Origin of the sequence: Aurantimonas sp. 22II-16-19i (genome assembly GCF_002088275.1) — a bacterium.
In the GTDB taxonomy this organism is placed as follows: domain Bacteria; phylum Pseudomonadota; class Alphaproteobacteria; order Rhizobiales; family Rhizobiaceae; genus Jiella.
Genome location: NZ_AQQS01000008.1, coordinates 1 through 113,654, shown reverse-complemented (window position 1 = coordinate 113,654; position 113,654 = coordinate 1). Strand labels below are relative to the sequence as shown.

The following is a 113,654-nucleotide window of genomic DNA, read 5'->3' as shown; positions in this document are numbered from 1 at the left end:
GGCGGAGCCGGCGAGACTGGCGGCGCCGAGAAGGACGGCCGCACCGATCAGTGATGCTTTCATGGCGATGTTTCCCTGTTGCTGGTTGCGGTGACGGCGCGCCTATCCCTTGCGGATCGACGGATGCCAGAAGGTCGCGCGCCGCTCGATCAGCGCCACGAGGCCGTAGGACAGCGAGCCGACGAGGGCGGCCATGGCGATCTCGGCCCAGACCATCGGCGTGTTCATGCGGCCGATCTCGGCGGAGATGCGAAAGCCCATGCCGACGATGGGCGTCCCGAAGAACTCCGCGACGATGGCGCCGATGAGGGCGAGGGTGGCGTTGATCTTCAGGGCGTTGAAGATGAAGGGCAGTGCCGCTGGCAGCCGCAGCTTCATCAGCGTCTGGCCGTGGCTTGCGGCATAGGTGCGCATCAGGTCGCGTTCCATGGCGCTGGAAGCGTTCAGCCCCGCCACAGTGTTCACCAGCATCGGGAAGAAGGTCATGACGACGACGACGGCCGCCTTGGAGGGCCAGTCGAAGCCGAACCACATGACCATGATCGGCGCGACGCCGACGATGGGGAGCGCCGAGACGAGATTGCCGATGGGCAGGAGGCCGCGCTTCAGGAAGGGCGAGCGATCGACGAGGAGCGCGGCAAGGAAGCCGGCGCCGCAGCCGATCGCATAGCCGGCGAGGACGGCCTTGAGGAAGGTCTGGACGAAGTCCGCCCAGAGGAGGTGGGCCGAGGCGGCGATCGTTGCGGCGATGGCGGACGGCGGCGGCAGCAGGACCGAGGGCACGGCGAGCCCGCGCACCGCGAACTCCCAGAGGAGGAGAAGGGTCAGGCCGAAGACCAGCGGGATGAGGAGCAGAAGCGCCCGACGCCCGATGGTCGTTTTAGGCTCGAGGCGCGCCATCGCGGCGGTGAGCGCCGAGGCCGAGGCCCAGAAGGCGAGCGACGTCAGGACGAGCAGCCATCCGCCGTCCGGCAGGAGGGCAAGGGCGGCGAGGGCGAAGAGGCCGGCGAGGAGCGCCAGGGCGCCGATCCGGCCGGCGGGCGGTGCCTTGCCATCCGAGGGCTGGGCAAGGGCCGGGGCGAGGCGGGCGGGGCTCATGGCCGCGCTCCCTGGCGCTTCAGGGCCGCCTGCTCGCAGAGCCCGACCAGCCAGACCAGCACGGCCGCCATCAGGGAGGCCATGACCAGCGCCGACCAGATCTGGATGGTCTGGCCGTAATAGGAGCCGGCGAGAAGCCGCGCGCCGAGGCCGGCGACGGCGCCGGTCGGCAGCTCGCCGACGATCGCCCCGACGAGGCTCGCCGCAACCGCCACCTTCATCGACGTGAACAGAAACGGCAGCGACGCCGGGAAGCGCAGCTTGAGAAGCGTCTGCAGCGGGCTCGCCGAATAGGTCCGCATCAGGTCGGTGAGCATGTGGTCGGGGGCGCGCAGGCCCTTCACCATGCCGACGGTGACGGGAAAGAAGGAGAGATAGGTGGAGATGAAGGCCTTCGGCAGAAGCCCCTGGATGCCGATGGAATTCAGCACCACGATGATCATCGGCGCGATGGCGAGGATCGGGATCGTCTGGGAGATCACCACCCAGGGCATCAGGGTCTTGTCGAGTGTCCTGGAAAACAGGATTCCGACGGCGATGAGGATCCCCAGCAGGGAGCCGAAGACGAAGCCGAGCAGGGTGGAGGAGAGCGTCACCCAGCTATGGAAGATGAGCGAGCGCGGCGAGGTCGGGCTGACCTCCACCGTGGTCTTCCAGACTTCCGCGACGATCTGATGCGGGGCGGGAAGCACCGGGCGCTGGGCGGACCAAGTCGCGGCCACGACGTCGAGGCTGGTGTAGCCGCCGGCCCGGGCGAGCTTGTCGGTCTCCGTCGCCCAGTTGACGCCGATCGCGGCAAGATACCAGACGGCGATGATGGCGAGCGTGACCGCCAGAACGGGAATGGTGCGGCCCTGGGCGCGGCGCCTGACGAAGCGGGCGACCGGCCCGGACGAACCGATGCCGGCATAGGGTGCGGCGATGGGCGGCGAAGCGCTTATGGCAGGTCTCTTCCGGCTGAACGCGGCGCATCGGATGCGGGCATTGCCCACCGTCGCCGGGAGACTGGAAAAGGTCAAGGGTGGGATGCGACGGCGGGGTGCCCGGCGTGTCTCGGGGCGGAGAGGACGACGGGAGGGGGCGTTCCGGGCATCTGCCGCTGGTGAGCCGCTTCTCACCGACGACCCGATCCGCATTTTGTACGTCTCTTTTCAGGCGTGACCGCCGCCAGCCTGCCCGGCGGATCGACGTCGCAGAACGGGCGGAGCTATCACCGCCTCGTCATCCCGGGCTTGACCCGGGACCCATTCCAGATCGCGGAAGCTGAGGCGACGGTGGCCGACAGAACGGCCCTTCTGCAAGGATCAGGCGGGTCGGGCGCAGAGGCATGGATCCGGGGGCAAGCCCTGGATGACGACGCTGAAACGATCCCGCGTCATCGTGCGAGCGTCAGAGGCGGAGCTACCCCCGCATCCCTCATCCCCGCATCATCTCGGCGATCTTCGGCGAGAAGTAGGTGAGGATGCCGGAAGCGCCGGCGCGCTTGTAGGCGGTCAGCGTCTCGACCATCGCCTTGTCGCCGTCGAGCCAGCCGTTCTGGACCGCCGCCATGATCATCGAATATTCGCCGGAGGTCTGGTAGGCGAAGGTCGGCACGCCGAACTCCCGGGCGAGGCGGGCGAGGACGTCGAGATAGGGCAGGCCGGGTTTGACCATGATCATGTCGGCGCCCTCGGCGAGATCCTGGGCCGCCTCGCGCACAGCCTCATCGCTGTTGCCGTAGTCCATCTGGTAGGTGCGCTTGTCGCCCTTCAGCATGCCGCCGGAGCCGACCGCCTCGCGGAACGGGCCATAGAAGGCGGAGGCGTATTTGGCGCTGTAGGCCATGATCATCGCGTCGCGGCAGCCGGCCTCGTCGAGCGCGCTCCGGATGCAGGCGACACGTCCGTCCATCATGTCCGATGGGCCGATGATGTCGCAGCCCGCCTCGGCCTGGACGACCGCCTGGCGGCAGAGGATCTCGACGGACTCGTCGTTGAGGATGCGGTCTCCCGCCATCACCCCGTCATGGCCGTGGCTGGTATAGGGGTCGAGGGCGACGTCGCACATGATGCCGACCTCGGGGACCGCCTGCTTGATCGCCCGGGTCGCCCGGCAGATCAGGTTGTCGGGGTTGAGCGCCTGGCTGCCGGTCTCGTCGCGCAGGCTGGGGTCGGTATAGGGAAACAGCGCGACGACGGGGATTGCGAGATCGCGGGCCCGCTTCGCCGCCTCGACGCAATCCTCGACCGACAGGCGCGAGACGCCCGGCATCGAGGCGACGGGCTGCGGCTCGCCGGAGCCCTCGCGCACGAAGATCGGCCAGATCAGGTCGGCGGGCGACAGCACCTTCTCGCGGACCAGCCGGCGGCTCCAGTCGGCCTGGCGCAGGCGGCGCAGGCGCATGCCTCCCGTCGCGGTGTCGATGCGGTCGGTGATCGAAACAAAGTGATTCGTCATGGCGGCTGTCCGTTGTTGCGAACGCGCTCGTCCGGCGCGTGCGGCCGCGCGATGAGCGAAGCGCGGAGAGGTCGTTGCGCTTTTCTGCGTATGCCCTCGCGGCGATTGCCGCAAGATTGACCTTGGCCATTGCCGGGAACTAAGGTCCGCGACCCGGCGGACGGGCCGGAACCGGAGCCGAGCCGCCTGGTCCCAGCGTGCCGGTTCCCGAGGCGAGGCCATCCATGACCATCGAGCTTGCGGGCGAGACCCCGGCAACCAGCCTCAATCGCCGACTGACGGTCTGGCTCTGCCGGCTGGCCGGGCTGCTGCTGTTCGGCGTCGGCGTGTTCTACTGGGCCCGGCTGATCGGGATCGACCCCGTCCATCTCGGCCGCTTCGACCTGATGCCGATCTGGTGGCGCATCGCGGCCCCCGCGCTGGCGGTGCTCTATCCCGTCGCCGGCATCGGACTGTGGATGACGGCGGGCTGGGGCGGGGTGATCTGGGTGCTCATCGCCATCATCGAGGCGGTGATGCATCTGGGCTTCCCGGCTCTCTTCGGCGAGAACCTCCTCGGCCTCGCCGCCCACGCCTGGGGCCTCGGCATGCTGGCCGCCCTGCGGGTCGTCGCCTGGCGCGAGGACAGCCGGCGGACGGGCCGGTGAGGGCTCGCGAGGATGCGGGGAGGGCGAAAATCGTTAAGCAAGAAATTCGTTCGATCGCCGTAAGATCGTGTTAAGTCTGAGGTTTAAGTCGAATTTTAGATGCGCCGCGTAGATTGGTCTCCAAGATGGATAGAAAAAACAATAATCCATCACTTCAACAGCGGAGCAAGATCATGGTCACGACCAACAAGACGCAGATGGTTCCCGTCCAGGAAGAGAAGACGGAACTGAAGTCGCTCTATCTGGAGACCCTGCAACTGGTCGAGCGGCTGCACCGCCGGCTCCTGGACGTGATCAAGGACGAGTTCGACCGGGCCGGTCGCACCGACATCAACGCCGTGCAGGCTCTCCTCCTGTTCAACATCGGCGATTCGGTGCTGACCGCCGGCGAGCTGCGCAGCCGCGGCTTCTATCTCGGATCGAACGTCTCCTACAATCTGAAGAAGCTCGTCGAACTCGGCTTCATCGACCACCAGAAGTCCCGCGTCGACCGCCGCGCCGTGCGGGTGTCGCTCACCGAGAGCGGCATGGAGATCGCCCGGGTCGTCGCCGAACTCTACGACCGCCACATCGGCTCGATCGACAAGGTCGGCGGTCTCGACGAGCAGGAGTTCTCCAAGATGAACAAGGCGCTGCAGCGTCTCGACCGGTTCTGGAACGACCAGATCCTCTATCGCCTCTGATCGGCTCGGCTGCCTGACCTCACCGAACCGTCGCCACCCGCCCCGGAGCGCAAGCCCCGCGGGCGTGGTCGGCGTTGGAGGGCTGCCGTCCGGCCCATGCTCCCGGCCGAGCACCGGTGTCGCGCCGCCGACACTCTGGCTCGGGCAGCGGGCGGCGATCCCGCGATCGTGCCGACGCTCTCGCCTCCTGTCCGAAGGTCGGATGCTAGAGCGCGATGAGATCGGCTTCGATCGACATCCCGCTCACTCCTCTTGTTGTCGCATGATCGGTTCCGAAAACCGGTTCCCACGTTTCGGGATCATGCTCTATGCTCCCGCCGCGCCAGCCTCGGCGAACCGCCTGCGCAGCCGGCGGTGGAGCGACTTCAGGTCGACCGGCCCGCAATCCTCCGGCGTGTCCGCTGCGGGCCGGAACAAGGCCGCATCCAGCGCCGCGAGCTCGCTCTCCGGCGACAGGCCGCGCCGCGAAAGGCGCCGGGCCGCGATCGTCCGATAGGCGCGCGCGTCGCCGCGCAGGAGCGCGGCCCGCATCGACAGGGCATCGCGCTCGGGCAGCCGCGCCCGCAGCCGGGCGAGAATCTCGCGCGGTCGCAGCGGCCGGCGTCCGGCGAGCCCGGCGGCGACGGGCAAAGCGAGGCCGAGACCGAGCGGCACCAGCCAGGCGGCAAGGCCGGTGCGGGCGACTTCCCCCTCGGGCGCGGTGATCGTCGCATAGGCGAAGCGGCGCGACTTCATCACCACGTTGCGCATCTGCCGGCTCTTCGTGTCGAACCAGGGAATGTCGTAGGCCGGCAGGCGTCCCGGCTCGGCCTTGGAGGGGCGCATCCGCCACTGCCAGCGCACCGTGGCGACCGGGCCGTCGCGGGTGATCTGCGTCGAGCGGACCTCCGGGGCGATGAAGGCGATCAGCCAGGGCGCCACCACCTTCGGCGGCGGCGGCAGGGCGCCGGCCGTCTGGCCGGTGGCGGTGATCGTCACGGTCCGCGTCGCCGTCGCGCCGTCGGCGAGCCTTGCCGTGTCCATGTCGAAGCGGTCGTCGATGGTGATGTTGCGCGCCGGCAGCCACCAGTCGGCGATGGTCGCGGGCTTCGGCCGGACGGTGAGGCTGGCGGCATTGGAGACGACGACGGTCTCGCTGCGCCGGCCCTTGCCGTCGTCGATGGTCAGGTGGTGGCGGAACGGGCCGATCGCGAGCGTCCCGGCCTTTTCCGGATAGAGCGCGAGCCGGCGCTCGACGCTGGTATATTCGCGGCCGTTCTTGCGGCCCTTCGACCAGGTGTCGCGGCCGAGCTGCAGCCAGGTGAAGTTCGCCAGCTGGATGCCCTCGAAGCGCTCCAGCGTGATGAAGGCGTCGTAGTCGCCCTTGAGGGTCACCAGCACCATCTCGCCGACATAGGGCTCGGGCGCGTCCGCCTCGATCGTCGCCGTCAGCGTCAGATCCGCTGCCGCGGCAGGTTTGGACGCCGCAGCGACGGCGATGAAGACGAGCCAGAGAAGCGTGACGGTCAGCCGGCCTACCATGCCGTGTCCTCCGGGGGATTGGCGAGACCGAGATCCTGGCGGCGCTGATACTCCGCCTTGATCCGGCGCTTGAGATAGAGCGCCGGCTCGTCCTCCAGCGTCGCCAGCCAGCTCTCGCTCGCCGCCGTCATGCTCTTCACCCGCGGGTCGAGGACGCTCAGCTGGATGGCGATGCTCTTGGCCTGGATCAGGTCGCGCTCCGAGGCGGCGGCTTCCGATGGTCCGTCGGCCACCGCATTGGCGGCGACCCCGTCGATCGCGTTGGACTCGCCGACGACGTCGGGCACCTTCGCGGCGACCAGATCGCGGTTGAAGCGGGCGTCGGCGTCGGCCGGGTCGACGAAGAGCACCGCCTCGAAATAGGCGAGCGCGAGGGCGTATTCGCCGGTCGCCGCAAGGGTCAGGCCGCGGTCGTAGGTGGCCGCCCGGCCGGCCTCGGCGAAGGCGCGGTCCGCCCCGGCATAGTCGCCGGCCGCATAGAGCGCGACGCCGCGGGCATGGGGGTCGCCGAGAAGCGGCAGCGCCAGCTTCGGTGCGCCGAGATCGAGCGCCAGCCTGCCGAAGGCCTCCGGCCCGGCGGCGAGCGCCGCGGCGCCGGCGGCGGTGAGGCAGACGAGAGCGAGGACGAGGCGCATCTCAATTGGCCTTGCGAAACAATAGCAGCGCCGGAAACAGCGCCAGCACCAGGAGATACCGGCCGAAATCGGCAAAGAAGAGGGCGGCGGTGTCGCCTTTGGCGAGTTCGCTCGCGCTGCGCCGGCCGACCGCGTCGGCAAGCGCGAAGGGATCGCTGGCCTCGCCGAAGCTGCCGTCGCCCGCCTCGGCCAGCCGTTGCAAGGCGGCGCCGTCGGGCGGCGGCAGGTCGCCGTTCTCGGCGCTCGGCCGCACCAGATAGGCGTCCACATGGATGCCGCGCCCGGCAAGGTCGCGGGCCGCCTGGAAGGCGTCGGGCGAGAGATTGTCGCCGTCGGTGACGAGGACGACGTCGCCCTTCAGGACGTCGGCTTCGGCGAACATGCGGGCCGCCAGCGCCAGCGCCCGGTCGGTGCGCGAGCCGGGATTGGGCACGACTTCGCCGTCGAGGACGGCGAGGAGCGGCGACAGGGCCGTGGCATCGGAGGTGAAGGCGCTCGCCACATAGGCCTCGCCGGCATAGACGATCATCGCGACGGGGCGTCCGGCGGCGCGCTGCAGGACGAGCTGACCGGCGGCCGCCGCGTCGGCGAGGCCGTCTCCCTCGACGATCGAGCGCGACAGATCGATGGCGAGGACGATGCCGTCGAGATTGCGGAACGTCTCCGGGTCGGCGATCCGCCGCGCCGGCCCGGACAAGGCGAGCGCCACCAGCGCGGCGATGGCGGCGGGAACCAAGAGCCTGCGGCCGCGGCCGGGAACGACCCGGCCGAAACGGACCATCGCCCGCATCAGGGCCGGATCCACCGCCTGCTCCCAGGCGCCGAGGCCGCGGGCGCGGCGCAGCGCGAGGTAGGCGAGGGCGGCGAGCGCCGGCAGGGCTAGCAGCCAGAGCGGGCGCAGCAGGACGAGGGAGCCGAGCGTCGCCATCACAGCGCCCGCCGGCTGACGACGAGGAACAGCGAACAGGCGAAGGCCGCGAATGCCGGATAGATCCACAGGTCGCGCCGCACCGTCGCCGGCGGCCGGTCGAGGCCGCTCGCCTCGAGCCGGTCGATCGCCGTGGTGACGGCCTCGAGGTCGGCGGTGTCCCTGACCCGGAACGTCCGGCCGCCGCTCTCCTCGGCGATCAGCCTGAGGGTCGCGCTGTCGACCGCATCGGGATCGTTGGGGCGGGTCTCCTGGTCTTCCGGGCCGAGGGCGATGGTGTAGACCCGGATGCCGAGGCGCTTCGCCAGCTTGGCGACGTCGGCCGGTAGGACATTGCCGGAGGTGTCGGCACCGTCGGAGAGAAGGATGACGACGCGCGAGCGGGCGTCGCCCTTTTCCAGCCGCTTCAGCGCGATGCCGAGGCCGCCGGCGATCGAGGTCGAGCGTCCCGAAATGCCGATCGCCGCCTCGTCCACCGCCCGCGAGACCGCCGCGACGTCGAAGGTCAGGGGCGTTGCGACATAGGCCTTCTCGGCAAACAGCACGAGGCCGACCCGGTCGCCGCCGCGCCCCGAGACGAAGCGCCTGCCCACCGCCTTCACCGCCTCGAGCCGGGAGACGGTGACGCCGTCGAGGGTGAAGTCTTCCTGCTCCATCGAGCCCGACAGGTCGATGGCCAGCATCAGGTCGCGGCCGGAGACCGGCAGCGCGGCCACCGCCTCCAGCCGCTGCGGGCCGGCGAGCGCCGTGACGAGACAGAGCCAGAGGAGCAGGGGCACCGCCCGCCGGGCCCTGACGCGGACGCCGCCCTGCGCGGCGGACGGCAGCGCCCGGGCGAGGCTGTCTGGCAGCACGAGGGCGCCGGTCGCCGCCTCGCGGCCGGGCAGGAGGCGCATCGCCAGCAGCGGCAGCGGCAGGAGAAGGAAGGCGAGGGGGAGCGCGAAGCCGATCATCGTCCTCCCCTCCTGCCGAAGGTCTGCAGGATCGCCGCGTCGAGGGCGTCCGGATCGAGGCTCGGGCTCGGCCGGTAGAGTTCGGCGTCGATCGCCGCGCGGATCTCCGCGAGCTGCCGGCGCGCCGCCTCGGTGTGGCGGCCGTTCCCCTCCGCCCGCTGTCTCAGGGAGGCGACGAGCCGCGACTGGCGCACGAGCCGCTGATCCGGGGCGAGGCTGCGGGCGAGCGCGAGCTCCCGCGCCGCGGCCGCTTTCGCCGAGATACTCGGCCTCGTGAAGACGCGCAGGACGAAGGCCAGGGCAAGGCCGGCGACCAGCGCCAGGGCGAAGATCGCCAGCCCGCCATGCCAGTCGTAGGCGGTGAAGTCCGGCGGCAGGCGGACGGGCCGCAGCTGCGCGACGAGATCAGGATCGGCGGCCATCGACCCCCTCCAGATCGGCGGCGATCGCCTCCCAGCCGCCATCGGATGCAACCCGGCGCACCGTCACGCCGGCGGATGCGAGCCGTTCGACGCGCTCGTCGGGATGGTCGCTGGGACGCTCGCCGCTCGCGCCGGTGGCGCCGGGCGTTCCGGCATCGTTTTTGCCCCTGCCCCTGCCCCGGCTCCGGGCGACGACGGCCCAGCCCATCGGCCCGGCGCCGGCTTCGCCGGCGATGCGATAGGGATAGGCGCCTTCGGGCGGCGCGGTCTCGAAGCGGTCGCGCACCAGGAGCACCGTCAGGGAGAACCGCCGGCAGGCGGCGCCGGCAAGCCGGTAGAAATCCTCTCCGGCATCGTCGAGCCCGGTGGCGACGAGGAGGCTCGTGCCGGGAGAGGCCCGGCCGACGGCCTCCTCCAGAAGCTCGGCAAGGCTCGGCTCGCGCCGGTGCAACCCCGCGCCCAGAGCTTCCGCCCCCGCCGCGTGGGCGCTTTCGAGGTCGCCGGCGATGGCGGCCATCGCCCGCTCCCGCGGCCGCGGCGGCAGAAAGCGGGTTTCGCCGGCCGCCGCCGAAAGGAGGCCGACGCGCCCGCCCGCCTCGACGACGCGCCAGCCGGCCAGCGCCAGGGCGCCGGCCGCCGCGACCGAGCGCAGCCGGACGCGGGTGCCGAAATACATCGGCGCCCGGAAGTCGGCGATCAGCAGGGCGGCCCGGTCGCGCTCGTCGCGAAAAGTGCGCACGTGGGTCCTGGCGGTGCGCGCCGTCGCCGCGGCATCGATGTGGCGCATGTCGTCGCCGTCGCAGAACTGCCGGACGTCGACGATCTCGAGGCCGTTGCCGCGCCGCCTTCCGGCAAAGCCGCCCGGCCGGCCGGTGGGCGCCAGCGCCCGCTCGGGAACGTGGCGGACGATGTGGCGCATGGCGAAGAGCTTGGCCGCATCCACCCGGACCGCATCGCCGTCGGGATCCGGCAGCGGGGCCAGCATCAGAGCGGCTCGACGGCGGCGAGGAGGCTGCGAACGAGGCTGCGGCCGGTAACGCCCTCGGCGCTGGCCCGCCAGGTCGGGATGACCCGGTGGGCGAGGATGTCGGGGGCGAGCTCGGACACGTCCTCCGGCACGGCATAGTCGCGTCCCGCGAGGAAGGCGCGGGCCCTTGCGGCGGCAGCGAGGGCCAGGGAGCCGCGCGGCGAGACGGCGTGCTCGATCCGCCCCTTCAGCTCCGGGATGGACGAGGTGTCGCGGGTCGCCATGACGAGGCGCACGACATAGTCCTTCAGCGCCGGCGCGAGATGGATCGCGGCGACCCGGCGCCGCGCCTCGAGGAGGGCGCTGGTCTCCAGCGGCGCCGCCTGCGGCGGCGTTTCGCCGGCGGCCTCGCGTTCGACGAGGTCGAGGATCGCCAGCTCCGAGGCGGCATCCGGCAGCTCGACGAGGACATGCATCAGGAAGCGGTCGAGCTGCGCCTCGGGTAGGGGAAAGGTGCCCTCGTGCTCGATCGAGTTCTGGGTCGCCACCACCATGAAGGGCTGCGGCAGCCTGTAGGTGACGCCGCCGGCGGTCACCTGCGCCTCGCCCATCGCCTCGAGCAGCGCCGACTGGACCTTGGGCGGCGCACGGTTGATCTCGTCGACGAGGACGAGGGAGTGGAAGATCGGCCCTTCCACGAATTCGAACCGGCCGGCCTCGGGGCGGAACACCTGGGTGCCCGTCAGGTCCGCGGGCATCAGGTCGGGCGTGCACTGGATGCGCGAGAAGGAGGCCTCGAGACCGCCGGCGAGGAGCTTCACGGCCCGTGTCTTGGCAAGGCCGGGCGGGCCCTCGACGAGCAGGTGACCGCCGGTGAGCAGCGCGATCATCAGCCGCTCGACCAGCGACGTGCGGCCGATCAGCCCGGCTTCGACGCTCGCGCGCAGGCTGGCGAGCGGCGTTGCGGCGTCGAAGCTGCCGGACGCCCCCTCCGGCGCCTCGGACGGCACACGCTCCTCGATGAGCGAATGATCCAATCATGCCTCCCTGTCGCCGCGCGGTGGGCGGTGCCGGACCCCCACGCGACGGGAGGAAGCACTATCACGCCGAAACCGCGTAAGGAAAATGAGAATGCCCGTTCGTGCCAGGGCAATTTGCCCGAGCGACACAGGCGGCCCTTGCGGACCCGCACCGCCTCGGCGCCAATGACTGCGCGACGGGGACGGCGCGACAAAGAGTTGCGGCGAGGGGAAAAGGAAGGGTCGCCGGTGAGCCTCGAAGTGAAGCTGGTCTCCCGCCTGGTGCTGGTTGCGCTTGTGAGCTTCCTCGCCGCCGTCATCTGGATTCTCGTCGACACGCGCGCGGCGATACGGGCCGATCTTTCCGCGACCCAAGCCCGCGTCTCCTATCAGCTGGAGCGCATGCATCGCCTCGGCAGCGGGCCGCCTTCGCCTGCCCTGTCACCGCAGAACGCCATCGAGATCGTCCTCGTCATGGCGCCAGGGACCTGCGTGATCTTCTCCCGCCAGGCCTCCGGCATCGTCGATCGGCGGCTTTGCGCCGGCTGGAATGTCTTCGGGGAGGTTTCGCCCGGCTGGTTCCGAAAGATGCTCGCTGCGACGATCGGCCCGTTCGCGCGGATCGACCAGGCCGTGCCGATCCATGGCGGGGCGGACTACCGGCTGCAGACGATCATCGATCCCGTGGCGGCGGCGACGCGGATCTGGCAACAGGTGCGCATCGCCAGCGGGCTCGCGGCGGGATTGGCCGGCCTGATCGCGATTCTCTCGGCCGTCGCCGTGGCGCGAGCGCTCAAGCCGGTGGCGGCGCTGGTAGCAGCGCTCAGGCGCATTGAGGCAGGCGAGTTGTCGCGGCGCCTGCCCCGCTCGGGAACGCGCGAATTCGACCGGATCGCGGCCGCGATCGACGATCTCGCCTCGCAGCTCGAGATGTCGCTGACGGAACGCAAGGGGCTGATGAAGCGGCTCTTCGCCGTCCAGGAAGAGGAACGGCGGCGGCTCGCCCGCGACCTGCACGACGAGTTCGGCCAGTGCCTGGCGGCGGCAACGGCAATCACGGCGTCGATCGAAGGCGAGGCGGGAAACGAACGCCCCCGTCTTGCGGAAGATGCCCGCACCCTCGCGCGGATCCACCAGCGCATGATGATTTCGCTGCGGAGCGCCTTTTCGACCCTGCGACCCCCCGATATCGCAGAACTCGGAATCCGGGCCTGCCTTGGTTCGCTGGTGCGCGAATGGAATGCCGGGCTCGCCGGGCGCACGGCGATCCGCATCGAGAGCCCGGCCATCGTCGACACGCTGCCGGAAGAGATCGCCACGACCGCATACCGGATCGTCCAGGAAGGACTGACCAACGCCGCCAAACATGCCGATGCCCGGCATGTGGACATCGACGTTCGGATCGAATCGCCCGACCTCTCGCCAAGGCTGGAAATCGTCGTGGCCGACGACGGGGTCGGAGGCGGCAATTTCGACACGGGCGGCAGTGGCCTCATCGGCATCCGCGAGCGGGTCGCCGCCCTCGATGGCTGGCTGGCGATCCGCTCGGCGAAGACCGGGACGCGGATCGCAGCGACGATACCGCTGGAACGATGGGAGAAGGATGAGAGGCCATGAGTGAGGCGACAGTGCTCCTCGTCGACGATCATCCGGTGGTGCGCGAGGGCTATTGCCGGCTGATCGAGAGCCGCAGCCGCTTCCGGGTCGTCGCCGAGGCAGATACGGCGGGCGAGGCCTATCGCCTCTATCGCCTCCATGAACCGAACCTTGCAGTGGTGGATCTGTCGCTACCGGGCCCGGGCGGGCTCGACGCGATCCGCCACATCCGCCAGTTCGACCCGGCGGCGAAGCTCCTGGTCTTCACCATGCATCAGAACCCGGCTTATGCGCTGAAGGCCTTCGAGGCGGGCGCGGCGGGCTATGTGACGAAGAGCAGCGATCCGGGCGAGCTGCTCCGGGCGCTGGAAACCGTGGCTGCGGGCGGACGGGCGCTCAGCGCCGACATCTCGCTGGCGCTGGCCGGCGACCGGCTCGACTGCGGCCGCAACCCGCTTGCCGGGCTCAGCCCACGCGAGACGGAGATCCTCAGGCTGATCGCGCTCGGCCTGACCGACGAGACGATCGCCGACAGCCTCTGCCTCAGCCTGAAGACCGTTCAGAACAACCATTACCGGATCAGGGCCAAGCTTTCGGCCCCGACCGACGCGCTATTGACCCACATCGCGCTCTCGGCAGGAATCGTCGGGCCGTAGCTGCGGTAGACGCCGATTCGGCCGAATGCGGGACGATCGAAGGCAGGGTCACGCCGCCTCAGTTCCGCCCACGGTCACCTGGTTCATCCTCAGATGCGGCTGGCCGACGCCGACCGGCACGCCCTGGCCCTGCTTGCCGCACATGCCGATGCCGGTGTCGAGCGCCACGTCGTTGCCGACCATCGAGACCCGGTGCATGGCCTCCGGCCCGTTGCCGATCAGCATGGCGCCCTTCAGGGGCTCGGCGATCTTTCCGTTGCGGATCCGGTAGGCCTCGGTGCAGCCGAAGACGAATTTTCCGGAGGTGATGTCGACCTGGCCGCCGCCGAAGGAGACGGCGTAGATGCCGTCCTTCACCGAGGCGATGATCTCCTCGGAGCTGTGCGGGCCTTCCAGCATCATGGTGTTGGTCATGCGCGGCATCGGGACATGGGCGTAGGACTGGCGCCGGCCGTTGCCGGTGGCGGCCATGCCCATCAGCCGGGCGTTCTGCCGGTCCTGCATGTAGCCGACCAGCTTGCCGTCCTCGATGAGCACGGTGCGGTTTGTGGGCGTGCCCTCGTCGTCGATGGTCAGGGATCCGCGGCGCTCGGCGATGGTGCCGTCGTCGACGACGGTGACGCCCTTCGCCGCAACTTGGCTGCCCATCAGGCCGGCGAAGGCGGAGGTCTTCTTCCGGTTGAAGTCGCCCTCGAGCCCGTGGCCCACCGCCTCGTGCAGCATGACGCCCGGCCAGCCGGCGCCGAGCACGATGTCGAAGCTGCCGGCCGGCGCCGGCACCGCCTCGAGATTGACCCGCGCCTGGCGCAGCGCCTCGTCGGCGATGTGCTGCCAGGATCCGTCGGCGAGGAATTCGCCGAAGCCGCGGCGTCCGCCGGCCCCGTAGGAGCCTGTCTCCTGGCGGTCGCCCTTGCCGCAGACCACCGAGACGTTGATCCGGACCAGCGGCCGCACGTCCTTCACCAGCCGCCCGTCGGCGCGCAGGATCTCGACCGTCTGCCAGGTGGCGCCGAGGGTGGCGGAGACCTGGCGCACGTCCTCGCCCCTGGCCCGCAGATAGGCGTCGATTTCCGTGAGGAGCTTCACCTTGGCCTCGAAGCCGGGGGAGGGGATCGGGTTCTCGTCGCCGTATAGCTTCGCGTTGGTGCCCGCCGGCGGTTCGGCGACGGTGCCGGTGTGCCCCGTCTTGACCGCGGCGACGGCGTCGGCGGCGCGCTTCAGGGCGCTGACCGAAAAATCGCCCGCATGGGCGTAGCCGACCGCCTCGCCGGCGACGGCGCGCAGGCCAAACCCCTGGTCGATCGAGAAGTTGCCGGACTTCAGCCGGCCATTGTCGAAGGCCAGCGATTCCGATTCGCGATATTCGAGAAACAGCTCGCCGTCATCGGCGCCGTTCAGCGTGTCGGCGAGCACGGCCTCAACGCCTTCGCGGGAGAGGTCGAAGCGCTCGAGAAGGGAGATGGACATGGGCTGTTCTTCCTCGCGGTCGAAGCCGCATTGACGTGGAGGGTCCGTCGAGGCCGGGGCCGTGACGGCGCCCGGTGGCCGTTGAGCCTCGAGATTGAGCCTCAAGATAGGGTCTCGGCTTCGGCGATGCCACGCCGGGCGCCGTGCCGCGCGCCTAGAGGGCGCCGAAGCCTTCCTGGAAGCCGGCCAGGTCGACCGAGATGCCGACGCCGCCATTCGGCTCGGCCGACTGGAAAAAGGTGAACACCGCCTCCTTGCCGGTCGACAGGAGATTGAGGAGCGTGTCGTCGAGCGGCACCTCGGCATAGCAGCCATCGGCGAAGCAGCGGGTGAACTGGGTCCGGCCGACGCTCTTGCCGTCGATGATCAGGCCGAGTCCGTAGTCCGGCAACGGCAGGAGAACGCCGAGGGGGGCCAGCACCCTGAGGATGCGCGCCTTGCCGTCGGCGGTCTTCAGCGCCACGACCGAGAGGCTGAGCTCCGGCCGATTGTCGGACACGACGTTCTGGAGCAGCGCGCACTGCTCGTCGCTGGCGCCGGCCGGATTGTCGCAGACGACGGCCCAGGCGCCATGCCGCGACTTCACGGTACCGGTCGCGCCGGCCTGTGCGGCCGCCTCGCCCGCCGAAAACAGGCCGCCGGCAAGGGCCACCGCGAGCGAGACGGCGATGGCGAGCGATCTCGGCGCTTTTGTCATTTCAACATCCGAATCAGTTGCAAGGGGCCACCCCGCGGTTCGGGGCATCGGGCGAGGTTTCGCCCCGGCGCTGGCCGGCAGGCGACTGGTTCCGTCCCGCAGACGGCGAACTTACGACGCCAGCGGCCGGGGCGGAAGCCCCGGGCGTTCCGCGGCGGCGGCCAGCGAAGGCGCGGCCCGGCGAGCCGAAAGGTCGAACGGCAGCGATCGGCACATTTCCAGCCTGCACATTTGCCGCAACCGGCGAGGCGGGATATGGAGTTGCGGTCGGGCGGGTTTCGTGATTTGAAGCGTCGGAGTTTCCGGAGTTTGGGACGATTCTACGCTGGAACTGCGCCAGTATGGGCGGAGTCTTGGGGTGCTCCATCCGGTTTTCGGCGTGCGTGTGAGGGAGAACATGCGAGTGAGACGATCGACCATTGCCGCGGCGTCTGTGCTCTCGTCGGCGAGTGCCGCGATGGCCCAGGATGCGGCCGAAGTCCTGCCGGGCCAGCCGCATGACTGGCAGATCAACCTGCAGGAAGCGCTGTCGCCGATCGAGGAGCAGATCCACTGGTTCAGCGACTACACGCTGGCCTTCATCATCCCGATCACGATCCTCGTCGCCGCCCTGCTCGGCTGGTGCATCTATCGCTACAACGCCAGCCGCAACCCGACGCCGTCCCGCACCAGCCACAACACCACGATCGAGGTGATCTGGACGCTGGCGCCGGTGATCGTGCTGTTGTTCCTGGCGATTCCCTCCTTCCAGCTGCTCACCGCCCAGTACAATCCGCCGAGCGAGCCGGAGCTGACGGTCAAGGCGACCGGCTACCAGTGGTACTGGGGCTACGAATACCAGCCGGGCGACACCTCGCAGGAGGCGCAGGCCGAGCCGGTGTCGTTCGATTCCTATCCTTTGGCGCAGCTGACCGATTCGCTCGCCGACCAGGATGCGGCCACCTCGGCCAAGGGCGATCTTTCGGTGTATCCGCGCCTGCTCGCCGTCGACAACGAGATGGTGGTGCCCGTCGACACCGTCATCCGCATCCTGTCGACCTCGGGCGACGTGATCCACTCCTTCGCGCTGCCGTCGATGGGCGTGAAGGTCGACGCGGTGCCCGGCCGGCTGAACGAATACTGGTTCGAGGCCAAGCGCGAAGGCATCTTCTACGGCCAGTGCTCGGAGCTTTGCGGGCAGAACCATGCCAACATGCCGATCGGGCTGCGGGTCGTCTCCAAGGAAGAGTTCGCCAACTGGTATAAGGCCGCCGGCAGCGATCTCGACGGCGCCAACCAGGCGCTGACCGCAGCGATCGCCGCCAAGCGCGGCGCCACGGTCGCGTCGCGCTGAAGATTTCGGGTTAGAGGGAAACGATCATGGCATATGGTGCCGCCCACGAGGCCCACGACGATCACAAGCCGCATGGCTGGACGCGTTGGGTCTATTCGACCAATCACAAGGACATCGGCACGCTCTATCTGATCTTCGCGATCTGCGCCGGCGTCATCGGCGGCGCCCTGTCGGTCGCGATGCGGATGGAGCTGCAGGAGCCGGGGATGCAGATCTTCGGCGACCCGCAACTCTACAACGTCTTCACCACCGGTCACGGCCTGATCATGATCTTCTTCATGGTCATGCCGGCGCTGATCGGCGGCTTCGCCAACTGGATGGTGCCGATCATGATCGGCGCGCCGGACATGGCGTTCCCGCGGTTGAACAACATCTCGTTCTGGCTGCTCGCCGCCGCCTTCCCGCTGCTCATGCTGTCGATGTTCGTCGAGGGTGCGCCGGGCTCCAACGGCGTCGGTACCGGCTGGACGATGTATCCGCCCCTGTCGACCTCCGGCCATCCGGGCCCGGCGGTGGATCTCGCGATCTTCTCGCTGCACATCGCCGGCGCCTCGTCGATCCTCGGTGCGATCAACTTCATCACCACGATCCTCAACATGCGCGCGCCGGGCATGACGCTGCACAAGATGCCGCTGTTTGCCTGGTCGGTGCTGGTGACGGCGTTCCTCCTGCTTCTGTCGCTGCCGGTCCTCGCCGGTGCGATCACCATGCTGCTGACCGACCGCAATTTCGGCACGACCTTCTTCGCGCCGGCCGGTGGCGGCGACCCGATCCTGTTCCAGCACCTGTTCTGGTTCTTCGGCCATCCCGAGGTCTACATCCTGATCCTGCCGGCCTTCGGCATCATCAGCCACATCATCTCGACCTTCTCCAAGAAGCCGGTGTTCGGCTATCTCGGCATGGCCTACGCCATGGTCGCGATCGGCGTCGTCGGCTTCGTCGTGTGGGCCCACCACATGTACACCACCGGCCTGTCGCTCAACACGCAGCGCTACTTCGTCTTCGCCACCATGGTCATCGCGGTGCCGACCGGCATCAAGATCTTCTCCTGGATCGCGACGATGTGGGGCGGCTCGATCTCCTTCCGGGTCCCGATGCTCTGGGCGGTCGGCTTCATCTTCCTGTTCACCGTCGGCGGCGTGACGGGCGTCAAGCTCGCCAATGCCGGCATGGACCGGGTGCTGCACGATACCTACTACGTGGTCGCCCACTTCCATTATGTCCTGTCGCTGGGCGCGGTCTTCGCCATCTTCGCGGCGTGGTACTACTGGTTCCCGAAGATGAGCGGCTACATGTACAACGAACGGATCGGGCAGATTCACTTCTGGCTCACCTTCGTCGGCGTGAACCTCGTCTTCTTCCCGCAGCACTTCCTGGGCGCTGCCGGCATGCCCCGCCGCTATGTCGACTATCCCGACGCCTATGCCGGCTGGAACTTCATCTCGTCCATCGGTTCCTACATCTCCGGCGTCGCCGTGCTGGTCTTCCTCTATGGCGTCTTCGAAGCGTTCTCGAAGCGCCGGGTCGCCGGCGCCAATCCCTGGGGCGAGGGCGCGACCACGCTGGAATGGCAGCTGCCGTCCCCGCCGCCCTACCATCAGTGGGAAGAGCTGCCGCGCATCCGCTGAGCCGGGCACGCGACAAAGAGAATGGGCAGGCGCGCCTTCGACGGGCGCGCCTTTGCCAAGTCAAGCGCCCGCCGGTTATCCTGGCGCCGGAACTCGCCGCCGGAGTTGGCGCGATCGAGACCGAGTGCGGGCATGAGGCGCGGCGATCATGGGTCGCAGCGTTGCGACCATCCCCGGATGGGCCGGCGCCGGCATGGGAATGCGGCGTCTCCTCCGCCTGAAGGCAGGCGACACAACCGACCGGAAGACGACGATCCGGCCGGCGACGATCGAGGTTGAGTGAAGTGACCCTGGTAGACGTGAACCCATCCATCGCGACACGCGAGGCCGTCAGCCTCGCCGAGCCGAGGGACTTCATCGAGCTGTTGAAGCCGCGGGTCATGTCGCTGGTGATCCTGACGGCGGTGAGCGGCCTCGTCGTGGCGCCCGGACAGATGAACCCGATGCTGGCGGTGATCTCGATCCTCGCCATTGCCATCGGGGCCGGCGCTGCGGGCGCCCTCAACATGTGGTACGACGCCGACATCGACGCGATGATGAGCCGCACGGCCCAGCGCCCGGTCCCGACCGGCCGGGTGAGCGGGGAGGCGGCGCTGACCTTCGGCCTGTCGCTGTCGCTCCTGTCGGTCTGCCTGCTCGGTCTGGCCTCCAACTGGGTCGCCGCCGGCTTCCTCGCCTTCACCATCTTCTTCTATGCCGTCATCTACACGATGGGGCTGAAGCGTTCGACGCCGCAGAACATCGTCATCGGCGGCGCCGCCGGCGCCTTCCCGCCGATGATCGGCTATGCCGCGGCCACCGGTTCGGTATCGGTGGAGAGCACGATCCTCTTCCTGATCATCTTCCTGTGGACGCCGCCGCACTTCTGGGCCCTCGCCCTCTTCAAGCTGCGCGACTACGGCTCGGCGGGCGTACCGATGCTGCCGAACGTCTCCGGCGAGCGAACGACGCGCATCCAGATCTTCGCCTATTCGCTGGTGCTGGCGCCGGTTGGCGCGGCGCCCTTCCTGCTCGGCTATGCCGGCCCGGCCTATGGCGCCGTGTCGATCCTCCTCGGGCTCAACTTCCTGCGCCACGCCTTCGCCGTCCTGAAGATGGCCGACGGTGACGTGGCGATGCTCCCGGCCAAGAAGCTCTTCGGCTTCTCGATCCTCTATCTCTTCGGCCTCTTCGCCATGCTGCTCGTCGACGCGGCGATCATGTCGTTCCTCCAGGGCGGAGCGTGACATTGGCAGAGCCGGACAGGGTCAAGCTGACGGAAGCGGAGCAGAAGGCGCGGCGCAACCGGTCGATCGCCATCGGCGTCGTCCTCGTCGCGCTCGTCGTGATCTTCTACCTGGTTTCACTCGCGAAGATGGCATCATGAGCGACGAGCGGACGAACGGGGCACCAAGACGCAACGCCGGGGCGAGCGGCATCGTCATCGCCGTCGCCTGCGCGGCCTTCGCCTTCGGCATGCTCGGCGCAGCCTTTGCTTCGGTGCCGCTCTACCGGCTGTTCTGTCAGGTCACCGGCTATGGCGGCACCACCCAGCGGGCGGAAGCCGCGCCGGCGGCGGTGAGCGAGAAGCAGGTCACGGTGCGCTTCGACGGCAACGTCGCCGAGGGGCTGCCCTGGACATTCCGTCCGAACCAGCGCGAGGTCCGGGTCAATCTCGGGGCCCAGTCGACGGTCAGCTACCATGTCGAGAACACCTCCGACCGGGCGATCACCGGGCAGGCGCTGTTCAACGTGACGCCGGAGGCGGCCGGGCTCTACTTCAACAAGATCGCCTGCTTCTGCTTCTCGAACCAGACCCTGCAGCCGGGCGAGAAGGTCGAGATGCCGATCGTCTTCTATGTCGATCCGGACATGGCGGACACCGAAGAGTTGAAGAGCCTGCAGGCGATTACCCTGTCCTACACCTTCTTTCCGGTGGACGACCCGGCACCGGTGGTGGCGGCGCCGACGCCGGCTCCGGTGGGCGCAGGGAACGGTTAGTTGACGATGGCGCTGTCCCGCCGGGGCGGCGCGACGAGAATGCTGGAATCGTTCGGTCCGCTGGGGTAGAGACGGTTCCGGCAGGTGAGTGGGAGACAGCGGGGAGAGCCATGGCGGACGCGCACGCAAAGAAACACGACTATCACATCATCGATCCGAGCCCCTGGCCGTTCGTAGCGTCGGTCGGCGCGCTGATCATGATGATCGGCGCCGTCTCCCTGATGCGCTGGAACAGCGGGACCGAGTTCGTTCTCTTCGGCCTCAATCTCGCCACGCCCTGGATCTTCCTCCTCGGCCTCGCGATCGTGCTCTACGTCATGTATGCGTGGTGGTCCGATACGATCAAGGAGGGCCAGGAAGGCGCTCATACCCGCGTCGTGTCGCTGCATCTGCGCTACGGCATGATCATGTTCATCGCCTCCGAGGTGATGTTCTTCGTCGCCTGGTTCTGGGCCTTCTTCGACGCCAGCCTGTTTCCCAACGAGGCGATCCAGGCGGAGCGGATGCAGGTCCTCGGCGGGCAGTGGCCGCCGGTCGGCATCGAGGTGCTCGACCCGCTGCACCTGCCGCTGTTCAACACGATCACGCTGCTGCTCTCCGGCACGACGGTGACCTGGGCCCACCACGCCCTGCTGCACAACGACCGCAAGAGCCTGAAGCTCGGCCTTGCCCTGACCGTGGTGCTCGGCGTCATCTTCTCCTACGTCCAGTACATCGAATACGCCCACGCGCCGTTTGCCTTCGCGGGCTCGATCTACGGCTCGACCTTCTTCATGGCGACGGGCTTCCACGGGTTCCACGTCCTCATCGGGACGATCTTCCTCACGGTCTGCCTGATCCGCGCCATGGCCGGGCAGTTCACGCCGCAGAAGCATTTCGGCTTCGAGGCCGCCGCCTGGTACTGGCACTTCGTCGACGTCGTCTGGCTGTTCCTGTTTTTCGCCGTCTATGTCTGGGGCGGCTGGGGCGCGCCGGTCTTCGACGCCTGAGGCCGAAAGGCAGGCTGACGGCTCGATCCGCCAGCACCAGTGACGATCATGAAGGCGGCGCGGCCTCTCCCGCCGCCTTCTTCGTTTGAAGGGATATCGCAATGGCCGAGGACAGGGCATTCCACGCCGAGGCCGATCCGGTGAAGGCGGCGACGCGCGGGCGCTGTCCGCGCTGCGGCGAGGGCCGGCTGTTCGCGGGCTTCCTGTCGCTGCGCAAGCGCTGCAGCCACTGCGGCCTCGATTTTGCCTTCGCCGATTCCGGCGACGGGCCGGCGGTGTTCGTCATCCTGATCATCGGCTTCGTCGTCTGCGGCCTTGCTCTGTGGATGGAGGTCAGCGTCGCGCCGCCGCTCTGGGTGCATTTCCTCCTCTGGCTGCCGCTGACGCTCATCCTCGCCCTGCCGCTCCTGCGCCTCCTCAAGGGCACGATGATCGGCCTGCAATACCGCAACCGCGCCGCCGAGGGCCGGCTCGAGGATGCGGGCGAGCGAAGCGAGTGAGGCATCGATGAGCAAGGGAGCTTCGACCCGGAGCGAGGGCCGCGAGGGCGGCCCGCGGGATGACGCCGGACCTGCCGACGCCGGCGCCGGGCACGGCCGACCCGGCGGCGACGTCCCCGCCACCGGCGAGCCGCGCATGGGCCGCGGGCGATTCGCCTTGGCGCTGGGCTTCTGTCTCGTCGGCATCGCGATCCTCTTCGCCCTCGGCTCCTGGCAGCTCGAGCGCCTCCACTGGAAGGAGGCGCTGATCGCCGAGATCGACAGCCGCATTCACGCCGAGCCCGTCGATCTCGCGACCCTGGAGGCCCGCTTCGCAGCGGGCGAGCCGATCGACTACACGCCCGTCACCGTGACGGGACGGTTCCTCAACGACCATGAGCGCTACTTCCTCTCGACCTTCGAGGGCCAGGCGGGCTGGAACGTCTACGCGCCGCTGAGGCTCGCAGGCGGCGACGTCGTCTTCGTCAATCGCGGCTTCGTGCCCTACGACATGCGCGACCCGGACAGGCGGCGCGCCGGCCAGCCGGAAGGGGAGGTGACGCTCATCGGCCTCGCGCGGGCGGCGCCGACCGAGAAGCCCGGTTACTTCACCCCGGAGAACGAACCGGCCAAGGACACGTTCTTCTGGCAGGATCTCCCGGCCATGGCCGAGGGGGTGCCGCTCGGCCAGGGCGCACGGCTGGTCCCCTTCCTGGTCGCCGCCGGGCCCGGGCGCGCCGAGGGCGGCTGGCCGGTCGGCGGCACGACGGTGGTGTCGCTTCCCAACAATCACCTGCAATATGTCGTCACATGGTACGGCATCTGCCTCGTCCTGGTGGTGATGACCGCGATGATGATCGTGCGGCGATATCGCGGCCGCGCTTGACAGGGCGGGGCGGGATGCCTTCATTCGGGCCGTCGGTCAGGCCATCGAAACGGCGTGGATGGCCGACTGAAAAGCCGCCGACCGCCGAACCGCCGACAGATCACCCGCCGACAGACCACCGACCCGCGTTGGAGAATCCGTGTCCCTTCTGGAGCCGACGAAGCCGAAGCTGACCCTGCGACTGTGCGAGCCGCGCGGCTTCTGCGCGGGCGTCGACCGGGCGATACAGATCGTCGTCTTGGCGCTGAAGAAATACGGCGCGCCGGTCTATGTCCGGCACGAGATCGTCCATAACAAATACGTCGTCGACGGCCTGCGCGACATGGGCGCGATCTTCGTCAAGGAGCTCGACGACATCCCCGACGACGGCCAGCCGGTGGTGTTCTCCGCGCACGGCGTGCCGAAATCGGTGCCGGCGGCGGCAGCCGACCGCGAGATGCTCTATCTCGACGCCACCTGCCCGCTGGTCTCGAAGGTCCACAAGCAGGCGATGCTGCATGTGAAGCGCGGCCGCCATGTCGTCCTGATCGGCCATCGCGGCCATCCCGAAGTGATCGGCACCATGGGCCAGCTTGCCCCCGGGACCGTCAGCCTGATCGAGACGGTCGCGGACGTGGCGGCCTTCGAGCCCGAGGATCCGCAGGCGCTCGGTTTCGTGACCCAGACGACGCTGTCGCTGGACGACACGGCGGACATCGTTGCGGCGCTCCAGGCGAAGTTCCCGGCGATGACGGCGCCCTCGTCGGAATCGATCTGCTACGCCACCACCAACCGCCAGGAGGCGGTGAAAGCCTCGGCGCCGGGCACGAACCTCTTCCTGATCGTCGGGGCGCCGAATTCCTCCAATTCCAAGCGCCTCGTCGAGGTGGCCGAAAAAGCGGGATCGGCGAGGGGCGCGCTCGTCCAGGGGCCGCAGGAGATCCCGTTTGACCTGATTGCCGGCGACGCGCCGGTGGTCGGCATGTCGGCCGGGGCCTCGGCGCCGGAGATCCTGGTCGATGCGATCATTTCGGCGCTTCGCGATCGCTACGAGGTTTCGGTCGAGCTGGTGCAGACCGCCGAGGAGAACGAGAACTTCCCGGTGATGCGCTCCCTGCGCGACGTTCCCCTGACGAGCGCCGACATGGCCTTCGTCAACGGCGGAGCCTGAGAACCTTGGCCGTCTACACCGACGTCACCGAGCCGCAGCTCGCCGCCTTCCTCGATCGCTACGATCTCGGCGCCCTCGCCAGCTACAAGGGGATCGCCGAGGGAGTGGAGAATTCCAACTTCCTGCTGCGCACCACCGGCGGCACCTACATCCTCACCCTCTACGAGAAGCGGGTGAATCGCGGCGACCTGCCGTTCTTCGTCGGGCTGATGGAGCATCTGGCCGAGCGCGGCCTGTCCTGCCCGCTGCCGGTCCACGACCGCGACGGCAACGCGCTGGGCGAACTGGCGGGGCGGCCCGCGGCGGTCTTCACCTTTCTCGACGGCATGTGGACGCGGCGCCCGAGCCCCGATCACTGCCGCGCCGTCGGCGTGGCGCTCGCCCGCATGCACGACAGCGCCGCGGACTTTGAGCTGACGCGGCGCAACGGCCTGTCGCCGGCCGACTGGCGCCCGCTCTACGAGAGCTGCGGCGGGCGGGCCGATGAGGTCGAGCCGGGGCTGTCGGCCGAGATCGAGGCGGAACTCTCGCATTTTGAGGCGCGGTGGCCGGCCGGGCTTCCCGCCGGCGTCATCCATGCCGACCTCTTTCCCGACAACGTGTTCTTCCTGTCCGGGCAGCTGTCGGGCCTCATCGACTTCTACTTCGCCTGCAACGACCTCCTCGCCTACGACCTCGCCATCACGCTCTCGGCCTGGTGTTTCGAGCAGGACGGCAGCTACAACGTCACCAAGGGTCGGGCGCTGATCTCGGGCTATGCCTCGGTGCGGCCGCTCGAAGCGGCCGAATATGACAGCCTGCCGCTGCTCTGCCGGGGCGCGGCCATGCGCTTCATGCTGACGCGGCTCTATGACTGGCTGAACGTGCCGGACGATAGCTTCGTCACCAAGAAGGATCCGCGCGAATATCTGAAGAAACTGCGCTTTCACCGCGGCGTGCGCGATGCCTCGGAATACGGGCTGGAGAAGGCGGCGGTGACGAGGGACATGGCATGAGCGAGAGCGGCGAACGCGTCGAGATCTTCACCGACGGGGCCTGTTCGGGCAATCCCGGGCCCGGCGGCTGGGGCGCGATCCTGCGCTATCGCGGCCAGGAGAAGGAGTTGAAGGGCGGCGAGCCGGACACCACCAACAACCGCATGGAGCTCTTGGCGGCGATCTCCGCGCTGAAGGCCCTGAACCGGGCCTGCGCCGTCGATCTTTATTCCGACTCGAACTATCTGCGCGACGGCATCACCAAGTGGATCTTCGGCTGGAAGAAGAAGGGTTGGCGGACCGCCGACGGCAAGCCGGTGAAGAACGTCGAGCTCTGGCAGCAGCTGGAAGCCGAGAAGGGCCGCCACGACGTCACCTTCCACTGGGTCCGCGGCCATGCCGGCCATGCCGAGAACGAACGCGCCGACGAGCTGGCGAGGGCCGGCATGGAGCCGTTCAAGAGGAAGCGCGCCGGCTGAGGGAGGCGGGCGAGATGACGCTGCCGACGAACGAAGGGCTGGGGAAAGGAGAGCGGAAGCAGCCGGTCGATGCCGAAGTCGAGGCCGCGAAGCTCACCGCGACGTTCCTGAACGGGGTCGCCGTTTCATTGGCAGCGGTCGGAAGCTTCGCACCGATCTTCAATGCGATGTACGCAGCACGCGACGCCTCGATCGAAACTGCCAAACTCGGCGCCGTCAGCACGATTTGCTTCTTGCTTTCCGCAGCCATACATTGGATCGCGCGTGCCTACATCAAAAGGGAGCTGCGGAAATGACCGATCCAGAATTTCTGCTGATGCTTTTGACGCCGTTCGGAATGCTGGCTCTGGCTCTCGTCACGGTGTACTTCGCCAGCAGTTCGCGCTGAAGTCTCTCCGTGCGCTGCTGAGGGCAGCGCCTGGCTCGCCGATTTCTTCATCCGCACCTGACTTTCAGCCACAGCACGATCCCGAGATTTCAGGGATGGCGCAGGGGCGACGCCTTCCAACTGGTTCGCAAGGAAAGCCGGCGTCTTCCATCTAGCGCCGTCGATTTGACTCGGATGACGATTCGGCCAATGGCCTCCTTCATCATTCCCTTCCCCTGTTAGACTGGCATTGTCACTTCGACATGCCGGAGTGCCATTTCATCGTCTTTCTCTGGAAGCGAACCAACCCGCCAACGGCGACGCATACCAGCGCCTCGTCACGCAAGTCACAGGACCACCCCATGAATCTCGACCTTCTCAAGCGCCTCTGCGAGACCCCCGGCGTGCCCGGCCGCGAGACCCGCGTGCGGGCGCTGATCGAGGCAGAGGCGAAGGGCCTCTTCGATGAGATCCGCACCGACGCCCTCGGCTCGCTGATCTGCACCCGCAAGGGCAGGGGCGACAAGCCGGAGAAGCTGCTGCTCCTCTGCCACATGGACGAGATCGGCTTCCTCGTCTCCCATGTCACCGACAAGGGCTTCGTCCATGTCGATCCGGTGGGCGGCTTCGACCCGCGCAACCTGTTCTCGCGCCGCGTCCTCGTCTGCACCGACGAGGGCGACATCAAGGGCGTGATGAACGCCGAGGGCAAGCCGATCCACATCCAGTCGCCCGAAGAGCGCAAGAAGATGCCGGAGCCGAACGAGTTCGTCGTCGACACCGGCCTCGGCGCGGCGGCGAAGGAGGCGATCCGGGTCGGCGACTATGTCGTGATGAACGAGCCCTTCGAGGAGATGGGCGAGAAGATCGTCTCCAAGGCCCTCGACAACCGCATCGCCTGCTGGCTCGGCCTGGAATGCGTCCGAAAGCTCGTCGAGGACGGCCTGTCCCACGACTGCGAGCTGACCATCGCCTTCACCGCCCAGGAGGAGGTCGGCCTGCGCGGCGCCAAGACCGCTTCCTACGGCGTGGCGCCGGACATCGCCATCGGCGTCGACACGACGCTTGCCTGCGACACGCCGGGCGTGCCGGAGAAGGACCGCACGACGGTTCATGGCGCTGGCTTCGGGCTGCACATGAAGGACGGATCCTTCATCGCCGACTACGCGCTGGTCAAGGAGATCGAGGCGCTGGCGAAGGAGAAGGGCATCGCCTGCCAGCGCACGATCCTCGCCAAGGGCGGCCAGGACGGCGCGGCGGCGCAGCAGGCGGGCATCGGCGCAAGGGCGATCGGCATCGTCGTCGGCACGCGCTACATTCACACCGTCGCCGAGATGATCGACAAGCGCGACCTTCAGGCGGCCCGCGAGATCCTCACGGCGTTCGTCGCCGCGCATTGACGGCGTCGGCCCGCACCGCCAGCCAACCGCCCGGCCGGCGCGGGCCGCGACCATTCCGGCCGTATCGCCCGAAAGACCGAGCGCCCGAATGACCGAGCGCCCGGATGATCACGCGCTCGAACCACGCGAAGGGATGACGGTCGGCAGTGCCGCCCGACCGTCCCTTACATCTGCTCGAGCAGGGCCTCGGCGCTGGACTTGTCCGCCTGGCCGGGGCTCTCCTCGATGTTGAGCTGCTTCACCACGCCGTCCTCGACCAGCATCGAATAGCGCTTGGAGCGCGTGCCGAGGCCGGCGACGGACAGGTCGATGTCGAGGCCGAGAGCCTTGGTGAACTCCCCGTTGCCGTCGGAGAGGAAGAGGATCTTGCCCGACGCCTCGGTGGACTTCTCCCAGGCGCCCATCACGAAGATGTCGTTGACCGCGACGACGGCGATGGTGTCGACGCCCTTCTGGCGGAACTCGTCGTTGTGGGTCAGGAAGCCCGGCAGGTGGTTCATCGAGCAGGTCGGCGTGAAGGCACCGGGAACGCCGAAGAGCACCACCGTCTTGCCGGAGAAGATCGACTCGGTCGAAAGATCGGCCGGCCCGTCCTCGGTGCGGGTCTTGACGGTGGCGTTCGGGATTTTGTCGCCGACGGCGATGGTCATGTCGAAAACTCCGCTATCAATGGAAAACGCGGCGGCATCGTTCGATCCGCCGTTCGCCGATCACGATCTGGCGCCCGTGGCCCGCTTGTCCAGCGACCCTGCGGCAATGGCGACGCATTTTGCAGATAGCCGGGCCGCTTTCCCGGCCTGGGGCGGCGGCCTCAGTCCTGCGGCGCGACGGGGACGGCGGTCGCCTCGAGCGCCGCGCCGTCGCGGGTATAGACGAGATCGACCATCTCCGGCGGCCCGCTGGCGCCGGAGGGGGCTTCGGCGACCGGCACGGCGAAGACGCTGATGCCGCCCTGCGTCGACACTTGCGTCGGCTCGTCGAAATACCAGCCGTCACGCGAGGTGACGAAGAGATCCGGCGCACCGCTGCCCGAGGCCGGGCCCGGATCCGCGACCGTGACGCGCAGCGACGCCGCGTCGGCGGACACCGTGAACGTCTCGTCCCCGGCCTCCTGCGGCAGCGCCGCGAAGGCCTGCGCGACGGCTGTATCCGCCTCGGGGCCGGTGGCTGAGGTCGCGAGGGTGGCCTGCACGGGAATGCAGATGTCCTGGCAGACGCCCATGAACACCGATGCCTCGATGGTCCCGATGGTCTCGCCCGGCTCGACGTCGAGCTCGAGAGCGAAGGCGACGTCGCCCTTGTAGCCGTTGGCGCGGGTTTCGGCCTCGCCGAAGCGATGCGGCGCCGGAAAACGGGCGCGGATCGTCTGGAAGCCCTCCGTCTTCGACAGGTCGATCTGCGGCGGAACGCCCGAGGCGCCGGGGTCGAGCCAGTAGGTCTTCCAGCCGGGCGCCAGATCGACGATCAGCGCGGCCCGCACGGCACCATCCACGGGCTCCGACGCGCGCACGAGCCGCAGGCTCACCTCGCCATTGGAGAAGACGCTCGGGTCGCTGCCGGCGGCAGAGGCAGGGGGGGTGGGGACGGTGGCCGCAACGAAAGCGAGAAGGAGAAGACGCTTGATCAGGCGGCCGGCATCAGCGGGCTCGCCGCTGCCGGGCACTGTGAGGCGCGGTTTGCGGCAGGGGCGGCGACAGGCGGCGGAGAGACGATTGAGGCGCTGCATACTCGGTTTCTTCGCTGGTTTCCAGAAGCCAGATAACGGCATTTTGTCGTTTTCGGGAAGCTCGTGACAAATCTGCTCTGGTCATTCTTCGAAGCCGATGCCACCTTTGTTGCAGCAGGAATGGTTTTCATGTTCGGTCATCGACGCCGGCTCGGCGGAGCGACCGTTGTGCGGCCCGGCGGCGCTGTCCAGCGGGTCCGCCCGGCTGCGGCCGCCAAGACGTCGCGTCGACGAAAGGCCCGCTGTCGCAAACCATGCGGTGAGGTAGAATGAAGCTCGATATCGATCTCGATTCCGTCGATGGCGACGTCGCGAACTCCCTGGAGGGGCACTTCCTGATCGCCATGCCCGCGATCAGCGACGAGCCCTTCGCCCGTACGGTCGTCTATGTCTGCGCCCATTCGCCCAACGGGGCAATGGGCTTCATCATCAACAAGTCGCAGCCGATGAGCTTCCCGGCGCTGCTCACCCAGCTCGGCGTCGTCGAGAGCGAGGACGCCATCCGGCTGCCGTCGGGCGGGCGCGAGGTCTCGGTCTGCGTCGGCGGCCCGGTGGAGAAGGGGCGCGGCTTCGTCCTCCATTCGGACGACTACGATTCCGAATCCACCGTCCATGTGGCGGAGAACATCGCCCTGACGCCGACGGTCGACATCCTGCGGGCGATTTCGGAGGGGATGGGGCCGCGCACGGCGATCATGGCGCTCGGCTATTCCGGCTGGGCGCCGGGGCAGCTGGAAGAGGAGATCGCCGCCAATGGCTGGCTGACCTGCAAGGCCGATCTCGGCATCGTCTTCGACACCGACCTCGACGCCAAATACAAGCGGGCGCTGGGCCTTCTCGGCATCGAGCCGGCGTTCCTGGCGGTCGAGGCGGGGCACGCCTGAGGGGCGATGGGGGCGGCAGCATATCCGACGGCCGCCGATAGCCGCAGCGCCCCATCCGGCCGACTGCTCTTGGCTTTTAGGAATGCGACGGGGTGTGCTGCAGAGGGGTGAAGGCATGAAAACCTCGTCATCCCGGGTCAAGCCCAGGATGACGAAGCGTAGACTTCAGCGACCACTCTCCCCCAATCTCACGGGACATGACGTTCTGAAGGAGCGGCCGGGCGGGTAGGCGGATCATGTGGCGACAAGCGCTGCGAGCATGAACCGTGCAATGCGCGCCCCCAAATCCGCCTCTCAACTCGCCCGCTTCAAACTCGCCGAACGATCGACCAGCAGCCTGCGCGCCATCTCGAAGTTGATCGGCGGCGAGAAGGCGAAGCTCTGGGCGTATTCGCAGCCGAGCTGGCGCAGCTGGACGATGTCGCTCTCGCTCTCGACCCCCTCGGCGACGACCTTGAGATCGAGGTCGTGGGCCATGGTGACGATCGAGTGGAGGATGATCGGCCGCTGCGGCTGGTCGTTGTTCCGGAGGAAGGACTGGTCGATCTTCAGCGTGTCGAAGGGGAAGCGCATCAGATAGGCGAGGGAGGAGTGGCCGGTGCCGAAGTCGTCGAGGGACAGGCCGACGCCGAGGTCGCGCAGCTTGGCGAGGAGCTTCGCCGAGCGCTCGGGATTGTCCATGACCATGGATTCGGTCAGCTCCAGCTTCAGGCAGCGCGGCGCGAGCTTGTAGCGGTCGAGGACGCTCCTGACGTCGGCGATGAGGTCCTGGCGGATCAGCTGGCGGCTGGAAATGTTCACCGACATGAAGAAGCTGTCGTCGCCGGTCGCCCGGTGGAGGTCGCAGAGGCGCTTGGCGGCTTCCTCGAGGGCGAACTGGCCGAGGGTGACGATCAGCCCGGTGTTCTCGGCGATCGGCACGAATTCGGCGGGCGAGATCGCCCCGCGGCGCGGATGCTCCCAGCGCATCAGCGCCTCGAAGCCTGCGACCTTCTCCGATTCCAGATCGACGATCGGCTGGAAGGCGAGGGAGAGTTCCGAGCGCTCGAAGGCGCGGCGAAGGTCGGATTCCAGCTGCAGCCGGCCGGAGCCGATGGTCTTGTAGGCCGGGCGGAAGGGCTCGATCCGGTCGCCGCCGAAGCGTTTCGCCTGATACATGGCGAGCTCGGCCTCCTTCAGCGTCTCCTCGCTGGTCGCCCCCTCCGCCCAGCCCGACAGGCCGATCGAGCCGGTCAGAACGATCTCCCGGCCGGCGAGGGAGATCGGCGCCTTGATCGCCTCGCGCAGGGATTCGGCGAAGGCGGCGACGGCGGCGACGTCGCTTTCGGAGACGAGGATCAGGCCGAACTGGTCACTGCCGAGCCGGGCCAGCGAATCCTGGGGTTTCAGGATGCGCTTCAGCCGACGGCCGACGGTGAGGAGGATGGTGTCGCCGACGGCGAGGCCGAAATCGTCGTTCACCTGCTTGAACCGGTCGACGTCGATGACGAAGATGGTCGGGCGCACGTCGTCCCTTGTCGCCGCGAGAACGCCGATCGCCTCCAGCCGGTCGCCGAACAGCTCGCGGTTGGGAAGCCCGGTCAGCTGGTCGTGCAGCGCATCGTGGAGCAGCCGTTCCTCGGCCTTCTTCTGCTCGGTCACGTCCTGCAGCGTGCCGACGCAGCGCGCCACCTCGCCGTCGGAGCCGAGCACCGGCCGGGCGCGCAGCTGCATCCAGTGATAGTGGCCGTCCTCGTCCGTAACCCGGAACTCCTGCACGATGCGGCCGCGGCGATGCTCGATCACCGTGTCGAAGGTCAGCTTGAAGCGGTCGCGGTCGTCGGGATGGAGGATCGGCAGCCAGTCGCGTGCGGCGCCGTTCATTGCGCCGATCGGCATGCCGGAGAGCGTGTCGCCGTCGGCGCCGACGAAGATGCGGTCGCGCGGCACGTCCCAGTCGAACACCGCGTCGCCGGCGCCTGCGAGAGCCAGCGAGCGCCGCTCCATGTCGGACAAGAGCCCCTGGGCGAAGCTGCCGCCGGCGAAGGCGTGCTGCATCACCGTGAAGCCGATCAAGAGCACGATCAGCACGAGGCCGCCGCCGAGCGCCGGCTGGATGATGTCGTTGTCGATACGCCCGGAGACGGTCATCCAGCTGGCCACCAGCCAGAGGATGATGAGGCACCAGGTCGGGATCAGCATCACCGCCCGGTCGAAGCCGTGGAAGGAGAGGCCGACGATGAGGGCGAGGCCGATGCCGGCGGTGGCGGCGAGGGAAAGCCGCGCGATGCCGGAGGCGACCACCGGCTCGAAGGCTGCCAGCGCCCCGAGCCCGGCAAGCAGCGCCAGCCAGACGAGGAGGGTGATCGACAGCGCCCGGTGCCAGCGATTGAGGTTGAGATAGGCGAACAGGAACATCGCCAAAGTGAAGGCGAGGGCGACCTCGGTGCCGGCGCGCCAGACCCGTTCCTGCCCCGGCGCCAGCGGCAGCAGCTTCTGCCAGAAATCGAAGTCGATGCAGATATAGCCGAGCACCGCCCAGGCGAGGGCCGCAGCGGCGGGGAACATCGCCGAGCCCTTGACCACGAAGAGGATCGTCAGGAACACGGCGAGAAGGCCGGCGATGCCGAGCACGATGCCGCGATAGAGGGTGAAGGCGTTGATCGTGTCCTTGTAGCCGTTCGGCTCCCACAGCCGCAGCTCGGGAAGCTTGGGGCTCGTCAGCTCGGCGACGAAGGTGACGACCGAGCCGGGGTCGAGGGTGACGAGGAAGACGTCGGCATCGGTGCTGGATTGCCGCTCCAGCGCGAAGCCCTGGCTGGGGGTGATCGAGGCGATGCGCTGGGAGCCGAGATCGGGCGACAGGATGCCGGAGCCGACCAGGCGGAAATGCGAGGCGACGACGAGCCGGTCCAGCTGTTCGTCGGTGTTGTTGGCGAGCGCGAAGACCGCCCAGTTGCCCGAGGCGCTCGGCGACTTCGCCTCGACCTCGATGCGCCGGACGATGCCGTCGGCGCCGGGCACGGTGGTGACCTGGAAGTTGCGCCCCTGGCCGTAATAGACGTCGGTGGCGGGCTCGAGGTCGATGGCGACGTCTTCGCGCGAGACGCCGACCGGCTCGAGCGCGAGAGCGGGCGAGACCAGCCCGGCAAGCGAGGCGAAGGCGAGAATGATGATCAGCCAACGCTGAATGATGAACCGCATGCCCCCCGGCGCTTTCCTTCTGGCCCTTTCGGACCTGCTGGCCGTATCCCGGCCGTAACCGGCCGGGCGCCGTACGCCCGGACCGGGATGTTTCACTAACGCCTGCCTGCGACCCGCCGCGCCCGCCCGCCCCGGTTGCCCCGGTCGTCGGCCGCGGTGGATTGTCGCAGCTTTCGGCAGGTTGGTGAAGCCGCGATCAGCCGCACGATGCAACGTCTTCGGCCGGGCGCGTCCGGCGCGCCGCAGCGCCGGGGCGCCCTGCATCCGGGAGCGACGGTAGAAGGACGCTCGAACGCTGCGGGACTACCCATCCTGCCGACCGAAGATCGCCGCCGGCCTGCGCGCCGGTGCTGTAGCGGCCGATCGCGACCATTCTTCGACAAGCAGCGCATAGAGGCAATGGTCTTCCCATTTCCCGGCGATCTTGAGGTAACCGCGCAGGCGGCCCTCGCGCGAAAAGCCGCAGCGCTCGAGCAGCCGGATCGAGCGCTGGTTGCTCGGCAGGCACGCCGCCTCGATCCGGTGCAGCCCCTCGATCTCGAAGGCGAAGAGTTTCACCGCCTCGACGGCGCGGCGCATATGGCCCTGGCCGGCATACCGCTCGCCCATCCAGTAGCCGAGCGTTGCCGACTGGGCAACGCCGCGGCGGATGTGGCCGACGGTGATGCCGCCGAGAAGGGTGGTTCCCGCGCGGTCGAAGACGAAGAACGAGTAGCCGCAGGCCTCCCGGGCCTCGTGATTGTAGCGGGCGATGCGGCGGCGAAAGGCCGGCCAGGAGAGCTCGTCGTCGGTCCAGACCGGCTCCCACGGCGTCAGGAAGGCGCGGCTCTCCTCGCGCAGTGCGCGCCAGGCGGGATAGTCCGATCGGCGCGGCAGGCGCAGGACGACGCCGTCGCCGGTCAGGACGGGGACGTTCGGCCGGCTGAGGTTGTCGATCAGGCCCATGGCGTGAGAGGTTTCAAAGCCCGGTGTCGCAAGGTCGGTGCGCGGTCAGCCGAGACGCGGATGCGTCGGCCGGACGAAGGCCCTTCTCATCGACCGGCCGCCACCTTGGCCTGCGGCGTCGCCGCGAGGCGGCCGCAGATGTCGTCGAGGTCCGGCAGCCGCGACAACGGGCCGATGGCGGCGAGCGTCGGCCGCGATCCGCTGAAGATCCGGCCGGCGAGATCGGCGAGGCGCGGCGCGGTGATAGCGTCCAGCCGGGCGATCAGCTCCTCGTTGGGGATGACCTCGCCGTTGAACATCAGCTGCCGGGCGATCTGGCCGGCGCGCGAGGCCGGGCTCTCCTGCGACATCAGGAGGCTCGCGCGCATCTGCGCCCTGGCCCGTGTCACCTCGGCCTCGGAGATCCCGCTCGCCGCCTCGAGCAGCTCGTCGACGATCACAGGTGCGAGCTCGGCGAGTTCCTCCTCGCCGGTCGCGGCGTGGATGCCGAAGATGCCGGTGTCGGAGAAGCTCCAGTGGAAGGCGTAGATCGCATAGCAGAGGCCGCGGCGCTCGCGCACCTCCTGGAAGAGCCGCGACGACATGCCGCCGCCCAGAATCAGCGACAGCACCTGGGAGGCGTAGAAATCCCGCGCATAGTAGGGCCGGCCCTCGAAGCCGAGCACCATCTGGGCATCGGCGAGATCGCGGCTCTGGCGAAATTCGCCGCCGACATAGGTGGCGCCCTGGCGCGTCCCGTTCGCCGCCGGCGCAGGCGTCGCGCCCGAGCCGAGCGCGGCCGAGACCTGTTCGACGACGGCCTTGTGGGACACCGCGCCGGCCGCCGCGACGACCATGCGGTCCGGGCCGTAGTGGCGGGAAAGATAGGCCCTCAGATTGTCCGGGGTGAAGGACTTCACCGTCTGGCGCGTGCCGAGGATCGGCCGGCCGATGATCTGGCTCTTGAAGGCGGCTTCCTGGAAATGATCGAAAACGATGTCGTCGGGCGTATCCTCGGCGGCGCCGATCTCCTGCAGGATGACCTGCTGCTCGCGCTCGAGCTCGGCCTCGTCGAAGCGCGAATCGATCAGGATGTCGGTGAGGATGTCGATCGCCAGCGGCACGTCGTTCTTCAGCACGCGGGCGTAGTAGGAGGTGGTCTCGACGCTGGTGGCGGCGTTGAGGTCGCCGCCGACATCCTCGATCTGTTCGGCGATCTGGCGGGCGGTCCGCCGGGAGGTGCCCTTGAAGGCCATGTGTTCGAGGAGATGGGCGATGCCGTGCTCGTTCGCCATCTCGTCGCGGGCGCCCGCCTTGACCCAGATCCCGAGCGCGGCGCTCTCCAGCGTCGGCATGGTCTCGGTGGCGATGGTGAGGCCGTTGGCGAGCCGGGTGATCTCGACGCTCATGCCCTGTCTCCCGCCGTTTCGGCTCTGGTTCGCGCCCTGATGTAGTCCTCGACCGCGGCAAGCTCGGCCGGCAGCCGGTCGAAGCGCTCGGCGCGCTCCATCAGCCCGGCATGGGCCGGCGGGAGGGCCGGCTCGGTGCCCGAGGCCTTCATGACGGCGTCGGGGAATTTCGCCGGATGGGCGGTGCCGAGGGTGATCATCGCCGCGTCGATCTCCGCTTCGCCCCCCGCTGCATCCGATGTCCTGGCGAGCATCGTCTCGGCGACGGCGACGCCGACCGCCGTGTGCGGATCGAGGAGATAGGCGGTCTCGCCGAGGACGCGGCGGATCGTCTCGGCGGTGGCCGCCTCGCCGGTCGCGGCGGCGGCGAAGGTCGCGCGGATCGTGGCCAGCACGTCCTGCGGCAGTTCGAAGCTGCCGGACTGGGACAGCCCGTTCATCAGCCGGCGCACCAGACCCGCGTCGCGGCCACTGGCCTCGAAGATCAGCCGCTCGAAATTCGACGAGACCTGGATGTCCATCGACGGCGACATGGTGGCGCTGACGGTTCCGGTCTCGTAGCGGCCGGTGGCAAGCGTGCGGGCGAGAATGTCGTTGGCATTGGTGGCGATCACCAGCTTCTCGACCGGCAGACCCATGCGCATGGCGGCATAGCCGGCGAAGATGTCGCCGAAATTGCCGGTCGGGACGGTGAAGGCGATCTTGCGTTTCGGCGCGCCGAGGCTGGCGGCGGCGGTGAAGTAGTAGACGATCTGGGCCATGATCCGGCCCCAGTTGATCGAATTCACCCCGGAAAGCCCGACTTCACGATTGAAGCGGGTATCGGCGAACATCGCCTTCACCAGCGCCTGGCAGTCGTCGAAATGCCCGTCGACGGCGACGGCATGGACGTTGTCCTTGCCCGACGTCGTCATCTGGCGCTGCTGCACCGGCGACACCCGGCCGTGCGGAAAGAGGATGAACAGATCGGTCCGCTCGCTGCCGGCGAAGGCGGCGATCGCCGCGCCGCCGGTGTCGCCCGAGGTGGCGCCGACGATGGTGGCGCGCTGGCCGCGCTCCTTCAGGAGATGGTCCATCAGCCGGGCGATCAGCTGCATGGCGACGTCCTTGAAGGCGAGCGTCGGGCCATGGAAGAGTTCGAGCACGAAATGCTTCGGGCCGATCTGGACGAGCGGCGCCACGGCGGGATGGGCGAAGCTGCCATAGGCCTCGTCGATCATCGCCCGAAGGGCCTGCGGCGCGATGTCGTCCCCGACGAAGGGGCGGAAGATCGCCTCCGCAACGTCGGCATAGGGACGGCCGGCGAAGGCCTCGATCTCGCTTTGCGAAAACTGCGGCCAGGTTTCGGGGACATAAAGACCGCCATCCGCCGCCAGCCCCTTCAGGAGGGCATCGGCAAAGCCGAGGATCTCGGCCTCGCCGCGCGTACTCACATACCTCACGTCTTCCAAACTCCCTGCCGGACCAGCGCCGGAAAGTCGGCGGCCGGTCTTGCCGCCCCAAGGCCGTGTCGCCTATCCGGGACGGGGCTGATATAGAACGGCCCGTCACAGTAAGGGAAGAACCCAGCGATGCATACCGTGCCGGCCACCCGGAACCTCATCGTCGCAGCGCTCGCGGCGAGCCTTGCAGCCTGTACGACGGGAAGCAGCGTCGAAAACACCGATCTCGGACCCCCGCCCGCCACTTCCGCCGAAGCCGCCGCCGCTCCGGCCGAGGCCGCACAGGCCCTCGGCACCGAAGCGCGCTTCTGCCCGCAGGCCTCGATCCGCGAGGGCACGGCCACCATCTCCAAGCAGGACGGCGAAGCGCTCGACTATCAGGCGGTGATCGTCGATGCAAAGCGTGACTGCCGCATCGTCGACGGCAAGCTGAAGATCACCGTCGGGGTCGAGGGCCGGCTGATGCCGGGCCGGGCGGCCAAGAACCGCACGGTCGAACTGCCGATTCGCGTTGCCGTGGTCGGTCAGGACGGCGTCATCTATTCCAATCTCGCCAAGGTTTCCATCCCGGTCGAGAAGGGCGGCACCTCGCGTGCCTTCCGCTTCATCGACGACAAGATCCTGATCGCGCCGGTGATGGGCGGGATCATCGTCTATACCGGCTTCGACGAAGGGCCGCCGAAGCAGGGGGGCTGAGCCGAAGCCGCCATCCGCCGCAAGAGGCTGCCGGCCCGGCATTCATCTGATCGGCGTCCGTCCGGCGCGATCCCTCGGCACAGCCCGGCGGTGCGTCACCGTATCGCGCCGCGATGACCGGCGCGGGCGCGGAAAACGCGATCACCCGGAACCACGCCAAGGCGGGTTCCGGGTGATCGTCATTCAGGGGACACCGGGCCGCGCGGTCGGTGCCGTCGCGGTCCCCATCCTCGATGCGGCGATCAGAACTCCGCCCAGCTTTCCTCGCGGGGCGCGGACTTCAGCGCGGTGTTGCCGGCGCTCTGATGGCGGGGCTGGCTGGCCGAGCGCTGGCGTGCGGCCGGCTGTGCCGGCTGTGCGGCCCTGGCCTGCGGCCTGCGGCTGGCGCCGGCCTTGGCGTCCGCGGCGGTGGTGAAGCGCTGCATCAGGGTCGCGAGCTGCTCGGTCTCGACGCTGAGGTTCTTGGCGGCCGCGGTGGTCTCCTCGACCATGGCGGCGTTCTGCTGGGTCACCTTGTCCATCTGGTCGGCAGCTCCGGAGACTTCCCGCAGCGTCGAGGCCTGCTGGTCGGCACTGCGGGCGATCGCCGAGACCAGGTGGCTGACCTCCTGGACACGGGCGACGATCTCCTCGAGCGACTTGCCGGAGGCTCTGGCGAGTTCCACGCCGCTCTCCACCTGCTCGGAGGACGTCGAGATCAGCGCCTTGATCTCCTTTGCTGCCTCCGCCGAGCGCTGGGCGAGGGCCCGCACTTCCTGGGCGACGACGGCAAAGCCCTTGCCGGCCTCGCCGGCGCGGGCCGCCTCGACGCCGGCGTTGAGCGCGAGGAGATTGGTCTGGAAGGCGATCTCGTCGATGACGCCGATGATCTGGGAGATCTGCTGGGACGACGCCTCGATCTTGCTCATCGCATCGACCGCCTTGGAAACGACCGTGCCGCCATTCTCGGCATCGCGCAGGGCCGTCGCCGTCGCCTGGTTGGCCTTGACGGCGTCGGCGGCGGTGCCGTTGATCCCGCGGGTGATCTCCGACAGGGCGGCGACCGTTTCCTCGAGGCTGGCCGCCTGCTGCTCGGTGCGCTGGGAGAGATCATTGGCCGCAGTGGCGATCTCGCTCATCCCTTCACCGATGGTCGAGGTCGCGCCCTTGACCTGGCCCATGGCAGCTTCCAGCCCCTCGAGCGCCTGGTTGTAGTCGACCCGCAGCTGGTCGAGCTCCGGCGTCAGCGGCTTCTCGATCCGGCGGCCGAGCTTGCCGTCGGCGAGGTCTGAAAGGGCGGCGCCGACCTCGGCCACGGCCCTGACGCGCGCGGTGACGTCGGTGGCGTATTTGACGACCTTGGTGACCTTGCCGTTGGCATCGAAGATCGGGTTGTAGGAGCCCTGGATGAAGACCTCCCTGCCAGCCTTGCCCAAACGACGGAACTCGGCGGCCTGATACTTGCCGTTGCGCAGGGCCTCCCAGAATTCACGGTACTCGGCGCTGTCGCGGTAGCTGGCCTCGACGAACATCGAATGGTTCCTGCCGGCGACTTCCGACAGCTGGTAGCCCATCGTCGTGAGAAAGTTCTCGTTGGCGGTGATGATCGTGCCGTCGGTCGCGAACTCGATCACCGCCTGGGAGCGTCCGACCGCCTGCATCTGGCCGGAATAGTCGAGGTTGAGCAGGCGCTCCCGGGCGTCGGCCCATTCGACGACGAAGCCGACGGTCGTGGTGCCCTCGCGCAGCGGGGTCACCAGGAGGTCGAACACCCGGCTGCCGACCTTGATCGAGGCGTTGTGCGGGCGCTGCAGCGTCGCCAGCATGTTGCGCTGGTGGCTGGGATTCTTGTGGAAGATGTCGATGTTGCTGCCGACCAGCGTATCGACGTTGAAGCGTGACAGCTCCTGCTTCAGCTCCGGCTCGGCCTGGCGCAGCAGACGGTCGAGCTCCGGATTGAGATAGGTGATGTTCAGCTTGGCGTCGGCCAGCATGACGTTGGTACGGAGCGCGTCGAGTGCCGCGATCTTGTGCTTGACCATCTGGCTGCGTCGGAAAATGTTAGACATGGTGCGCTCTCAAAGAGGTGAGTCGGATCTTCGAGTCCATGTCTGGGTTTGCCGATGGATGACTTCGGTCTTGAGCCGGTAGGCATGGAAGCTCTTCACTTCACCATCTGCTCAGAAACCTATTAAGGAAGAATTTTCGCAGGCTCACGCGCCAAATACAATAACCTAAGATTGGATTACAAATTCCAAGAATACTGATTACCCAAAGTCATCGAGGTAATCTGATCAGTAATATTGTCGATCTATCACGCTCCGTGGCATTTTCCGGAGCTGTAAAGCGTGCCCTTACGTCTCCTGCCAGTCGGCGAAGACCTCGATGACGGCCGGATAATCGGCGAGCCGGCTGATCACCGTCTCGGCGCCGGCCTCGGTCAAGGCATCGGCGTGACCGGCATAGCTGTGGCCGGCCCCGGTGAAGCCGACGACGCGGCAGCCGGCGGCCCGAGCGGCGCTGACGCCATGCACCGAATCCTCGATGACGACGGCCTGGTCTCCCGTGACTTCGAAGACCTTCAGCGCATGCAGGAAGACGTCGGGAGCAGGCTTCGGCCTGCCGAAGTCCGCGGCGCTGAACACATAGGGCCGGAACCTGTCCCACAGGCCGACATGCTCGAGCTCGAGCTCGAGGCGGGCGGCGCTGGAGTTCGAGCAGATGCAGCGGGGCAGGACCAGCCGGTCGAGCATCTCGTGGGCGCCGGCGATCTCCTCGGCCTCGGTGCCGAGCCGGCGGTCGATCTCGTCGTCGACGAGCTTCATGAAAGCCTGGCTGAAGCGCTGGCCGGTCTCGTCCGACAGGCGCTCGACGATCGCCGGCCAGGTGAGGCCGGCAAACCGCGCCGCAAGGTCGGCCGCGTCGAGTTCGATCCCCTCCTCGCGCAGCATCTCGCACTGAACCCTCGCCGCAATCACCTCGGAATCGATGAGGACACCGTCGCAGTCGAAGATCAGGAGCTGTGGCTGTGGCATTTCCCGGCTGCGTCCTCTTGGATGACATGAAACGGCTTGGGGGCCGGCGGGCGGCGTCCCGGGCGTGCGGTAGCACGGCGCGGCGTCTTCGCAAACGCCCGGGTGCCATCCGGGGCGCGCGACGGGCGGCCATGCAGCAGCCGATCCGGAAACCGGCGGCAGTTCCGGCCGAAATCGTCCGGCAGTTTTATCGATTGTTTACCCCGTTCGGTAACCATGAGGTTCGTCCCTGTTTCCGGCGTAATCGGTGTTTTGTCATGGCTCTTTCCCGCTCCGCACTTCTGCAACGGCCGATCGACCCGGCTTTCACCTTCAAGGACAGGATCTTCCAGGGCCACTGCGTCACCCGCATGGAGGCGTTGCCGGCCGGCTCTGTGGACGTCGTCTTCGCCGACCCACCCTACAATCTCCAGCTCGCCGGAGACCTGCACCGGCCGGACCAGTCGAAGGTCGACGCCGTCGACGACGCCTGGGACCAGTTCGAGAGCTTCCAGGCCTATGACGCCTTCACCAGGGCCTGGCTGCTCGCCGCCCGCAGGGTGCTGAAGCCGAACGGCACGATCTGGGTGATCGGCTCCTATCACAACATCTTCCGGGTCGGCGCCTCCATGCAGGATCTCGGCTACTGGCTGCTCAACGACGTCGTCTGGCGCAAGTCCAACCCGATGCCGAATTTTCGCGGACGCCGGTTCCAGAACGCCCACGAGACGCTGATCTGGGCCTCGCGAGACCAGAACGCCAAGGGCTACACCTTCAACTACGATTCGCTGAAGGCAGCGAACGACGACGTCCAGATGCGCTCCGACTGGCTGTTCCCGATCTGCACCGGAGGCGAGCGGCTGAAGGACGAGGACGGCCACAAGCTGCATCCGACCCAGAAGCCCGAGGCCCTCATCGCCCGCATCCTGCTCGCTTCGACAAAGCCCGGCGACATCGTGCTCGACCCGTTCTTCGGCACCGGCACGACGGGCGCCGTCGCACGGAAGCTCGGGCGGCACTTCGTCGGTATCGAGCGGGAGGAGGCCTATATCGAGGCGGCGGAGCGGCGGATCGCCGCCGTCGAGCCGCTGTCGGCCGAAAGCCTGACGATCCAGGCGGGCAAGCGGTCCGAGCCGCGCGTCCCCTTCGCCAGCCTGATCGAGGCGGGGCTGATCGAGCCGGGCGCCGAGCTCACCGATGCCGGACGCCGCCATGTCGCCCATGTGCGGGCCGATGGCACCGTCTCCGTCGCCGGAGAGGCCGCATCGATCCACCGGGTGGGGGCGAAGGTGCAGGGCCTGTCCGCCTGCAACGGCTGGACCTTCTGGCATGTCGAGGACGAGGGCCAGTTGAAGCCGATCGACGAGTTGCGCCGGCTGGTGCGGGAGCGCATGGCACTGCGGCCCCCGGCGGCGTGAAACCGGATCCTGCGGCGCCGATCCGGCGGCGGCGCCCGGCTGGCGGAGATGGTCAGGCGATGTCGGTCTTGCGGCAACGATCTCGCCGCATCCTCGCCCCGGGCGCGCGGCACAAGATCGCCCCGGGCGCGCGGCAAGCGATCACTGGCGCCGCGATGCGTCATCAAGCACGCCGCGGTCTTGGGCGCGGTCACGCAACGGAAACGAACGTTGCCGCGGGCGAGCATGCGATGCTCTCGGCCCGCGACAGGCGATGGCGTGAGATGGCGGGATGACCGGGCCGGATCAGGCCGGCTGCAGGTTGACGGCCTTCGGGCCCTTGCCGCGCTTGTCGGGCTCGGTGTCGAAGGAGACCTTCTGGTTTTCCTCGAGGCCGGGAAGGCCCGATGCCTGAACGGCAGAGATGTGGACGAAGATGTCCGCCCCGCCATTGTCCGGCTTGATGAAACCGAATCCCTTTTCGGTGTTGAAGAATTTGACCGTGCCGGTCTGTGCCATTATCGGAGTCCTCATCCTGGCATGTATGGGCGCCCCTGGGGGCGGCGGCAGGCAAGTCTTGATTAGGATTAGGAACCGACACATCGTGGGTCTGTGACCCACCCGGGAGAGGCGCTCCCGATACGCAATTCGTCCATTACCCGTGTTCGCGAATTTGCCCGAACGCGGGGAAGAATGCTAATTTCCCAGGGTCATTGCAAGTGAAAGATTTCTGACCAAATTCACGTTTCATTGCGGGACAGCTTCCGTGCCGGCATCTCCCTCTCCAGCAAGCAGCGGAATTCGTTAGACTATGTCGGTTCTCGTCGTTGGCTTTGCCGCCTTCCCGGGCGTTGCCCGGAACCCCTCGCAAGATCTCGTCGACGCCCTAGGGCCGCAATTGGCGTCGCTGGGGGCGGCCGGAGTGGTGCTCCCCGTCGCCTGGGACGAGACCTGGCCGCAGCTGAAGGCGGTGATCGAGACGCACCGGCCGAAGATGGTGCTGATGTTCGGCGCCCATCTGCGCGCCGAGCGCTTCCGGGTCGAGCTCCAGGCCCGCAATCACCGCGAACTCGGCCGGGCCGACGCTCTCGGCGCGTTCGCCGCCGGCCCCTCCATCGGCGACGGGCCGCAGCTCCTGCCCTGCCGGCTGGACTGGGCGTCCGTCGCCGCGGCGCTGCGGGGCGCGGGCGTCGACTTCGAATGGTCGAGCAATGCCGGGTCCTATCTCTGCAACGACACGCTCTATCGCCTCGCCCTTGCCGCCGGAGGGCTCGGGGTCGAGCGCTTCGGCTTCTTCCACCTGCCGTCCGCCGACGAGACCGTGGCCGAGCTGCTCGCCCACCCGCCGCTGCCGGAGGTCTTCATGAGCCTGCCGATCGCGCGGCTGAAGGCCGCCGCGCTGGCGCTCTTGCAAATGGAGGCCGCGGCCGGCAGACAGGCCGAGCCGACAGCCTGAAGGATGTTTCCGACATGACCGCCCGCCCATTCGACGAGGACGCGCTCGACGCCGTCTACAGCAAGGCGCTGGCCGAGGAGAAGGCGGGACGGGCCGAGGCGGCCGCCGCCGCCTACCGGGCCTGTCTCGACATCGATCCCGACGACCATGTCGGCGCGCGGCTGCGGCTGGCAGCGCTCGGGCTCGGCGAGACGCCGGCATCGGCGGGCGAGGCCTATGTGGCCACCCTGTTCGACCAGCAGGCCGAGATGTTCGAGGACATCCTCGTGCGCCAGCTCGGCTACGGCGTGCCGGAGCTGATCGCGCAGGGGCTGACGCAGCTCGGCCTCCACCACTTCGACCGGGGGCTCGATCTCGGCTGCGGCACCGGTCTCGTCGGCACGGTTCTCGACGGCCGGGCGGACGAGATGCTGGGGGTCGACCTGTCGGAGAAGATGGTCGAGATCGCCTTCGATTCCGGCTCCTACGACCATCTCTATATCGGCGAGGCGCTGGGTTTCCTGGAAGACTTCGACGAGGCCGAGCCGTTCGACCTCATCGTCGCCGCCGACGTGCTTCCCTATCTCGGCGACCTGTCGCCGCTGTTTGCGGCGGTGGCCGCAAGGCTTGCGCCGGCGGGCGTGTTCGCCGCCTCGACGGAGTCGCTGGCGGGCGGCGATGCGGCGACTGCCCATGATGGTGCGAATGGTGCCGCCGACGGGTCCGCCGGCCCGGCGCGCGATTTCGCCGTCGGCCGCGACCACCGCTTCCACCATGGCGAGGCCTATGTGCGGCGCGAACTCGAACGGGCCGGCCTGACGATCCTGTCCGCCGAGCCGATCACCGTGCGCATGCAGGAGGGCCAGCCGGCGCCGGGCCATCTCTTCATCGCGCAGCGGCCGGCCTGAGGACCCGCCGCCGAGGCAGGACACGGTCGCCAGCGCTTCTTCGACGGGTCCAGGCGGCGCCGGGATGGGGGTGGAATCGCCGCCGCCCCCGTCCCGGACCCATGGCGGCGTGCGATGGCGCTACTTCGCCGGGGCGGTCTCCGCGGCCTCGTCCGATGATGATGCACCGGCCTCCTTCGCGGGCTGTTCGAACATCACGCGGTTGACCGTCACCTTGTTTTCCTCTTCGCCCTTGCCGCGGATGATCGCGTAGATCGTGTCGCCGGTGGAGCGGTCCCAGGCGATGCCCTGGCCGCGGTTGGCGAGGGGCACCGTCGCCTTCCATTCGAGGACGGAGCCGAATTCCGGCAGCGCCATGACATAGGCTTCCGGCTCGTCGTGGCCGCTGATGTAGAGGTTGCCGTCGGGCCCGAAGGAGCCGCCGGAATTCGACATGTCGTCGAAGGTGTCGACGATCGCGTCGGGGAAGATCCAGGCCTGGCTCGGCTGCCAGTCCGCGTCGAACTTGACGACCTGGGTGTTGTACTTGTTGCCGTAGGCGAGCGGGCTCTTGCCGAAGACGCGATTGTAGTTGGCGAAGGCGCCGTACCAGGCGCCGTCGGGGCCCTTGTCCACCCAGGTGAACGAGCCGAGCTGGATGCCGAAGGAGTGGCTTTCGACATGGTCGAGCGTTTCGGCGTCGAAGATCTCCAGCGATGAGGTCATCGGCCATTCCGGATAGTTCGAATGGGCGACGTAGATCTTGCCGTCGACCACCGAGGCGCTGTCGAAATGCTTGACCGCTCCACCTTTCGGCCGCTCGAACGTCTTCACCAGCGTCTGGGTCGCCTTGTCGTATTTGGCGATGGTGCGGTTGTCGATCGCATAGAAATGCGTGGCGTCCACACCGACCGCCTGGTTGGCTTCGGGGATGGTGTAGGTGGCGACGGTCTCGGACTGCATCTCGGCCGGCTCGCCGGCGAGGGCCGGGACGATCGCCCCGGCGACGAGAAGCGCCGTGGCTGCCAGGTGAGGGATTCGCTGCATGGTCTCTCTTCCTCTGTGACGACGTGGGCGGCCGGGACCGCCCACAGGTTCTGCCGGACATCGCCTTGCGGGCGGGTCACGGGCCATGAGGCGATTGCTATTCCTGACTGATGATCCTGCGATGACAGCAGCCGTGGCGGCGCGGTTCGCCAAGGTCGGCGAAATGCCCTAGATGATCGCCCTCGGGCACGTTTCGGCGAGGTGCGTCCTCGTCAGACCGATGGGAGGTTCTTGAATGCAAATCGTTATGCGGACGGCGATTCTGGCGACGGCGCTGGGGCTGTGGATGGGAGCTGCGGCGGCGCAGTCGGGCGAATCGTCGGGTGGGTCCGCAGCGGGCGGCACGCCCAGCGGGGAGACGAACCAGCAGAACCCCGTGCTGCCGCCGGATGCGGCCCCGACGCCGATGTCGCCGGCCGAGACGGAGACGCCGCAAGAGCCGGCGGCCGCCGGCGGCGAGGCGAGCGATGCCACCGGGAGCGGCGCGCCGCTCGGCGCCGCGCCGACGGAGACGCCTGCCGGGGGGAGCGGCCAGGAGGCGGCGCCGGCCGCCGGTCAGAGCGGCGCGGCCGCGAGCGACGGGCAGCCGCGCAATGCCGTCGGCGACAAGTTCCAGATGCCGCATCTGACGCCCGAGAACCAGACCGCGATCATCACCGATCTCTGCGGCATCCAGATCCGCGACATGTCGCCGGCCGCGTGCACCTGCCTTGCCGGCCAGGCGATGGAACAGCTCTCCTCGCCCCAGCGCGACTATCTGATCGCCAGCGTCGTCGCGCCGCCGACCGCCGACCAGCTCCTGCGGCGAGGCACCGTCACGATCGACGACCAGAAGACGATCTTCGCCTTCCTCGACGCCACCTCCAACGCCTGCAAGTCGGGGACCTATGTGAAGCCCGATGCGGACGCCGCGCCGAAGTCCGGCGGCTAGAGGCGCGCTCGGCGTGAGGCTTCCGGCGCCGGTCCTTCCGGGACCGGCTTGCCGGAGGACGCCTCGCCCCTTCGTGAATGCCGGCCTGCCGCCGGCGGCAGACCCTTCCGGGAAAGGCCGTTGATCCGATGCCCGTGACCACGCGGCTCCGCACGCTGCTGCACAAGGCCGAGGGCGGCTTCGACCGGGCTCGCTGGGCCTTCAAGCGGCGGACCGGCCTGATCGGCACGCCGCTCCTCGTGCCCTATCGCGGCATGGCGACCCCGCAGGGCGTCTGGATCCGCGGCCGGGTGCTGGAGGACGAGGGGGTGACGACGGCGCCCCACAGCGATTCGACGCTGCGGAACGTCTGGCTGACCCTCAAGCGCTACGAGACCGACGAGATCAAGGGCGCGCGCATCGCATGGCGGGCGCTGGGGCAGTCCGGCGAACTCGTCAGCGACGGGGAGGGCTATTTCGACGCCGTCCTGCCGCTGCACCCGGGACCGGAGACGGCGCCGTGGTTCTGCGTGGAACTCGAGCTCCTGTCGGCGCCGTTCCACGAGGTCAAGCCGCTCGGGGCGGAGATGAAGGTCCGCAGGCACGGCCGGTCGGCCCGCTTCGGCGTCATCTCCGACATCGACGACACCATCGTGAAGACCGGGGCGACCAACTTCCTCAAGCACTGGCGCACCGTCGTCGCCAATTCGGCGCGCAGCCGCACGGCCTTTCCCGGCGTCTCGCATCTCTATCGGGCCCTGGCGAAGGGCGGCGAGGGCCCGGAGACCAACCCGATCTTCTACGTCTCGTCGAGCCCGTGGAACCTCTACGACCTGTTCGAGAGCTTCCTGGCCCTGCGCAAGATCCCGCATGGGCCGATGTTCCTGAAGGATTTCGGCCTCGACAGGGACAAGTGGCTGACCGGCGGCCACGACGGCCACAAGCTCGAGATGATCGAACGGATCATGGACGCCCATCCGGACCTGTCCTTCGTGCTGATCGGCGATTCCGGCCAGCGCGACGCGGCGATCTATGCCGAGGCCGCGCGCCGCCACGAGGGGCGGGTGCTCGCCGTCCACATCCGCGACGTGACGCGCGGGATCCTGACGGACCATGCGGGCGAGGGCCTTGCGGCCTTGCGGCAGATGGGCATCGCCGTGACCAATGCCGAGACGCTGTTCGAGGCGGCGGCGAGCGCGCACGAGATGGGGCTGATCGATGCGGACGATGTCGAATCGGTCCGCAAGGCGATCGAGGAGCGGCACGGAGAGGGCTGAGATCCGCGCTTTTCAGGCGGCCGTCGGGGGATGATCCGGCTTTTGGACGCCAGCGGCGGCATGCGACGATTTTTCCGGCATCCTTCAACCGATTAGAAGCAGATGGCGGTCCAGAACGGCTCTTCCGTTTTGCACCGCAAACACTATGGTGCGAACGATTCCAATCAGGCACCGGATGGAAAGACGATGGTCGAACTCGCGCTTCCGAAAAACTCGAGACTCACCGAGGGCAAGGTCTGGGACAAGCCGGCGGGCGCCAAGGAGGTTCGCGAGTTTCGGATCTATCGCTGGTCGCCCGACGACGGCAAGAACCCGCGCATCGACACCTTCTATGTCGACACGGCCGATTGCGGCCCCATGGTGCTCGACGCGCTTCTGTGGATCAAGAACAAGGTCGATTCCACGCTGGCGCTGCGGCGATCCTGCCGCGAGGGGATCTGCGGCTCCTGCGCGATGAACATCGACGGCTCGAACACGCTCGCCTGCACCAAGGGCATGGACGAGATCGAGGGCGACATCGCCATCTATCCCTTGCCGCACATGCCGGTGATCAAGGACCTGATCCCCGACCTGACCCTGCCCTATGCGCAGTTGCGTTCGATCGAGCCGTGGCTGAAGACCGAGACGCCGCAGCCCGAGAAGGAATGGCGCCAGAGCCATGCGGACCGGGAAAAGCTCGACGGCCTCTACGAATGCATCCTGTGCTTCTGCTGCCAGACGTCGTGTCCGTCCTACTGGTGGAACGGCGAGCGCTATCTCGGCCCGGCCGTGCTCCTGCAGGCCTATCGCTGGCTGATCGATTCCCGCGACGAGGCGACGGGCGACCGGCTGGATGCCCTGGAGGATCCCTTCAAGCTCTATCGCTGCCACACGATCATGAACTGCACCCAGGCCTGCCCGAAGGGCCTCAATCCGGCGAAGGCGATCGCCGAGATCAAGAAGATGATGGTCGAGCGGCGCATCTGAGCCTGGCCGGCTCCGGGGCGGGCTTCGTCCGGCCATCCCCGGGCCGCGTACCTGCCGCGTTCACAGGACGCGAAGGGTCGTTTCAGGACCGCGGGTTCTGAGGCGGGCTGCCAGTGCCGGGGTGCAGTTCTGATGGTGCCATGCCCGACGTTGTCGTCTTTCTCGGGCCGGCGCGGTAACCAGATGCGACGTTGCGGTGGGGCGTTTTCGCCAGCAGGATCAGCCGTTTGGAGCGATGCCCCTGGATTCTCGGGACGGGGCCCGAGAATGACGAGCCCGCGATGGTTCGCCAACATTCGTCCACGGAGACGCCGCTTGGCATCGGCCTGCAAACGAAGCCCCTCTGAAATGTCTGCATCTTGTATGGACGGGGCCCGAGAGTAACGAAGCGCCCGGGGGAGCGGCAATCCGTCGTCCCCGAGGCACCCAGCATGGTATTTCGGGAAGTCCTGTCAAAGTTGTTTGCAGCCTGTAACGCCTCGCCTCGCGCGCCAAGCAGCAGCCCGGGGCCCATCTGACGCGCCGTGCTCGTCTGGGGGTGCTGTCCCCGTGGATGGCGATGCCACCTTGGACTGGCTGGGCGCCTGGTGGTCGATCCGTGAAAGGCGCCATGGCAGGCGCCGGCCGCTGGCCCGGCGAACGAGTTGTCGAATCTTTCGTCTCGTCTGAGCCTCTCAAGACATGGAATCCTACCTCGTCGCGGGCAGCCGAAGCGAGATAAAGCGAGATAGCACCCAGCCGGCGACATCGATCGACACCGACATCGTTCGTCCGAGTAAGGTCGACATGCAGTAAGGCGGCATTCCCGCCGCTACGGTTTGGTGGAGATAGTCGGGGAAATCTCGTGCGGGCGGCGTGATTCGCCCGCAGCAATCGGTCAGAAAACGACGCTTTCGGCCGTCTCCTCCGTCGCCTCATCCGGGTCGCGACGGATGAATCTGGCGAAAATCTGGCTTTCTTCGTCGAGTGCCTGACGCAAGCTTTCGAGTGCATCGTTGTTGGCCCGCAGACGCATCAAAAGACCTTCGTCTTCAGACACATCGGGAGCATCGACGAAGGACCATCCGATCCCTGCGAACTGCTCTATCCGGCTGTCACCCCTCGATGCCACGGCGTTCCCTCCTGTCCGAAATCGAAGAATCCGGCACTTCCAAGGCATGGGGAGACCATATCCCACTTCGGGGCGGTTGCTAAGCGCTTTTCTTGGCGATGTTGCTTCGGCTCAACAAAACTTGACAGCCGGCTGCGCAGACGCTCAGGTCGCGCCGGGCGCGGGCGTGGCGGAATGGTAGACGCAAGGGACTTAAAATCCCTGGGCCTCGGTCATGCGGGTTCGAGTCCCGCCGCCCGTACCATCCCGTAACATCTGACGAATCCGTCATCGTGGACGCTGCGCCGAGCGGGGGCGCAGGGGCGCCGGCGCTGGCGTCTTCGAGACGGTCTCGCCTTCGCCGGTTCTCGCGGCTGCGACAAAATGCGCGCGGCTCTGCATAAACCCTTTGAGGCTTCCGGGACGGGCGACATATCCTGGCCACCGCCGGACTTGCCCGGCGACCTCGTTCTCCCGACAATCACAACGCTCGGAGCGCCGCCATGACTGAGACCGAACACAGCCCCGCCGTCCAGCCCTTCGAGGCGGTGGCGGCGCGGCTGGTCGACGTCGCCATGGGGCGCGCCAAGGCCGATCTGGTGGTCAGGAACGCGCGCTGGGTCAACGTCCATTCCGGCGAGATCATCCCGGCGACGGACATCGCCGTCGCGGCCGGCCGCTTCGCCTATTGCGGGCCCGACGCCTCCCACGCGATCGGGCCGGACACGGCGGTCGTCGACGCGGCGGGCCGCTATGTCGTGCCGGGGCTGTGCGACGCCCACATGCATGTGGAAAGCGGCATGGTGACGGTGACCGAGTTCTGCCGCGCCGTGATTCCCCACGGCACCACCTCGATGTTCATCGACCCGCACGAGATCGCCAATGTGCTCGGGCTTCCCGGCGTGCGGCTGATGCATGACGAGGCGCTCGTCCAGCCGGTGAACGTCTGGGTCCAGATGCCGTCCTGCGTTCCCTCGGCGCCGGGCCTGGAAGAGGGCGGTGCGGTGCTGGGGCCGAAGGAGGTCGCCGAGGCGATGGGCTGGCCGGCGATCATCGGCCTCGGCGAGGTGATGAACTTTCCCGGCGTCGCCGCCAACGATCCCGCCATGGTCGGCGAGATCGCCGCGACGCGCAGGGCCGGCAAGACCGTCGGCGGTCACTACGCCTCGGCCGATCTCGGCCTCGCCTTCCACGGCTACGTCGCCGGCGGGGCGGAGGACGACCACGAGGGCACGCGGATGGAAGATGCCGCCGCGAGAGTGCGCCAGGGCATGAAGGCGATGCTGCGGCTCGGCTCGGCCTGGTACGACGTCGCCGCGCAGGTCCGGGCGATCACCGAGATGGGTCTCGATTCGCGCCATTTCATCCTGTGCACCGACGACTGCCACTCCGGCACGCTGGTCCGCGACGGCCACATGGACCGGGTGGTGCGCCATGCCATCGCGCAAGGCCTGAAGCCGATGACGGCGATCCAGATGGCGACGATCAACACTGCCGAGCACTTCAAACTGGAGCGCGAGATCGGCTCGGTGACGCCGGGGCGGCGGGCCGATTTCCTCATCGTGTCCGACCTCTGCGACCTTGCGATCGACGCGGTCTACGGCCGCGGCGTGCGGCTTGCCTCGGCCGGCAAGCTCGAGGCCGACATGCCGGCCCATGCCTATCCGGCGAGCGCGGTCGACACGGTCCGGCTCGGACGGGCGCTCGTCGCCGACGACTTCCGGGTGAAGGCGCCGGAGGGCTCGGGCGACGACGCCGAGGTGCGGGTGATCGGCGTCGTCGAGAACCAGGCGCCGACGAAGGCGCTGACGGCGCGGGTGCCGGTCGTGGACGGCATCGCTCTGGCCGATCCGGACAACGACGTCTGCCGCATCGCCCTCGTCGAGCGGCACCGGGCGAGCGGCGGCGTCACCAACGGCTTCGTCTCCGGCTTCGGCTATCGCGACCGCTGTGCCATGGCATCGACGGTCGCCCACGACAGCCACCACATGATCGTGGTCGGGACGAGCGAGACCGACATGGCGCTCGCCGCCAATCGCCTCGGCGAGGTCGGCGGCGGCGTCGTGTTCTTCTCGGACGGGAAGGAAATGGCGCTGATCGAGATGCCGATTGCGGGCCTCATGTCGAACGAGCGCGCCGAGATCGTCGCGGAAAAGGCCGACGGGCTCATCGCCGCGATGCGCGCGGCCGGCTGCACGCTCAACAACGCCTACATGCAGCACTCGCTGCTGGCGCTCGTGGTCATCCCGGCCTTGCGAATTTCCGACAAGGGGATCGTCGACAGCGCCGATTTCAAGATCGTCGACCTGTTCGTCTGACGGTTTCGCCTGCGGGGTCGAGCGCCGGGCGTAAGGGCGGTGCGAGACGGGGAGCATCGAGGGGAAAGAAACAAAGGCGGCGGCTCCGACGATTTGGGGCGTTGATCGTCGGAGCCGTCCATCCCGGGCGCAGCGGCATGCGGTCCGGGTAGATTTGTGCAGCCTGTTCGGTCTCTTGGAGACATCGTCCGGGATGTCTTGGCTGCGATGTCCCGAAGGTTAGTCGGGCTATGTTTCATGGGAATGGCGTCCCGGACTCGCCAATGTTTCGTCACCATTTCGGCAAAGATTTCTATTCATCAACAAAAATGACATATTATTTCGCCGCTGCTTCTCCCCGATCGGGGAGGGAGACCCGCCGCACTCCCGGGGTAAGCCGGCAAGCCGACGGTCTTCCGTAACCTTCGCCCGGGCTGTGCAGACGATGGTGTCGGGCGCGATCGCGTCGCTGGAAACGCGCCGGGGCCTGCCCCGTAGCCGGCGGACTGCCGCCCATGCCGGCAGCAGCGACGAGGTGGAGTGCCCGCCGGCCCGGCCCGCCGAGCGAGTTCGGCGAGGACGCCGGCTTTGACAAAACCCGCCGTCTGGCGCATCAAACGCGGCGAATGATCGGCCTGATCTTGAGAAGGGGAGCGCATACGATGACGATCGATCGATTTGCGACGGCGGTTTCGCTGCAGATCGTCGTCGCCGGATGCGCCGTGGTCTCGATTACCGGCGCCGGCGCCGCGCGGGGCCACGGTTCCCTCGGGGACTGACGCCCCGGCCGCGACCGGCCGTCCAGCGGGGCGCCGCCTCGCGCCATCGCGGACGATCCGCATCGACGATCCGCCAGGACTCTTTCGCCGCGCCCGGCGCGGCTCACATCCGGTTCGAGACTGCGGCGGCACGCCGCGCCCGTCGCGGCGAAGGCCCGGCGGGCAGGGATGCAGCCGCTCCGGCCGGAGCAGACGAGACATGCGACGACCATGACCGAACCGACCTTCAATGCCCGTGTCGAAGCCGCGCAGGATGCGCTGCGCGATCTCTTCCCCGCGACGCCCCTGCAACTGAACGAACATCTCTCCGGCAAGTACGGCGCCCGCATCTTCCTGAAGCGCGAGGACCTGACGCCGGTCCGCTCCTACAAGATCCGCGGCGCCTTCAACTTCATGCGCAAGAAGATGGCTGCGGGCGGCGCCGGCGGCAAATTCTGCTGCGCCTCGGCCGGCAACCACGCCCAGGGCTTCGCCTTCGCCTGCAAGCATTTCGGGGTGAAGGGCCGGGTGTTCATGCCGGTGACGACGCCGCAGCAGAAGATCGAAAAGACCCGCGTCTTCGGTGGCGAGGCGATCGAGATCGAGCTGACCGGCGATTTCTTCGATGACTGCTACGCGGCCGCCAAGATCTATTCGGCCGCCGAAGATGCCGAATTCGTGCCGCCTTTCGATCACGAGGACATCGTCGAGGGCCAGGCGAGCGTCGCCCGGGAAATCCGCGAGCAGCTCTGCGAGGAAGTGCTCGATCTCGTGGTGATGCCGGTCGGCGGCGGCGGGCTCGCCTCGGGCATGACGCGCTATTTCGATGGGGAGGCAGGCGCGCCGCCGGCGCTTCGCTTCGTCGAGCCGCTCGGCGCGCCCAGCCTCCATTCCAGCCTGAAGAACGGCAGCCTCACCCGCATGCCGCAGATCGACGGCTTCGTCGACGGCGCCGCCGTCGCCCGGATCGGCGAGATCCCCTTCGAGACGTTGACGCGCTTCGCCCCAGAGGACGTAATTCTCGCGCCGGAGGGACGGCTCTGCAACACCATGCTGGAGATGCTGAATGTCGAGGGCATCGTGCTCGAGCCGGCCGGCGCCCTGGCGATCGACGCGCTCGAGAGCCTGAAGGACGAGGTGCGCGGCAAGACGGTCGTCCTCGTCGTCTCGGGGGGCAATTTCGACTTCGAGCGCCTGCCGGACGTGAAGGAGCGGGCGCTGCGCTACACCGGCCTGAAGAAGTATTTCATCCTGCGGCTCGCCCAGCGGCCCGGCGCGCTGAAGGACTTCCTCAACCTCCTCGGGCCGGAGGACGACATCGCCAGGTTTGAATATCTGAAGAAGTCGGCCCGCGACTTCGGCTCGATCCTGCTCGGCATCGAGACCAAGGATCCGGCAAACTTTCCGGCGCTTCTGGCGCGGTTCGAGGCTGGCGGCATCCGCTACCAGGACATCACCGAAGACCAGATCGTCGCGGACCTCCTGATCTGACGGCGTCGGGTTCCGGGCCTGCGGGATCGTCGGCGGGCCCGATCTGGAGGATCGCCGGGCTGTCCCTCGAATGCGGATCGACGGCATCGGCGACGTGGTTGCGGCCCAGCCGCTTGGCCGTATAGAGCGCCCTGTCGGCGGCCGTGACGAGTTCGGTCGCGGTGTGGAAGCGCTCGTCGCGGCCAGCCTCGAAGGTGACGTGCCCGAGGCTGGCGGTGACGGTGCCCCAGCCGGCATTGCCGGGATGGTCGATGCCGAGTGTCTGGATGGCGGCCCGCGCGGCCTCCGCGACCCTTCCCGCCTCCAGTCGCGTCGTGTTGGGAAGCAGCACCGCGAATTCCTCGCCGCCATAGCGCGCCACCAGGCTTTCAGGGCGACCGACGCTCCGCTCCAGCGCCTTTGCCACCTTGCGCAGGCAGCGATCGCCGATCTGATGGCCGTAGATGTCGTTGAAGGCCTTGAAGTGATCGACGTCGAGGAGAACCAGCGAGATCGGCTCGGCGCCCTTGCGGAAGTCCTCCAGCGCCGCGGCGAGCGCCAGGTCGAAGCCGCGGCGGTTGGAGATTCCGGTCAGCGGGTCGAGCAAAGCGAGGCGCTCGGCCTCGGCGCTCTGCATCATCCGCTCGGTGATGTCGGTCGCGATCTTCATCACCTTGACCGTGCGGCCGGCCGCATCGACGACGGGACTATAGCTCGCCTGCAGCCAGACGGTTCTGCCGCACCGGGCGATGCGGGACAATTCCGCCTGGATGAACTCGCCCGACCGCAAGCGATTCCACAAGGCCGCATAGGCGGGGCTTTCGGCGATCTCGGCGGGAACGAATTCCGCATGGTTGCGGCCGAGCAGTTCGCCGACGTCGTAGCCCATCAGGGCGGCGAAGTTGGCGTTGGCGGCGATGATCGTGCCGTCCATGGCGAACTCCACCATCGCCGTCGAGCGGGAGATGGCGGCCAGGATGTTCTCGTGATTGGCGGCCTGGCGCCTCCTGGCGGTGATGTCTGTGGCGATCTTGCGGATGCCCTTGAGGGTGCCGTCGTCGGCGAGGATCGGACTGTAGCTCGCCTGGAGCCAGATCTCCTGGCCGTTGCCTGCAAGGCGACGAAACTCCCGCTGGACGGTTTCGCCCGCTCGCAGCAGGTCCCACAGCGCCTGATATTGCGGGTCGTCCCGGTCCTCGGGAAACAGCAGGAGGCTATGGTGGCGGCCGACCAGCGCCTCCTCCTCGTAGTGCAGCAACTGGAGAAACTCGGCGTTGGCCGAGAGCAGCGTGCCGTCGAGGCCGAATTCCGCCAGTGCCGCAGGCGGGGAGGGCGCGTCGTGCGCCTGTGCCCCTTGCAGGGTCGGAAAGGTCTTGTCCGTCAGAACGTTGTCCATTGCCGCCCACCTCTGGTGTCCCGAGGTCGAAAGCATCGTTCGCCTGCAAAGGTTGCCCAGTACGGTGGTGAATGAGCCCTCTTGGTTAAGGAATGGTCTCTGGCCGACGGACAGTTGTTAAGGCGGGTACGGGCTCCGCCCGGCAGCGACGCCATGGCCAAGGAAAAAGTTGCAAGTTCAAACAATTGGCGGGGCAGTCATTCTCCGGCAGCGACACCCTCGCGACGTGGATCGGCGCCGCCTTCGAGCCCGTCGGGCGTGATCGAGATGGCGTGGAGGCCGGAATTGAGGTCGCTTTCCTTGACCTCGAAGCCCATGTCCCGGAGCGCCGCCGACTGCTGCGTCGCGCTGGTGCCGGCCTCGATCTCGAACGCCCCGAAGCGGTTGACGAGATGGGGAAGCGCCACAGCCTGCTGGACGTTCATGTCCCAGTCGAGAATGGCGATCAGGGCCTGGGCGACATAGCCGATGATCTGGCTGCCGCCGGGCGAGCCGATGGCGAGCACCGGCTTGCCGTCCCTCATCACGATGGTCGGCGCCATCGAGGAGCGCGGCCGCTTGCCCGGCGCGACGGCGTTGGCAATCGTGTGGCCATCGTCGTCATGGGTGGCGAAGGAAAAGTCGGTGAGCTCGTTGTTGAGGAGGAAGCCCTCCACCATCAGCCGCGAGCCGAAGCCGTTCTCGATCGTCGTTGTCATCGAGACGACGTTGCCGGCCGCGTCGGCGATGGCGAAATGGCTGGTCGAGGGCAGCTCGATGGCGGTGTCGTCGCCGAGCAGCATGGCGTGGTCCCAGGGCGGCGAGCCCGGCTGGACCTGATCCTCGGCGAGCGCTTTCTCGCCTTTCAGCAGCTCGGCCCGGGAGGCGAGATAGTCCTTGTCGAGGAGGCCCTTCAGCGGCATCGGCACGAAATCGATGTCGGCCATGTAGCGGCCCCGGTCGGCGAAGGCGAGGCGCGAGGCGTCGCCGATCAAGCGCCAGGCCTGCGGGCTCCCGGGGCCCAGAGCCTCGATGTCGAAGGGCTCGATCAGGCCGAGGATCTGGCCGACGGTGAGCGCGCCGGAGGAGGGCGGGCCCATGCCGCAGACCTCCTGGACCCGGTAGGTGATGCAGACCGGCTCGCGCTCGACGATGCGGTAGTTCGCAAGGTCGGAGAGCGCCAGGCGGCCGGGATTGCCCTCGGCATTCTGGACGGTGGCGACGATCGCCTCGGCGAGCGCGCCCTCGTAGAAGCCGGCGGCGCCCGCGTCGGCGATGGTCTGGAGGGTTCGTGCGAAGGCCTCGTTCTTCAGGAGCGTGCCCGGCTGCAGCGGCTCGCCGTTCGCATCGAAGAAGTATTCGCGCGTGCCGGCAAAGCGCTTCAGCCGCTCGCCGTCGCCGGCGATCGACTGGCTGAGCCGCGGCGATACCTCGAAGCCTGCCTTCGCGAGATCGATCGCCGGCTGGACGACGCTCTTCCAGTCGAGGGCGCCGAAGCGTTCGTGGGTGTCGAAGAGGAGCCGCAGCGTGCCGGGCGTTCCGACCGAGCGGCCGCCGACGACCGCGTCGTAGAAGGTCAAAGGATCGCCGGCCTCGTCGAGGAACAGCGTCGGATCGGCCGCGGCGGGCGCGGTCTCACGGCCGTCGAAGGTGGTCAGCCGTCCCGCCTTGGCGTCGAAGAAGACCAGGAACGCCCCGCCGCCGATGCCGGAGGATTGCGGCTCGACGAGGTTGAGGACGAGCTGGGTCGTCACCATCGCGTCGATGGCGTTGCCGCCTTTCCGCAAGATGTCGCGGCCGGCTTCGGTGGCGAGAGGATTGGCCGCGGCGACCATGAACCGCTTGGCCCGCACCGGCTCGGCGGAAACCGGCTTCAGCGACGTCGCCGCCTCGGGCTGAACCCGGTCCGCCGCCTGCTGGGCGAGGGCGGGGGTTCCGAAGACGAAGCCGGCGAGAACGGCGGCGAGCATCGAGCGAATGGGCGTCACGGGCGGCTCCTTCACGGGTTGTCGGGAGGAAGCTAGGGCCGGGGGGCGCGGGCGGAAGCGGTCTCGCGACGACGAACTTCACTCCGCGGGCGTCGCCTGCGCCTCACCGCGTGTCGTTCGTTGCGCGTCCTTCGGCAAGAGCCTGCCCAGCCAGCGTCCCAGCACTCGCTCCAGGTCGTCGACGAGCGTGTAGACCACCGGCACGTAGACGAGGGACAACAGCGTCGAGGAGACCAGCCCGCCGATCACCGCGATCGCCATCGGCGCCCGGGTTTCCGCATCGGCGCCGAGGCCGAGCGCCAGCGGCGCCATGCCTGCCGCCATGGCGATCGAGGTCATGACGATCGGCCGGGCGCGCTTTCGCGCCGCGTCCATCAGGGCGCCGTAGCGGTCCTGGCCGCCGCGCCGGGCAACGATGGCGTATTCGACGAGGAGGATCGAGTTCTTCGCCGCGATGCCCATCAGGAGGAGGACACCGATCAGCACCGAGATCGCCACCGCCGAGCCCGTCAGCCACAGGAAGCCGAAGGCGCCGCCGATGGACAAAGGCAGGGCGGTGAGGATGGTGATCGGCTGCAGGAACGAGTTGAACAACAGCGCCAGCGTCGCGAACATCAACAGAACGCCCGTCGCCATTGCCACGGTGAAGCCGGAGAACATCTCGTTCATCCGCTTGGCGTCACCCTGCGCCTTCTCGGAAATCCCCGCCGGCATGTCCTTCATCACCGGCAGGGTGGCGATCGCCTCGCGCGCCTCGCCGAGGGTGAGGCCGGACAACTCCGCCTCGACGCTCGCCGTCCGCTCGCCGTCATAATGGGTGATCGTCGTCGGGCCGGCGCCGAAGCTGAAGCTGGCGATCGAGCCGAGCGGAACCGTCTGCGACGTTCCGGCGATCTTCAGCGCCTTGATCCGTTCGAGATCGCCGCGCGCGTCGTCGGTGAGGGTGGGGACGATGTAGACCTGCCGGTCGCCGAGGCTGTACTTCGCCAGGGCCGCGTCGTTGGCGCCGATGGTCGCGACGGACAGGAGCCTCGCGACGTCGCTGGCGGTGATGCCGAAGCGCGCCATGCGCTGCTTGTCCGGCGTAACGACCAGCTCCGGCTTGGCGGCGGCGGCATCCGAGATCGGATTGAGCAGCCCGGGCACATCGCGCATCTGGGCGGCGAGGTCGTTGGCGGTCTCGGTGAGCTTTTCGCTGTCGGCGCCGGCCAGCGTGATCTTGACCTTCGAGCCCGACTGGTTGTCGGCGCCGAACTGCACCCTCGCGCCGGCAATCCCGTCGAAGGCGCCGGCGAGCCGCTTCTCGAACTCCTGCTGGGTCGCCTCGCGGTCGCCGCGGGGGACGAGATTGGCGGTCACCGTCGCCGAGTTGACGCTGGCCGTGGTGTTGCGCTGGGGCCCGCCGCCGCCTTCCGACGCCGTCCCGATCGAGGCGAAGACGCTGGCGACTTCGGGTTGCTTGGAGAGGATCGCGCTGACGGCCTTCACCACCGCGTCGGTCTCCTCCAGCGTCGAGCCGGGAACGAGCTCGATCGAGGCGAGCGCCCGGCCGCGGTCGGAGGACGGCATGAACTCGGTCGGCAGGCCGATGGCCACATAGACCGAGCCGGCGAAGAAGGCGATGCCGAGAACCGTCGTCAGCCAGCGGAACCGCAGCGCCTGGCGCAGGATCGCGAGATAGGCCGACACCCATGCGGGCGTGTCTTCCTTGGCGTCGCCGCCACCGGCCTTGACCAGATAGGCGCCCATCAGCGGCGTCAGGAGCCGCGCGACGACGAGCGAGAAGGTGACGGAGACGCAGACGGCCACGGCGAAGCTGACGAACAGCTTGCCGGGAATGCCGGGCATGAAGGCGACGGGCACGAAGACGGCGATGATCGTCGCGGTGGTGGCGACGACGGCGAGGCCGATTTCGTCGGCCGCCTCGATCGCCGCCTCGTAGGCGCTCTTGCCGCTCTGGCGCATGTGCCGGACGATGTTCTCGATCTCGACGATGGCATCGTCGACGAGGATGCCGACGACCAGCGACAGAGCGAGCAGCGTGATGTTGTTCAGCGACATGTCGAGCCAGGCCATCACCGCGAAGGTCGGGATCAGGGACAGGGGCAGGGCGGTCGCCGCGACGATGGTGGCACGGATGTCGCGCAGGAACAGGAAGACGACGACGACGGCGAGCAGCGCGCCCAGCCAGAGCGCCTCGATCGCGGCATCGTAGCTCTCCTCGACGAAGTCCGACGAGGAGGTGACCTCGGTGAAGCCGACGTCCGGGTTGTTGGCGTCGATCGCCTTGACCTCGGCCCGCGCGGCCTCGGTGACGGCGATCTGGCTCGATCCCTTGGCGCTGTAGACGGAGAAGGCGACGACCTCGCTGCCGTTCAGCCTTGCCCGGCTCCTCGGCTCTTCCCAGCCGTCGACGACCTGCCCGAGATCGGCGAGCCGCACGGACTTGCCGAGGCCGACCGGGATCGGGGTGTTCTCGAGTTCGGCGATCGATCCGGCGCTGCCCAGCGTGCGGACGGTCTGCTCGGTGCCGCCGATGACGGTGCGCCCGCCGGCCTGGTTGAGGTTCTGGGCTGCGAGCGCGTTGGTGACCGCCCCCACCGTCGTGCCATAGGCGTCGATCCGCGCGGGGTCGAGCTTGACGAGGATGGCCCGGTCGACGCCGCCCGAGCGGGTGATCTTGGAGACGCCGTCGACGGCGAGCAGGGCCTTGGAGACGTCCTCGTCGACATACCAGGAGAGCGCATCCGGCTGCATCTGCGGCGCCTCGACCACATAGGTCAGGATCGCGAAGTCGCCCACCTCGACCCGCGAGACGATCGGGGTGTCGACCGCGTCGGGCAGCTGGCCGGCGATGCCGTCGATGGCGTTCTGGACGTCGTCGGTCGCCTCGATCAGGTTGGTGTCGAGCTCGAACTCGATGGCCGTCACGGAGGCGCCCTCGCTGACCTGCGAGGTCACGCTCTCGACGCCGGAGATGGTCCCGACGGCGTTCTCGATGAGATCGGTCACCTGCGTCTCGATCTCCGTCGGCGAGGCGCCGGCCTGGGTGATCGTCACCCGGACCATCGGAAAGTCGATGTCCGGCATGTTGTTCACGCGCAGCTGCGTGAAGCCCCAGATGCCGGCGATCGCCAGCGTCAGGAACAGGATGATCGTCGGCAGCGGATGACGGATCGCCCAGGCGGAGATGTTCTTCACTGCGGCTCCCCCTCGCTCGACGCCTGCTCGGTGACGAGGCGGACCCTGTTGCCGTCCTGCAGGAAGCCGGCGCCGCTGGTGACCACCCGGTCGCCGATGGCCAGCTCGCCGGACACGGCGACGCGGCCCTCGCTGCGCACCCCGACCGCGACCGGAACGGCGGCGACGGTGTCGTCGGCGGCGATCCGGAAGACGGCGGTCTGGCCCTCCTGCCAGGTCAGTGCCTTGTCGGCGACGGTCAGGCTGTCGGTTCCGCCGGTCTCGATCCGGGCGGTGACGAACATGCCGGCCTTGAGGCCGGAGTTCTGGGGAAGCGGGATCACCGCCAAAGCGAGATGGGTGTCGGTGTCGACGACCTCGTCGAGCGAGGCGAGCGCGGCGTCGATCGTGCGGCCATCGGGTGCCGTGACCGTGGCGACGGCACCCGGCGCGAGCGCGGACACGGCGTGTTCGGGAACGTCGACCCGGGCCTCCAGCGCACCGTTCTCCTGGATGCGAACGAGCTCGCTGGAGGCCTGGACGATGATGCCGGGAACCGCCGGCCGCGCCGAGACGACGCCGGCGAAGGGCGCGCGGATGATCGTGCGCGCCAGCTGGACCTCGAGCGTCTTCCTCGCGGCTTCGGCCTGGGCGAGGGCGGCCCGCGCCGTGGCGACGGTGGTGGCGTTGGCCTCGGCGGTTTCCTTCGACACGGTGCCGGACTTCACCAGCCGCTGGCTGCGCTCGCTGGTCGCAACCGCGTTGGCGAGCGTCGCCCGGGCGCTGTCGATGGCCGCGTCCTGTTCGGCGAGCTGGGCCTTCAGGAGGGAATCGTCGAGCCGCGCGAGGACCTGGCCGGCCTCGACGGTGTCGCCCTGCGTCACCGCGACCTCGATCAGCCTGAGGCCGCTCGATTCCGCCCCGATGATCACCTCGCGATGGGCCGCGACGACACCGTTGGCGACGATCGAGGCGGCGATCCGCGCCTTGCGCACCGTATCCGTCGTGACGGTGAGGCTGGCGGGCTCTGCGGCGGCATCCGGGGCATCGACGGTCTGGGCGGTGTCGCTCGCGGCGGCGCGCGGCGAGACGCCGCTATCCCGGTTCGACCCGGCGAGACCGAACTGGCATGCGACGATGATCAGCGCAGCTGTTGCAAACAGAGCGGCCAATCGTCCGGTCTTCGCCAAGATCTTCATCGATGTCCACACGCCAGAATTCATCGTTTCGACTGGTGCGAAGATAACAATTCGCCCCGGCCGCTTCCATGTGCGCGGGATTTCGATGTGTAACGAAGGGTGTCAGGGGAGCGGTCGCGGCGATGTGGGTGAGGGCCTGGTCCCGCCCTACACCTCGTCGAGACCCCCCTCCGCCGCGACCACCTGGAGATGGTGATCGGCGTCGCCGAGGAAGAGGTCGATCATCGTCTGGCGCTTGAAGTGGTGGGCGATCTCGTACTCCATGGTGACGCCGACGCCGCCGTGGAGCTGCACCGCGTTCTGGCCGACGAAGCGGCCGGAGCGGCCGATCTGGACCTTCGCGGCCGACATCGCGGCGCGCCGCGCCGCCGCGTCGTCGCTCGCCACGTTCATCGCGGCGAGATACATCATCGAGCGGGCCTGTTCGAGCGCCATGTACATTTCCGCCGCCCGGTGCTGCAGCGCCTGGAAGGCGGCGATCGGCACACCGAACTGCTTGCGCTCCTTGATGTAGGCCGTCGTCAGGCCGACCATCCGCTCCATCGAGCCGACCGCCTCGGCACAGAGCGCCGCGATCGCCTCTGCCTCGATCCGCGTCAGCGTCGGCGCGGCGCCTTCCGGGTCCCCGAGAACGGCCTCGGCGGGCACGAAGACGCCGGCAAAGGTCAGATCCGCGGCGCGCATGCCGTCCTGCGTCGGATAGCCGCGGCGGGTCAGCCCCTCGGCATCGGCCGGGACGTGGAACAGGCCGAGGCCGGAGGCATCGCCCGGCGCGCCGGCGGTGCGGGCGGCGACGACGAAGCCGGTCGCCGCATCGCCGGCCAGCACCAGCGTCTTCTCGCCCGCAAGACGGAAGCCTTCGCCCTCGCGCTTCGCTTCCATGGCGATGCGTGAGACGTCGTAGCGGGTGCCGCGTTCGGCGAAGGCGTAGGCGAGCCGGCTGCTGCCGTCGGCGACGCCCGGCACGATGGCGGCGCGCTGCTCGGGCGATGCGGCATGGCGCAGCGCCGCGCCGGCCATGACGACCGAGGCGAGATAGGGCTCGACGACGAGGGCGCGGCCGAAGGCCTCCATCACGATCATCGTCTCGACCGGCCCGGCACCGAGGCCGCCATCCTCCTCGCTGAAGGGGATGGCGAGAAGGCCGAGCTCGGCAAAGGACTGCCAGATCGTCTCGGAGAAGCCGAGCGGCCCGGCCCGGTGCTTTTCGCGGGCCTCGAAGCCGTATTCGGCGCGCAGGAGGCGCGTGACCGAGTCCTTGATAAGGCTCTGTTCCTCGGAAAGTTCGAAATCCATGGGGTTCCTCCCAAAACCTTTTGAGCGATCGACCCGCGAGCCTTCAGCCGTCGGCGGTGCAGATGCCCGTATTGTTGAAATGGTGGCGCCAGGCGCCCGCCTCTGTCCTGCCGGACGCTCCCCCCACAAGGGGGAGATCATTCGCTTTGTTGCTGCCGCCCCATCGTCAACGCTGATGCCGGTTGCGACGGTCGAGATTGGCGCTGCCCTCTGCGCGAGATCGATCTCCCCCTGGGGGGAGACGGCTGGCAAGCCAGAGGGGGGTATCCGCGCGCCAATACCAACTGAGCGAGTGACGACCCTTCAAAGCCCGAGGATCGCCTTGGCGATGATGTTCTTCTGGATCTCGTTGGAGCCGCCGTAGATCGAGACCTTGCGATAATTGAAGTAGTTCGGCGCGATCGGGGCGGCGTAGTCGGGGCCGACGGGCGGCTCGTTGCGGCCCTCCCGGTCTTCGGCCTCGTAGGGCAGGGCGAAGGGGCCGATCGCCTCCATCAGGAGTTCGGTCGCCGCCTGCTGCAATTCGGTGCCCTTGATCTTCAGGATCGAGGAGGCCGGATCGGGCTTGCCGTGGCCGCGCCGCGCCTCGGCCGAGACGACGCGCAGCTGGGTCATCTCCAGCGCCTTCAGTTCGATCTCGACGGCGGCGACCTTCTCGCGGAAGCGCGGATCGTCCCAGACGACGCCGGCGCCGGACGGCTCGGCCCTGGCGATCTCCTTCAGGCGGCGGATGCGCTCTCTGGTGGCGCCGACGCCGGCGATCCCCGTGCGTTCGTTGCCGAGCAGGAATTTCGCGTAGTCCCAGCCCTTGTTCTCCTCGCCGACGAGGTTCTCCACCGGCACCTTCACATCGGTGAAGAACACCTCGTTGACCTCGTGGCCGCCCTCGATGGTGCGGATCGGGCGCACCGTGATGCCGGGCGTCGTCATGTCGATCAGCAGGAAGGAGATGCCCATCTGCTTCTTCGGCGCGGCCGGATCGGTGCGCACCAGGCAGAAGATCCAGTCGGCATACTGGCCGAGGGTGGTCCAGGTCTTCTGGCCGTTGACCACATAGTGATCGCCCTCGCGGATCGCGCGGGTCGACAGGCCGGCCAGATCCGAGCCGGCGCCGGGCTCGGAGAAGCCCTGGCACCACCAGTCGTCGAGATTGGCGATGCGCGGCAGGAAGCGAGCTTTCTGCGCCTCGGAGCCGAAGGTGTAGATCACCGGGCCGACCATCGAATGGCCGAAGGGCAGCATCTGCGGGGCAGGCGCCCGCTGCATTTCGTCCTGGAAGATGTACTGCCGGATCGGGTCCCAGCCGGTGCCGCCATGTTCCACCGGCCAGTGCGGGACCGACCAGCCCTTCTCGTTGAGAATGCGGGTCCAGCGCACCAGCCCGTCCTTGGAGACGTGACGGCCGGCGAGCAGCGTCTCGTGGACGTCCCTCGGCACGTTGCTGGTGATGAAGGCGCGCACTTCCTGGCGGAATGCGGCTTCCTCGGCCGTGAATGTCAGGTCCATGGATCGTCCTCCCGATCGTTTGTCGCGTCGCGCCGGAGGGCGAGACCGCCGCCGCGGCGCTCGTCATCCGACTGTACCCGTCAGACTGTGCGCCTTCTGTCCGGCGGCTCAAGGCCTCGGCCGGAACCGCCGGCCGTCGTCACGCGCAGCTTCCGCGCCGGGCCGGCAGGCGGCCGACGCATTTCGCGAGCAATCATAATTGACGCGAACGTAAGAGTAAATTCGGAAAACTCGGCTCCGGACCTCCCCTTGTCGCGGAAAAGATGAGACTTTCCCTCAGCGCCGGTTGTGACTAGGGTCCGCACCGGCCGTGGTTCGGGTGGGCACCGAATCGGAAGAGGAGACGGGCCTTGTTCACATATCGGATCTTCACCAAGCTGGCGGCACTGGTCGTCGCGCTCATGATCCTGCCGGGGCTTGCCGCGGCGCATGGTCCGACGCGCCAGAAGGCCAGCGAGACTGTCACCATCGATGCCGCGCCGGACAAGGTCTGGGCGGTGATCCAGAATTTCGGAGACATGTCCTGGCATCCGCGGATCGCCATCGCCGACGCGAGCAAGGGCAACGAAAAGGGCTCCGTTCGCACCCTCGGTTTCACCTCGGGCGGCATGATGGAGGAGGAACTCTCCAAATACGACGCTGCCAAGATGAGCTACTCGACCTTCATCGGCCATGTGGACACCGATCTCCTGCCGGCGACGAACTACTCCTCGACGATCGCCGTGAAGCCGGCCAATGGCGGGGCGAAGTCCGAGGTGACGTGGCGCGCGGCCTTCTATCGGGGCTATCCGAACAACGATCCCCCGGCCGAACTCAACGACGAGGCGGCGGTGAACGGGGTGACAGCGTTCATCACCGAGGGCCTCGAGAACCTGAAGAAGAAGGTCGAATCGGGCTCGTGAGCGGGACCTCCGCCGGCCGGATGGCGGCGACCGCCGCCCGTCTGGCCGCCGTCTGCCTGACCGCCGTGTCCCTGACCACGGCCCTCTCGCTCGTCACCGCGTCCGACGCGGCCGCGGGCGACGTCGGCTATGTGACCAGCCAGGAGGCGGGAGCGCTCTCCTTCGTCGACCTCGACGCGATGACCGTGGAAAAGACCATCGCGGTGCCCGGCAAGCCGGCCGGCATCGCGGTGAGCCGCGACGGGACCCGCGCCTATGTGTCGCAGCCGGAATCCCGGCAGATCGCCATCGTCGATACGGTGAAGCGGGAAGTGATCGGCGAGGTGAAGGTCGGGGGCGGGCCTCTGGGCATCGCCGTGCATCCGTCCGGCTCGCCGGTCTATGTCGCCGACTGGTATTCCCATTCGCTGCTGCTGGTCGATCCGGACAAGCGGGCGGTGGTCGGAACGTTCGAGACCGGCCAGTCGCCCTCCGGCATCGCGGTGTCGGACGATGGATCGGTTGTGGTGACGGCCGACCGGGATTCCAACCAGCTGTCGTTCTTTGCCGCCAGGACGGGCGAGGTGATCGCCAGGGTCGTCGTCGGGGAGCGGCCGTTCGGCGTCTCCTTTTCCGAGGACGGCACCCGTGTCTATGCCGCCAATGTCGGCTCGAACAGCGTCAGCGTCGTCGACGCCCGGGGCCATTTCGTCATCCGCACGGTCCCCGTCGGCTCGCACCCTTATGACGCGGTCGAGACGAAGGGAAAGGTCTTCGTCACCGACCAGTATGGCGGTACCGTCACCGTGTTCGATCCCGATGACGGCGAGCGCCTCGCGCAACTGGATTGCTGCGACTATCCCGAGGGGATCGCCGCCGGCAGCGACGGCCGGTTCGTCTATGTCGCCAACTGGTTCGCCAACACGCTGGTGAAGCTCGATGCGGCGACCCTCGAGGAGATCGCCAGCGTCGACGTTCCGGATGGGCCGCGGGCGTTCGGGGAATTCGTGCGCGCCGCGCCGACGGCTGGGAGCGAGGCCGGGGCCGGAGCCGGCATCGGCGCAGGCAAGTGATGCCGGAGGGCCGCGGCGAAGATCGGGAACCATTCCCGCCGCGATCTGCGGAAAATGGCGCCGGCCGGCCGGTGGAACGCTAGAGGAAGCCGCCGCCCCAGGGCGCGGTTTCGGGAGGATCAGCATGACCATTTCAAACGGGCGCGCGACGATGCAGCGGGCGATCGGAGCGGCGCTGCTCGCGGTTCCGATGCTTCTGGCGGCGACACCTGGGAGCCTGGCGCAGACGGCGCCCGGCGCGGCGTCGCCGGCTGTTGGGGCAGGCGCGGCAGGCGGCGCCGGCGCAACCGGCAATGCCGCCGCAAGTCCCGGGGCAGCCAGCACGCTCACCGGCGAGGGGGCGGGGGCGGTGCGCTTTCCGACGGATGCCGGCGAGGCGGCCTCGGTCACGCGCACCGACTATCCGACGACCGCGATCGCCGACTACGTCTTCGCCTGCATGGCCACCAATGGCGAGACGCGCACGGCGCTGCAGCAGTGTTCCTGCTCCTTCGACGTCGTCGCCTCGATCGTACCCTACCAGCGCTACGTCGAGGCCTCGACCTGGCTCTCCATGGGCCAGGTCACCGGCGAGAAGGGCAGCATCTTTAGGGAGTCGGCCGAATCGAAGGCGGCGATCGGCGACCTGCGCCGCGCCCAGGCGGAGGCCGAGATCCGCTGCTTCGAGTAGGGGCGGAAGGGATCCGGCGACGGGAAGAGGATTTGCCGTCGCCGCGCTCCGTCCGCGGGAATGCATCAGCGCCGACGGGCGCTGAGCCGGCGCGAGGCCGGCGCCGCCGTCAGGACTGCCCGCCGTCGAAGGTCTTTTCGAACGTCTTGCCCTCGGTGTCGGACGCCTTGGCGTGGAAGGGCCCGGCATCGCTCGCGCCATAGCGGAAGCGGAAGCTCGGATCTTCCGAGATCGAGATGCCGCCGGTCATGGTGAACAGCGTCTTGCCGCCCTTGTCGACCTGAAGGTCGGTGATGAAATGGGCGGGAATGTACAGGAGCGTCACCTGGTCCTTCTGCAGACCGGAATTGTTGGGGTGGCGGATCATCAGCTGCGCCTCATGCATCGCCGGATCGTCGGTCTCGAAGGCGCGGATCTTCATCTTGCCCATCTCGCGGGCCGCGACTTCCGGATCCTTCGCCGCCGGCGCGGCGCAGCCGCCCGCCGCCTTGACGAAGGCCTTGGTGACATAGAGCTTGCCGTCGCCCGTCTCGGCGACGGCGTGGATGTCGGTATAGGCGTTGACCCGCACCCGCGTCGAAAGCTCGCGGATGTCGGCGCCTTGCGCGAACTCGAAGGTGGCGGCGACGGGCGAGGGATTCTCGTCGATGACGAGCGTCACCTTGCGCACGTCCATCTTCGGATCGAAGCTGAGCGTCACCGGCACGACGGCAGGGTCGGTCGCGCGCTTCGGCGCGTCGATGGCGATGGTGCCGGTGCCTTCGATCAGCTCCCTGTCGCCGAAGAGATCCGGCCTCAGCTCCGTCCATGCGCCTGCCGCCTCGGCAGCCGCCTGTTCCGGCGAGGTCGCCGTCTCGGCAAGGCCCGGGCCGGCGGCCCCGAGCACCATGGCGAACGAGACGGCGAGGGCAAGGGCGGCCCTGCGGCGGGCGCCCATGCAGGGGCATTCGGTTGCGGCCATGTCGTTTCCTCCCGTGAGACAGCGCCGGTCCGGCGAACTCCCGTTTCGCCCCGGCGCATTCCTGCCTGCATTTTGCCCGCGGTCGCCGCGGCCGCAAGAGCGCGGCTCTTCACGTCGGCGGGATAAGTGGGAGGGATGAACTGTCTTCAGCCAGCCACTCCATCACGCGGGGCCCGCGCCACCCCGCGGAGCTCGATCTCGCCGGTTGCTGCCTGGCCGAAAGCTCATTCCCACTCGAGCTCGGCATAGGCGGCAGTGGCGTTGCGGGGATTGTAGTCGTCGAAGAGCCGCCATTTCTCCCGCTCGCTCGCCGCCGCCTGCGGCACGGCCTCGGCCATGGGCACGCCCTCCGCGATGGCCTTGCGGATGTCCGCGGCCAGCGTTTCGAGATAATGCGCCTGCGCCTCGATCGCCTCGGGCCAGGGGGCGCTGACCGGCCCGTGGCCGGGCACGACGCGCTCGGCGCGGATCGCCTTCAGGGCCGGCAGCTGCGCCAGCCAGCCGAGGATCGAGCCGTCGACGACCGGGCAATGCTCCATGAACAGGAGGTCGCCGGCAAACAGGGTGCGGGTCGCCTCGTCATAGACGGTGAGGTCGTTGTCGGTATGGGCGGTGTCCCAGGCCTTCACCAGGATCGTCCGGCCGCCGAGGTCGATCCGCCGTTCGTCCGCCACCGTGTCGTCCGGCAGGGTCACCGTCACCGCGTCGTCCAGCGCCGGCCCCAGCTGCTCGCGCATCGACTGCTTGTAGAAATCAGCGCGGGCTGCGAGGGCGGCCGGCAGCCGGCGATGGCCGAGGATGGTGGCGCCGGCGGCCTCGAAGACCTGATTGCCGAAGACGTGGTCGGGGTGCATGTGGGTGTCGATCAGCCACTCGACCGGCTTGTCGGTGACCTGCCGAATCGCCGCCAGCGCCGCCTCGCCATCCGCCACGCTGCCGCCCGAGTCGATCATAGCGACGGCCCTCGTCCCGACGATGAAGCCGAGATTGGCGATGGCGCCGCGGTTTTCCGGGGTTGTCGCGGCGACGGCGCCGTGGCGGACATGGACGCCCGGCGCGATCTCGACGAAATCGCCGGCCGGGGTGGCGCCAGCAGGCGCGGGCCAGGCGAATGCCAGCGCCACCAAGACGACGGCAAGAGACCAACCGCGCTTCGACATCCCGTACGTCCTTCTGGCCCTGGATTCTGCGGCCCTCGCCAGCCGCCGGTTGACCGCCTCTCGGTCTCGGGCGGACCGCCGGCCGGCAGGATGGCTGATCGGCCGCCGGTTTGGAACGACCCGGCGCTGCCTGCGGCAAGATGACCGAGGGAATGCTGCAGTGCAACATCAAGGACCGCAAGGACATCTTTCCCGTCCCGCTCGCCCCTATCCGCCGTTCTACTGTCTCCTCTGCCGGGGAAGTCCGCCACGAAACCGCATCTGTGGGGAAATTTCGATCATGCGCGACGTGAGGAAAGTCCTGGTCGGGCGAACCAGGCCCAAAAAGAGGCATTCACGATCGGGTATCCTTTGAGATCTCTTCGGCGCGACGAGTGGAGATCGCAATCTCGGCAAGGGCGACCCAAGGGAACCACTCCGGAAAGATATATTAATCCGTTATCTTTGTGCAGTGCACCAAGAAATTCCCAATATCAGTGCTTGCACAGGAAAAATTCCCGCATTAGGGTGTGATCCATGGTTTCCGGCTTCAAGATCGGCGGTGTTGGGAGCGCCCCGAATCTCGAAGGCCACTGGTAGGGTAATGATCAACGGTGCCCACCAAGACCCCTATTGGAGGTCGTGACACGCTGCCGGAAGCCTTCCCCATACATCGCTGACATCACGTTGGCGGCCCATCGCGGGTCGGCAAGTGAACTCGGTTCCTTGGGAGGACAATTCATGCTGAAAACGATTACCAAAGCTGCGCTCGCCTCGAGCCTTCTGATGGGGCTTGGCGGCGTCGCCGTTGCCTCCGAAGCCCTGCACGAGCTGGCGAAGGATGCCAGCCAGTGGGTCATGCCGACCGGCGATTACGCCAACACCCGCTACTCGTCCCTCGACAAGATCAACAAGGACAACGTCTCCAAGATGGTCCCCGCCTGGTCGTTCTCGACCGGCGTTCTGCGCGGCCATGAAGGCAGCCCGCTCGTGATCGGCAGCACGATGTACGTGCACACGCCGTTCCCGAACATCGTCTATGCCCTCGACCTGGCGGACGACGCCACGATCAAGTGGAAGTACGAGCCGAAGCAGGATCCGAACGTCATTCCGGTGATGTGCTGCGACACCGTCAACCGCGGCGTCGCCTACGCTCCGGCCGAAGGTGACCGTCCGGCCCTCGTGATCCTCGACCAGGCCGACACCACGCTGGTCGCGCTCAATGCCGAAACCGGCGAAGTCGTCTGGTCGGTGAAGAACGGCGATCCGGCCAAGGGCGAAACCGGCACGATGGCGCCGCAGGTCATCAACGACAAGGTTCTGGTCGGCATCTCGGGCGGCGAGTTCGGCGTCCGTGGCCGCATGACCGCCTATAGCCTCGCCGACGGCAAGGAAGTCTGGAAGGCCTATTCGACGGGCCCGGACAACGAAATGCTGATGAACCCGGAGAAGACCACCGAACTCGGCAAGCCGGTCGGCAAGGACTCCTCGCTGAAGACCTGGGAAGGCGATCAGTGGCAGATCGGTGGCGGCGCCACCTGGGGATGGCTCTCCTATGACCCCGAGCTGAACCTCGTCTATTACGGCACCGGCAATCCCTCCACCTGGAACCCGGCGCAGCGCCCGGGCGACAACAAGTGGTCGATGACGATCAACGCTCGCGACGCCGACACCGGCGAGGCGAAGTGGGTCTATCAGATGACCCCGCATGACGAGTGGGACTATGACGGCGTCAACGAGATGATCCTCGCCGACGTCACCGTCGACGGCACGGACCACAAGGCGCTCGTCCACTTCGACCGCAACGGCTTCGCCTACACCCTCGACCGCGAGAGCGGCGAGCTGCTCGTCGCCGAGAAGTACGATCCGGCGGTGAACTGGGCCACCAAGGTCGACATGGACAAGAGCTCCGAGACCTACGGCCGTCCGCTGGTCGTCGACCAGTACTCGACCGAGCACAATGGCGAAGACGTGAACTCGACCGGCATCTGCCCGGCCGCGCTCGGCACCAAGGACCAGCAGCCGGCGGCCTATTCGCCGGACACCAAGCTGTTCTACGTGCCGACCAACCACGTCTGCATGGACTACGAGCCCTTCCGCGTCGCCTACACCGCCGGCCAGCCTTACGTCGGCGCGACGCTGTCGATGTATCCGGCCCCGAACAGCCATGGCGGCATGGGCAACTTCATCGCCTGGGACGCCGGCAAGGGTGAGATCGTCTGGTCGCTGCCCGAGCAGTTCTCGGTGTGGTCCGGCGCTCTCGCCACCAAGGGCGGCATCGTCTTCTACGGCACGCTCGAGGGCTATCTGAAGGCCGTCGACGCCCAGACCGGCGAGGAACTCTACCGCTACAAGACCCCGTCGGGCATCATCGGCAACGTGATGACCTACGAGCAGGACGGCAAGCAGATGGTCGGCATCCTGTCGGGCATCGGCGGCTGGGCCGGCATCGGCCTGGCGGCAGGCCTCACCGACCCGAATGCCGGTCTCGGCGCGGTCGGCGGCTACGCCGCCCTGTCGAAGTACACCGCTCTCGGCGGTCAGCTGACGGTCTTCACGGTCCCCGACCAGACCGCCTCGAAGTAACAGCCGACACGGCGTGATCTGGACGAGCCCCGCGAAGCAATCGCGGGGCTCGTTCGCTGAGGGGGTCCGGCAACTGGGACTTCTTCCCGAATAAACCAGCATCCGGCGGACCGGTCCGCCGTGCCGCGGCGTCGGACGTTTCTCCACCGATGCATTGGATTGCGCCGGTCGATCGGAGCGAAGCCGCAGCGACGAACGTTCATGAGTGGCCGGGTCGCGAACCCCTCGTGTCTCCCGCCCGGCAGGCGGACCGCAGGTGGGCCGACATGGCGATGCGCTTTCAGCGCCAGTAGTTGAGGACATGTATGACGACGAAGATGATTGCCCTTGCCGGCGCCCTGGTTCTCTCGGTCTCCGGCTTCGCCCTCGCCCAGAATTCCGGCACCACCATCGTGCCCCAGGGCCAGGATGCCGCAAGCCAGAACGCGCAGGGCCAGGCTTCGCAAGGCCAGGCGGCCGGGGGCCAGAACGCCGCAGCTGAGAGCTCCGGCGGCGCGTCCGCGCCGGCGGCGGCGGCGGCACCAGCCGGCGGCAGCGCGGATGCATCCGCGGCTTCGAGCGGAAACGCCGCCGAACCGGCAGCCCCGTCGGCCGACCAGTCCGGCGGCGCCCAGATGGCCGAGGCCGCGGATCCCGAAAAGATGAAGCCCGACGCGCATCCCTCCAAGGATACCGCGACCGAGGGCAATACCGCGACCGAAGGCGATCTCGGCAAATATGTCGACTCGGCCGGAAACCCGACCTACATCGTCGGCGCGGACGGCAAGGCCGACTGGTACACCTGGCGCGGCTACAAGAAGTACATGGCCAACTGCATGCAGTGCCATGGTCCGGATGGCCTCGGCTCGTCCTTCGCGCCCAACCTCGTCGACCAGCTGCAGGACCTCTCCTACTACGACTTCGCCGGCATCATCGTCAGCGGTCAGCAGAACAAGTGGAACCCCAGCGGCAATTCCATCATGCCGGCCTGGGGCGAGGATCCGAACGTCATGTGCTCGATGGACGCGATCTACATCTACCTGCGGGCTCGGGCCGACGGTGTCGTCGGACGTGGCGAACCCAAGCGGATCGCCAACAACAAGCCGGCGCAGGAAGAAGAATACAGCTGCCTGGGATTTTGAACGATGACGGCAACCGCCAGATCGACGGCCCCTGCGGGGCTTGAAGTGCCGAGAGACCGGGCAAGGCGAGGGCTGCGGCGTCTCGCCTTGGCTCTCCTCGCCATGGCAGCGCTTCCCGGCGCCGCCCTGGCACAGGACCGCGAATTCGGCAGCGAGGTCGAACTGGTGGATCCGGACGTCCTCCGGGTCTGCGCCGATCCGAACAACATGCCCTTCTCCAACCAGGCCGGGGAGGGCTTCGAGCAGGAGGTGGCGCAACTGCTGGCGAAGAAGCTCGGCCGCAGCGACGTCACCTATTCCTACTTCCCGCAGGCGACCGGCTTCGTGCGGATGACGCTCGGCTCGAACCTGTGCGACATCATCATGAGCTATCCGCAGGGCGACGAACTGGTCCAGAACACCAACGCCTATTACCGGACGGCCTATGCGCTGGTCTATCCGAAGGACGGCGAGCTCGAGGGCGTCACGCGGCTCGAGGATCCCAAGCTGGCGGGCAAGCGCGTCGGCATCGTCGCGGGCACTCCGCCCGGCACCTACATGGCCAAGGCCGGGCTGATGGCCACGGCGAAGGCCTATCCGCTGGTCATCGACACCCGGATCGAGAATTCCGCCCAGTCGATGATGGCCGACCTTGCGAAAGGCGAGATCGACGCGGCGGTGCTGTGGGGCCCGATGGCCGGCTATTACGCCAAAAAGGCCGGCGAGGACCTCGCCGTCGTGCCGCTGGTTCATGAGGAGAAGGGTCCGGCGATGGCCTACCGGATCACCATGGGCGTTCGCCCGGCCGACCAGGAATGGAAGCGCACCCTCAATCGCGCCATTGCCGAGAACCAGAGCGAAATCAACGACATTCTCCTGTCCTACGGCGTGCCGCTGCTCGACGAGGAGAACCGGCCGATCGCGCCTTCCGGCAAGGCGGCGGCTTCAGGCGGAACCGATGATGCAGCCAAGGCGAATGTTCCCGCGGTCGGCCCGAAAGGCTGACATGTGCCCGGCCCGCAATCGCCCGGGCCGGCTTCGGCTCGTTGCCGGCTTCGTCCTCGCGATGGCCGGTGCGGGCGTGACGCTTCCTGTGCTGGCTGCGGGGGGAGCCGAGCCGGGGACGGCGCAGCCGGATCAGGCCCGAGCGGGCGTTCCGGAGCCCGACGGCTACCGCATGGACGACTACCGCGCTCCCGTGCCGGCAACGCTTTCCGGCGCGACCGTGGTCGATACGGCAGAGGCCGTGCGCCTCCACGATGACGGCGTGCCCTTCATCGACGTCCTGCCCCGGGTGCCGAAGCCGAAGAACCTGCCCAAGGGCACACTCTGGCGGCCCGAGCCGCGACAGAACATTCCCGGCTCGATCTGGCTCGTCGACACCGGTTATGGCGAACTGGCGCCGGTCATGGAGCGTTACCTCTTCGACGGGATCGAAAGGGCGACCGGGGGAGACAAGGCCGCTCGGATTCTCTTCTATTGCAAGCGCGACTGCTGGATGAGCTACAATGCCGCCAAGCGTGCGGTCGCCGGCGGCTATACGTCCGTCTACTGGTATCCCGACGGCACCGACGGCTGGAGCGAGGCGGGCCGGCCGCTGGAAAAGCGCGAGCCGGAGCCGCGGCCGGACGAATAGGCCGAGCGGGCCGGGCGCCCGCAACGCGACTGCCGGGCGGCCCAGCGGGTCGGTGAGAAGACCGCCTGCAGCCCGATTCAGCCGCCCCAGACCATCATGCGGATCGGCATCCACAGGCCCATGCCGATCATCACGAGATTCTCCGTCAGCGAGACGAAGCCCAGCGGCACGTTCGAGCCGCCGCCGACACAGGCGCATTTCAGCTCGCGCTTCTGGACGTAGACCGCGGTGAACACCGAGACCGCGCCGATCGTGCCGATGACCAGCGCGATGGGAGCCGACAGCCACGTCAGGGCTCCGGCGATCATCAGGACGCCGGCGAGTGTCTCGGCGAAGGGATAGATCTTGCCGTATCGCACCCAGCGCTTGGCCAGGAGATCGTAGTTCAGGAACATGGTCGAAAAGCTCTCGACGTCCTGCAGCTTCTGAATCCCGAGAAGGCACATGGAGATGGCGAAGAACCACTCGATCGCCCGGCCGGTGAGGACGGTGCCCTCGGCGGCATAGCCGAAGGCGAGGGCCATCAGCGCTGCGACGGAGAAGATCGCGATCACCGGCTGGTAGGTGGTCTCGTCCTTCGACGTCACCGCTCTGCCGAAATGCTCGCGCAGCTCCGTGTAGCCGCCGACCCGCGCACCATCGATGAAGGTCTGGGGCGTCGTCGCGACGTCGTGCTCGGCCTTGAAGGCGTCGGTCGCCTCGCGGGTCTCCAGCCAGTGATCCTCGACCGTGAAGCCCTCGCGCTCGAGCAGATCCTTGGACTTCAGCCCGTAGGGGCAGACGTGCGCTTCCATCACCATCCGGTAGAGGACGGCCTTCTTCGTGGTGTCGCGACTGGGGGACATCAGGTTCATGGGTTCGTTCCGTCGTCGTGTGGGTCCTGCGGCGGCTGGCGTGCCGCGGCGTATCGAACCCGACAGATGGGTATTCCAGCAACTGGAAGGTCAAGGCGACCAGGCCTGATCGCCCGGCCGGGCACGCCGCACGGGCGACGTCCCGCCCGCGCGCAACTCCGCTGATTCGACTGCTGCTGCGCATCGAGCCCCGCTGCGCAGCAGGTCCGGTTTTTGACCAAACGATAAAAAAATTGACGGATCGCAAAAATGGAATCATTCTGATCTTCCCTGCCCGTCGTGCTCGCCGCGGCCGGCGGGGCGCCACCGAGAGGGCCAGCCAGAGGAAAATGTTCGTCATGTCCGATCCGCTGACACGCCGCCCTGACATCGCCGCCGGCCGGCTGCCCGCCGAGGCGCTGGCGCAAGGCTTCGGCGACCTCCACCCGGCGCTGGAGCGGCACGAGGCGCTGGTCGAAGCGGACCGCTGCTACTTCTGCCACGACGCCCCCTGCATGACCGCCTGCCCGACCTCCATCGACATCCCCCTGTTCATCCGCGAGATCCAGGCCGGCAATCCGATCGGCGCGGCCAAGACGATCCTTTCGGCGAACATCCTCGGCGGCATGTGCGCGAGGGTCTGCCCCACCGAGACCTTGTGCGAGGAGGTCTGCGTGCGCGAGGTCGCCGAGGGCAAGCCGGTGCGGATCGGGCTCCTCCAGCGCCATGCCACCGACGCGCTGATGGAGACGGGGCGCCATCCCTTTCAGCGGGCGGCGCCGACCGGGCGGACGGTCGCCGTCGTCGGGGCCGGGCCGGCCGGGCTGTCCGCGGCCCACCGTCTCGCCATGCTCGGCCATGACGTGACCATCTTCGACGCGCGCGAGAAGCCGGGTGGGCTCAACGAATATGGCATCGCCGCCTACAAGGCGACGGACGACTTCGCGCAGCGGGAAGTCGACTTCCTGCTCAAGATCGGCGGCATCACCGTTCAGACAGGCCGTGCGCTCGGCCGCGACATCCATCTGGCGGAGCTGCGCCGGGATTACGACGCGGTGTTCCTCGGGCTCGGCCTTGCCGGTGTCAACGCCCTGGGGACCGACGGTGAATCGGCCGGCGGCTGCCACGATGCCGTGGCCTGGATCGCCGATCTGCGCCAGACGGCGGATCTCTCGCAGCTTGCCGTCGGCCGGCGGGTGGTGGTCATCGGCGGCGGCATGACGGCGATCGACGCGGCCGTGCAGGCGAGGGCCCTCGGTGCCGAGGAGGTGACGCTCGCCTACCGCCGGGGACGCGACGCGATGAACGCAAGCCCCTATGAACAGGAGGTGGCGGCGACGCGCGGCGTCCATCTGCGCTTCAACCTGCAGCCGAAGAAGATCCTGGCCGAGGGCGGCCATGTGATCGGCATAGAATTCGAACGCACCCGCATCGATGCGGGCCGGCTGGTGCTCACCGGCGAGACCGTCATCATCGAGGCCGACCAGGTGTTCAAGGCAATCGGCCAGGCTTTCGTGCCCGAGGGGACAGAAGACGAGGCGGCAGGCATCGCGCTGGAGCGCAGCCGCATTCGGGTCGATGCCGCGCGCCGCACATCACTGGAGGGAGTCTGGGCCGGCGGCGACTGCATCGCGGGGGGCGAGGACCTCACCGTCGTCGCCGTCGAGGACGGCAAGATCGCGGCCATGGACATCCACGCGGCGCTGATGGCCGAAGGAGAAAGAAAGGTTGCGGCGGAGTGAAAAGCATGGCCGATCCGACTGAGGCCGAGCGCGCCGCATTGGCGGCTATCAACAAAGCCAGCGACCCCAAAGTGCTTCGTAACCTCATCGCAAATGCTCGACGTTTGGGCTCGGAGCGGGTGATGAAGGCTGCGTTCTCTCGTCTGTGCGAAGTTCAGCCCACTGCATTGCCGGGATCGCTTGAGCACGACGTCTGGCAATCAATCTTTGCCTTGGAAGAGATGATCAGTGGTGAACGGGGAAAGACCGTTCGGCTGAGCAGAACCAGGCAAAAAATCAGCCGCGACGGGGAGAGGAGGACGGTCTCTGACCTTGCGCTGAAGGCAACACCTTCCGATGGCTTTTACGATCTTGTCCAGCGGGGCTATCCAGAGCTTACTTTCGAAGCTGTGGTGCTGCGCCATCCGCAGGAATTCGACGATCAGACGATTGCAGCCGCGCGTCTTCGATTAAGCGATGCCGGGCTGAACCCAGATATAGTTTCGCCAGCACACGGAGCGTGAGCCATGGCCGACCTGACGACAAGCTTCCTCGGCATCTCTTCGCCGAACCCGTTCTGGCTCGCCTCGGCCCCGCCGACCGACAAGGAGTACAACGTCCAGCGCGCCTTCGAGCAGGGCTGGGGCGGCGTCGTCTGGAAGACGCTGGGCGAGGATCCGCCGGTCGTCAACGTCAACGGCCCGCGCTACGGCGCGATCTGGGGGCCGGACCGGCGGCTCCTCGCCCTCAACAACATCGAGCTGATCACCGACCGGGCGCTCGACACGAACCTGGAAGAAATCGCCCGGGTCAAGCGCAACTGGCCGGACCGGGCGATGATCGTCTCGCTGATGGTGCCCTGCGAGGAAGCACCCTGGCAGAAGATCCTTGGCTTGGTCGAACAGACCGGTGCCGACGGGGTGGAGCTGAATTTCGGCTGCCCGCACGGGATGAGCGAGCGCGGCATGGGCTCGGCGGTCGGCCAGGTGCCGGAATATATCGAGATGGTCGCCCGCTGGTGCAAGCTGCATTCGAAGCTGCCGGTGATCGTCAAGCTGACGCCGAACATCACCGACATCCGCCATCCGGCCCGGGCGGCGAGGAAGGGCGGCGCCGATGCCGTGTCGCTGATCAACACGGTGTCGGCGATCATGTCGATCGACCTCGACAATTTCGCCCCGACGCCCACCATCGACGGCAAGGGCTCCCATGGCGGCATGTGCGGCCCGGCGGTCAAGCCCATGGCCCTCAACATGGTCGCCGAGATCGCCCGCGACGCGCAGACCCGCGGCATGCCGATCTCCGGGATCGGCGGCATCACCACCTGGCGGGACGCTGCGGAATTCATCGCGCTCGGCTGCGGCACGGTGCAGGTCTGTACCGCGGCGATGACCTACGGCTTCAAGATCGTGAAGGAGATGGCGTCGGGCCTGTCCGACTGGATGGACGAGAAGGGCTACGCCACCATCGAGGATTTCCGCGGCCGCGCGGTGCCGAACGTCACCGACTGGCAGTATCTCAACCTCAACTACGTCACCAAGGCACGGATCGACCAGGACAAGTGCATCTCCTGCGGCCGCTGCCACATCGCCTGCGAGGACACCTCGCACCAGGCGATCACCAGCATGGTCGACGGCCGCCGGCATTTCGAGGTGATCGACGAAGAATGCGTCGGCTGCAATCTCTGCGTCAATGTCTGCCCGGTCGAGGACTGCATCACCATGGAGCGCATCACCGGCACCGATCCGCGCACCAGGCGGCCGATCCCGGACGAATACGGCAACTGGACGACTCATCCGAACAATCCGATGGCCAGGGAGAAGATCCAGCACGCGCCGGAGCCCGTGACGCTGCCGGACGCTGCGGAGTAGGCGCAAGGCGGGGGGCGGTTTCGTCGCGCCGGCGGACCGGTTCGGCCACCGCCGGATCGTCCTGCCGTCCGGGTCCGGCGTCGATCCGGAGCGCCTGTGATGTCGGGATATGCCGGATGGCGTGAAGAGGCGGCCGAGGGTGGCGACACGCCGGGCGCCTGCCGGATGCGCAGGGCGGGGGCGGCTCCCCGCGTGCCGACGATGCGAGGTTCCTCGCCGGCTGCATGGCGCGCCGCGAAGCCTCTGACGACGCAGGCCTTTTGCCCTGGTCCGTCTCCTGCGCGAAGGGCCGCTCCGATGACCGAAGCGACCCGTCTGAAGAACCAGAATCACGTGAACGTGAATCCGTAACGGCAGAGTAACTTTGGGTCGTCATAGTGCGCCAGTGGCGAGGTCTTCGGGACGATCTGACGCCGAGTAGAGTGGTTCTGGTGCCGAGAAAGACGCGTCATGTCGATCAAGGTGAGGCTCATCCTGGGCTGTTTGCTGTTTGCGGGACTGACGGTGGCCTTCGGCTTCCTGTCTTATCGCGGCCAGCTCGATTCGATCGAGAAGATGAGCGCCTTCATCGGCGTCGGCGTCGAGCCGCTGACGCAGCTGCAGACCAGCCTCGTCAACATGAACGACGTGCTCAGCGGCATCGACAGCAAGGTTCAGGTGGAGGGCGAAGCCGCCAGGCGCAGCGCCCTCGGCGGCCGTGACCTCGAGGATGTGCTGACGTCCGTGGTCGAGGTCCGCAGGGTCGTCGCCGTGGTACTTGAGACGGACATCGCCCCGGAGGCCAAGACGGCGCTCCGCGGACTGGTCTATTCGCTGGGTCTGATCGAGACGGGCTATGCCTCCATTTCCAAGTCGACGGTCGCGCGCGAACTGGAAAAGGTGACCGTCGGCCTGCAATCGGCCGTCCGCCTCATCCGCTCCGATCTCGACGAGCGCGGCGAAGACGCCGACCGCGCCTTCGCCAGCCTGACGTTGCAGACCGAGATCGGTCTCGGCGCGGTGCTCCTCGCCATGGTCGGGCTTCTCGTCTTTCTGATCCGCTCCGTCTCGACGCCCCTGAAACGCCTGACCCAGACGGCTCGTGCGCTGGTGGCCGACGAGGAAGACATCAAGATCCATCCGATCGGTCCTAAGGAGGTGCGCGAGGCGACCGCCGCCCTCGCGCAAATGCAGGATCGCTGCCAGTTCCTGAAGACCGATCTCGACGCCAAGACCAACATGCTGTCCGACAAGATCGAGTCCCAGAAGGGCCAGCTGCAGGCGGCGCTCGACAACATGAGCCAGGCGCTGTGCATGCTGGACGGCCAGCGGCGCCTCCTTCTGACCAACGGCGTCTTCAACGAGCGCTTCGGCGAGTTCGACATCCTCACCCCCGCCAAGAAGTTCTTCACCGAGCCCGCGCTCACCAGCGCCCTCAAGGAGAACGAGAACGATTCCCTGCAGATGACCATGCCCGACGGCACGATCCTCGAGGTCAAGCGCCGCGGCATGTCCGGCAAGGGGCTGCTGATCACCTTCGAAGACATCACCGAGCGCGAGCAGATCTCCCAGCGGCTGCACTTCCTGGCGGGCCACGACCAACTCACCGACCTGCCCAATCGACGCCAGTTCGGCGAGGAACTGGACCAGCTTCTGAAGACCGCCAAGAAGCCCTTCTCCGTCATCGTCGTCGACATCCGCAACTTCAAGTCGATCAACGACACCTATGGTCATCCGATCGGCGATGCGCTGCTGAAATCCTGCGGCGAACGTCTCGCCGGCCTGATCGACGCCAAGTCCAGCATCGCCCGGCTGGGAGGCGACGAATTCGGCGTCATCGCGCCGCAGTCCAAGAAGGGTGTGGACGCAACGGTGCTGGGCGAGAAGATCCTCGAGGCCTTCGAGCAGCCCTTCGAGATCGACGGCCGGCGGATCTTCGCAACCGCCAGCGTCGGCATCGTCGCCCATGATCCGAGCGTCGACGCGGGCGAGCCGGTCAGCGCCGACATCCTCCTGCAGAACTGCGACCTCGCGCTCTACAAGGCCAAGGAGGATCGCTCGGGCAAGGGTGCCTCCCAGCTCTTCGAGCCGGCCATGCGCTCGCGGCTGAAGCAGCGCCGCGAGATGGAGCTCGACCTCAAGGCCGCGCTCGACGCCGGCGAGTTCGAGCTCTACTACCAGCCCTTCGTCGACATTGCCGACAAGCGCGTCAGCGGCTTCGAGGCGCTGCTGCGCTGGAATCATCCGGAAAAGGGCATGATCTCGCCGGGCCACTTCATCCCGCTCGCCGAGGAGGCCGGACTGATCGAGCGGTTGGGGATCTGGTGCCTGAACACCGCCTGCGCCGAGGCCGCCGGCTGGCCGGAGACGATGACGATATCGGTCAATCTCTCGGCCATGCAGTTCAAGAGCGACACGCTTCTGGCCGACATCGACCGGGCGCTGGCGAATTCCGGCCTCTCGGCGAGCCGGCTGCAGATCGAGGTGACGGAATCGTTGTTCCTCGACGAGAGCGCCCGCGTGCTCGACATCCTGAAGCAGATGCGCAATCGCGGCCTGACCGTCTCGATGGACGATTTCGGCACCGGCTATTCCTCGCTCGGCTATCTCAGCCGCTTCTCCTTCAACAAGATCAAGATCGACCAGTCCTTCGTCCGGGACATGGGCAGGGCCGAGAACATCGCCATCGTGCGCTCGGTGATCGGCCTGTCGAAATCCCTGAAGATGCAGGTGATCGCCGAGGGCATCGAGACCGAGGACCAGATGCGGGCGCTGCTGGCCGAAGGCTGCCACGAGATGCAGGGCTATTTCTTCTCGACGCCGCAGCCCAAGGAAGAGTTGCCGCGCGTCATCGCCGACATCACCCGGCGCTGGACCAGCGATCTCGAGGTGAAGATGGACTCGGTGCTGGCCGCCTGACCTGCCGCCTGACCTGCCACAGCAAGCCCGGCGCGGCCCCCTGAACGGCTACCGGGCGGCCATCGCCCGGCGATCTCACGGATCATCCGCCCGCGTCGCCCGTGCCACCGATCGAACCGGTCGGGGCCGTGCCGCGCGAGCCCTCCGGCGAGCCGTCCCGATGCGCCTTCGATGCGGCCGTCGCGAGGCGGGCCGGCTGCGGGGCGAGCGCTTGCGTCGGGCCCCGCGATCTTGACATCGCGGGACGGCCATGCGCTTGTCCGCCACCTGTTCCAAGACGTTTTCCGCATGCTTTCGTCTCCCGGCGAAGCGCTGCGCCATGAACCTGCGACGAGACCCGCCATGCACCGTTACCGCACCCACAGCTGCGCCGCCCTGACCAAGGAGAACGTCGGCGAGACCGTGCGCCTGTCCGGCTGGGCGCATCGCATCCGCGACCATGGCGGCCTCCTCTTCATCGACCTGCGCGATCACTACGGCCTGACCCAGGTGGTGGTCGATCCGGATTCGCCGGCCTTCAAGGCCGCGGAGACGGTGCGCGGCGAATGGGTGATCCGCGTCGACGGCGAGGTGAAGGCCCGCTCCGACGAGACGGTGAACGCCAAGCTGCCGACCGGGGCGATCGAGGTCTTCGCCCGCGAGATCGAGGTCCTGTCGCCGGCCAAGGAACTGCCGCTGCCGGTGTTCGGCGAGCCGGAATACCCCGAGGACATCCGCCTCAAATACCGCTTCCTCGATCTGCGCCGCGAGACGCTGCACAAGAACATCATGCGGCGCACGCAGATCATCGCCAAGATCCGCTCGCTGATGCAGAACGCGGCCTTCACCGAATTCCAGACGCCGATCCTGACCGCGTCGAGCCCGGAAGGCGCGCGCGACTTTCTCGTCCCGTCGCGGCTTCACAACGGCATGTTCTACGCCCTGCCGCAGGCGCCGCAGCAGTACAAGCAGCTTCTGATGATGTCGGGCTTCGACCGCTATTTTCAGATCGCGCCCTGCTTTCGCGACGAGGATCCGCGCGCCGACCGCTTCTATGGCGAGTTCTACCAGCTCGACGTCGAGATGAGCTTCGTCGAGCAGGAAGACATCTTCCAGACCATGGAGCCGGTGATCCGCGAGGTCTTTTCGACCTTCGCCGACGGCAAGCGCGTGTCGGAGACGTTCCGGCGCATCCCCTATGCCGAGTCCATGAAGAAGTACGGCTCCGACAAGCCGGACCTCAGAAACCCGATCGAGATGCAGGCCGTCACCGAGCACTTCGCCGGCTCGGGCTTCAAGGTCTTCGCGAACATGATCGCCAATGACGACAAGGTCGAGGTCTGGGCGATCCCGGCCAAGACCGGCGGGTCGCGCGCCTTCTGCGACCGGATGAACTCCTGGGCGCAGGGCGAGGGCCAGCCGGGCCTCGGCTACATCTTCTGGCGCGAGGAGGCAGGCGCCGTCTCCGGCGCCGGGCCGCTGGCGAAAAACATCGGCGAGGAGCGCACCGAGGCGGTGCGCACCCAGCTCGGCCTCGAAGCCGGCGACGCCTGCTTCTTCGTGGCCGGCCGGCCGGAGAAGTTCGTCCAGTTCGCGGGGGCTGCCCGCACCCGCGTCGGCGAGGAGTTGAACCTCCTCGACCGCGACGCCTACGAACTCGCCTGGATCATCGACTTCCCGTTCTACGAATGGGACGAGGACAACAAGAAGGTCGATTTCGCCCACAACCCGTTCTCGATGCCCCAGGGCGGCATCGAGGCGCTGGAGAGTGAGGAGCCCCTGTCGATCAAGGCGTTCCAGTACGACATCGTCTGCAACGGCTACGAGATCGCGTCCGGCGGCATCCGCAACCAGCTGCCCGAGACCATGGTGAAAGCGTTCGAGATCGCCGGCTATTCCAGGGCCGACGTCGAGGAGCGCTTCGGCGGCCTCTACCGTGCGTTCCAGTATGGCGCGCCGCCCCATGGCGGCATGGCCGCCGGCATCGACCGCATCGTCATGCTGCTCTGCGGGGCGAAGAACCTCCGCGAGATCGCGCTCTTCCCGATGAACCAGCAGGCGTTTGATTTGTTGATGGGGGCGCCGGCGGAGGCGAGCCCGGCGCAGTTGCGGGAGCTGGGGCTGCGGGTGGCTCCGGTGGAGAAGAAGGGCTGACAGCACTGGTTCACAAGGATCGAGAAACAGCTTTCTTCCGCGAGCTGGTCAGAAGTAATTCTCGTCTTTGTGCTTGTTGAACGGCTCGATGTCAGCCGCCTGGTGCTGTCGGAATTCCCTCAGATAGCGCCGGGTTTCTGTCTGGCGTTGATCGAGGTGATGGACGAACCGCTCTATAAAGCCAGCTCTTTTGGGGGCGGGGGTGAGCTTGAAGTCCTCCGGGCCCGGAAAGAAGTTGAAGGTCCCTTCGTAGACGTGGTTTTCGATGATCGATCCGTTCGGGTCGAAAACCACCTCGCGATGTCCATCGGCAGACACATATTTGCTGTTCCTGGCCGCAAGCGGATTCAGGCCGTAGTCGTCGCTGTGGTAGATCGAGGCGTAGAAAGGCATCTTGCGCCACGCCGGCGGCAGCGCATCGCGTTCGTGTTGCGGCACATTGCTGTTGAGGATGCGGCGATAGGCATGATTGAGGTCATTGTCCTTGATCAGGATACGGGAGGCAGCCTCAGCGTCCGTGAAGAGCAACTCGATCGTTTCTTGTGACACCCGTCTGCCAGTCGCTTCGGAATAACGCTGCTGGGAATCTGCGATCGTCATTCCCGTGGCTTTCTCGAATGCGACTGCGAAATCGGCCTTTCGGCTTTCTCGCGCTCCAGGCTGGTGCGACGGAAGCGGCGGTCGCAGGGGGGCGGCCGCGGAGCGGTCTCCTATGATGACAGACATGCATCCGCCGGTAATGCGGTTTTGCTCCCGTCCTTCGATGACGCCGTCGCCCAAACGGCAGGCCGGTTGGCCGTTGATCAGCACCGTCGGCGAGCCGTCGATCACGACCCCCGTGCCGTGCCGGCATTCGTGCCTGTCCACGCGGGCACGCCACGCCGGCATGCCACCGATGAGGACGTCTGGACTGCCCGGCCCCGGCATCAGCCTGCCGGGGACCTTGTGTGCGACGGGATCGAGGCGGCGGGCGGCCGGGCCGGTCGGCATGGTGCTCTCAGGGGTTGCTCTTTTCGCCGTATGAGACAACCAATGGGGGCGGAACGTCAATGGGTCCGGTCGCCGAGAGCCGCCGCCACGCCCGCTCGGGCAAAGGGGAACGTCCCCGCCTCTTCCCAGGGGCCGCCGCGATAGCGCCAGAGGAGGAGGCCGGTCCCGACCGCCTCGAAGGGGATGAACGCTGCGCGCAGCGTTTCGAAGTTGGCCCGCGCCTCGTGTGCCGGCACCTTATTCTGGATCGTCACATGCGGACGAAACCCTTGCGCGTCCTGGGGCGTCAAGTCGTCCCGCCAGTGTGCCGCCAGGTCGCGCCTGAGTGCAGCGAGGGGAGGGGCCTCGATCTCGCAGGCCGTGCCGCGGCCGAGGAAGCGCAGGCCCGTGACGGTGAGCGGGATCGGCGCAGCGTCGCGGGTGACGGCGCGAAGCGTCGCGGCGACGTCTTGCTCCTTCTCGCCGGGCAGATGGTGAAACAGCGTCAGATGCGCCGGGATGAAATTGCGCTCGGGCGGAAAGTGCCGCCGGCGCATGGTGTCGAGGCGCGCGAAGCTTGCCGCGTCGAGGCCAAGCGTCAGGATGAGCGGTGGGGCGGCCATCGGGCGGCTCCGAGGCGTTGGTGCGATCGGTCCGACAAGTGGCGCGCGGTGCATCCCGGCACAGTGCGTCACGGCGTCCCCCGTGGAAACTCGTCGCTACGGTGGATGCACGAGTGAGACGCGACAGGCAGTCCGAAGACCGGTGGAGCTCTTCTCCTGCCTTCAGGCCTTGCGACTGGCGCTCTCGGCCTCTTGGTCCTGACGATGTTGTCCGGGCTCCGCCCCGCGCACGTGCCGCAACAGTTCCGGCGCGAAGCCGTGGCCGTGCAGCACCGAGATGTCGCCGGTGGTCTCCAGAACCACGGCGCGCACCTCGCTCATCGCCTGGATGTTGGCGCCGCGCAGCTTGGAATAGACGTCGCCGGGCGAGACCCGGCTTTCAGCCATCGCGGCGTCGATGAAGACGCCGTCGCGCATCAGGAGCAGCGGCTCGTTGTCGACCAGCGACGTCACCGCCCGGCTGTTGCGCCGGCCAAAGGCGAGGACGACCTGGATGCTCATCAGTGCCGTGATCGCCACGACGGCCTTCAGGAAGGCCGACCAGTCGGCGGCCGAGGCGGCGGTCGCCACCAACGAACCCGTGGCCAGCGTGATGATGAAGTCGAAGGCGGTCATCTTCGAAAAGGACCGGAGGCCGATGGTCCGTGCGAGGACGATCACGGCGGACAGCGCGATGGCGGCCAGAAGGATGCCGCCGAGGATGGCGTCGGGAACGGGAGGCAGGCCGAAAATGGCGATCTCCTTCGGATCTTCGGTGGATTCCCGCACCGCGGCGCTGGTGCCCCGTGACGGCGCTGCGCGCGGGGCTCTGGACTGTCTGCCTGAACATAAAACGCCGGCCGGGCGCTGTTAGGCCCGGCCGGCGCAAGAATGGTTGTGCGGCCACGTGTCCGAAGACGCGGAACATCCGGCCCCGTCCTCGCCCGCCCCGACGCTGGACCGTCTCACCCCGGCGGGTCCGGAGTCCGGCTGCCGGCCTTGCTGGTCACGCCGTCGGCCGAAGCCTCAGTCCTCGGTGGCGTCGTTCGCCGTCACCTGCAGCGACAGCACCTGCGGCAGGGTCTGCGGGGCGCCCATCGCCGCGCCCATGATCTGCATCGCCGGGACCGGGGTCTCCGGATCGATCGACACCGACAGCGACTTCGGATCCTTCAGGAAGGTCGAGACCGCATCCGTCGCCTGCTTCTGGAACTCCGGGTTCTGCAACTGGGCGAGCGCGGCCGGCACCATCGCCTCGACTTGGCTGATCAGCTGCTGCGGCGTCATCCCCTGCTGCTTGGAGTAGTAGTCGAGCAGCTTGCCGGTCAGCGAATCGTCGGTGAAGGTGATGTCGGCGGAGCCGAGCGACAGCTGCGACATCAGCCCCATCATCGCCATGCCGGCATTCTGGTTGGCCTCCGGATTGTCGGCCATCTGCTGGGAGATCTGCTGCATCGACTGGATGAAGTTCGGGGTATAGCCCGCCATCTCGTAGGTGAAGGACAGGTTGCCGGCATTCTCGACATTGATGTCGAAGGGGTCCAGCGACAGCGTCCCGGTCTTGGGGTCCCAGCTGGCGCTGCCCTCGATGGCGCCGCCGAGCGTGCCATAGCCGAGATCGGTCATGGTCTTGGCGGTCTCGGGATCGGCCTTGGTGAAGTCGGCGTCGAAGGTGCCGAAGTTGAAGTCCGAGGAGAAGGTGTCGTCGTCGTTGACGGTGTTATCGACCGAGGCGTTGGACAGGGCGAAGACCTTGGCGCCGGCTTTCTCGACGGTCAGCTTCTCGATCCCCGCCTTGTCGAAATAGAAGGCCGAGAACTGCTTGGCCGGCGGCTGGGAGCTGCGATCGGCCGGCAGCAGCTCGACGCCCTCGATCGACATCCCGGTGGCCACGGTGTGGCTGTCGCCCTCGGTGACGTCGATGTCGGCGATCGGCACCCGCGCGACCTTCCAGCCCTCCTCGGTCGAGCCGGTCACGTCCTCGAAGGTGATGTCGCCGAGTTGCGCCGGCTCCTCGCCCTTGGGCGAGAAGGTCATGGCTTTCAGGATGACGTCGTCGCCCTCGGAGGTGGCGCTGCCGTAGCCGACGGTCATGTTCTGCTCGGCGGCGACGGCCTTCAGGCGTTCGCCGAAGGCGTTCGCGTCGGCGGCGAAGGCCGCGGTCGAGCCCATCAGCGCGACGGCGATCGTTGTCAGTGACACGGAAGTCTTGGCGAACATGAATTACCTTCTTTCGAGTTTGGACCCGGGGCGCCCTGCGCCGTCCGGTCATGCCCCGCGCGAGGATTAGCGCGATCATGGCCGCCAATCTACGGACAAATCCGGCGGCGAGAAGACGGCATCGCCTCCGGGTGCCCGAGGAACGGGAAATTCCGGGCTCCATCGCGTCACAAAAAGCTGAGGATCAATCCGTTCCGGTCTTGTTCCATCCCTTGACCTTCGATAGACGCGTGCCATGGGCAAGGCTGCGGAACCGCCGGGCGGCGGCGGCGACATCGAACCGATCGACCTGAAGGCGGCGCTCGAGGAGCGCTATCTCGCCTATGCGCTGTCCACCATCATGGGCCGGGCGCTGCCCGACGTGCGCGACGGGCTGAAGCCGGTGCACCGACGCATCGTCCACGCCATGCGCATTCTCAAGCTCGATCCGGGCGAGGGCTACAAGAAATGCGCCCGCATCGTCGGCGACGTGATGGGCAAGTTCCACCCCCATGGCGATGCGGCGATCTACGACGCGCTGGTGCGCCTCGCCCAGGATTTTTCCGTCCGCTATCCGCTGATCGACGGCCAGGGCAATTTCGGCAATGTCGACGGCGATAGCGCCGCCGCCATGCGCTACACCGAAGCCCGCATGACCGAGGTCGCGACGCTGCTGCTGCGCGGCATCGGCGAGGACGCGGTCGATTTTCGCCCGACCTACAACGAGGAAGACACCGAGCCGGTCGTCCTTCCCGGCGCCTTCCCGAACCTCCTCGCCAACGGCTCGTCGGGCATCGCCGTCGGCATGGCGACCTCGATCCCGCCCCACAACGCCGCCGAGCTCTGCGACGCCGCGCTGAAGCTGATCGAGGACCCGGAGGCGCCGACGGAGGCGCTGCTGCGCTTCGTGCAGGGGCCGGACTTTCCGACCGGCGGCGTCATCATCGACAGCCAGGCGCAGATCCGCGAGGCTTACGAGACCGGGCGCGGCGGTTTCCGGGTGCGCTCGCGCTGGGAGAAGGAGGATGCCGGTCGCGGCAACTACGTCGTCGTCGTCACCGAGATCCCCTATCAGGTGCAGAAGTCGCGGCTGATCGAGAAGATCGCCGAACTCCTGCAGGCGCGCAAACTGCCGCTGCTCGCCGACATCCGCGACGAATCCGCCGAGGACGTGCGGATCGTGCTCGAGCCGAAGAGCCGGGCGGTGGATCCCGAGCTGTTGATGGAATCCTTGTTCCGGCTGACGGACTTCGAGAGCCGCTTCCCGCTCAACATGAACGTGCTCTCCGGCGGCAAGGTGCCGAAGGTCCTGTCGCTGAAGGAGGTGCTGGCCGAATGGCTCGCCCACCAGCGCGACGTCCTGCAGCGGCGCACGCGCTTTCGCCTCGGCCAGATCGAGCGGCGGCTGGAGATCGTCTCCGGCTATCTCGTCGTCTTCCTCAATGTCGACGAGGTGATCCGGATCATCCGCGAGGAGGACGAGCCGAAGAAGGAGCTGATGCGCACCTTCGAGCTGACCGACAATCAGGCCGAGGCCATCCTCAACATGCGGCTGCGCTCCCTGCGCAAGCTGGAGGAATTCGAGCTACGGCGCGAGTTCGAGGGACTGACGGCGGAAAAGGCCGAGAAGGAAGCACTGCTCGGCTCGGACGAGAAGCAGTGGGCGGCGATCGCCGGCGAGGTCCGCGAGGTCCGCGAGACCTTCTCCAAGAAGACCAGGCTCGGTCGGCGACGGACGCGGTTCGCCGATGCCCCCAGCCACAATCTCGACGACATCACCGTCGCGCTGATCGAGAAGGAGCCGGTGACGATCGTCCTGTCGCAGAAGGGCTTCCTGCGCGGCATGAAGGGCCATATCGCCGATGCCTCGGCCCTGAGCTTCAAGGAAGGCGACAAGCTGAAATTCGCCTTCCACGCCATGACGACGGACAAGCTTCTCTTCCTGTCGACGCGGGGACGGGCCTTCACGCTGTCGGCCGACAAGCTGCCCTCTGGCCGCGGCCAGGGCGAGCCGATCCGCCTTGCCATCGAGATGGAGGACGACGACGACATCGCCGTCGCCTTTGTCGCCGATCCCGATCGCCAGCGGCTGATGGTCTCCACCGACGGCTCAGGCTTCGTCGTCGGCGAGGCCGACATGCTGTCCTCCACCCGCAAGGGCAAGCAGCTGGTCAATGTCTCGGAGCCGGCCCGACTCGGCTTCGCCGTCACGGTGGTGGGCGGCGATACGGTCGCGATCGTCGGCGAGAACCGCAAGCTGCTCGTCTTCCCGCTCTCCCAGGTGCCGCAGATGGTGCGCGGCAAGGGCGTCCGGCTGCAGCGCTACAAGGATGGCGGCGTTTCCGACGTGAAGGTGTTCAAGCTGGCGGAGGGCCTGTCGTGGTCGGATTCCGCCGGCCGCGCCTTCCTGCGCCGGGAAGAGGAACTGCTGGAATGGCGCGGCGACCGCGCCCAGGCCGGCCGCCTGGTGCCGAAGGGTTTTCCGAAGAACAACAGGTTTGCCGGCTAAGCAGCGGCGCAGCTCACCATCCGTCATCCATTTCCTGCATGCGAGCCGATACGCTCCGCCCCGGCTTGACGGAACGTGGAGCTGGAGGGCGTCTCCGCCCAGTCGGTCGCAGGCTTACGAAGCCCTTTGCGGCGCGCGCCTGTCCCTCAGCTCGACCAGCGCGTGGACGAGCAGCGTCACCACGATCAGCCCGCCGCCCATGAGCGACAGGGCCGAGGGCCGCTCGAAGAAGATCATCCACATCCAGACCGGCGCCAGCACGGTCTCGACGAGATAGCCCATGGAGACGACCGGCGAGGGCACGAACATCGGCCCGGCGGCAAGGCAGATCAGGGCGAGGGGCATGACGATGCCGCCGTTGAGGACGAGCCAGCCGATGGCTTCCGATTGAAGACCGCCGCCGGCGATCACGAAGGGAAGCGCGAGGAGCGCCGGGACGATCGCCGCGATCGCCGAGGCGTAGCGCATGTCCTGGCGGCTGCGGCGCGCGAGAGTGAGGGCGAGGGCGATCAGGAACGCCGTCGCCAGGGCGGCGAGATCGCCGAGCCAGGCGCTGCCCTCCAGCCCCGCCCCGACGATGAGAAACACGCCGAGCAGCGTCGCGGGAATGGCGAGGAGCGTCGCGCGCGACGGTCTCTCGCCGGCGATCGCCCAGGAGAGCATGGCCGCGAACATCGGGTTGAGGGCGAGGATGAAGACGAGGTTGGCGGCCTTGGTCATGAAGACCGCCACGAGGAAGGTCAGAGTCGCCAGCGCGTAGAGCGCGGTGACCGCAAGCCCGAGCCGGCCGGCGATCAGGGGCGCGCGGCCGCCCCGGCCGAGCAGCGCCCAGAGCAGCACGGCGACGAGGAAGGACAGGGCGCCCCGCACGAAGACGACCGTGGCAAAGCCGCTCTCTGAAAGCCGGATGAGGGGGATGTCGATGGAGAGGACGAGGCCGCCGAAGAAGATCAGCGAGAGCCCTGCCGCGTAGCGGGCGGCGTCGTCGGCCTTGGGGCCGGCCAGGGATGAGGGAAGGGGCATGAAGATCCGGAAAGGGTCAGTCTTGGAGGCGCTGCCGGGCATCGGGCGCCTGCCGGGCAGGGTGGTCCGCGATCGCGCGGTTCACCCCCCGTATCTCTCCCAGCCCTTCGGCGTCAGGTGCTCCTGGGGCTGGAAGCGGATCTTGTAGGCCATCTTCTTCGATCCATCCACCCAGTAGCCGAGATAGAGATAGGCGAGGCCGAGCTTGCGGGTGCGCTCGATGTGGTCGAGGATCATCAGCGAGCCGAGGCTGCGCTGGTCCGCGTCCGGGTCGAAGAAGGAATAGACCATCGACATGCCGTCGGCCATGACGTCCGACAGGGCGACGGCGACGAGGTCGCCGTCCGAGGTGGCGGTGAAGCGCGAATCCGGCCCCTTGATGCGGTATTCGATCATCCGCGTGTCGACCTGGCTGTCCTCCACCATCATCGCATAGTCGAGGACGCTCATCTCGGCCATGCCGCCATGGGCATGCCGGTGATCGATGTAGCGCCGAAAGAGGGCATACTGCTCGCTGGTCGGGCTCGCCGGCGACATGCGCGCGACCAGGTCGCTGTTCCTCGCAAGGATGCGCCGCATCGACTTGCCCGGTCGGAACTCGTCGACGAGGATGCGCACGGAGACGCAGGCGCGGCAGCGTTCGCAGGCCGGCCGATAGGCGATGTTCTGGCTGCGGCGGAAGCCGCCCTGGCTAAGGAGGTCGAGCAGGCCGGGCGCCCGCTCGCCGACGAGATGGGTGAACACCTTCCGCTCCGACCGCCCCGGCAGATAGGGGCATGGCGAGGGCGAGGTCAGGAAGAACTGCGGCGTCTGCGGGTGATGGACGGTCACGTGCTGTCCCGGAAATGCGTCAAAGCCCGTAATACCATGGTGCGACGATCGTGAAAGTTAACCACACCAGAAGCACGAGGGGAACACCGGCTTTCACGAAGTCGAAGAAACGATAGCGGCCCGGCCCCATCACGAGAAGATTGGTCTGGTAGCCGATCGGCGTCGCGAAGGAGGCGTTGGCCCCGAAGATCACGCAGGCGAGCCATGGCTCCGGGGGCACACCGAGGCGCCGGGAGATGTCGAGGGCGATCGGGGTGAAGAGGACCGCCGTCGCGTTGTTCGACAGGAAGTTGGTGAAGATCGCCACGACCAGGAAGAGGCCCGACAACAGGACGATCGGCGAGGCGCCGTCGAGGGCGGAGAGCGCGCTCTCGGCGATGAGATGGGCGCCGCCGGTGCGCTCCAGCGCCGTCGCCGCGGCGATCGAGGCGCCGACCAGCATGAAGATCGACCGGTCGATGGAGCGGGCTGCCTCGCCGATGGTGAGGCAGCCCGTCGCGACCATGGCGACTGCGCCGCATACCGCCAGGACCTCGATCGGCAGGATGCCGGACGCCGACAAGGAGACGATGGTGATGAAGATCAGCGTGGCGAGCAGCGCCTTGGCCGATTGCGGGATGGGTTGCGCGGAATATTCGAGGAGCAGGAGGTCGTGGTTGCCGCGCAGGGCCGAGAGATTCGCCTCGCGCCCGCACAGGAGCAGCGTGTCGCCCGGCTCCAGCCGGATTTCCGACAGCGCCGCTCTGGCCATCCGGCTCTTCCTCTGCAGGCCGAAGAGGGTGATGCCGAACTGGGTCCTGAGGCCCGAGAACTGCATGGTGCGGCCGGCATAGCGCGAGCCCGGCGCGACGACCGCCTCGGCCATCACCATGTCGGGGCCGATCTTGTTGGCGCGCCCGGCGCTCTCCCCACCCGATGGATCGAGCGTCTTCACTTTCAGATTGCCGCGCGACAGCGCCCGCGAGAAGGCGCGCCGCGTCGCCGTGACGATCAGCCGGTCGCCGACGCCGAGCTCGATGTCGTCGAAGGGCGGCAGGATCGTCTGGTCGTTGCGGATGATCATCCGGGGCGTCAGGTCGCCAAGTCCGGGAAACAGCCCGGAGCGGGCCCGGAAGCCGAGAAAGGCATGGCCCTCCGTGATGTCGATCTCGCCGAGAAACTGCTTGCCGCCGGGATCGACGACGCGGCCGTCCTGCGCCTCGCGCGGGGTGAGGATGCGGGGCATGAAGCGGATCACGTAGATCGCGCCGACCACGGCGATCATCAGCCCCGGCACGGTGATGTCGAAGAAGTTGAGGGTGATCCCGGATCGCTCGGCAACGCCGGCGACGAGGAGGTTGGTCGAGGAGCCGATCAGCGTCGTCATGCCGCCGAGGATCGACAGGAAGGACAGCGGCATGAAGACGTGGTTCGGCGAGATGCCGCGCTGGGTCGCCAGCATCGTCAGGATCGGAATGAAGATGACGACGACGGGGGTGTTGTTGAGGAAGGCCGAGAGCGTCGCCGCCGAGATCAGCACGATGGCCACCGCCCCGGCCCCGACATTGCCGCCGAGCCGCGTCAGCCAGGCCGTCGGCCGCGCCATCGCATCGGTGGCGAACAGGCCCTGGCCGACGATCAGCAACGCCATCACGGTGATCAGCGCGGGATTGGCGAAGCCCGACAAAAGGTCGGCGCTGGTCACCGCCTGACCGGCGGTATCGGTATAGGGAAAGATCGAAAAGACGAGGAGAAAGGCGCCGAGAGAGGCAGCCGCGACCGCCTCGATGGGCCAGCGCTCCAACGCATAGCCCACGATGCTCACCACGATCAGCAGATAGGTGAGCCAGATGTGCAAGAATTCCATGAAACGTCGCGAGCTGTTGTCCCCGCGACGTTATCTCCGGCGGAAGGCCGGCTGACAACCCGGCTGCTCACGAATCGTTTGCCGGGTGCCGTTCGCGGACGCCATCGGATGCCGCAACCGCCCTTCGCGGCGAGACGCAACCGGTCGTCGGCGCAACGGCCGGTTGCTCTGCGGCCGATGCTGACCGGGACAACGCCCCGGAAGACGCCTCAGTGATCCCGGTCGCGCACTACGACGGTGCCGAGGAGCAGGTCGTGCAGCAGCTGCTTGCGGCGGGTGAACAGGCCGACGAGGAGCACCAGGGGCGTCAGCACGGCGTTGGACGCCCAGAAGAGCACGCCGTGAAGGACCGCCAGCGGCGGATCGACGATGCCGCCGTCGAGCCGCGCGACGCGCACGCCCGCCATGCGCATGCCCGGCGTCGCCTGGCTGGAGCCGCCCATGGTGAAGGCCAGGTAGACAATCGCGATCACCGGCAGCAGCACGGCATAGAGCCCCCAGGCGAGGCCGAAGGTCACGATGCCGAGCAGGAAGACGACGATCGCCACCGGCACCGACAACAGAAGGACGATCGTGTAGTCGAAGACGAAGGACAGCATCCGCCGGGTGCGCACGCCGCTATAGGCGCGCGGCGCATCCAGGCTGTCCATGCGCGTCGTGTTCAGCGTGGTCTCGGTCACTCGTTTCATCCTCCGGAAAATCGTCGCCGGCCGGTCGTCCGGCCACGATGAAAAACATGGTGATGCCGCGCCGCGCCCGCAATGGTTTTCGGCTGGTGCGGGCCCCTGCAGCCGGCACCGGGAGGTCAGCCCCTGGCCTGCAGCGCCGCGACATGGGCCTTGAGGTCGAAGCCGTCGCACGCCGCCTCGGCGCGGGCGACGGCGAGATCCTCGGCGAGGATGCGCCGGCCCAGCATGTGCTCGCCCGGCCGGTTCACCGTCTCGATGCCGATCAGCCGGTCGCCCTTGAAGCAGTAGGCGACGAGCTTGCCGGCCTCGCCGAGGCTGGCGATCTCCATATGGTCGGCGCCGGCCGTCAGCCCGACGATCTGGAGCTTGAACGGCCCCTGGTCGCTCCAGAACCAGGGCACCGCCCGGTAGGGCTCGATGGTGTCGGCTGCCTCGTCGCCGGCGATGATCTTCCGGGCGACCAGCTTGGCCTGGTCGACGGCGTTCTGCACCGATTCCAGCCGGACGATCCGCTCGGCGAAGGGCGAATGGAAGGCGGCGCAGTCGCCGATCGCGAAGATGCGCGGATCCGCCGTCGTCATGTGGGAATCGACGAGGATTCCGTTGTCGGTGGCAAGGCCGGCATCGGCCGCCAGCTGGTCGTTCGGCAGGACGCCCGCGGCGATCAGGACGAGGTCGGCCGGCAGCTCGGTGCCGTCCGACAGCCTCACGGCGCGGGCACGGCCGTCCCCGGCGACGTCGCCGACGATGGCGCCGAGCGCGGTGCCGAGGCGGATGTCGGTGCCCATCCGCCGGTGCTCGCCCAGAAAGAAGGCCGAGACCTCGCGCGACACGGTCCGGCCCATCAGGCGATCCGCCGCCTCAAGTACCGTGACGTCCTTCTCCAGCGATCGCAGTGCCGCGGCGACCTCGAGGCCGATGAAACCGCCGCCTGCGATGACGATCCGCCGGGCGTCGGCAAGGCCCGCCCGCAGCTCTTCGGCGTCCTCGGCGGTGCGCAGCTGATGGACGCCCGCAAGGTGCTTGCCCTCGATCGGCAGGACGCGGTTCGCCGCACCGGTTGCCAGCACGAGGTGATCATAGGCGAGGTGCTCACCGTCCCCGAGGCGAACCGTCCCGGCCTCCCGGTCGATCGCCTCGACCCATGCGCCGGAGCGAAAGCCGATGGCGTTCTTCTCGAAGAAGCTCTCGGGCTTGAGCAGCAGGCTGTCGAAGGCCACGTCGGTCTTGATGTAGGTCTTCGACAGAGGCGGGCGCTGGTAGGGCAGCCGCGCCTCCTTCGAGACGATGGTGACGGGGCCGGCATAGCCGCCCTGGCGAAGGCTCGCAGCGACCTGGAAGCCGGCCTGGCCGCCGCCGGCAATGATCACGCCGCTGCCGCTGGTTGGGATCGTCTGGCCGGTCATCGCTCGCCTTTCTCGCCGCTGCGCGGCATGTCTCCGCCGGCCGGCAAGGCGAGGCGAGGCCGCTCCGCGCGGAGAGCGCCACCTGCCTCAGCCGACGGCCATTCGAATCGCGCCTTCGTCATGATCCTTGTTCTGGCAGGTCCGCAGCGATTGATGAAGACGGGACCTCCCGCGTGCGCGTGCGGGGCGCCAGCGCCGGCTCGAGAATTTGCCGGAACAACAGGTCGAGATTGCTGTCGCGCCGGCAGGATCGGAGTTATCGGTGGACATGCCTTCATTCGACACAGGAGCCCATCCGATGCAGACACCCGAAGCGCTCAATGCCGCCTTCGTCTCCGGCAACTCCCACAACGTCGTCGTCGAGAGCCTGCGCATGGCCGGGGCACGGTCCGTCCTCGACATCGGCTGCGGGGGCGGGGCGCTGGTCGCCCGGCTGAGCGCGGAGGGTTTTGTGGCAGCGGGCGTCGATCCGCATGCGCCCGCCGTCGAAGCGGCCCGCAACAAGACGCCGGCCGCGCATTTTGCGGTGTCAGGTGCCCAGTCGCTGCCCTTCGAGGCAGAGAGCTTCGAGGCTGCCGTCTTCCTCAACTCGCTTCACCACGTGCCGGTAGACGAGATGGGCAAGGCGCTCGACGAGACGAGACGGGTCACCCGCGAGGATGGGGCCATCCTGATCGTCGAGCCGCTCGCCGAAGGCAGCTATTTCGAGACCATGCGGCTGATCGAGGACGAGACGGCGATCCGCCACGCGGCCGGCGTTGCCATCGCCGACGCGGTGCGCGAGGGCCGCTTCCGGCTGCGGGGAAATGTCGTCTTCAGGGAAACGGTGCGTTTCAAAAACGTGGACGAATTCCTGTCTCGCCTGGTGTCCGTCGACGCGTCCCGTGCGGGCGCCGCCGAGCGGCTCCATGACGAAATCGAAACTCACTTTCGCTTACAGTCTCAACAGGATGGCGACCACTTCAAGCTCGTCCAGCCGCTCCGCATCTACTGGCTGGAGGGCGGAAACTGAAGTGGAACCGTTCCAGACGGCAGCTGCCGTTCCGGCGTCCGATATATTTTGCAATCTTTCCGTAGTCGCGGAACCCGACCTCACCTCCTATAGTGCTTGTGACTGCTTCGCGTGGTCGCAGTGATGAATGGGGCGACTTGACTGGAAATGACGGAGACTGATTCCACTGAGGCCCTGACCGGGCTGCTCGAGCAGGTGGCGCGCCGCTTGCATTCCAACGGCTATGCCGCGCATCTTTTCCCGGCCCAATGGTCGGCCTTGCGCTACATCCACCAGGCCGAAGCGGATCGCCGCACCGCGATAGACCTTGCGCGCCATCAGGGGCTCGCATCCGGCGCCGTCGCGCGGACGGTTCGCACACTCATCGAAAAGGGGCTGGTGACGAAGATGGGGACGATCGGCCGCGGCCGCGCCGAGCGCCTCGAATTGACCGAAAAAGGCAGCCAGCTCCTCAAGCGCGATCCGCTCGCCTCGATCCGCAAGGCTCTGGAAGACCTCTCCACCTATGAGCGCAGCGTTCTGGCCAAAGGGCTCGAAACCGCCATCGATGCCACCAGGACCGCGACGGGACGGGTCTGAACCGGGCCGCCGGCGGGCTGCCCGCGAGGGCGATGGAGAGACGCTCCATGCAGCCACGATCGAACGCCGCGCATTTCCGGTGACCGGTCCGATCGGATCGATCGGACGGCGGATTACTGAAAATCCCGCTCGTCCGCGGCATCGAGCTCGCGGCGCATGCGTGTCACGAGAAGCGAGGCGTCCGGCGTGCAGTTCTCATAGGTGAGCAGCTCGCCGACCGCGACCGGGCGGGTGACCCGCGCATGTTCGGCCAGCCCCAGGGGCAGGGCGTTCTCGCCCCGCGCATGGCACCACTCCATGGCATAGCCGCGATAGTCGGCGGTGCCGATGCGCCCCAGCGTCGTGCCGGGCTCGAGCGACCGCTTGGCGCGCGCGCCACATTCGGCGACGGGGCGATCGACCGGCACCATGTCCGGCCGGCGGTACATCACCACTCGCGCCGCCGAGAGCGGCGTCTCGAGGCTGGTGAGATGGAAGGGCCGGACCAGGGAGAAGCACGGGCCGGGCCCGACCTTCAGGTCGGCCATCCGCTCGATCGCGCGGGGATGGCGCGGCTTGACCACGCAGAACACCCCCGGCGCGACGCCCTTGCCGATCGTGTAGTCGACGCGGCCGGGCTTCGAGAGAACCCCGCCGTCTTCCTCGCAGCAGAGGATCTGGGCGAGGTTGTCGAGGGTCGCCTCCGGGCCGTGCATGCCCGGAACGTCCGGCACGAGGCCGGTGCAGTTGCCGATCGCCGTCATCTCCACCATCGTCTTCGACCCGTCGATGAACTCGACCAGCATGCGGGCGTTCATGTTCCGCGCCCGGGCTTCCTCCTCGTATTCCTCGGGCACGGCGTCGTGGCGCAGGGGATTGTTCTTGCCCTTGCCGGCGGCGACGACGTCCATTCCCAGCGACTGGGCGAAGGAGATCAATTCCAGCGTCGCGGCGGGTTCGTCCCCCGCCGAGCCGGTATAGACGACGCCCGCCGCCTTGGCCTTGCGGGCGAGCAGGCGCCCGACCGTAATGTCCGCCTCGACGTTCAGCATGACGATGTGCTTGCCGTTCTCGATGGCGAGGAGGGCGAGCCGCGTGCCGACTTCCGGGCTGCCGGTGGCGTCGACGATGACGTCCACCCGGCCGCTGGCGCAGAGCGCCTCGATGTCGTCGGTCACGGCGATCCGGCCGCTCTCGATCGCCGCGTCGATGGCGGCGGGAGAACTCGCGACAACCCCATGGTCTTCGTCGTAACCGGCCATCGCGATGGCCTCCATCGGCCGACGCGGGCCGTTGGCGGCGATCGCGCCGACCCGCACCCCGGTCATCAATGCGGTCTGGACGACGATGTCGGTGCCCATCTGCCCGGCGCCGGCAAGCCCGATGGTCACCGGGCCGCGGGTCTGCGTGTAGGCGGCGAGCTCGGCGGCGAAGCCGATGCGGTCGATCATGATCTTCATTCCCAGGGCGGGTTGCCGCGTTTGGCGGGGACGCCGCCGGCAAGTGGTATCGAGCGCCGATCTATCCGTTCCGGCGGGGTCTTGTCACCCGGCGCCTTCGGTGGCGGCGGCGTTTGCGCGAGTGTGATCGTGGCCGCGACCCGATCGATCTGGCATTTCCACTTTGGAATCGATACATCGCCTCCATGACGAAGAAGCCGTCGAACGAGAACAAGTCGAACCGCGAGAAGCGGCTGCAGCAGGCGCTGCGGGCGAATCTGGCGCGCCGCAAGATCCAGGCCCGGGCGCGCCGCGACGGCGAGCCGGGCGAGGGTGTCCCGGAGCCGAGCGGCGCAACGGACGAGACGCTGGCCGGGGCCGTCTCGCCGCAGGCGCGTGCGGGAGAAGCCGGAGCATCTCCGGAAGGCGAGGAGCGGTGAGCGGAGCAGAAAACCCCGCAGACGCTCGCTGCCTCCCTGGCTGCATCGCCGGGCGGTTCTGCAAAATCGGCGACGCCTTTGTCCTAAATCAACGCCTTCGTCCTAGACTTTGGAGATGATCCAGCCGAGTGTCAATTTCTGTTGTCATTCGCGCTGGAATGTGTGTCATATTGTTTGGACAGTTATCGGCTGGTTCGTCTGTTGCGAATGTGGACAACGCGGCTCAGCGGACTTAGAACCGTTCCGATGAGGAGTGCACGATGATTGATTACCAGCGCCATTTCGCCGCGGCGATCGAAGCCTTGCATGCGGAGCGCAGATATCGGGTGTTCGCCGATCTCGAGCGGATCGCCGGACGGTTTCCGAAGGCGATCTGGCGCCATGACGGCGAGGCTCGCGAGATCACCGTCTGGTGCTCGAACGACTATCTCGGCATGGGCCAGCATCCCGATGTGATCGCCGCAATGACGAAGGCGACGGGCGCGATGGGCTCGGGCGCCGGCGGCACCCGCAACATCTCCGGCACCACCCATCCGCTGGTCGAGCTGGAGCTGGAACTCGCCGATCTCCACGGCAAGGAAGCGGCGCTGGTCTTCACCTCGGGCTTCGTCTCCAACGAGGCGTCGATCTCCACCATCGCCAAGCTCTTGCCGAGCTGCCTGATCCTCTCCGACGAGTTGAACCACGCCTCGATGATCGAGGGCGTGCGCAAGTCCGGCGCCAAGAAGCAGGTGTTCCGCCACAACGACGTCGCCCATCTGGAAGAGCTGCTGGCGGCCGCCGAGCCGGAGCGGCCGAAGCTGATCGTCTTCGAGAGCGTCTATTCGATGGACGGCGACGTCGCGCCGATCGCCGAAATCTGCGATCTCGCCGACAAGTACAACGCCATGACCTACATCGACGAGGTCCATGCGGTGGGCATGTACGGCCCGCGCGGTGGCGGCATTTCCGAGCGTGACGGCGTGGCCGGCCGGATCGACGTGATCGAGGGCACGCTGGCGAAGGCCTTCGGCGTTCTCGGCGGCTACATCACCGGCTCGAAGGCGCTGATCGATGCCGTCCGTTCCTACGCCCCGGGCTTCATCTTCACCACCGCGCTGCCGCCGGCGCTGGCTGCCGCGGCGACCGCCTCGATCCGCCATCTGAAGACCTCGCAGGACGAGCGCGACGCCCAGCAGCGCCAGGCCGCCCGCGCCAAGCAGATCTTCGCCTCGGCCGGCCTGCCGGTGATGGCGTCCGATACCCACATCGTGCCGGTGGCGGTGGGCGATCCGGAGCTGTGCAAGAAGGCCAGCGACCGCCTGCTCGCCGAGCACGGCATCTACATCCAGCCGATCAACTACCCGACCGTACCGCGGGGCACCGAGCGGCTGCGCATCACGCCGACGCCGCTGCACGACGACGCGCTGATCGAGGCGCTGCGCGACGCCCTCGTCGAGACCTGGCATGCAATCGGCATTCCCTTCGCCGCGGAACGGCCGGCGAGCCTCGAACGTTCGGAGAAGGTGACCCCGCTGGTCGTGTCGCAAGCCGGCGGCTGAGGCTGCCCGGCCGGCGTCGCGGAGAGGAGAGAGGCGGGTCTTGCCACCCCAGGAGGATCCGCCGATGAAAGCCACCCTCGCCGATCTGAAGTCGCGACTGCCGCTGCCGGCCACCGCCGAGTGGCCCGAGGGCCGCTTCCACGTCGAGGCTTTGGCGCACGGCACCATGTCGCTGCAGCTCTTCGCCCCCCGCGGCGAGGACCGGCGAGCCCCCCACAGCCAGGACGTGCTCTACATCGTCATCTCCGGCCGCAGCGGCTTCCTGCACGAGGGCGAGCGGACGGAGGCGAAGGTCGGCGACGCGCTGTTCGTCTCGGCCGGTGAAACCCACCGCTTCGAGGACGTTTCGGACGACTTCGCCACCTGGGTGATCTTCTGGGGCCCGGAGGGCGGCGAAGCCGAATCGCCGAACCCCTCCGTCTTCGCCGCCATCGACGCCTGACGCCGACGCTTCCGCACCTGCCGGCAGCTTCCTCCGGTCGCCTATTCGCCCGGTGCACCGGCCGTTCGGCCGTCGTCGCGCGCCTCGCGCCGCGATACTCGTTTGGCGAGGAACGGCACGGCCATGGCGATGGCGAAGAAGCGCACGACGTGATGGGCCGCGACATAGGCGGGATCGATGTCGAACTGGAAGGCCAGCACCGTCAGCGCCTCCAGGGCCCCCGGCGCATAGGCCAGCGCGACGTTCGGCGCCGGCAGGTCGACGAACACCACCGCGGCGATGCCGGCGAGGCCGGTGCCGAGGAGGCTGAGGGCGAAGCAGCCGAGGGACGGCACCAGCAGCTTGCCGAAGGCCCTGGCGTCGATGCCGCTCAGCCGGGCGCCGACGATGATGCCGAGAAGGACGAGGCTCGGCAAGGCGAGGAAGGCCGGCAGGGAGACGGTGACGACGTTCGCCCCGTGCAGCACCGCGCTGCCGATCAGGGCGCCGAGCATCATGCCGCCCGGAACGTTGAGCCTCGCCGCCAGGAATGCCGTCACGGCGCAGCCCGCAAACATCAGCCCGTAGTCGAACAGCCCGCCCTCGCCGCCCGGGCGGATCGAGGAACCCATCGTGCCACCGCCCTCGAGGGCACCGAGCAGCGGCACCAGCGCCGCGATCAGCATGAGCAGGCGGATCGACTGGATGATCACCACCCGGCCCATGTCGGCCTTCGTCTCGGACGCTGCCGCAACGACGAAGGAGAGGGCGCCCGGCAGCGAGGCGAAGAGCGAGGAGGCATGATCCCAGCCGAGGGCGCGCCTGAGATAGGCGTAGCAGAGGACGACCGCGAGGAGCACGCCGACGAGCTGGATCAGGAACGACAGCGGCCACAGGGCGATCTGGCTCGCCACCTCCGGCGAGACGCCGGAGCCGGCCTGGACGCCGAGGACGAAGAAGGCGAAGGTCTTCAGGAACTCCGGCGGCCGCGTGTCGAGGCCGGCGAGGCTGCAGACCGTCGTGGCGACGACCGGGCCGAGCAGCCAGGCGACCGGCAGGGCGAGGGCGACGGCGGCAAGGCCGCCGAGAAGCGCCGCCGCGACGGTGATCGCAAGGTCCCGCAGGCGAAGCGCCGCCGCCCGTCTGTCGTCCGTCACACCTGGTATCCGATCCATTCCGCCAGCCGGTGCGCGGCGGCCTCCACCTCGTCGATCCGCCGATGGAAGCAGGCCCGGAAGAAGGGCGCGCCGTTCGGCCCGAAGGCCGTGCCCGGCGCGATCGCCACCTTGGCCTCGTCGACGATCCGGAAGGCGGCGGCTCTGGTGTCGGTGACACCGTCGATCTTGAAGAAGGCGTAGAAGGCGCCGTCCGGCGGCGTCAGCTCCACCCGGTTGGTCGCCGTCAGGATGTCGCAGAAGATGTCGCGGGCGGTCTCGGCCCGGGCGATCTGGTTCTCGACGAAGTCCTCGCCGCGGGTCACGGCCGCGACCGCGCCCCGCTGCATGAAGGCGGCGACGCCGGAATTGGAATACTGGATGAGGTTCTCGACGATCTGGCCGAGCGCGGGGCTGGCCTCGATCCAGCCGATGCGCCAGCCGGTCATCGCCCAGTTCTTGGAAAAGGAATTGACGAAGAGGATGGCGTCGTGGGCGGCCATCACGTCGTGGAAGGACGGCGCGCGGGGGCCGTCATAGTAGAAGCGCGCATAGATCTCGTCGGCGATGACGGCGATGCCGGCCTCCCGGGCGATGGCGAGGATGGCGGCCAGCGTCTCCCGGTCGGCGGTCCAGCCGGTGGGGTTCGACGGCGTGTTGACGAAGAGGACGCGGGTCTTGTCGGTGATCGCGGCCTTCAGCTTGCCGAGATCGAGGCTCCAGCGCCCGGCTTCGAAGTCGAGGCTCACCTCCCGCCGGCTCGCCCCCATCAGCCCCGCCGCGGCGGAAAAATTCGGCCAGACCGGGCCGATGAACACCACCTCGTCGCCGGCGCCCGCCAGCGCCATCAGCGCGATCTGGATCGCATGCATGCCCGAGCCGGTGACGAAGAAGCGCTCGGGCTCCAGATTCTGGCCATAGAGCCGGCTCGAATAGGCGCTCAGCGCCTCGCGCAGCTCCGGCAGCCCGCGCTGCCAGGTGTAGAAGGTCTCGCCCTCGGAAAGGCTCTGCGCCGCGGCATCGGCGATGAATTTCGGCGTCGAGAGATCCCCCTCGCCGGCCCACATGGGGATGATCCCCTCGCGCCCGCGGGCATGATTGACGACGGCGACGATGCCGCTTTCCGGCGCCTCCACGGCTTCGCGGCGCAGGCGGGTGAGGTCGAGCATGGGGTGGGGCTTTCGAAGGACGGGTGATGCGCGTCGAACGACCGTTGCCACATCGGTCGCCGCGCCGGAGGGCTCACCGTCGCTTAGCATCGGATCGGGAAGCGGGAAAGTCGAGATGGCGGTGTGAGAGGATGTGATCAGGGAAAGTCGGCTGCGGGACAGGCGAGGATCGGGGCGCTGGCGTACATGTCCGTGCCGCTGTCTCCAGACATATCGCGACCCGCCGTTCCTGCCTCGAACGATGCGCGGACAGCGCTTCGTCGATAAAAAACGCGCCCGGGTTTCCCCGAGCGCGCGTGTCATGTCCGTCGAGGCTCTCGCCCCTGAAAAGCGCCGAGGCTTACGCCTGCTCTTCCATCGCTTCCTTGGAGAGCTCTTCGCCCGTCGCCTGGTCGACGACCTTCATCGACAGGCGGACCTTGCCGCGCTCGTCGAAGCCCATCAGCTTGACCCAGACCTTCTGGCCTTCCTTGACGACGTCGGTCGTCTTGGCGACCCGGCCGGCGCCGAGCTGGGAGATGTGGACGAGGCCGTCGCGCGAGCCGAAGAAGTTGACGAAGGCGCCGAACTCGACGGTCTTCACCACCGTGCCCTCGTAGATCTCGCCGACTTCCGGCTCGGCGACGATCGAGTGGATCCACTTCTTGGCGGCCTCGATCTCCTTGCCCGAGGCCGAGGCGATCTTGATCGTGCCGTCGTCGTCGATGTTGATCTTGGCGCCGGTCTTCTCGACGATCTCGCGGATGATCTTGCCGCCCGAGCCGATGACGTCGCGGATCTTGTCGGTCGGGATCTGCATGACCTCGATGCGCGGGGCGAACTCGCCGAGCTCGGCGCGGCCTTCCGACAGAGCCTTCGACATCTCCGCCAGGATGTGGTCCCGGCCGCCCTTGGCCTGGCCGAGGGCGATCTTCATGATCTCCTCGGTGATGCCCTGGATCTTGATGTCCATCTGCAGCGAGGTGATGCCGTTGGCCGTGCCGGCGACCTTGAAGTCCATGTCGCCGAGATGATCCTCGTCGCCGAGAATGTCGGACAGGACCGCGAAGCGCTCGCCTTCCTTGATCAGGCCCATGGCGATGCCGGCCACCGGTGCCTTCAGCGGGACGCCCGCATCCATCAGCGCCAGCGAGGTGCCGCAGACGGTCGCCATCGAGGAGGAACCGTTGGACTCGGTGATCTCCGAGACGACGCGCAGCGTGTAGGGGAACTGCTCGGGCTCCGGCAGCATCGGGTGGATCGCCCGCCAGGCGAGCTTGCCATGGCCGATCTCGCGGCGGCCGGGCGAGCCCATGCGGCCGGTTTCACCCACCGAATAGGGCGGGAAGTTGTAGTGAAGGAGGAAGTTCTCCTTGTAGGTCCCGGTCAGGGCGTCGATGAACTGCTCGTCCTCACCGGTGCCGAGAGTGGCGACGACCAGCGCCTGGGTCTCGCCGCGGGTGAACAGCGCCGAGCCGTGGGTGCGCGGCAAGAGGCCGACTTCCGAGACGATCTGGCGAACGGTGTCGAGCGCGCGGCCGTCGATGCGCGAGGAGGTGTCGAGGATGTTCCAGCGGACGATCTTGGCCTGCAGCGACTTGAAGACCGCGCCGACCTCTTCCTTGGAATATTTCGTCTCTTCGATGCCTTCCGGCAGGAAGTGCGCCATCACCTTCTTCTTGACGACGTCGACGGCGGCATAGCGGGCCATCTTGTCGGTGTTCTTGTAGGCCTCGCGCAGATCGCCCTCGGCCAGTTGCAGCATTTCGCCCTCGAGGGCCGAGTGATCCGGCGCGACGTGCTCGCGCGGCTCCTTGGCGGCGACCTCGGCGAGCTTGATGATCGCATCGATCACCGGCTGGAAGCCCTTGTGGCCGTGCATCACGGCGCCGAGCATGATGTCTTCCGACAGCTCGTTCGCCTCGGACTCGACCATCAGCACGGCGGCGTCGGTGCCGGCGACGACGAGGTCGAGCGAGGACTCGTCCATCTCGTCGACATGCGGGTTGAGCTTGTACTGGCCGCCGATATAGCCGACGCGGGCGGCGCCGATCGGGCCCATGAAGGGCACGCCCGACAGGGTCAGGGCAGCGGAGGCCGCGATCATGGCGACGACGTCCGGATCGTTCTCGAGGTCATGCTGCAGGACGGTCAGGACGACCTGGGTGTCGTTCTTGTAGCCCTCGGCAAAGAGCGGGCGGATCGGGCGGTCGATGAGGCGGGAGGTCAGGACCTCCTTCTCGCTCGGCCGGCCCTCGCGCTTGAAGAAGCCGCCGGGGATCTTGCCGGCCGCGAAGGTCTTTTCCTGATAGTTGACGGTCAGCGGGAAGAAGTCGAAGCCGGCCTTCGGCTGCTTCTCGGAGACGACGGTGGCGAGGACGCAGGTCTCGCCGTAGGTCGCGAGCACCGCGCCGTCGGCCTGGCGGGCGATCTTGCCGGTCTCGAGGGTGAGCGGGCGGCCGGCCCAGTCGATTTCCACCTTGTGGGATTTGAACATTCGGTTTGCCTTTCGTCGCCGCGCCGAAGCCGCTCATCGGCGGATCGCGCGGGATCTTTCACGTGTGTCGTCGTCGAAACGCGCCACGGGCAAGACGGCGGGAGGCTTCGCGCGGCGCCCGGTCTCGGGCGCCCGGCCTTGCGGCCATCCGGAAGCATCCGGCAATCCTGCCCCGTGACCGTTCAGTGGTCCGCGACCGCGCCCTTGTTCGTGGCGGGGCTGCAGGGTCAGGCGTGGCCGCAGACTGTGCGGCCGCAGATCGGGTCGGCGGGCCTTCGAGGTCGTCGAAGCCCCGCCGGAGTTTGCGTCAGCGACGCAGGCCGAGACGCTCGATCAGCGTCTGGTAGCGGGCTTCCTCGCGGGACTTCAGATAGTCGAGAAGGCGCCGGCGCTGCGAGACCATCTTGAGAAGGCCGCGGCGGGAGTGGTTGTCCTTCTTGTGCGACTTGAAGTGTTCGGTCAGGTTGTTGATCCGCTCGGTGAGGATCGCGACCTGAACCTCGGGCGAACCGGTGTCGCCCTCCTTGGTCGCATAGTCGGTGAGGAGCGCAGCCTTGCGCTCTGCGGTGATCGACATCGCGATACCCTTTCTTTTGCTTTTCGTGGGGTCGTGACGCCCTTTGCCGGGATGTCGTCCAGCACGGGCCATGAAGGCGCCCGCCTGCGATGCAGGGGAGCGCTGGCGCGGCATATAGCCGATTGTGGCGGCAAATGCTAGCCGCGCCGCGCTGCCGGTCTGCGGCAGCGCGGCAAGCCGGTCGACGAAGTCGGTCAACGACCCGATCGCGAACCCGTCCGGAGACTCTGCCGCAGATGACGCCGGCGCCGCCCGGTGTCTCGGGCAGCGCCGGCGTCTTCGCCGCAGGATCGGTCGCCCCCGCCGATCTGCGGTGAAACGGATGGGCGCGGCCTACTGCCGCGTCCAGGTCTGCGACTTGCAGAAGATCTTCAGCGCGCAGCCGGTGAGCTTCATCGATTTGCCGCTGACCCGGGCGGTTCCCTCATAGGTCTTGCCGTTCGCCGGATCGGTGATCTGACCGGAATAGCTGGCGCCCGAGCCGCCCATCTGGCCGATCCGCTTGCCCTTGTGCTGGCCGGTCACGATCGTGGTGCAATAGGCCTTGCCGCAGGGCGAAATCTTCGCGGTCTCGCCGCTGGCGGTGCGCCAGCTGCCGACGATCGGCTCGGCCGCAGGCGCGGCGGAGATCCCCGCGGCAAGGATGGTGGCGGCGAGCATCACGGCGAGTTTCGGCATGGCAATTTCCTCCCTGGACGGCAGCCAGACCGTTGATCGGTTCTTCCGGCTGTTTACGTAAACGTAAACGGAAATTCAGCCGATGGAAAGCCCGCTGCCTCGCGATCAGTCCAGGCATCGGATCCCCGGGTCAGACCGCGCGGCAACGCGGGCGCAGCGCCGGCTTTCGCAAGGCGCTGCCGCGAGGCCTAAGCTGCGGTCAAATCCGGACCCAGACCTGCGTCTTGCAGAACACCTTCAGGGCGCAGCCGGTGAGCTCCAGCTGGGTCGCGCTGACGCTCGCCGATCCGGAATAGGTGCGGTCGTCGCGCGGATCGGTGACTTCGCCGGTGTAGTTGCCTTCGGATCCGCTCATCCGGCCGACCGACTTGCCCTTGTGCTGGCCGGTGATGACGGTGGCGCAATAGTTTCCGCCGCAGGAGGTGACCTCGACAATGCCGCCGCCGGGCGCGCGCCACTTGCCGAGGATCGGGTCTGCGGAAAGCGCCGGGCTGGCGGCGGAGACTGCGAGAACGGCTGCAAGAAGCAGGGATTTCATCAATTCATGTCCTTCGTTTCGTCGAGGCAGGCCGAATGCGCCTGCCGGATCATCTTGCGCGCGAGCAGCCTCCGGTCGGCCGCATCGGCGTTGCCGGTGTGGCCTGTCGCCGGCGCAGCCATCCGGTGCTCGTCCCGGCCCTGCGAAGGGCGGGATCTCCGGTCCGGCTCTCGGACCGGGCGGCGCCGGCTCGATCAGGCGATGCGCGACGATCGCGGTATCGCTCCGTTGGGAGGCGATCTGGCTCTGTGAGCATGCGAGTGGAAGCCTACTCGCCCAAATGTGATGACTGTTGCGCCCGGAGACCTCCAGCCACCGCGTGGTCCTGCGGCGGCGTGGGAGCTGCCGACCGTGTCATTTTGCTGTCGCTGGATGAATCCGGGCTGAACGGCTGCCAGCATCGTCAGGTCGGAGTCTATTTACCGCAACGGCAGCAAAGCCGATTCAGCGCGAATTAAGCGCAAATTTTAAGCGCCTCTTCAAGCGACGGCACGATGATCGGTCCCAGAAGAAACGAAAAACGGGACAGGGATCATGGCACATATCGACCTCACCGCTTTCGACCGGACCGCCGCCAGCGGTGCCGCCCTCCTCGACGGCGCCCTCCTGATGGAGCTGGGCCTCGCCGCAGCGCTCGGCCGCAACGGCGCGGCCGATCTCGTCGCCGCCCACATGTACTTCAATCTCGCCGCCGAACGGGGCGTCGAAGGCGCGGCGGCGCAGCGCCGGGACGTCGCGGGCGACATGTCGAGGGCCGAGATCGCGCGGGCACTGCGTGCGGCGCGGACCTTTCTGACACTGCACTGACCCAGACATCGCGCCACTCGGCAGCCTATTGGGCAAGTGCCGGCTTCAGCCGGCCTCGGGACGGCCGACCTCGTCGATCGCGCCCGCCAGCGCGTCCTCGAACAGCGCCAGGTCGTCCGGCCGGCCAGCCGAGACGCGGATCATCCGGTCAAGGGGTGAGACGCCCGGCATGCGGATGAAGACGCCGCGCTTCAAGACCGCGGCCAGCAGCGCCCGCGCATAGGCACCGTCGCCGCCGCAGTCGATGGCGACGAAGTTGGTGGCCGAGGCGAGCGGCGTCATTTTCGCCCGCCCCGCGATGGCGGCGAGTTCCGCGCGCGCGCCCGCGATCCTCTTTACCGCGTCCTGCAGATAGGCCTGGTCGGCGAGAGCCGCCAGCGCGCCCGCCTGGCCGATCCGCGACACGCCGAAATGATTGCGCACCTTGTCGAACTGGGCGATCGCGTGCGGCTCGCCGACGACATAGGCGACGCGCACACCGGCCATGCCATAGGCTTTCGAGAAGGTTCGAAAGCGCAGGAGATTGGGCCGCATCAGCGTGATCGGCGGCAGGCTGCCCAGCGGTGCGAGATCGCTGTAGGCCTCGTCGAGGACGAGGATGGTCTCTTCCGGCACCGCGTCGATCAGCCGCTCGACCGTCGCCGCGTCGTGGAAGCTGCCGGTCGGATTGTCGGGATTGGCGAAATAGAGGAGCTTCGGCCGCACCGCCCGTGCCCGTTCGATCAGTGCCTCCGGATCCTCGTGGTCGTCGCAGCGATAGGGGACGAAGTCGAGCCGGGCGCCATGGCCCGCGACATGGTAGTTGAAGGTCGGATAGGCGCCGTAGGAGGTGACCACCGTATCGCCCGGATCCGTCGCCAGATGGACGAGATGGCCGAGCAGCCCGTCGATGCCTTCCCCGACGGCGACGCTTTCCATCGCGATGCCGTGATGGGCGGCGATCGCCTGCTTGAGCTCGTATTGCTCCGGATCGCCGTAAGCCCAGCTGTCCCGCGCCGCCTTCGCCATCGCCTCGACAGCCATCGGAGAGGGCCCGAAGACGCTTTCGTTGGCGCCGAGGCGGGCGCGGAACGTCATCCCCATGCGGCGCTCCAGCGCCTCCGGGCCGACGAAGGGAACGGTGGCGGGCAGCGAGCGGGCGAGTTCGGTGAAGAGCATCGGTCGTTCCGGCGTTCGGCGGCCGGCGACGCTGCGCCGGACGAGGGGCTATCCCTGGCAAGAGGTGAGGCGTCTTACGCGCAGTTTCCCAACGGGAAAAGAGGCCCGCGCGAAGATGCCGTCCCGCTCAGCCTTCGACGCGCGTCAGCCCGGCCGCGAAGCGCGCGCCGTTGGAGCGATAGTGGCGGGCCGATTCCTTCAGCTTTTCCGCCGTCGCCGCGTCGAGGCTGCGCACCGCCTTGGCCGGGGCGCCGACGATCAGCGAGTTGTCGGGAAACTCCTTGCCCTCGGTGACGAGCGCGCCCGCCCCGACGATGGAGTTGCGGCCGATCCGGGCGCCGTTGAGGATCGTGGCGCCCATGCCGATGAGGACGTTCTCCTCCACCGTGCAGCCATGGACGATCGCCGCGTGGCCGATCGTGCAGCCGGCGCCGATGGTCAGCGGCATGCCCATGTCGCTGTGAAGGACGGCATTGTCCTGGATGTTGGTCGCCTCGCCGATCGAGATCCACTCGTTGTCGCCGCGGATCACCGCGCCGAACCAGACGCTGGCGCCGTCGCCGAGGCGCACCCGGCCGATCACCTGGGCGTTCGGGGCGATGAAGACGTCCTCGCCGATCTGCGGGCGATCCTCGCCGAGTTGATAGACCGGCATGGCCGTCCTCCCTTGCTGCTGGTTGCGCGGGCGAACTTGCGCGAAGGCCGGGCGAGGGGTCAAGGGAGGGGCGAAGTGGCCCGTGTCTGGGGGACGGCACCCTTGGGGCGCATGCTCCAGCGCGCGGAAGCCCAGAAAGCCGTTGAAAAGACGGGGCTCGGGCCTGCCGGCCTTGCGCCTCCCTTCATGCGGAGGCACCGTCCGCGCGAATTCGGCGCATCGGAAGTGATCGGAAGGCCCGCGCAATGATCCGGCTTCTCCACACGGCGGACTGGCAGATCGGCAAGCCCTTCGGCGGCTTCGACGAGGAGCGGCGGGCCGAACTGCGCGCCGCCCGCTTTGCCGCCGTCGGGCGCATCGCCGTTCTTGCCGCCGCCCGCGACGTCGCGGCGGTGCTCGTCGCCGGCGATGCCTTCGACGACAACACGGTGCATGACCGCGACGTCAACCGCGTGCTCGACGCGATGGCGGCGTTCTCCGGCCCCTGGGTCTTCCTGCCCGGCAATCACGACGCGGCGACCACCGGCAGCGTCTGGAGCCGCATGCGCGGGCTGGCGGAGCGGCGCGGGCTCGCCAATGTCGTCGTCGCCGACGAGCCGGAGCCGATCGTAATGTGCGAAGGGCGGCTCGCCGTCCTGCCGGCACCGCTGGTGCGCCGGCACGAAGGCGCCGATCTGACCCAGTGGTTCGACCATGCCGAGACGCCGGCGAGTGCTGTCCGGCTGGGCCTTGCCCATGGGGCGCTGGAAAACCGCCTGCCGGAGGGCGCCGACGCCGGCAATCCGATTGCCGAAGGCCGCGCCGCTACGGCCAGGCTCGACTATCTCGCCCTCGGCGACTGGCACGGCTTCCTGGGCGGCATCGCGCCGAAGACGGTCTATGCCGGAACCCCCGAGCCGGATCGCTATCCCGCCAACGAGCCGGGATTCGTCGCGATCGTCGAGATCGACGGGCCGGGCGAGGCGCCGCGCATCGAGCGGGTGGCGGTCGCACATTATGTATGGGCGGCGCGAGTCCTGCGCCTCGATGGCGAGGCCGGTGACGTCGAGAGCCTGCTCGCCGCCTTCGCCGAGCCGGGACGCACGCTCCTCCGGCTCACCCTCGCCGGCAGCCTGCCGCTGCGCGAAAGGGTCCGCCTGGAAGAGATCCTCGCCCACTGGCGCGACCGCTTCTTCCATCTCGGCAGTCGCGACGACGATCTCTTCGATGAGCCGGACGAGGACGATCTCGACCGCATCGACGTGTCGGGCTTCGTGCGGACGGCGATCGAGACCTTGCGGACGAAGGCTGCCGATCCGGCCGATCCGGGGCGGGAGGCCGCCCGGCTGGCCATCCGCATGGCCTATGTCGAGCACCGCCGGCTGACGGCCGGCGAGCGCTGAAGGTGCGTGTGACATGTATCTGAAATCGCTTCGCGTCAGCGAATTCGCCAGCATCCTCCACGCCGACCTGGAGGGCTTCGATCCCGGACTCAACGTCGTCGTCGGCGACAACGAGGCCGGCAAGTCGACGCTGCTCAGGGCGCTGCGCGCGGCGTTCTTCCAGAAATATCGGGGCCGGGGCGAGGCGGTCGAGGCATTCCTGCCTTATGGCGGCGAGGGGCGGCGGCCGACGGTCTCCGTCGGCTTTTCCCATGCCGGCGCCGACTACCGGCTGACCAAGAGCTTCCTCACCCGGGCCGCAGCGGAGCTGGAGGGGCCGTGGGCATCGCCGATCGCCGGCGATGCGGTGGAGGAAAAGCTCGCCGAGCTTCTCGGCTTCACCCATCCCGGCCGGGGCGATTCGAAGCTTTCCGAACATCAGGGGGCCTTCGGCCTGCTCTGGGTCGAGCAGGGGCGCTCGAACACCGGCCTCGACATCGGCGCGGGCCGCGACGCGGTGACGGCGTCGCTGGAGGGCGAGGTCGGCACCATTCTCGGCGGCGAGCGCGGCCGCTCGCTGATCGCCGCCGCCAAGGGGCTGAACGACCGGCATTTCACCGCCACCGGCCGCATCGGCGCCAACGCCCCCCTGAAGGCGATCGACGACGAGCTCGCCGTGCTGCGCGCCGAGCTCGTCCAGAAGCGCGCTGCCCATGCCGAACTCGAGCAGAAGCTGAAGAAGCTGGAGGATCGCCGCCGCTCGCTGAAGGGCTATGACGAGGCGCGGACCGTCGAGAAGGCGGGCGAGGCCCTGCGCGCCGCCGAGGCGGGCCTGCGCCGCGCCGAGGAGCGGGACCGCGAATGGCAGGCGGCGGACGCCGCGCTGAAGCAGGCCGAGGCGGTCCGGGCCGGCGCCGCCGAAGCGCTCAAGCGGCGGGAGAGTCAGGCGAAGGAGGCGGCGTCGGCGCGCCAGGCCTTCGAAGCCGCCGCCGCCGATTTCGCCGAGATCGATGCCGCCGCCCGCGCGGCCGCCGAAGCCGTGGGCGTCGCGGTCATGGCACAGGAGACCGCCCGCACCGCACTGAAATCGGCCGAGGCGCGCCACGAGGCGCATCGCCGCCGGTCGGATCTTACCCGCGAGAGCGCGACACGGGACCGGCTGCTGGCCGTCGTCGAGGCCGCCGGCGGGCTGAGCGAGCAGATCGCGGACCTCGGCGCGCGGCTGGACGTCATCGCCATCGATCGCAAGGCGCTCGATGCCATCGACAAGGCGGCTCGGCGCCTGCGCGACTGCGAAGTTCGCCTGCAGGTGACGGCGCCGGCCGTGACCTTCGAGCCGGCGGGCGGCGGCTCCGTCCGAGCGCCG

At 67.8% G+C, this 113,654-nt stretch carries 99 protein-coding genes, 1 tRNA gene and 1 pseudogene (1 of these 101 running past the window's edge); 49 read left to right on the top strand and 52 right to left on the bottom strand.

The window, feature by feature from the left end; genetic code table 11:
- From ATO4_RS09105 to hemB, 4 genes are all read right to left on the bottom strand, one after another.
- A protein-coding gene (locus ATO4_RS09105) for an ABC transporter substrate-binding protein (protein WP_083591185.1) crosses the window boundary here: on the bottom strand, nt 1-63 show its 5' end (the start). Its footprint begins 933 nt before the window's first position; 63 of the gene's 996 nt are visible here — the first part of the coding sequence; it begins with the start codon at nt 61-63; its stop codon lies beyond the left edge, outside the window.
- A gap of 39 nt (nt 64-102) precedes the next feature.
- The gene (locus tag ATO4_RS09100) at nt 103-1,098 is read right to left on the bottom strand and encodes an ABC transporter permease (RefSeq protein WP_083591183.1); all 996 of its coding nucleotides are present in this window, start codon (nt 1,096-1,098) and stop codon (nt 103-105) included.
- A complete protein-coding gene (locus ATO4_RS09095; RefSeq protein ID WP_245308656.1) occupies nt 1,095-1,943 on the bottom strand; it encodes an ABC transporter permease in 849 nt (282 codons plus the stop codon). Before ATO4_RS09095 ends, ATO4_RS09100 begins: the two co-directional genes overlap by 4 nt.
- Nucleotides 1,944-2,514: 571 nt before the next feature.
- Nucleotides 2,515-3,537: a porphobilinogen synthase gene (hemB, locus tag ATO4_RS09090; protein ID WP_083591179.1), complete on the bottom strand. Its 1,023-nt coding sequence runs from the start codon at nt 3,535-3,537 to the stop codon at nt 2,515-2,517.
- A 224-nt stretch (nt 3,538-3,761) separates the two neighbouring features.
- Here hemB and ATO4_RS09085 point away from each other — a divergent pair, with 224 nt between their 5' ends.
- Together ATO4_RS09085 and ATO4_RS09080 are read left to right on the top strand one after the other, a co-directional pair.
- Nucleotides 3,762-4,184, top strand: a complete 423-nt coding sequence (locus ATO4_RS09085) for a DUF6163 family protein (protein ID WP_083591177.1) — start codon at nt 3,762-3,764, stop codon at nt 4,182-4,184.
- 173 nt (nt 4,185-4,357) lie between these two features.
- Nucleotides 4,358-4,867 (top strand): MarR family transcriptional regulator, encoded by a 510-nt coding sequence (locus ATO4_RS09080; protein ID WP_083591176.1) that lies wholly within the window; start codon nt 4,358-4,360, stop codon nt 4,865-4,867.
- A 306-nt stretch (nt 4,868-5,173) separates the two neighbouring features.
- On the opposite strand, the gene ATO4_RS09075 is transcribed toward ATO4_RS09080, so the two are convergent.
- From ATO4_RS09075 to ATO4_RS09045, 7 genes are read right to left on the bottom strand one after another with little or no spacing between them, the layout of a single operon-like run.
- Nucleotides 5,174-6,388, bottom strand: coding sequence for a BatD family protein (locus tag ATO4_RS09075; RefSeq protein WP_083591174.1), 1,215 nt, complete (start codon nt 6,386-6,388; stop codon nt 5,174-5,176).
- On the bottom strand, nt 6,382-7,023 hold the full coding sequence (locus tag ATO4_RS09070; RefSeq protein WP_083591172.1) for a hypothetical protein: 642 nt from the start codon (nt 7,021-7,023) through the stop codon (nt 6,382-6,384). The genes ATO4_RS09075 and ATO4_RS09070 overlap by 7 nt, the downstream gene beginning before the upstream one ends.
- 1 nt (nt 7,024) lies before the next feature.
- Nucleotides 7,025-7,951, bottom strand: coding sequence for a VWA domain-containing protein (locus tag ATO4_RS09065; RefSeq protein WP_083591171.1), 927 nt, complete (start codon nt 7,949-7,951; stop codon nt 7,025-7,027).
- Nucleotides 7,951-8,904: a VWA domain-containing protein gene (locus ATO4_RS09060; protein ID WP_083591169.1), complete on the bottom strand. Its 954-nt coding sequence runs from the start codon at nt 8,902-8,904 to the stop codon at nt 7,951-7,953. The genes ATO4_RS09065 and ATO4_RS09060 overlap by 1 nt, the downstream gene beginning before the upstream one ends.
- The gene (locus ATO4_RS09055; RefSeq protein WP_083591167.1) at nt 8,901-9,326 is read right to left on the bottom strand and encodes a hypothetical protein; all 426 of its coding nucleotides are present in this window, start codon (nt 9,324-9,326) and stop codon (nt 8,901-8,903) included. Before ATO4_RS09055 ends, ATO4_RS09060 begins: the two co-directional genes overlap by 4 nt.
- On the bottom strand, nt 9,310-10,311 hold the full coding sequence (locus tag ATO4_RS09050) for a DUF58 domain-containing protein (RefSeq protein WP_083591165.1): 1,002 nt from the start codon (nt 10,309-10,311) through the stop codon (nt 9,310-9,312). Before ATO4_RS09050 ends, ATO4_RS09055 begins: the two co-directional genes overlap by 17 nt.
- The gene (locus ATO4_RS09045) at nt 10,311-11,240 is read right to left on the bottom strand and encodes an AAA family ATPase (RefSeq protein ID WP_245308655.1); all 930 of its coding nucleotides are present in this window, start codon (nt 11,238-11,240) and stop codon (nt 10,311-10,313) included. The genes ATO4_RS09050 and ATO4_RS09045 overlap by 1 nt, the downstream gene beginning before the upstream one ends.
- Before the next feature lie 321 nt (nt 11,241-11,561).
- Here ATO4_RS09045 and ATO4_RS09040 point away from each other — a divergent pair, with 321 nt between their 5' ends.
- Together ATO4_RS09040 and ATO4_RS09035 are read left to right on the top strand one after the other, a co-directional pair.
- Entirely contained in the window at nt 11,562-12,929 is a 1,368-nt protein-coding gene (locus ATO4_RS09040) for a histidine kinase (RefSeq protein WP_176222919.1), read from the top strand.
- Nucleotides 12,926-13,564 (top strand): response regulator transcription factor, encoded by a 639-nt coding sequence (locus ATO4_RS09035; RefSeq protein ID WP_083591162.1) that lies wholly within the window; start codon nt 12,926-12,928, stop codon nt 13,562-13,564. The genes ATO4_RS09040 and ATO4_RS09035 overlap by 4 nt, the downstream gene beginning before the upstream one ends.
- A gap of 48 nt (nt 13,565-13,612) precedes the next feature.
- Here the strand turns inward: ATO4_RS09035 and tldD are convergent, their stop codons facing one another.
- Both tldD and ATO4_RS09025 read right to left on the bottom strand, forming a co-directional pair.
- On the bottom strand, nt 13,613-15,031 hold the full coding sequence (gene tldD / locus ATO4_RS09030) for a metalloprotease TldD (RefSeq protein ID WP_083591161.1): 1,419 nt from the start codon (nt 15,029-15,031) through the stop codon (nt 13,613-13,615).
- A gap of 154 nt (nt 15,032-15,185) precedes the next feature.
- On the bottom strand, nt 15,186-15,728 hold the full coding sequence (locus tag ATO4_RS09025) for an invasion associated locus B family protein (protein ID WP_083591159.1): 543 nt from the start codon (nt 15,726-15,728) through the stop codon (nt 15,186-15,188).
- A gap of 457 nt (nt 15,729-16,185) precedes the next feature.
- Here ATO4_RS09025 and coxB point away from each other — a divergent pair, with 457 nt between their 5' ends.
- The 13 genes from coxB to ATO4_RS08965 all read left to right on the top strand — a co-directional run bounded on the left by coxB (nt 16,186) and on the right by ATO4_RS08965 (nt 27,393).
- The gene (coxB, locus tag ATO4_RS09020; protein ID WP_245308654.1) at nt 16,186-17,061 is read left to right on the top strand and encodes a cytochrome c oxidase subunit II; all 876 of its coding nucleotides are present in this window, start codon (nt 16,186-16,188) and stop codon (nt 17,059-17,061) included.
- 26 nt (nt 17,062-17,087) lie between these two features.
- On the top strand, nt 17,088-18,689 hold the full coding sequence (gene ctaD, locus ATO4_RS09015) for a cytochrome c oxidase subunit I (RefSeq protein ID WP_083591157.1): 1,602 nt from the start codon (nt 17,088-17,090) through the stop codon (nt 18,687-18,689).
- 284 nt (nt 18,690-18,973) lie between these two features.
- Nucleotides 18,974-19,915 carry a heme o synthase gene (locus tag ATO4_RS09010; protein WP_083591155.1) on the top strand — a complete coding sequence of 314 codons (942 nt, stop codon included), beginning with the start codon at nt 18,974-18,976 and terminating at the stop codon, nt 19,913-19,915.
- 2 nt (nt 19,916-19,917) lie between these two features.
- Nucleotides 19,918-20,055 carry a hypothetical protein gene (locus tag ATO4_RS27690; RefSeq protein WP_176222918.1) on the top strand — a complete coding sequence of 46 codons (138 nt, stop codon included), beginning with the start codon at nt 19,918-19,920 and terminating at the stop codon, nt 20,053-20,055.
- Nucleotides 20,052-20,669 (top strand): cytochrome c oxidase assembly protein, encoded by a 618-nt coding sequence (locus ATO4_RS09005; RefSeq protein ID WP_083591153.1) that lies wholly within the window; start codon nt 20,052-20,054, stop codon nt 20,667-20,669. Before ATO4_RS27690 ends, ATO4_RS09005 begins: the two co-directional genes overlap by 4 nt.
- Before the next feature lie 110 nt (nt 20,670-20,779).
- Complete coding sequence (locus tag ATO4_RS09000) at nt 20,780-21,658, top strand: cytochrome c oxidase subunit 3 (protein ID WP_083591151.1); 879 nt, start codon at nt 20,780-20,782, stop codon at nt 21,656-21,658.
- Between the two features lie 101 nt (nt 21,659-21,759).
- Complete coding sequence (locus tag ATO4_RS08995; protein WP_083591150.1) at nt 21,760-22,158, top strand: DUF983 domain-containing protein; 399 nt, start codon at nt 21,760-21,762, stop codon at nt 22,156-22,158.
- A gap of 7 nt (nt 22,159-22,165) precedes the next feature.
- The gene (locus ATO4_RS08990) at nt 22,166-23,023 is read left to right on the top strand and encodes an SURF1 family protein (RefSeq protein ID WP_245308652.1); all 858 of its coding nucleotides are present in this window, start codon (nt 22,166-22,168) and stop codon (nt 23,021-23,023) included.
- Nucleotides 23,024-23,162: 139 nt separating this feature from the next.
- Nucleotides 23,163-24,173, top strand: coding sequence for a 4-hydroxy-3-methylbut-2-enyl diphosphate reductase (gene ispH, locus ATO4_RS08985; RefSeq protein WP_083591148.1), 1,011 nt, complete (start codon nt 23,163-23,165; stop codon nt 24,171-24,173).
- A 5-nt stretch (nt 24,174-24,178) separates the two neighbouring features.
- On the top strand, nt 24,179-25,168 hold the full coding sequence (locus tag ATO4_RS08980) for a homoserine kinase (protein ID WP_083591146.1): 990 nt from the start codon (nt 24,179-24,181) through the stop codon (nt 25,166-25,168).
- Nucleotides 25,165-25,626 carry a ribonuclease HI gene (gene rnhA / locus ATO4_RS08975; protein WP_083591144.1) on the top strand — a complete coding sequence of 154 codons (462 nt, stop codon included), beginning with the start codon at nt 25,165-25,167 and terminating at the stop codon, nt 25,624-25,626. The genes ATO4_RS08980 and rnhA overlap by 4 nt, the downstream gene beginning before the upstream one ends.
- A 14-nt stretch (nt 25,627-25,640) precedes the next feature.
- Complete coding sequence (locus ATO4_RS08970) at nt 25,641-25,922, top strand: hypothetical protein (RefSeq protein ID WP_083591143.1); 282 nt, start codon at nt 25,641-25,643, stop codon at nt 25,920-25,922.
- Nucleotides 25,923-26,355: 433 nt separating this feature from the next.
- Entirely contained in the window at nt 26,356-27,393 is a 1,038-nt protein-coding gene (locus ATO4_RS08965; protein WP_083591141.1) for a M20/M25/M40 family metallo-hydrolase, read from the top strand.
- A gap of 164 nt (nt 27,394-27,557) precedes the next feature.
- Here the strand turns inward: ATO4_RS08965 and ATO4_RS08960 are convergent, their stop codons facing one another.
- Together ATO4_RS08960 and ATO4_RS08955 are read right to left on the bottom strand one after the other, a co-directional pair.
- Nucleotides 27,558-28,043, bottom strand: a complete 486-nt coding sequence (locus ATO4_RS08960) for a peroxiredoxin (protein ID WP_083591138.1) — start codon at nt 28,041-28,043, stop codon at nt 27,558-27,560.
- A 161-nt stretch (nt 28,044-28,204) separates the two neighbouring features.
- On the bottom strand, nt 28,205-29,119 hold the full coding sequence (locus ATO4_RS08955) for a protein-disulfide reductase DsbD domain-containing protein (protein ID WP_176222917.1): 915 nt from the start codon (nt 29,117-29,119) through the stop codon (nt 28,205-28,207).
- Nucleotides 29,120-29,388: 269 nt separating this feature from the next.
- Here ATO4_RS08955 and ATO4_RS08950 point away from each other — a divergent pair, with 269 nt between their 5' ends.
- On the top strand, nt 29,389-30,003 hold the full coding sequence (locus ATO4_RS08950) for a YqgE/AlgH family protein (RefSeq protein WP_083591135.1): 615 nt from the start codon (nt 29,389-29,391) through the stop codon (nt 30,001-30,003).
- 294 nt (nt 30,004-30,297) lie between these two features.
- Here ATO4_RS08950 and ATO4_RS08945 read toward each other — a convergent pair whose 3' ends face one another.
- The 4 genes from ATO4_RS08945 to thrC all read right to left on the bottom strand — a co-directional run bounded on the left by ATO4_RS08945 (nt 30,298) and on the right by thrC (nt 36,961).
- Entirely contained in the window at nt 30,298-33,186 is a 2,889-nt protein-coding gene (locus ATO4_RS08945; RefSeq protein ID WP_083591134.1) for an EAL domain-containing protein, read from the bottom strand.
- A 303-nt stretch (nt 33,187-33,489) separates the two neighbouring features.
- The gene (locus ATO4_RS08940) at nt 33,490-34,131 is read right to left on the bottom strand and encodes a GNAT family protein (RefSeq protein ID WP_083591133.1); all 642 of its coding nucleotides are present in this window, start codon (nt 34,129-34,131) and stop codon (nt 33,490-33,492) included.
- Between the two features lie 86 nt (nt 34,132-34,217).
- On the bottom strand, nt 34,218-35,519 hold the full coding sequence (locus ATO4_RS08935) for a pitrilysin family protein (RefSeq protein WP_083591130.1): 1,302 nt from the start codon (nt 35,517-35,519) through the stop codon (nt 34,218-34,220).
- A complete protein-coding gene (thrC, locus tag ATO4_RS08930; protein WP_083591246.1) occupies nt 35,516-36,961 on the bottom strand; it encodes a threonine synthase in 1,446 nt (481 codons plus the stop codon). Before thrC ends, ATO4_RS08935 begins: the two co-directional genes overlap by 4 nt.
- Nucleotides 36,962-37,090: 129 nt before the next feature.
- Between thrC and ATO4_RS08925 the strand changes: the two genes are divergently transcribed.
- Entirely contained in the window at nt 37,091-37,657 is a 567-nt protein-coding gene (locus tag ATO4_RS08925; protein ID WP_083591128.1) for a hypothetical protein, read from the top strand.
- A 242-nt stretch (nt 37,658-37,899) separates the two neighbouring features.
- Here the strand turns inward: ATO4_RS08925 and ATO4_RS28675 are convergent, their stop codons facing one another.
- Nucleotides 37,900-39,705: a methyl-accepting chemotaxis protein gene (locus ATO4_RS28675; protein ID WP_083591126.1), complete on the bottom strand. Its 1,806-nt coding sequence runs from the start codon at nt 39,703-39,705 to the stop codon at nt 37,900-37,902.
- Nucleotides 39,706-39,990: 285 nt separating this feature from the next.
- On the bottom strand, nt 39,991-40,671 hold the full coding sequence (locus ATO4_RS08915) for an HAD family phosphatase (protein WP_083591124.1): 681 nt from the start codon (nt 40,669-40,671) through the stop codon (nt 39,991-39,993).
- 257 nt (nt 40,672-40,928) lie between these two features.
- Between ATO4_RS08915 and ATO4_RS08910 the strand changes: the two genes are divergently transcribed.
- A complete protein-coding gene (locus tag ATO4_RS08910; protein ID WP_083591123.1) occupies nt 40,929-42,068 on the top strand; it encodes a site-specific DNA-methyltransferase in 1,140 nt (379 codons plus the stop codon).
- Nucleotides 42,069-42,353: 285 nt separating this feature from the next.
- Here the strand turns inward: ATO4_RS08910 and ATO4_RS08905 are convergent, their stop codons facing one another.
- Nucleotides 42,354-42,566: a cold-shock protein gene (locus ATO4_RS08905; protein ID WP_083591122.1), complete on the bottom strand. Its 213-nt coding sequence runs from the start codon at nt 42,564-42,566 to the stop codon at nt 42,354-42,356.
- A gap of 292 nt (nt 42,567-42,858) precedes the next feature.
- Here ATO4_RS08905 and ATO4_RS08900 point away from each other — a divergent pair, with 292 nt between their 5' ends.
- Entirely contained in the window at nt 42,859-43,503 is a 645-nt protein-coding gene (locus tag ATO4_RS08900; protein ID WP_083591120.1) for a hypothetical protein, read from the top strand.
- 14 nt (nt 43,504-43,517) lie between these two features.
- Nucleotides 43,518-44,390 (top strand): methyltransferase domain-containing protein, encoded by an 873-nt coding sequence (locus tag ATO4_RS08895; protein ID WP_083591118.1) that lies wholly within the window; start codon nt 43,518-43,520, stop codon nt 44,388-44,390.
- A 120-nt stretch (nt 44,391-44,510) separates the two neighbouring features.
- On the opposite strand, the gene ATO4_RS08890 is transcribed toward ATO4_RS08895, so the two are convergent.
- The gene (locus ATO4_RS08890) at nt 44,511-45,416 is read right to left on the bottom strand and encodes a cycloisomerase (protein WP_083591116.1); all 906 of its coding nucleotides are present in this window, start codon (nt 45,414-45,416) and stop codon (nt 44,511-44,513) included.
- A 235-nt stretch (nt 45,417-45,651) separates the two neighbouring features.
- Here ATO4_RS08890 and ATO4_RS27685 point away from each other — a divergent pair, with 235 nt between their 5' ends.
- From ATO4_RS27685 to ATO4_RS08875, 3 genes are all read left to right on the top strand, one after another.
- A complete protein-coding gene (locus ATO4_RS27685) occupies nt 45,652-46,347 on the top strand; it encodes a hypothetical protein (RefSeq protein WP_176222916.1) in 696 nt (231 codons plus the stop codon).
- Between the two features lie 134 nt (nt 46,348-46,481).
- Nucleotides 46,482-47,603, top strand: a complete 1,122-nt coding sequence (locus ATO4_RS08880; protein ID WP_176222915.1) for a phosphatase domain-containing protein — start codon at nt 46,482-46,484, stop codon at nt 47,601-47,603.
- A gap of 186 nt (nt 47,604-47,789) precedes the next feature.
- Complete coding sequence (locus ATO4_RS08875; RefSeq protein WP_083591245.1) at nt 47,790-48,569, top strand: succinate dehydrogenase iron-sulfur subunit; 780 nt, start codon at nt 47,790-47,792, stop codon at nt 48,567-48,569.
- Between the two features lie 877 nt (nt 48,570-49,446).
- Here the strand turns inward: ATO4_RS08875 and ATO4_RS26990 are convergent.
- Nucleotides 49,447-49,680, bottom strand: a complete 234-nt coding sequence (locus ATO4_RS26990) for a hypothetical protein (RefSeq protein WP_139802334.1) — start codon at nt 49,678-49,680, stop codon at nt 49,447-49,449.
- A 160-nt stretch (nt 49,681-49,840) separates the two neighbouring features.
- On the opposite strand from ATO4_RS26990, the gene ATO4_RS08870 reads away from it, so the two are divergent.
- The 3 genes from ATO4_RS08870 to ilvA all read left to right on the top strand — a co-directional run bounded on the left by ATO4_RS08870 (nt 49,841) and on the right by ilvA (nt 54,205).
- A tRNA-Leu gene (locus tag ATO4_RS08870) sits at nt 49,841-49,924 on the top strand.
- Between the two features lie 238 nt (nt 49,925-50,162).
- Nucleotides 50,163-51,977 carry an adenine deaminase gene (ade, locus tag ATO4_RS08865; RefSeq protein ID WP_083591113.1) on the top strand — a complete coding sequence of 605 codons (1,815 nt, stop codon included), beginning with the start codon at nt 50,163-50,165 and terminating at the stop codon, nt 51,975-51,977.
- A gap of 968 nt (nt 51,978-52,945) precedes the next feature.
- Complete coding sequence (gene ilvA / locus ATO4_RS08860) at nt 52,946-54,205, top strand: threonine ammonia-lyase IlvA (protein WP_083591244.1); 1,260 nt, start codon at nt 52,946-52,948, stop codon at nt 54,203-54,205.
- Here ilvA and ATO4_RS08855 read toward each other — a convergent pair.
- The 6 genes from ATO4_RS08855 to pimC form a co-directional block, all read right to left on the bottom strand.
- Complete coding sequence (locus ATO4_RS08855; protein WP_176222914.1) at nt 54,168-55,580, bottom strand: diguanylate cyclase; 1,413 nt, start codon at nt 55,578-55,580, stop codon at nt 54,168-54,170. The two genes, ilvA and ATO4_RS08855, sit on opposite strands and share 38 nt — an antisense overlap.
- 197 nt (nt 55,581-55,777) lie before the next feature.
- Nucleotides 55,778-57,529, bottom strand: coding sequence for a gamma-glutamyltransferase (ggt, locus tag ATO4_RS08850; RefSeq protein ID WP_083591111.1), 1,752 nt, complete (start codon nt 57,527-57,529; stop codon nt 55,778-55,780).
- A 96-nt stretch (nt 57,530-57,625) separates the two neighbouring features.
- Nucleotides 57,626-60,748: an efflux RND transporter permease subunit gene (locus ATO4_RS08845; RefSeq protein ID WP_083591110.1), complete on the bottom strand. Its 3,123-nt coding sequence runs from the start codon at nt 60,746-60,748 to the stop codon at nt 57,626-57,628.
- A complete protein-coding gene (locus tag ATO4_RS08840) occupies nt 60,745-61,899 on the bottom strand; it encodes an efflux RND transporter periplasmic adaptor subunit (RefSeq protein ID WP_176222913.1) in 1,155 nt (384 codons plus the stop codon). Before ATO4_RS08840 ends, ATO4_RS08845 begins: the two co-directional genes overlap by 4 nt.
- Before the next feature lie 174 nt (nt 61,900-62,073).
- Nucleotides 62,074-63,222 carry an acyl-CoA dehydrogenase gene (locus ATO4_RS08835; protein WP_083591105.1) on the bottom strand — a complete coding sequence of 383 codons (1,149 nt, stop codon included), beginning with the start codon at nt 63,220-63,222 and terminating at the stop codon, nt 62,074-62,076.
- 303 nt (nt 63,223-63,525) lie between these two features.
- The gene (pimC, locus tag ATO4_RS08830; RefSeq protein WP_083591104.1) at nt 63,526-64,728 is read right to left on the bottom strand and encodes a pimeloyl-CoA dehydrogenase large subunit; all 1,203 of its coding nucleotides are present in this window, start codon (nt 64,726-64,728) and stop codon (nt 63,526-63,528) included.
- A gap of 401 nt (nt 64,729-65,129) precedes the next feature.
- Between pimC and ATO4_RS08825 the strand changes: the two genes are divergently transcribed.
- From ATO4_RS08825 to ATO4_RS28065, 3 genes are all read left to right on the top strand, one after another.
- Nucleotides 65,130-65,630, top strand: coding sequence for an SRPBCC family protein (locus ATO4_RS08825; protein ID WP_083591243.1), 501 nt, complete (start codon nt 65,130-65,132; stop codon nt 65,628-65,630).
- Nucleotides 65,627-66,682, top strand: a complete 1,056-nt coding sequence (locus ATO4_RS08820; RefSeq protein ID WP_245308651.1) for a beta-propeller fold lactonase family protein — start codon at nt 65,627-65,629, stop codon at nt 66,680-66,682. Before ATO4_RS08825 ends, ATO4_RS08820 begins: the two co-directional genes overlap by 4 nt.
- Before the next feature lie 349 nt (nt 66,683-67,031).
- Nucleotides 67,032-67,352 (top strand): hypothetical protein, encoded by a 321-nt coding sequence (locus ATO4_RS28065; protein WP_210191045.1) that lies wholly within the window; start codon nt 67,032-67,034, stop codon nt 67,350-67,352.
- Between the two features lie 109 nt (nt 67,353-67,461).
- On the opposite strand, the gene ATO4_RS08810 is transcribed toward ATO4_RS28065, so the two are convergent.
- Both ATO4_RS08810 and ATO4_RS08805 read right to left on the bottom strand, forming a co-directional pair.
- Nucleotides 67,462-68,313, bottom strand: a complete 852-nt coding sequence (locus tag ATO4_RS08810) for a quinoprotein dehydrogenase-associated SoxYZ-like carrier (RefSeq protein WP_245308650.1) — start codon at nt 68,311-68,313, stop codon at nt 67,462-67,464.
- 224 nt (nt 68,314-68,537) lie between these two features.
- Complete coding sequence (locus tag ATO4_RS08805) at nt 68,538-69,473, bottom strand: quinoprotein relay system zinc metallohydrolase 2 (RefSeq protein WP_083591101.1); 936 nt, start codon at nt 69,471-69,473, stop codon at nt 68,538-68,540.
- A gap of 720 nt (nt 69,474-70,193) precedes the next feature.
- Here ATO4_RS08805 and ATO4_RS08800 point away from each other — a divergent pair.
- From ATO4_RS08800 to ATO4_RS08785, 4 genes are all read left to right on the top strand, one after another.
- Nucleotides 70,194-72,038 carry a methanol/ethanol family PQQ-dependent dehydrogenase gene (locus ATO4_RS08800; RefSeq protein WP_083591100.1) on the top strand — a complete coding sequence of 615 codons (1,845 nt, stop codon included), beginning with the start codon at nt 70,194-70,196 and terminating at the stop codon, nt 72,036-72,038.
- 305 nt (nt 72,039-72,343) lie between these two features.
- Nucleotides 72,344-73,159: a c-type cytochrome gene (locus ATO4_RS28285; RefSeq protein WP_245308649.1), complete on the top strand. Its 816-nt coding sequence runs from the start codon at nt 72,344-72,346 to the stop codon at nt 73,157-73,159.
- Nucleotides 73,160-73,261: 102 nt separating this feature from the next.
- Entirely contained in the window at nt 73,262-74,143 is an 882-nt protein-coding gene (locus ATO4_RS08790; protein ID WP_139802333.1) for a substrate-binding domain-containing protein, read from the top strand.
- A gap of 1 nt (nt 74,144) precedes the next feature.
- Complete coding sequence (locus tag ATO4_RS08785; RefSeq protein WP_245308648.1) at nt 74,145-74,774, top strand: PQQ-dependent catabolism-associated CXXCW motif protein; 630 nt, start codon at nt 74,145-74,147, stop codon at nt 74,772-74,774.
- Between the two features lie 77 nt (nt 74,775-74,851).
- Here the strand turns inward: ATO4_RS08785 and ATO4_RS08780 are convergent, their stop codons facing one another.
- Nucleotides 74,852-75,628 carry a glutaredoxin gene (locus ATO4_RS08780; RefSeq protein WP_083591096.1) on the bottom strand — a complete coding sequence of 259 codons (777 nt, stop codon included), beginning with the start codon at nt 75,626-75,628 and terminating at the stop codon, nt 74,852-74,854.
- A gap of 338 nt (nt 75,629-75,966) precedes the next feature.
- Here ATO4_RS08780 and ATO4_RS08775 point away from each other — a divergent pair, with 338 nt between their 5' ends.
- From ATO4_RS08775 to aspS, 5 genes are all read left to right on the top strand, one after another.
- Nucleotides 75,967-77,349 carry an NAD(P)-dependent oxidoreductase gene (locus ATO4_RS08775; protein ID WP_083591238.1) on the top strand — a complete coding sequence of 461 codons (1,383 nt, stop codon included), beginning with the start codon at nt 75,967-75,969 and terminating at the stop codon, nt 77,347-77,349.
- A 5-nt stretch (nt 77,350-77,354) separates the two neighbouring features.
- On the top strand, nt 77,355-77,852 hold the full coding sequence (locus ATO4_RS08770; RefSeq protein WP_083591094.1) for a hypothetical protein: 498 nt from the start codon (nt 77,355-77,357) through the stop codon (nt 77,850-77,852).
- A gap of 3 nt (nt 77,853-77,855) precedes the next feature.
- On the top strand, nt 77,856-79,199 hold the full coding sequence (gene preA / locus ATO4_RS08765; protein ID WP_083591092.1) for an NAD-dependent dihydropyrimidine dehydrogenase subunit PreA: 1,344 nt from the start codon (nt 77,856-77,858) through the stop codon (nt 79,197-79,199).
- 450 nt (nt 79,200-79,649) lie between these two features.
- Nucleotides 79,650-82,097: an EAL domain-containing protein gene (locus tag ATO4_RS08760; RefSeq protein WP_083591090.1), complete on the top strand. Its 2,448-nt coding sequence runs from the start codon at nt 79,650-79,652 to the stop codon at nt 82,095-82,097.
- A gap of 342 nt (nt 82,098-82,439) precedes the next feature.
- Complete coding sequence (gene aspS / locus ATO4_RS08755) at nt 82,440-84,230, top strand: aspartate--tRNA ligase (RefSeq protein WP_083591088.1); 1,791 nt, start codon at nt 82,440-82,442, stop codon at nt 84,228-84,230.
- Between the two features lie 48 nt (nt 84,231-84,278).
- On the opposite strand, the gene ATO4_RS08750 is transcribed toward aspS, so the two are convergent.
- The 4 genes from ATO4_RS08750 to ATO4_RS08735 form a co-directional block, all read right to left on the bottom strand.
- Entirely contained in the window at nt 84,279-85,220 is a 942-nt protein-coding gene (locus ATO4_RS08750) for a PAAR domain-containing protein (protein ID WP_083591087.1), read from the bottom strand.
- A 56-nt stretch (nt 85,221-85,276) separates the two neighbouring features.
- The gene (locus ATO4_RS08745) at nt 85,277-85,822 is read right to left on the bottom strand and encodes a 2'-5' RNA ligase family protein (protein WP_083591085.1); all 546 of its coding nucleotides are present in this window, start codon (nt 85,820-85,822) and stop codon (nt 85,277-85,279) included.
- A 162-nt stretch (nt 85,823-85,984) separates the two neighbouring features.
- Nucleotides 85,985-86,590 (bottom strand): YetF domain-containing protein, encoded by a 606-nt coding sequence (locus ATO4_RS08740; protein WP_210191042.1) that lies wholly within the window; start codon nt 86,588-86,590, stop codon nt 85,985-85,987.
- A 237-nt stretch (nt 86,591-86,827) separates the two neighbouring features.
- Nucleotides 86,828-88,021, bottom strand: coding sequence for a hypothetical protein (locus tag ATO4_RS08735; protein ID WP_083591083.1), 1,194 nt, complete (start codon nt 88,019-88,021; stop codon nt 86,828-86,830).
- A gap of 235 nt (nt 88,022-88,256) precedes the next feature.
- Here ATO4_RS08735 and parC point away from each other — a divergent pair, with 235 nt between their 5' ends.
- Entirely contained in the window at nt 88,257-90,509 is a 2,253-nt protein-coding gene (gene parC / locus ATO4_RS08730) for a DNA topoisomerase IV subunit A (RefSeq protein WP_083591081.1), read from the top strand.
- A 114-nt stretch (nt 90,510-90,623) separates the two neighbouring features.
- On the opposite strand, the gene ATO4_RS27680 is transcribed toward parC, so the two are convergent.
- The 5 genes from ATO4_RS27680 to ATO4_RS08705 form a co-directional block, all read right to left on the bottom strand.
- Nucleotides 90,624-91,532 carry a DMT family transporter gene (locus tag ATO4_RS27680; RefSeq protein ID WP_083591236.1) on the bottom strand — a complete coding sequence of 303 codons (909 nt, stop codon included), beginning with the start codon at nt 91,530-91,532 and terminating at the stop codon, nt 90,624-90,626.
- An 81-nt stretch (nt 91,533-91,613) separates the two neighbouring features.
- Entirely contained in the window at nt 91,614-92,363 is a 750-nt protein-coding gene (locus ATO4_RS08720) for an arginyltransferase (protein WP_083591080.1), read from the bottom strand.
- Between the two features lie 19 nt (nt 92,364-92,382).
- Entirely contained in the window at nt 92,383-94,209 is a 1,827-nt protein-coding gene (locus tag ATO4_RS08715) for an SLC13 family permease (protein WP_083591079.1), read from the bottom strand.
- Between the two features lie 209 nt (nt 94,210-94,418).
- Nucleotides 94,419-94,898, bottom strand: coding sequence for an RDD family protein (locus ATO4_RS08710; protein WP_083591077.1), 480 nt, complete (start codon nt 94,896-94,898; stop codon nt 94,419-94,421).
- A gap of 116 nt (nt 94,899-95,014) precedes the next feature.
- A complete protein-coding gene (locus tag ATO4_RS08705) occupies nt 95,015-96,304 on the bottom strand; it encodes an FAD-dependent oxidoreductase (RefSeq protein WP_083591075.1) in 1,290 nt (429 codons plus the stop codon).
- 298 nt (nt 96,305-96,602) lie between these two features.
- Between ATO4_RS08705 and ATO4_RS08700 the strand changes: the two genes are divergently transcribed.
- Nucleotides 96,603-97,316 (top strand): class I SAM-dependent methyltransferase, encoded by a 714-nt coding sequence (locus ATO4_RS08700; protein WP_083591074.1) that lies wholly within the window; start codon nt 96,603-96,605, stop codon nt 97,314-97,316.
- A 147-nt stretch (nt 97,317-97,463) separates the two neighbouring features.
- Nucleotides 97,464-97,895, top strand: coding sequence for a MarR family transcriptional regulator (locus ATO4_RS08695; RefSeq protein WP_083591072.1), 432 nt, complete (start codon nt 97,464-97,466; stop codon nt 97,893-97,895).
- Nucleotides 97,896-98,008: 113 nt separating this feature from the next.
- Here the strand turns inward: ATO4_RS08695 and ATO4_RS08690 are convergent, their stop codons facing one another.
- Nucleotides 98,009-99,325: a homoserine dehydrogenase gene (locus ATO4_RS08690; protein WP_083591235.1), complete on the bottom strand. Its 1,317-nt coding sequence runs from the start codon at nt 99,323-99,325 to the stop codon at nt 98,009-98,011.
- Between the two features lie 194 nt (nt 99,326-99,519).
- On the opposite strand from ATO4_RS08690, the gene ATO4_RS08685 reads away from it, so the two are divergent.
- The 3 genes from ATO4_RS08685 (at nt 99,520) to ATO4_RS08675 (ending at nt 101,736) form a co-directional block, all read left to right on the top strand.
- Complete coding sequence (locus ATO4_RS08685) at nt 99,520-99,753, top strand: hypothetical protein (protein ID WP_083591070.1); 234 nt, start codon at nt 99,520-99,522, stop codon at nt 99,751-99,753.
- A 263-nt stretch (nt 99,754-100,016) separates the two neighbouring features.
- Nucleotides 100,017-101,294, top strand: a complete 1,278-nt coding sequence (hemA, locus tag ATO4_RS08680) for a 5-aminolevulinate synthase (protein ID WP_083591234.1) — start codon at nt 100,017-100,019, stop codon at nt 101,292-101,294.
- A gap of 64 nt (nt 101,295-101,358) precedes the next feature.
- Nucleotides 101,359-101,736, top strand: a complete 378-nt coding sequence (locus ATO4_RS08675; protein WP_083591068.1) for a cupin domain-containing protein — start codon at nt 101,359-101,361, stop codon at nt 101,734-101,736.
- A 41-nt stretch (nt 101,737-101,777) separates the two neighbouring features.
- On the opposite strand, the gene ATO4_RS08670 is transcribed toward ATO4_RS08675, so the two are convergent.
- The 7 genes and pseudogenes from ATO4_RS08670 to ATO4_RS28665 form a co-directional block, all read right to left on the bottom strand.
- Complete coding sequence (locus ATO4_RS08670; RefSeq protein ID WP_245308647.1) at nt 101,778-102,872, bottom strand: AbrB family transcriptional regulator; 1,095 nt, start codon at nt 102,870-102,872, stop codon at nt 101,778-101,780.
- Nucleotides 102,869-104,038 carry a pyridoxal phosphate-dependent aminotransferase gene (locus tag ATO4_RS08665; protein ID WP_083591064.1) on the bottom strand — a complete coding sequence of 390 codons (1,170 nt, stop codon included), beginning with the start codon at nt 104,036-104,038 and terminating at the stop codon, nt 102,869-102,871. Before ATO4_RS08665 ends, ATO4_RS08670 begins: the two co-directional genes overlap by 4 nt.
- A gap of 340 nt (nt 104,039-104,378) precedes the next feature.
- Nucleotides 104,379-106,514 (bottom strand): polyribonucleotide nucleotidyltransferase, encoded by a 2,136-nt coding sequence (gene pnp, locus ATO4_RS08660; RefSeq protein WP_083591062.1) that lies wholly within the window; start codon nt 106,512-106,514, stop codon nt 104,379-104,381.
- 307 nt (nt 106,515-106,821) lie between these two features.
- Nucleotides 106,822-107,182: pseudogene (rpsO, locus tag ATO4_RS28670) on the bottom strand (30S ribosomal protein S15).
- 242 nt (nt 107,183-107,424) lie between these two features.
- Complete coding sequence (locus ATO4_RS08650; protein WP_083591233.1) at nt 107,425-107,751, bottom strand: DUF2147 domain-containing protein; 327 nt, start codon at nt 107,749-107,751, stop codon at nt 107,425-107,427.
- Between the two features lie 217 nt (nt 107,752-107,968).
- On the bottom strand, nt 107,969-108,307 hold the full coding sequence (locus ATO4_RS08645; RefSeq protein WP_083591058.1) for a DUF2147 domain-containing protein: 339 nt from the start codon (nt 108,305-108,307) through the stop codon (nt 107,969-107,971).
- The gene (locus tag ATO4_RS28665) at nt 108,307-108,429 is read right to left on the bottom strand and encodes a hypothetical protein (protein ID WP_280940489.1); all 123 of its coding nucleotides are present in this window, start codon (nt 108,427-108,429) and stop codon (nt 108,307-108,309) included. Before ATO4_RS28665 ends, ATO4_RS08645 begins: the two co-directional genes overlap by 1 nt.
- 412 nt (nt 108,430-108,841) lie before the next feature.
- On the opposite strand from ATO4_RS28665, the gene ATO4_RS08640 reads away from it, so the two are divergent.
- Entirely contained in the window at nt 108,842-109,114 is a 273-nt protein-coding gene (locus tag ATO4_RS08640) for a hypothetical protein (protein ID WP_083591057.1), read from the top strand.
- Between the two features lie 45 nt (nt 109,115-109,159).
- On the opposite strand, the gene ATO4_RS08635 is transcribed toward ATO4_RS08640, so the two are convergent.
- Both ATO4_RS08635 and ATO4_RS08630 read right to left on the bottom strand, forming a co-directional pair.
- A complete protein-coding gene (locus ATO4_RS08635; RefSeq protein ID WP_083591055.1) occupies nt 109,160-110,272 on the bottom strand; it encodes a pyridoxal phosphate-dependent aminotransferase in 1,113 nt (370 codons plus the stop codon).
- A gap of 127 nt (nt 110,273-110,399) precedes the next feature.
- Nucleotides 110,400-110,927, bottom strand: a complete 528-nt coding sequence (locus tag ATO4_RS08630) for a gamma carbonic anhydrase family protein (protein WP_083591054.1) — start codon at nt 110,925-110,927, stop codon at nt 110,400-110,402.
- Nucleotides 110,928-111,172: 245 nt separating this feature from the next.
- On the opposite strand from ATO4_RS08630, the gene ATO4_RS08625 reads away from it, so the two are divergent.
- Both ATO4_RS08625 and ATO4_RS08620 read left to right on the top strand, forming a co-directional pair.
- A complete protein-coding gene (locus tag ATO4_RS08625) occupies nt 111,173-112,309 on the top strand; it encodes a DNA repair exonuclease (RefSeq protein ID WP_083591053.1) in 1,137 nt (378 codons plus the stop codon).
- Nucleotides 112,310-112,322: 13 nt separating this feature from the next.
- On the top strand, nt 112,323-113,654 hold a 1,332-nt coding region (locus ATO4_RS08620; protein WP_139802331.1), incomplete at its 3' end, for an AAA family ATPase.

Bases quoted from the DNA above. Each gene is read 5' to 3' on its own strand.
- ATO4_RS08690 (WP_083591235.1), bottom strand. From the start codon at position 99,325: ATGATCGACCGCATCGGCTTCGCCGCCGAGCTCGCCGCCTACACGCAG.
- ATO4_RS08675 (WP_083591068.1), top strand. From the start codon at position 101,359: ATGAAAGCCACCCTCGCCGATCTGAAGTCGCGACTGCCGCTGCCGGCC.
- pnp (WP_083591062.1), bottom strand. From the start codon at position 106,514: ATGTTCAAATCCCACAAGGTGGAAATCGACTGGGCCGGCCGCCCGCTC.
- ATO4_RS08685 (WP_083591070.1), top strand. From the start codon at position 99,520: ATGACGAAGAAGCCGTCGAACGAGAACAAGTCGAACCGCGAGAAGCGG.
- ATO4_RS08995 (WP_083591150.1), top strand. From the start codon at position 21,760: ATGGCCGAGGACAGGGCATTCCACGCCGAGGCCGATCCGGTGAAGGCG.
- rnhA (WP_083591144.1), top strand. From the start codon at position 25,165: ATGAGCGAGAGCGGCGAACGCGTCGAGATCTTCACCGACGGGGCCTGT.
- ATO4_RS08940 (WP_083591133.1), bottom strand. From the start codon at position 34,131: ATGGGCCTGATCGACAACCTCAGCCGGCCGAACGTCCCCGTCCTGACC.
- ade (WP_083591113.1), top strand. From the start codon at position 50,163: ATGACTGAGACCGAACACAGCCCCGCCGTCCAGCCCTTCGAGGCGGTG.
- ATO4_RS08800 (WP_083591100.1), top strand. From the start codon at position 70,194: ATGCTGAAAACGATTACCAAAGCTGCGCTCGCCTCGAGCCTTCTGATG.
- ATO4_RS28665 (WP_280940489.1), bottom strand. From the start codon at position 108,429: ATGGCTGCGCCGGCGACAGGCCACACCGGCAACGCCGATGCGGCCGAC.
- pimC (WP_083591104.1), bottom strand. From the start codon at position 64,728: ATGGACCTGACATTCACGGCCGAGGAAGCCGCATTCCGCCAGGAAGTG.
- ilvA (WP_083591244.1), top strand. From the start codon at position 52,946: ATGACCGAACCGACCTTCAATGCCCGTGTCGAAGCCGCGCAGGATGCG.
- parC (WP_083591081.1), top strand. From the start codon at position 88,257: ATGGGCAAGGCTGCGGAACCGCCGGGCGGCGGCGGCGACATCGAACCG.
- tldD (WP_083591161.1), bottom strand. From the start codon at position 15,031: ATGTCCATCTCCCTTCTCGAGCGCTTCGACCTCTCCCGCGAAGGCGTT.
- ATO4_RS09100 (WP_083591183.1), bottom strand. From the start codon at position 1,098: ATGAGCCCCGCCCGCCTCGCCCCGGCCCTTGCCCAGCCCTCGGATGGC.
- preA (WP_083591092.1), top strand. From the start codon at position 77,856: ATGGCCGACCTGACGACAAGCTTCCTCGGCATCTCTTCGCCGAACCCG.
- ATO4_RS08825 (WP_083591243.1), top strand. From the start codon at position 65,130: ATGATCCTGCCGGGGCTTGCCGCGGCGCATGGTCCGACGCGCCAGAAG.
- ATO4_RS08900 (WP_083591120.1), top strand. From the start codon at position 42,859: ATGTCGGTTCTCGTCGTTGGCTTTGCCGCCTTCCCGGGCGTTGCCCGG.
- ATO4_RS08700 (WP_083591074.1), top strand. From the start codon at position 96,603: ATGCAGACACCCGAAGCGCTCAATGCCGCCTTCGTCTCCGGCAACTCC.
- ATO4_RS09035 (WP_083591162.1), top strand. From the start codon at position 12,926: ATGAGTGAGGCGACAGTGCTCCTCGTCGACGATCATCCGGTGGTGCGC.
- ATO4_RS09025 (WP_083591159.1), bottom strand. From the start codon at position 15,728: ATGACAAAAGCGCCGAGATCGCTCGCCATCGCCGTCTCGCTCGCGGTG.
- ATO4_RS08805 (WP_083591101.1), bottom strand. From the start codon at position 69,473: ATGTCGAAGCGCGGTTGGTCTCTTGCCGTCGTCTTGGTGGCGCTGGCA.
- ATO4_RS08705 (WP_083591075.1), bottom strand. From the start codon at position 96,304: ATGACCGGCCAGACGATCCCAACCAGCGGCAGCGGCGTGATCATTGCC.
- ATO4_RS08965 (WP_083591141.1), top strand. From the start codon at position 26,356: ATGAATCTCGACCTTCTCAAGCGCCTCTGCGAGACCCCCGGCGTGCCC.
- ATO4_RS08835 (WP_083591105.1), bottom strand. From the start codon at position 63,222: ATGGATTTCGAACTTTCCGAGGAACAGAGCCTTATCAAGGACTCGGTC.
- ATO4_RS08785 (WP_245308648.1), top strand. From the start codon at position 74,145: ATGTGCCCGGCCCGCAATCGCCCGGGCCGGCTTCGGCTCGTTGCCGGC.
- ATO4_RS08910 (WP_083591123.1), top strand. From the start codon at position 40,929: ATGGCTCTTTCCCGCTCCGCACTTCTGCAACGGCCGATCGACCCGGCT.
- ATO4_RS09075 (WP_083591174.1), bottom strand. From the start codon at position 6,388: ATGGTAGGCCGGCTGACCGTCACGCTTCTCTGGCTCGTCTTCATCGCC.
- ATO4_RS08960 (WP_083591138.1), bottom strand. From the start codon at position 28,043: ATGACCATCGCCGTCGGCGACAAAATCCCGAACGCCACCGTCAAGACC.
- ATO4_RS28675 (WP_083591126.1), bottom strand. From the start codon at position 39,705: ATGTCTAACATTTTCCGACGCAGCCAGATGGTCAAGCACAAGATCGCG.
- aspS (WP_083591088.1), top strand. From the start codon at position 82,440: ATGCACCGTTACCGCACCCACAGCTGCGCCGCCCTGACCAAGGAGAAC.
- ATO4_RS08950 (WP_083591135.1), top strand. From the start codon at position 29,389: ATGAAGCTCGATATCGATCTCGATTCCGTCGATGGCGACGTCGCGAAC.
- ATO4_RS27685 (WP_176222916.1), top strand. From the start codon at position 45,652: ATGCAAATCGTTATGCGGACGGCGATTCTGGCGACGGCGCTGGGGCTG.
- ATO4_RS27680 (WP_083591236.1), bottom strand. From the start codon at position 91,532: ATGCCCCTTCCCTCATCCCTGGCCGGCCCCAAGGCCGACGACGCCGCC.
- ATO4_RS08640 (WP_083591057.1), top strand. From the start codon at position 108,842: ATGGCACATATCGACCTCACCGCTTTCGACCGGACCGCCGCCAGCGGT.
- ATO4_RS08635 (WP_083591055.1), bottom strand. From the start codon at position 110,272: ATGCTCTTCACCGAACTCGCCCGCTCGCTGCCCGCCACCGTTCCCTTC.
- ATO4_RS08970 (WP_083591143.1), top strand. From the start codon at position 25,641: ATGACGCTGCCGACGAACGAAGGGCTGGGGAAAGGAGAGCGGAAGCAG.
- ATO4_RS08735 (WP_083591083.1), bottom strand. From the start codon at position 88,021: ATGTTCGCCAAGACTTCCGTGTCACTGACAACGATCGCCGTCGCGCTG.
- ctaD (WP_083591157.1), top strand. From the start codon at position 17,088: ATGGCATATGGTGCCGCCCACGAGGCCCACGACGATCACAAGCCGCAT.
- ATO4_RS08760 (WP_083591090.1), top strand. From the start codon at position 79,650: ATGTCGATCAAGGTGAGGCTCATCCTGGGCTGTTTGCTGTTTGCGGGA.
- ATO4_RS08955 (WP_176222917.1), bottom strand. From the start codon at position 29,119: ATGCAGCGCCTCAATCGTCTCTCCGCCGCCTGTCGCCGCCCCTGCCGC.
- ATO4_RS08895 (WP_083591118.1), top strand. From the start codon at position 43,518: ATGACCGCCCGCCCATTCGACGAGGACGCGCTCGACGCCGTCTACAGC.
- ATO4_RS08875 (WP_083591245.1), top strand. From the start codon at position 47,790: ATGGTCGAACTCGCGCTTCCGAAAAACTCGAGACTCACCGAGGGCAAG.
- ATO4_RS08890 (WP_083591116.1), bottom strand. From the start codon at position 45,416: ATGCAGCGAATCCCTCACCTGGCAGCCACGGCGCTTCTCGTCGCCGGG.
- ATO4_RS08925 (WP_083591128.1), top strand. From the start codon at position 37,091: ATGCATACCGTGCCGGCCACCCGGAACCTCATCGTCGCAGCGCTCGCG.
- ATO4_RS08745 (WP_083591085.1), bottom strand. From the start codon at position 85,822: ATGGCCGCCCCACCGCTCATCCTGACGCTTGGCCTCGACGCGGCAAGC.
- ATO4_RS09005 (WP_083591153.1), top strand. From the start codon at position 20,052: ATGAGCGACGAGCGGACGAACGGGGCACCAAGACGCAACGCCGGGGCG.
- ATO4_RS08630 (WP_083591054.1), bottom strand. From the start codon at position 110,927: ATGCCGGTCTATCAACTCGGCGAGGATCGCCCGCAGATCGGCGAGGAC.
- ATO4_RS08790 (WP_139802333.1), top strand. From the start codon at position 73,262: ATGGCAGCGCTTCCCGGCGCCGCCCTGGCACAGGACCGCGAATTCGGC.
- ggt (WP_083591111.1), bottom strand. From the start codon at position 57,529: ATGCTCGCCGCCGTTCTCGCCGGCTTCGTCTTCGGAACCCCCGCCCTC.
- ATO4_RS08780 (WP_083591096.1), bottom strand. From the start codon at position 75,628: ATGAACCTGATGTCCCCCAGTCGCGACACCACGAAGAAGGCCGTCCTC.
- ATO4_RS09055 (WP_083591167.1), bottom strand. From the start codon at position 9,326: ATGGCCGCCGATCCTGATCTCGTCGCGCAGCTGCGGCCCGTCCGCCTG.
- ATO4_RS28285 (WP_245308649.1), top strand. From the start codon at position 72,344: ATGACGACGAAGATGATTGCCCTTGCCGGCGCCCTGGTTCTCTCGGTC.
- ATO4_RS08770 (WP_083591094.1), top strand. From the start codon at position 77,355: ATGGCCGATCCGACTGAGGCCGAGCGCGCCGCATTGGCGGCTATCAAC.
- ATO4_RS09060 (WP_083591169.1), bottom strand. From the start codon at position 8,904: ATGATCGGCTTCGCGCTCCCCCTCGCCTTCCTTCTCCTGCCGCTGCCG.
- ATO4_RS08695 (WP_083591072.1), top strand. From the start codon at position 97,464: ATGACGGAGACTGATTCCACTGAGGCCCTGACCGGGCTGCTCGAGCAG.
- ATO4_RS08665 (WP_083591064.1), bottom strand. From the start codon at position 104,038: ATGCTCGACCTCACCCGCCTGCGCCGCGAAGCCGTGGAGGCGCCGGAA.
- ATO4_RS08915 (WP_083591124.1), bottom strand. From the start codon at position 40,671: ATGCCACAGCCACAGCTCCTGATCTTCGACTGCGACGGTGTCCTCATC.
- ATO4_RS09085 (WP_083591177.1), top strand. From the start codon at position 3,762: ATGACCATCGAGCTTGCGGGCGAGACCCCGGCAACCAGCCTCAATCGC.
- ATO4_RS09080 (WP_083591176.1), top strand. From the start codon at position 4,358: ATGGTCACGACCAACAAGACGCAGATGGTTCCCGTCCAGGAAGAGAAG.
- ATO4_RS08715 (WP_083591079.1), bottom strand. From the start codon at position 94,209: ATGGAATTCTTGCACATCTGGCTCACCTATCTGCTGATCGTGGTGAGC.
- ATO4_RS08945 (WP_083591134.1), bottom strand. From the start codon at position 33,186: ATGCGGTTCATCATTCAGCGTTGGCTGATCATCATTCTCGCCTTCGCC.
- ATO4_RS08905 (WP_083591122.1), bottom strand. From the start codon at position 42,566: ATGGCACAGACCGGCACGGTCAAATTCTTCAACACCGAAAAGGGATTC.
- ATO4_RS08645 (WP_083591058.1), bottom strand. From the start codon at position 108,307: ATGAAATCCCTGCTTCTTGCAGCCGTTCTCGCAGTCTCCGCCGCCAGC.
- ATO4_RS08650 (WP_083591233.1), bottom strand. From the start codon at position 107,751: ATGCTCGCCGCCACCATCCTTGCCGCGGGGATCTCCGCCGCGCCTGCG.
- ATO4_RS09000 (WP_083591151.1), top strand. From the start codon at position 20,780: ATGGCGGACGCGCACGCAAAGAAACACGACTATCACATCATCGATCCG.
- ATO4_RS09070 (WP_083591172.1), bottom strand. From the start codon at position 7,023: ATGCGCCTCGTCCTCGCTCTCGTCTGCCTCACCGCCGCCGGCGCCGCG.
- ATO4_RS08775 (WP_083591238.1), top strand. From the start codon at position 75,967: ATGTCCGATCCGCTGACACGCCGCCCTGACATCGCCGCCGGCCGGCTG.
- ATO4_RS08855 (WP_176222914.1), bottom strand. From the start codon at position 55,580: ATGGACAACGTTCTGACGGACAAGACCTTTCCGACCCTGCAAGGGGCA.
- ATO4_RS08935 (WP_083591130.1), bottom strand. From the start codon at position 35,519: ATGAGCGTCGAGATCACCCGGCTCGCCAACGGCCTCACCATCGCCACC.
- ATO4_RS08750 (WP_083591087.1), bottom strand. From the start codon at position 85,220: ATGCCGACCGGCCCGGCCGCCCGCCGCCTCGATCCCGTCGCACACAAG.
- ATO4_RS08990 (WP_245308652.1), top strand. From the start codon at position 22,166: ATGAGCAAGGGAGCTTCGACCCGGAGCGAGGGCCGCGAGGGCGGCCCG.
- ATO4_RS08625 (WP_083591053.1), top strand. From the start codon at position 111,173: ATGATCCGGCTTCTCCACACGGCGGACTGGCAGATCGGCAAGCCCTTC.
- ATO4_RS09050 (WP_083591165.1), bottom strand. From the start codon at position 10,311: ATGCTGGCCCCGCTGCCGGATCCCGACGGCGATGCGGTCCGGGTGGAT.
- hemB (WP_083591179.1), bottom strand. From the start codon at position 3,537: ATGACGAATCACTTTGTTTCGATCACCGACCGCATCGACACCGCGACG.
- coxB (WP_245308654.1), top strand. From the start codon at position 16,186: ATGGCCCAGGATGCGGCCGAAGTCCTGCCGGGCCAGCCGCATGACTGG.
- ATO4_RS08710 (WP_083591077.1), bottom strand. From the start codon at position 94,898: ATGAAACGAGTGACCGAGACCACGCTGAACACGACGCGCATGGACAGC.
- ATO4_RS08810 (WP_245308650.1), bottom strand. From the start codon at position 68,313: ATGGCCGCAACCGAATGCCCCTGCATGGGCGCCCGCCGCAGGGCCGCC.
- ATO4_RS09065 (WP_083591171.1), bottom strand. From the start codon at position 7,951: ATGGCGACGCTCGGCTCCCTCGTCCTGCTGCGCCCGCTCTGGCTGCTA.